The sequence below is a fragment of the Streptomyces sp. NPDC104761 genome (assembly GCF_055583445.1).
In genome coordinates this window covers 1-84,254 of sequence record NZ_JBVJNZ010000007.1, presented here as the reverse complement: position 1 = coordinate 84,254, position 84,254 = coordinate 1, and the positions used below count along the sequence as shown (strand labels likewise).

Below are 84,254 nucleotides of genomic sequence, written 5' to 3'. Positions count from 1 at the left end.
TCCCCCCCCCCCCCCCCCCCCCCCCCCCCCCCCCCCCCCCCCCCCCCCCCCCCCCCCCCCCCCCCCACCCCCCCGCCCCCCCCCCCCCCCCCCCCTCCCCCCCCCCGGGGCTGTACCGATGTGCGGCTCCGCCGCGTGGGCGTGAGCAGCCTCCACCGGCCGGAGGCTGCTCACGCACCTGAACCGCGCAGCTCATCGGCGCACCCGTTGACCGGCTGAGGCGTCCCCGTGAAGTCCAGCACGAACAACGGCACCCCCAGGGCGTCGGCCCGCTCACGCGCCTCCTCGGCGTACCCCGCGAGGGAGAAGTACACGCACCCCGAGTCCTCCGTCATCGCCGTCAGCCACAGGCACTCCACGTCCCGCGGCGAGGCCGGCTGCACGGTCGGGTCCACCTGGGCCACCAGCCCCCGGGCGGCCAGCCCGATGCCGGACGGCGGCCGCTGGTCGGCCCGCCGTATGTCCCGGTAGCCGAGCCAGCGCAGGTAGAGCGCGGCCGCGGTGACCGCGTCCCGGGCGGTCCGGATGGTCACGGGATGGAAGGCGGCCCGCGGCTCGGGCCCGGGCCCGCCCCGCGCCGGCGGCACGGACAGGCCGCCGGCGACCGCGATGCGCAGCACCGCCCCGCACGGGCAGCCCAGCTCCGGCTGCGGCCACTGGTCCCGCCGTCCGCAGGACCCGCAGCTCACCGTCACCCAGTCCGCGTCCCAGGCGCGGTGCGCCACCGGCGTCGGGCCGGCCGTGCCGTCGAGGTCCGGGGTGACCGGCGCGCCGCAGGCGCACGGGTACGACGGCGCGGTGTAGACGTGCTCGCGCCGACAGGCCGGACAGCGCACCGGCACGCTCTCGGACATGGCCCCACCTCAGGCGTCGCGTCGCTTCAGCCGTCCCATGGTGCTCCCGCCGGGGCCCGGTTGTCCGTCCCTTGACGACGTTCGTCACCGCACCTACATTGATTTCAGATAGTAGAAGTTAGTTTCCGTAATGCGGAATAACTCGAACAGCTGGCACAACTGGAAACGATGCTCACCGCGGGGCGCGACGGGAGCAGGCATCCGACAGCCGAAAGCAGGAGTTCTCGATGGCTCGTATGACCGCTGCCCGCGCGGCAGTTGAGATCCTCAAGCGCGAGGGCGTCACCGACGCGTTCGGTGTGCCCGGCGCGGCGATCAACCCCTTCTACGCGGCGCTCAAGGCCTCCGGCGGCATCCATCACACCCTCGCCCGCCATGTCGAGGGCGCCTCGCACATGGCCGAGGGCTACACCCGCACGCACCCCGGCAACATCGGCGTCTGCATCGGCACCTCGGGGCCGGCCGGCACCGACATGATCACCGGCCTCTACTCGGCCACCGGCGACTCCATCCCGATCCTGTGCATCACCGGCCAGGCCCCGACCGCGGTGATCCACAAGGAGGACTTCCAGGCCGTCGACATCGCCTCGATCGCGGGGCCGGTCACGAAGATGGCGGTCACCGTGCTGGAGGCCGCGCAGGTCCCGGGCGTCTTCCAGCAGGCCTTCCACCTGATGCGCTCCGGCCGCCCCGGCCCGGTCCTGATCGACCTCCCGATCGACGTGCAGCTCACCGAGATCGAGTTCGACCCGGAGACGTACGAGCCGCTCCCGGTCTACAAGCCGGCCGCCACCCGCGCCCAGATCGAGAAGGCGATCGGGATGCTGAACGCGTCCGAGCGCCCGCTGATCGTCGCGGGCGGCGGGGTCATCAACGCGGACGCCGCCGGACTCCTGGTCGAATTCGCCGAGTTGACCGGCACCCCGGTCGTCCCGACCCTGATGGGCTGGGGCGTCCTGCCCGACGACCACGAGCTGAACGCCGGCATGGTGGGTTTGCAGACCTCGCACCGCTACGGCAACGCGACCTTCCTGGAGTCCGACTTCGTCCTCGGCATCGGCAACCGCTGGGCCAACCGCCACACCGGCAGGCTGGACGTCTACACGGCCGGCCGCACCTTCGTCCACGTGGACATCGAGCCCACCCAGATCGGCAGGATCTTCGCCCCCGACTACGGCATCGCCTCCGACGCGAAGGCCGCCCTGGAGCTCCTCGTCGAGGTGGCACGGGAGTTGAAGGCGTCGGGCGGCCTCCCGGACCGCTCGCGCTGGGCGGCCGCGGCGCAGGAGAAGCGGGCGACCCTCCAGCGCCGTACCCACTTCGACGACATCCCGATCAAGCCGCAGCGCGTCTACGAGGAGATGAACAAGGCCTTCGGCCCGGAGACCCGGTACGTCTCCACGATCGGCCTCTCGCAGATCGCCGGCGCCCAGATGCTGCACGTCTTCAGGCCCCGGCACTGGATCAACTGCGGCCAGGCGGGCCCGCTCGGCTGGACGGTCCCGGCCGCGCTGGGCGTCGCCAAGGCCGACCCGGAGGCGACCGTCGTCGCCCTCTCCGGCGACTACGACTTCCAGTTCATGATGGAAGAGCTCGCGGTCGGCGCGCAGCACAAGATCCCGTACGTCCACGTCCTGGTCAACAACTCCTACCTCGGCCTGATCCGGCAGGCGCAGCGGGCGTTCGACATCGACTTCCAGGTCAAGCTGGAGTTCGAGAACATCAACTCGCCCGAACTGGGTGTCTACGGCGTCGACCACGTCAAGGTCGCCGAGGGCCTGGGCTGCAAGGCGATCCGGGTGACGGACCCGGCGGAGCTGGGCGCGGCCTTCGAGGAGGCCAGGAAACTGGCCGCCGAGCACCGGGTGCCGGTCGTCGTGGAGGCGATCCTGGAGCGGGTCACCAACATCTCCATGTCGACCACCAACGACATCTCGAACGTCGTGGAGTTCGAGGAGATCGCGACCGAGCCCGGCCACGCGCCCACGTCCGTCAGGACGCTGAAGGTCTGAGCCGGCGCGGACGAGAGCGGGCGGCCCATCCGGGGGATGGGCCGCCCGCTTCGCGTTGCAGACGACTCGGTGCCCGCCGCCCCCGTGCCGGCGGGCACCTTGTGAGGTGAATATGCCCTCTGACTGGGGCGGTTGAAGCATGTTGAACAGAGTTCAGAGCTTGATTTGAGGTTCGGCCGGTCTCTTCGTCCCGGTACCTCAGCTTTCGGGGTGCTCGCTCAGACCCGGCCAGTCGTCCGGGCCGCCGCCCTGCCACTCGATGAGGTCACTCTCCTCGACCTCGATCCGGTCCAGGTCGGCCAGCCGCAGGATCTCGATCACGTCGTCGAGGTGGGAGGCGATCCCCAGGGTCACGTCGCCCTCGGTGACCCGCCGGGAGCCGTCCAGGGCGGGGGCGTGCACGACGATGTGCGGGAACTCGGTCGGTGGATGTGCAGTCATGCCACAAGGCTCCTGCGGCGGGGCCGGAAACGCACGCCGAAGCGCCGGACGCGGGCGGTTCCGCGTCCGGCGCTCGGGGAGCCCGTGGGGCTCCGTGCCGCTGTGGCCGTCCGACGGCGCGAGGCTGGGCGCGACAGGACGTTCGCGCCGCCGGACGGGGTTCAGGGGTATGGCTGGGACCGCGGCGGGTGCGACGGAGTCCGGGGCACTCCTCCCTCTGGTCGGGAAGAGCGCTCGGTTCCTTCACCACCGCACTGGCTCGCACGCCGCCGCGGTCCTCGCCCCGCCCGCGCGCCGACACCGACCGGCCACCCCTCATCCGGGCCGGTCGGCCGCCGCGGGCCGCCTGTGGGGTCAGTCCTCGCGCAGGGCGCGGACCGCCTCCGCCACGCGCCTGCCGTATTCCGGGTCGGCGGCGTGGAAGTGGGCCAGGTTCTTCTCGATCACGTCGTCGCGGGAGACCTGCGAGAGGCTGCCGGCGATGTTCGCCACCAGGCGCCGCCGCTCCTCCGCGGACATCAGGCGGTACAGCTCACCCGCCTGGGAGAAGTCGTCGTCCTTGGTGTGGAGCGGGGCCTCGTGGGTGCCCGTGTGGCCGGTCACGGCGAGGGGTGCCGACAGGGGGCGGCCGGTCTGCGCCGGGCCGTCGTAGGAGTTCGGCTCGTAGTTCTTGGCGTGCCGGCCCTGGGCGTTGGCCGCCATGAAGCCGTCCCGGCCGTAGTTCTGCGCGGTCGTCGCCCGTGGGGCGTTGACGGCCAGCAGGGTGTGGTTGACGCCCAGGCGGTAGCGGTGCGCGTCCGCGTAGGCGAACAGGCGGCCCTGGAGCATCTTGTCGGGGGAGGGACCGATGCCCGGCACGAAGTTGTTCGGGGAGAACGCGGCCTGCTCGACCTCGGCGAAGACGTTGTCCGGGTTGCGGTCCAGGACCAGGCGTCCCACCCGCTGGAGCGGGTGGTCCCGGTGCGGCCACACCTTGGTCAGGTCGAAGGGGTTGAAGCGGTAGTCCGCCGCCTCGGCCGCCGGCATGATCTGCACGTACAGGGTCCAGGACGGGTGCACGCCCCGCTCGATGGCCTGGAGCAGGTCCGTCTGGTGCGAGTTCGGGTCCTTGCCCGCGAGCTCCGCCGCCTGCTCGGCGCTCAGACTGCGCACGCCCTGGTTGGTCTTGAAGTGGTACTTGACGAAGAAGGCCTCGCCCTCGGCGTTCGTCCACTGGTAGGTGTGCGAGCCGTAGCCGTTCATGTGGCGGTACGACGCCGGGATGCCGCGGTCGCCCATCAGCCACGTCACCTGGTGCGTGGCCTCGGGGGCGTGCGCCCAGAAGTCCCAGACTGCGTCCGGCTCCTGACGGCCCGTGAACGAGTCCCGCTTCTGCGAGTGGATGAAGTCCGGGAACTTGATCGGGTCCTTGATGAAGAACACCGGGGTGTTGTTCCCGACGAGGTCGTAATTGCCTTCCTCGGTATAGAACTTGACGGCGAAGCCGCGCGGGTCGCGGACGGCGTCGGCGCCGCCGAGGGAGTCGGCGACCGTCGAGAACCGGACGAAGACCTCGGTGCGCCGGCCGACCGTGCTCAGGAAGTCGGCGTGGGTGAAGCCGGTGACGTCGTCGGTCACCTCGAAGTGGCCGTACGCGCCGCTGCCGCGGGCGTGCACCACGCTCCCCCACTGCCTTAAGGGCGTGGGAGGTGCCCCCACCGGGATGCGCTCGCGGTTGAAGCGCGCGAGCTTCTCGAGGAGGTGCTGGTCCTGGAGGAGGAGCGGGCCGCCGATGCCGGCGGAGGCGGAGTTCTGGTTGTCGGCGACCGGGGCGCCGGACTCGGTGGTGAGCACGCGCTTCGACATCGTGGGCCTTCCGTGCGAATGTCAGCGGAAATTCATTTCCGCTTCGTGGAGCCTAGGATCGGGTCGGCTGGGGCGTCAACAGTTTGTTGAAGTGGTTTCCGGGCGGCGCCGGAGCCTGGGCGCGACAGGACAGGTGTCGGCGCCGGCACCGCCCGGAAGTCATGCGGTCCGGCTCAGACCTGCGCGCCGGACAGGCGCTCCACCGCACGCAGCAGCGCGGAGTGGTCGAGGCCGCCGTCGCCCTGCGCCCGCAGGGACGCGACCAGTTGGGCCACGACGGCGCCGACGGGCAGGGCGGCGCCGACGTTGCGGGCCGCGTCCGTGACGATGCCCATGTCCTTGTGGTGCAGGTCGATCCGGAAGCCCGGCCTGAAGTCGCGGCTGAGGAAGTTGCCCTTCTTACGCGTCAGCACGGTCGAGCCGGCCAGGCCGCCGTTCAGCACGTCCAGCGCGGCCGTCAGGTCCACCCCGGACTTCTCCAGGAAGACCACCGCCTCGGCGCACGCCTGGATGTTCACGGCGACGATCAGCTGGTTGGCGGCCTTCACGGTCTGGCCGGAGCCGTGCGGACCGCACAGCACGATGGTCCTGCCCAGCGCCTCGAAGATCGGCCTCGCGGCGTCGAAGTCGGCCTGCTCGCCGCCGACCATGATGGACAGCACGGCCTCGACGGCCCCGGCCTCGCCGCCGGACACGGGCGCGTCGAGGACGCGGATGCCCTTGTCCCCGGCGGCCTTCGCCAGGTCGACGGAGGTCTGCGGGGTGATGGACGACATGTCGATGAGGAGCGCGCCGGACCGCGCGTTCTCCAGGATGCCGTCCGGGCCGTATGCGATGGCCTCGACCTGCGGGGACGCGGGAACCATGGTGATGACCACGTCCGCGTCCCGCACCGCCTCGGCGATCGAGCCGGCCGCGGTGCCGCCGGCGGCGGTCAGCCGGTCCAGCTTGTCCTGCTCCAGCGTGAAGCCGGTGACGTCGTAACCCGCCTTGACGAGGTTCTCGGACATCGGGGAGCCCATGATGCCGAGGCCTATCCAGGCGATCTTGGGGAGGGTGCTCATAAGGGGGTGCCTCTCTGACTGCTGTGATACGTCTGCTGCTCGGCGGGTGTCGGCAAAAGCAGCCCGTCCGGCGTGTGAGGACGAGGGCCGAAGGCCGAAGCGGGGGTCCGGGGGCGGCGGCCCCCGGGGACGGTCACCTCAACGGGCGGTGCGCTGTTCCGCCGGCAGCCAGCCGAAGGCCTCGGCGCTCGGCGAAGCCCCCGCCTTGTACTCCAGGCCCACCCAGCCGTCGTAACCGGCCTTGTGCAGCTGGTCGAGGAGGTCTTCCAGGGGGAGTGAGCCCGTGCCCGGGGCGCCGCGGCCCGGGTTGTCGGCGATCTGGACGTGGCCGGTCTTCGCGGCGTACCGCTCGATCACCGACGGCAGGTCCTCGCCGTTCATCGACAGGTGGTACAGGTCCATCAGGAAGCGGGCGTTGCCGAGTCCCGAGGTCTCGTTCACCTTGTCGACGACCGCGACCGCGGCCGGCGCCGACACCAGCGGATACCGCGGCGACTCCGGCTCGTTGAGCGCCTCGATCAGCAGGACCGCCCCGTTGCGGTCGGCGGCCTCCGCCGCCCGGACCAGGTTCTCCAGGGCCAGCGCGTCCTGCTCGGCCGGGTCCACGCCGTCCACGCGGTTCCCGTACAGGGCGTTGAGCGACCGGCAGCCCAGGGTGCCGGCGAAACCGGCTGCCACGTCGATGTTGGCGCGGAACCGCTCCGACTCCGCGCCCGGGACCGACAGCGCGCCCCGGTCGGGGCCGGGCAGTTGGCCGGCGTAGAAGTTCAGGCCGGTCAGCCGGACGCCGGCGCCCTCGATCGCCTTCCTCAGCGCGTCGAGCTCGGCGCGCTCGGGGGTGGGGGAGTCGACCCAGGGCCACCACAGCTCGACCGCGGTGAAGCCGGCCGCGGCGGCGGCCGCGGGGCGCTCCAGGAGCGGGAGTTCCGTGAAGAGGATCGACAGGTTGACGGTGAAGCGCTGCTCTGCACATCCCATGGGGGCGGGCGCTCCCTTCCACTGTCTCTGTTTCCACATTGTGGAAGTTGGTTTCTGCTTAATGGAAGACTGCCTGTGACCGGGGAGAGCTGTCAAGAGCGGCCGCGCAAACGGGCGCCCTACCCTGAAGGCATGGCTCGGTCCAACGACGAGGTGGCGGCGCTGCTCCAGGAGTACGCGGACCTGATCTCGATCACCGGCGGCGACGCGTTCAAGGCGCGTGTCTACGAGAAGGCCGCCCGGTCCGTCGGCGGCCACCACGCCGACGTCGCCACGCTCGACCTGAAGGGACTGCAGGAGATCCCGAACGTCGGGAAGTCCATCGCCCAGAAGGTCCGCGAGTACCTCGACAGCGGCGCGGTGGCCGCTGTCGAGGAGCTGCGGGCGAAGATCCCGGCCGGGGTCCGGCGGCTGACGGCCATTCCCACCCTCGGCCCGAAGAAGGCCATGGCGGTCTATGAGGAGCTGGGCGTCTCGTCGGTGGACGAACTCGCCGTCGCCATCCGCGACGAACGGCTGCGCGACCTCAAGGGCTTCGGGCCGAGGACCGAGGAGAACATCCTGCACGGCATCGAACTGCTCCGGTCCTCCGGCGGACGCGTGCGGATCGACGCGGCCATGGAGCTGGCCGAGGACATCGTCGGCGCGCTCTCCGCCGTGACCGGCTGTGAGCGGTGCGCGTACGCCGGGTCGCTGCGCCGGATGCGCGAGACCATCGGCGACATCGACATCCTCGCCGCGGCCGAGGACTCCGCCCCGCTCATGAAGGCGTTCACCGGGCTGCCGTACGTCACCGAGGTCATCGGGCAGGGCGGGACCAAGACGTCCGTGCGCACCGGCAAGGGGCTCAACGTCGACCTGCGGGTCGTGCCGCCGGACTCGTGGGGCGCCGCGCTGCAGTACTTCACCGGGTCGAAGGCCCACAACATCCGCACCCGCGAGATCGCGGTGCACCAGAAGCTCAAGCTCTCCGAGTACGGCCTCTTCGACGCCGGGAGCGGCGAGAAGATCGTCTCCGGGACCGAGGAGGAGGTGTACGCGCGCCTCGGCCTGCCCTGGATCCCGCCGCCGCTGCGCGAGGACCGCGGGGAGATCGAGGCCGGGCTCCGCGACGGGCTGCCCGAGCTGGTCACCGAGGCCGACCTCCGCGGCGACCTGCACACCCACACCGACCTCACCGACGGGCTCGCCCCGCTGGAGGAGATGGCCGAGGCGGCCGCCGCGCGCGGCTACGCCTACTACGCGATCACCGACCACGCGCCCGACCTGGCCATGCAGCGCATGACCGACGAGCGGATGCTGGCCCAGCGCGAACGGGTGCGCGAGCTGGACGGCACCTACCCCACCCGGGGCCGGCGCGGCGGGCTGCGGCTGCTGCACGGCACCGAGCTGAACATCGGCCCCGAGGGCGAGGTGGACTGGCCGGACGACTTCCTCGCCGGGTTCGACCTGTGCGTGGCCTCCGTGCACTCGCACTTCAGGCAGAGCCGCGAGCAGCTGACCCGGCGGCTCGTGCGGGCCTGCGAGAACCCGTACGTCAACGTCATCGGCCACCCCACCACCCGCCTCATCGGCAGGCGGCCCGGCATCGACGCCGACCTCGACGCGGTCTTCGCCACCTGCGCCCGCACCGGCACGGCCCTGGAGGTCAACGCCCACCCGGACCGCCTCGACCTGCGCGACGAGGACATCCTGCGGGCCCGCCGGCACGGCGTGCGGTTCGCCGTGAACAGCGACGCGCACGCCGTGCCGCACCTCGCCAACATGCGCTACGGCATCGGCGCCGCCCAGCGGGGCTGGCTCACCGCCGACGACGTGATCAACACCTGGCCCGAGCGACGGCTGCGGAGCTTCCTGCGCAAGGGCCGGTGATCCCGGAGGGCTGCCCGAACACCGGCGCCGCGCGTTAGGTTGAGCGCGTGCGATTGAGAGTGGAGTTCACGACCGAACCCTTCGACCTCGACGAGGCCCCCGCGCACGCGCTGGTCGCCCGTGAGGTCATCGAGGCGGCCGAGCTGGACGCGGTGGACGTGGGGCCGTTCGGGAACACGGCGGAGGGCGGCTCCGACGCCGTGCTCACCGCCGTGGACGCGCTGCTGCGCAGGGCTCTGGAGGCCGGCGCCACCCGGATCTCGCTCCAGGTCAACGTGGTGGGGGAGGGCGGCGACAAGTGACCGGAAACGGGGACGAGCCCTTCATCACCGCCGTGAAGCCGCTGGTCGACGCCATGGGCGGGGAGATGCTCCCGCCCGACGAGGCCGGTCCCGACGACGTCGTGCTCGCCTGGGAGGGCGTCGACGTGGTCGCCGTACGGCTGCCGCAGCTCGCCGACTCCCTCGACCACATCCTGGCCGCCATGGAGCGCAAGCAGGGCAGGCCGCTGGCCGACCTGGACCGCAAGGCGAAGCAGGAGGTCGTGCGCATACTGGAGGCGCGGGGCGCCTTCTCCGTCCGGCACGGCGTGGAGACCGTGGCGAGCGCACTCGGCGTGAGCCGCTTCACCGTCTACAACTACCTCAACCGCGAGAAGGAGAACTGACCCTCCCGGTGTGCCCCGGGGGTTGTTACGCGGAATTTTCAACAAAGTGTTGACGCTGGGTTCCGGAGGGCGTTAGCTAACGGCAGCCCGTTCAGCACGAAGGCCGCACACGGCCACGGAGGCTCCCGTGACGTCGACTTCCACGCCCCCGGGCCTGGCCCGGTTCAACGACCTGGAGGAGCCGGCGGCACTCGCCGCCCTCCACGAGGCGTGCGCCTCCACGGCCTGGGCCCGGCGCCTGCTCGCCGCCCGCCCCTACGCCACCCCCGAGGCCCTCTACTCCGCCAGCGACGCCGCCATGGCCGGGCTGAGTGCGGCGGACCTCGCCGAGGCCATGGCCGGGCACCCGCCGATCGGCCGCCCCAGGCCGGGCGACCCCACCTCGGCCAGGGAGCAGTCCGGCATGGCCGGCGCGGCGGACGGCCTCAAGGCGGAGATGCTCGAACTGAACCTGGCCTACCAGGAGCGGTTCGGCCATGTCTTCCTGATCTGCGCCACCGGCCGCACCGGCGAGGAGATGCGGGACGCGGCCAAGGAGCGGATCGGCAACCCGCCGGAGCGGGAGCGGGAGATCGTCCGCACCGAGCTGGGGAAGATCAACCGCATCCGACTCGCCCGACTCGTCGAAGAGGACGTCTGAGACCATGAGCACCAGCACCACCGCCTCCGTGTCCACCCACATCCTGGACACCAGCGCCGGCCGTCCCGCCGAGGGCGTCGCCGTCCGGCTCGCCGCCCGCGCCGGCCGGGAAGCGGAGTGGCGGGCGCTCGCCGGCTCGGCGACCGACGGGGACGGCCGGTGCAAGGATCTGCCGGCGCTGCCGGAGGGCACCACACACGTACGGCTCGACTTCGCCGTGGAGCCGTATTTCGAGAAGAAGCAAGCCGATGCGCAGCAGGACGCCCCCGCGAATCGGGACAGCGGACCGGCCGTGTTCTTCCCGGAGGTGGCGATCACGTTCGCCGTCGTGCCGGGCGAGCACTACCACGTACCGCTGCTGCTCAACCCGTTCGGCTACTCCGTTTACCGAGGGAGCTAGCTACACATGCCTACGATTCTTGGACAGAACCAGTACGGCAAGGCCGAGAACCGGGTCGTCAAGATCACGCGGGACGGTGCCACCCACCACATCAAGGACCTCAACGTCTCGGTGTCGCTCTCCGGCGACATGGACGAGGTCCACTACTCCGGCTCCAACGCCAACGTCCTGCCGACCGACACCACCAAGAACACGGTGTTCGCGTTCGCCAAGGAGTACGGCATCGAGTCGGCCGAGCAGTTCGGCATCCACCTCGCCCGCCACTTCGTGACCTCGCAGGAGCCGATCCACCGGGCCCGGATCCGTATCGAGGAGTACGCCTGGGAGCGCATCGAGGCCTCGGACGCCAACTCGAAGTTCATCGGCGCCGACGAGGTCAAGCACTCGTTCGTGCGCAAGGGCCAGGAGACCCGGCTCACCCAGATCACGTACGACGGCGAGCAGTGGGAGGTCGTCTCCGGGCTCAAGGACCTCGTCGTGATGAACTCCACCAACTCGGAGTTCTGGGGCTACGTCAAGGACAGGTACACCACCCTGCCCCAGGCGTACGACCGCATCCTGGCCACCCAGGTCTCCGCCCGCTGGCGGTTCAACTGGACCGACGACGAGCAGAAGATGCCCCACTGGGAGAAGTCCTACGAGCAGACGAAGAAGCACATGCTCCAGGCCTTCGCCGAGACGTACTCCCTCTCGCTGCAGCAGACGCTGTACCAGATGGGTTCGCGCATCATCAACAACCGCGGCGAGATCGACGAGGTCCGCTTCTCGCTCCCCAACAAGCACCACTTCCTGGTCGACCTGGAGCCCTTCGGCCTCAAGAACGACAACGAGGTGTACTACGCCGCCGACCGGCCCTACGGCCTGATCGAGGCGACCATCCTGCGGGACGGCTGCGAGGCGAGGATCCCGGTGGACCTCACCAACCTCTGACCAACCCAACTCCACATCGGCACCCGCGGCCGGCGGGGTTCCCGCTCCCCGGCCGCGGCACTCAAATCCCCGGGGTCCTGCCGTGCCCTCACCACAAGTCCACTGAGCGAAAAGGACGAATCATGGCAGCAGACCAGCGCATCGTCATCGAGAACTGTTCGATCGCGACCGTCGACGCCCACGACACCGAGTACGCGAACGGGTACGTCGTCATCGCCGGCAACCGGATCGAGTCGCTCGGCGCGGGCCGTGCTCCCGAGGGCCTGGAGAACGTCGTACGGCGTGTCGACGCCACCGGCCACCTGGTGACCCCCGGCCTGGTCAACACCCACCACCACTACTACCAGTGGATCACCCGGGGCCTGGCGACCGATCACAACCTCTTCAACTGGCTGGTCGCGCTCTACCCGACCTGGGCGCGGATCGACGAGCCCATGGTGTACGCGGCCGCGCAGGGCTCGCTCGCCATGATGGCCCGCGGCGGTGTCACCACCGCCATGGACCACCACTACGTCTACCCGAAGGACTCCGGCGACCTCTCCGGCGCGATCATCCGCGCCGCCCGCGAGACCGGCGTCCGCTTCACCCTCGCCCGCGGCTCCATGGACCGCAGCGAGAAGGACGGCGGACTGCCGCCGGACTTCGCCGTCGAGACCCTCGAAGGCGCCCTCACCGCCACCGAGGCGACCGTCAAGGAGCACCACGACCCCTCCTTCGACGCCATGACCCAGGTGGCCGTCGCCCCCTGCTCGCCGTTCTCCGTCTCCACCGAACTCCTGCGGCAGGGCGCCGAACTGGCCCGCCGTCTCGGAGTGCGCCTGCACACCCACGGCTCGGAGACCGTCGAGGAGGAGCAGTTCTGCAAGGAACTGTTCGGGATGGGCCCGACCGACTACTTCGAGTCCACCGGCTGGCTCGGCGAGGACGTGTGGATGGCGCACTGCGTCCACATGAACGACTCCGACATCGCCGCGTTCGCCCGCACGAGGACCGGCGTCGCCCACTGCCCGTCCTCCAACGCCCGCCTCGCGGCCGGCATCGCCCGCGTCCCCGACATGCTCGCCGCCGGCGTCCCGGTCGGCCTCGGCGTCGACGGCACCGCGTCCAACGAGTCCGGCGAACTCCACACCGAACTGCGCAACGCACTGCTGATCAACCGCCTCGGCGCCCACCGGGAAGCGGCGCTGAACGCCCGCCAGGCACTGCGCCTCGGCACCTACGGCGGCGCCCAGGTCCTCGGCCGCGCGAGCCAGATCGGCTCCCTCGAACCCGGCAAGCTCGCCGACCTGGTCCTCTGGAAGCTGGACACCCTCGCCCACGCCTCCATCGCCGACCCGGTGACCGCCCTGGTCCTCGGCGCGGCCGCCCCGGTCACCGCCTCCTTCGTGAACGGCCGTCAGATCGTCGCCGACAACCGGCTGCTGCACGTCGACGAGGACGCGATCGCCCGCGTGACGCGGGCCGAGGCCCAGCGGCTGGCGCAGATCGCCGGGCGGTAACCCCGCTTCGCCGCACACCACTTGAGCTCCGGTCGGGAGGGACGGCTCCCGGCCGGTGGCCGTGGACCCCGAAAGGGCCCACGGCGGCCGCCTCCCGGGCGCGCGCAGTCCTGCGCGCGCCCGGGAGCACGGTCACCGTCCTTTCGGTCCCTCCCCCACTCTCGACGCGCTCGAGCGGGAGGTGCCCCCATGACCGCCGCACCACCTCCCTGAAACCCGCGTCAGAGCCGATGCGTAACCGACCGGAGGAGCCGCCCGTGTCCACGTATCCCGTGCACCCCGTCGACGAGAAACTCCCCACCCTGAAAATGGCCACCACGGGCCTGCAGCACGTGGCCGCCATGTACGCGGGAGTCGTCGCCCCGCCCCTGATCGTCGGTGCGGCCATCGGCCTGACCGGCACCGACCTCACCTTCCTCACCGGTGCCTGCCTCTTCACGGCGGGCCTCGCCACCTTCCTGCAGACCCTCGGGTTCTGGAAGATCGGCGCCCGGCTGCCCTTCGTCAACGGCGTGACCTTCGCCGGTGTCGCCCCGATGACGGCGATCGTCGCCTCCACCAGGGACAAGTCCGACGCCCTGCCGGTCATCTTCGGCGCGGTGATCGTGGCGGGTGTGCTCGGCTTCGTCGCGGCGCCCTTCTTCAGCAAGGCGGTCCGCTTCTTCCCGCCGGTGGTCACCGGCTCGGTGATCACCCTCATAGGCGTGTCCCTGCTGCCCGTCGCCTTCGGCTGGGCCCAGGGACCCGACTCCACGGCCGGCGACTACGGTTCGCCGAAGAACCTCGGCCTCGCCGCCGCGACGCTCGTCATCGTCCTCGCACTGCGCCGCTTCACCCGCGGCTTCGTCAAACAGATCGCCGTCCTGCTCGGCCTGGTCGTCGGCACGCTCGTCGCGATCCCCTTCGGCGCCACGGACTTCGGCCCGGTCGCGGAAGCCGGCGTGCTCGGATTCCCCACGCCGTTCCACTTCGGCGCACCCCGGTTCCAGGTCGCGGCGATCCTGTCGATGATCGTGGTGATGGTCGTCTCGATGACCGAGTCGACCGCGGACATGCTGGCGCTGGGCGAGATCGTCGAGCGCCCCGCCGACGAGCGCACCATCGCCGCCGGCCTGCGCGCCGACACCCTCGGCACGGCGGTCAGCCCGCTCTTCAACGGCTTCATGTGCAGCGCCTTCGCGCAGAACATCGGACTGGTCGCGATGACGAGGATCCGCAGCCGGTACGTCGTCGCCACCGGTGGCGGCTTCCTCGTACTGATGGGGCTGTGCCCGATGGCCGCCTCGCTCGTCGCGGTCGTACCCCGTCCGGTGCTCGGCGGCGCCGGAGTGGTCCTCTTCGGCTCGGTCGCCGCGAGCGGCATCCAGACCCTGGTCCGGGCCGGCCTGGACAAGGACAACAACGTGCTGATCGTGGCCGTCTCCCTGGCCGTCGGGATCATCCCGATCACGGCACCCGACTTCTACCACGCCTTCCCGCAGACCGCGAGGATCGTCCTGGACTCGGGCATCTCGACGGGCTGTGTGGCCGCGGTGCTGCTCAACCTCGTCTTCAACCACCTGGGCGCATCCCGGGACTCCCAGGACGTGACGCACCCGATGGAGGCGGGCGAGGAGATCGCGGCCGCCCGCTGACCCCCTGGCTGCCGGTTCCGGCCCCGGACGCCGTCCCCGCCGCGCCGCAGGCACGCGGTCGCCGGAACCGCGGACCTGCGGTCTTCGGCACTCCCAAGCAGGCTTCAGCCGCCGGCAGTTGAGACTGGCGCGGCGATGTGGGAGAACGACGGGGCGGCGGCAGGAAGTCACCGTGAGCCGACGGGGGAGTGCGTCATGAACGAGTCGGGCCGGGTGGAGGCCTTCAGCGACGGGGTCTTCGCCATCGCCGTCACCCTGCTCGTCCTGGACATCAAGGTGCCCAAGACCGCGGAGGGCGGCAGCCTCTGGCAGGTACTGGGCGCCCAGTGGCCGTCCTACGCCGCATACGTGGTGAGCTTCCTGGTCGTCGGGATCATGTGGGTCAACCACCACCAGCTGTTCAGCTACGTCGCCAGGGTCGACCGGAAGCTGATGTTCCTGAACCTGCTGGTCCTGATGGTGGTGTCCGCCGTGCCCTGGCCGACGGCGATGCTCGCCGAGTACCTGCGCGAGGACGCGTCCTCGCACGCGGCGGCGGCCGTCTACAGCCTGGTCATGGTCCTGATGGCGGCCGCCTTCCAGGCCCTGTGGTGGCATCTCACCCGGACCGGCCACCTGTTCGACGCCCGCGTCGACGTCGAGGCCGCGCGTGCCACCCGCGCCCGCTTCGCGCTCGGTTCCCTCGGCTACCCGCTCACCGTCGGCCTGGCCTTCGTCTCCGCGCCGCTCACCCTGGCCGCACACGGCCTCCTGGCGCTCTACTACGGCTTCAACCAGATACCGGTCCCGACCCGTCCGGACCCGGCCACGCCCTGAGACCGGCGGCCGACGCCGGGCATCCGGGACCGCGACCGCACGTCCGGGGTCAGGGCTGCCGGATCGCCTGGCAGGGGGTGGCCGCGGGCAGCCGGTCCGTGAAGTACGAGCGGGGCGGGACGCCCATCAGGGCGCGGAAGTCGGTCGTCATGTGCGACTGGTCGAAGTAGCCGGTGGCGGCGGCCAGTTCGGACCAGCCGGTGCTGCCCGCCCGGACGGCGACCGTGCGGACCCGGTCGATACGGGCGTAGTGCTTCGGGGAGACCCCGACGCCGTCGGTGAACAGGTTCCGCAACTGGCGCTCGCTGACGGCGAGTTCGCGGGCCACCTCCCGGACCTGCACGGGCGCCCGGTCCAGCCGCACGGACAGCGCGTCGACGCCCGCCCGCAGCAGCGCCGTCCGGGCCGGGTCCGTCCGCTCCGACAGCAGCCCCGGCAGCACCTCGGCGATCCGCGGCAGCGCCGCCCGCGGATCGAGCCACCGCACCTCATGCGCGAACCGGCGGGCCACCCCACCCGGCAGGGCGTCCAGCGGCACCACCCGGCCGACCAGCCCGGCGGCCGGAACGCCCAGCAGGGGCCGGGCCGTACCCGGTGCGAGGCGCAGCTCCACACAGGCGATATGGCCCTTCCCCTCGTGGTAGGCCGCGCGCACCCGCGGCCCGACCGCCAGCACGTCACGCCGCCCGTCGCCGGTCACCCGCAGCACCACCTTGGTCCCCGCGTCCGGCAACTGGACGAACGTCCCCTCGGGCGGTTCCGCGAAGGACATGGTCCGCACCTCGGCAACCCACGGGCGCAGCGCCACGGGTGTGGCCGGCAACGGCTCGGCGATGGTCTTCGGCACCCTTCCACCGTAGGCGACGTGCGCTGCCGTCCGGGCGGTCCTGCCGTGCCGGAATTTCCAAGAGCGGGGCACCCCGGCGGGCCCACCGTGGGTCCCATGATTCTGGTGACGGGTGCCACGGGCACCATCGGAAGCGATGTCGTACGGCACCTGGCCGAGCGCGGTGCGAAGGTGCGCGCGCTCACCCGCGACCCGGCGAAGGCACGGATGCCCGCCGGCGTGGAGGTGGTGCGCGGGGACTACGGCGACCGCGCGTCCCTGGAGTCCGCGACGGCTGGGGCGACGGCTGTGCTTCTGCTCCGGCCGGCCGGTCCTGACACAGGACAGGACGCGGCACTGGTCGCCGCCGCGCGGGCCGCGGGCGCCGACCGGCTCGTGAAGGTCTCCGCCATCGCCAGCGGCGACCCGGACTCCGGTCCCTCCGGGTCGTGGCACGTGGCCGGTGAGCGGGCCGTGCGGGACAGCGGGCTCGCCTGGACGGTGCTGCGGCCCTCGTCGTTCGCCTCCAACACGCTGACCTGGCTGCCGGCCCTGCGCGCAGGCGAACCGGTCCCCAACATGACCGGGGACGGCGCGTCCGGCGTGATCGACCCCCGTGACATCGCCGAGGTGGCGGTCCGGGCCCTGCTCGACGCCGGGCACACGGGGCGGACGTACACCCTGACCGGTCCCGAGGCGATCACCGTCCCCGGCCAGGCCGCCGTGCTCGCCGAGGTCCTGGGCCGGCCGGTGCCGACCCGGGACCTGTCCTCGGACGAGACCCGGGACTTCCTCCGCACGGCCTGGGGCATGGAGGGGGCCCGGGCCGACGGTGTCCTGACCGGCCTCGCGTTCGTCCGCTCCGGTGGGAACGCGGTGGTCACCGAGGACGCCCGTGAGGTGCTCGGGCGGCCGGCGCGGACCTTCCGGGAGTGGGCCGAGGACCACCGGGACGCGTTCGCGGGGGCCTGAGCGGCCCGGCCCCGGTCAGGTCCGGGCGCGCCGCCTCCGCCCGGTTCAGGCGCGCCCCGGCCGCAGCGCGGCCGCCGCCAGCGCCAGGGCTGCCGCGGCGATCACCGCGGCCACCCGGAACGCCAGCCGGTAGCCCTCGGCGGTGGCCGGGACCAGCTCGGCGCCCGCGTGCAGCAGGCCGTCGGTACGGCTCGCCGCGAGGGTGGACAGGGCGGCGAGGCCGAGGGAACCCCCCACCACCTGGGTGGTGTTGAAGAGCCCGGAGGCCAGTCCCGCGTCCTCCTCGCGGGCGCCGGCCATGGCGAGGCCGGTGAGCGGGGGCATCGCCGCGGCGAAACCGGCCGCCATGAGCAGCATCGGGGGCAGCACGTCGGCCGCGTACGAGCCGTCGGCGGGCGCCCGGCTCAGCAGGGCCATCCCGGCGGTGACGAGGACCAGCCCGGCGAGGAGCACGCGGTACGCGCCGAAACGGGCGGTCGCGCGCGCCGACAGCCCCAGCATCAGGGCGCCGATCGCGAGCGGTGCCGGCAGGAAGGCGAGGCCGGTCCGCAACGCGTCGTAGCCCAGCACGCGCTGGATGTAGAGCGCCCCGATGAACTGGAAGCCGTACATCGTCGCGATCAGCAGGACCTGCACGCCGTTCGCGCCGCTCAGGGTCCGGGAGCGCAGCAGCCGCAGCCGCAGCAGCGGGTGCTCGGCCCGGGCCTGCCGGACGGTGAACGCCACGAGGAGCGCGAGGGCGAGCGCGGCCAGGAGCCAGGTGGCGGCCGGGCTCCGGTCGCCGGAGCCGACGATGACGTAGACGGTGAGCATCAGCGCACCGGTGACCAGGGCCGCCCCCGGACCGTCGGCGCCCCTGCGGAGCCCGGCGCCGGGCTCGGGGGCCAGGAACCGTACCGCGGCCAGCCAGGCCGCCAGCCCGATCGGCAGGTTGATCAGGAAGATCCAGTGCCAGCTCAGCGCCTGCGTCAGCGCGCCGCCGAGAAAGGTGCCCAGGGTGGCGCCCACCGCCCCCACCGCGCTGAACACCGCGATGGCGCGGGCCTGTTCGCGCGGCTCGGGGAAGAGCGACACCAGCATGCCGAGCACGACGGCCGAGGTCATGGCGCCGCCCGCCCCCTGCACCGCCCGCGCCGCGATCAGCGCGCCCTGACCCGTCGCCAGCCCGCACGCCATGGAGGCCGCGGTGAACAGGGCGAGCCCGGCCGTGAACATCCGCTTCCGGCCCACCAGATCACCCAGACGGCCGAACAGCAGGAGCAGTCCGCCGAACGGGATCAGATAGGCGTTCACCACCCAGGCCAGCCCCGGCCCGCTGAAGCCCAGGTCGCGTTGGACGGCCGGCATCGCCACGGTGACGACGGTGCCGTCCAGGATCGTCATCAGCGCGCCCGCGCACAGGACGGCGAGGGACGCCCGCCGCGGGTATGTTCGGGAAGGAGTCACCGGTGCGGCCGGTGTGCCGGTCGTGGTCGACATGGCCTTGTGGCCTCCGCAATCGCCGTAGCTCGCCGTGGACATCAACAGGAACCGATCGTGCGCAAGGTGTACGACTTGTAACGGGGTTCATGGTGAGTGACCATGAGAGGACGGCGTAAGGAGGCAGCTCGATGTCCCAGAGGAACACCGGTGTTACCAGCCAGGTCGTGAACGCGCAGGCCTGCCCCGTCCGCGAGGTTCTTGACAGGGTGGCCGGCAAATGGAGCGTGCAGATCCTGGTGGCGGCCTCGCACGGGCCCATCCGCTTCACGGAACTGGAGCGCGGCATCGAGGGCATCAGCCGCCGGATGCTGACCCTCACCCTGCGCAACCTGGAGCGCGACGGCCTGGTGACCCGCACCGTGTATCCGACGGTGCCGCCTCGCGTGGAGTACGAACTGACCCCGGTGGCACTGGAGTTGCACGAGACCCTGCAGCGGCTGACCGACTGGGCCGAGCACAACCGCCACTACATCGCCCAGGCCCGGGCGGTCTACGACGCCGAGCACCAGCCGGAACTGCTCGACGTGTAGACGGCGCTGCCGACGCGGCCGGCGTGGACCGCGTCAGAACCCGAACAGCTCCGGGGCCGAGGTGAGTTCCTCGAAGACCTCGCGCGGGTCGGCGACCAGCTTCCGGGCCTTGAGGTCCAGCAGCCCGCCGACCGCGTCGACCTCGGCGGCCAGCGTGCCGTCCGCTTTGGTGATCTTCTGCAGCACGCGGAACGTCTTGCCTGCTCCCCACTCGAACGCGCAGGTCACATCGACCTCGTCACCGGCGAGCAGCTCCCGTTTGTAACGGATGGTCGTCTCCAGTCCCACCGGGCCCACGCCTCGCCCGATCAGCTGGGCCTGGGTGACCCCGGCCGCCTGGAGCAGCGACCAGCGGGCGTGCTCGGCGTAGTTGATGTACACCGCCTGGTTCACATGGCCCTGCACATCGGTCTCGTAGCCACGGACCGTGACACGGACGGAATACGGTTCGCTCACGACTTCCCCTTCTCGTGTACGACGCACTGATCCTTCGTCGGCATCCTGACACGCCCGTCACACCCGGCGCGGCGATGCCAGCAGATAGCGCGTTCTGGTACGCGGCTCCGTGTACTCGCCCGTCTGCCAGCCCGCCCGCTCCAGGGTGGCCGCGCACGCCCGCAGGGGCTCGCCCTCCGGCGCGTACACCGCGACCGCCTCCGGCTGCGGGGTCGCCCGCACCCGGTAGCCGGGGACCTCCGGTCCCTCCGGCGGATGCCCGGCCGCCTCCAGGGCGAGGGCGGCGGCCCGCACCAGATGCGCACGCTCCCAGCCGCACGGCCGGTCCGTGGCGCCGTCGGGATGGGTCATCCGGCGCAGTTCGAGCAGCCCCTGCCAGGCGCTGTGCACCTCACGGGCGCGCGCCGGACCGGCGTCGGCCGACTCCTCGCCGCCGACGCGCGCGGCGAAGCCCTGGGTCCGCTCGGGCTCCGTCGCGGCCCGGGGCTCCGGAGCCTCCCGCAGACGGTGCCCGGCCGGTGTCAGGAAGTGGTCGTGCGGCGGGCGCGGGTGCCGGAAGGCGAGCCCGCGCTTCACCAGCGCCGTCAGCTGCGCCTCGGTACCCCGCAGCCGCCCGGTGACCGGGTCGGCGGCGTCGAGGACCCGCCGTTGCGCGGCGGTGGGCGGTCGGGTCACGGTGCACACCTCCCGTGTCGCGCGCGGTCCTGGTCCCTGCTCCGGATCCCTTGTCCGAAGGCTACGACCGGGCACTGACAACGCACACAGCGCACACAGCGCACTGACGACGCGGTCCCGCTAGCCGCAGGGCCGGATGTTCCAGCCCGCGATCACCGGCCGGTCGTGCTCCGTGCCCAGCCGGCACAGCGTCCCGGTGGCCAGCTGGAACAGGGCCCCGGCGGACGGCGGCAGGCCGAGTCGGCGGGCGGTCAGGACGCGCAGGAAGTGCCCGTGGGCGACCAGCAGGACGACCCCCTCCGTGTTGGCGAGGGCCGCCTCGACCTTGGACAGCATCCGGTCGGCCCGCTCCCCTACCTGCTCCGGGCTCTCCCCGGGATGGTCCGGCGGGCCGGGCGCGACCCCGTCCGTGAACAGGAACCAGCCGGGCCGGGTCCGCTGGATCTCCATGGTGGTCACGCCCTCGTAGCCGCCGTAGTCCCACTCCCGCAGGTCGGCGTCGACCCGGGCGTCGGGCACCCCGATCAGCTCGGCGGTCTCGCGGGCCCGCTGGAGCGGGCTGACGAAGGCGGCACCGATGCGGTGCGAGCGGATCAGCGGCGCCAGCCGGCGCGCCTCGTCCCTGCCGTGCTCGGTGAGCGGCACGTCGGTCCACCCGGTATGCCGTCCGGACCGCGACCACTCGGTCTCACCGTGCCGGACGAGAAAGACATCAGCCATACGTCAGAGGCTAAGAGCCCAGCGCTCCAGTTCCGCGAAGTCACGCGCCCGCAGACCGTGCCGCGGATCCACCGGAAGGAGCAGCGCGGGCCTGTCGTGGTGCTCGGCGGCATGGCGGACGTCGAGTTCGGTGACCATGTCGTCCACCCACGCGAACGGCCGCCCGGCCGCCCAGGCCAGGACGGTCCGCGTCTTCCAGTACAGCCCGTCCGGATCCTTCGCGAACAGCTCCGGCCACTCGATGACGGGCAGCTCGGGCAGTCCGACGACCGGCCCGATCATCTCGTTGGCCTGGTGCATCCAGGTGGTGGCCCAGGCCGGCTCGTAGGGCAACGCGAGCAGTCGGGCCCCGTGCCCCGGATGCAGCCGCACCCGCAGCCCCCGGCGCAGCGCCCGGGAGCCGGGCCGCTGGCGGGCGGACCAGTTGGCGGGGTGCAGCCTGCGGGTCACGTACCCGCGGTGCCGCAGGAACCGGGCCCGGAAGGGGTTCAGGGGGCCGTCGACGTCGAGGAGGAGCAGAGGCCGCTGGGTCATGGGGAGGGCATACCCGGACGGCCCCGGACGACCACCGCGCGACTACTGCCGATAGCCGCTCAGGAACCGCCCGATCCGGCCGATCGCCGTCTCCAGGGTCTCCGCGTGGGGCAGGGTGAGGATGCGGAAGTGGTCGGTGGTGGGCCAGTTGAAGCCGGTGCCCTGGACGACCTGGATCTTCTCCTGGAGCAGCAGGTCCAGGACGAACCGCTCGTCGTCGTGGATGGGGTGCACCTTGGGGTCGATGCGGGCGAAGGCGTAGAGGGCGCCCTTCGGTTTCACGCACGAGACGCCGGGGATCTCGTTGAGCTTCTCCCAGGCCACGTTGCGCTGCTCGTACAGCCTGCCGCCGGGGACGACGAGTTCGCGGACGGACTGGCGGCCGCCGAGCGCGGCCTGGATGGCGTACTGGGCGGGGGCGTTGGCGCACAGCCGCATGGAGGCCAGCATGGTGAGGCCCTCCAGGTAGTCCTTGGCGTGCTGCTTCGGGCCGGTGACCACCAGCCAGCCCGAGCGGAAGCCGGCCACGCGGTACGTCTTGGACAGGCCGCAGAAGGTCAGGACGACCAGGTCGGGGGCGAGGGCGGCGACCGAGTGGTGGACGGCGTCGTCGTAGAGGATCTGGTCGTAGATCTCGTCCGCGAAGACCATCAGGCCGTGCCGGCGGGCCAGGTCGAGGATGCCCTCCAGGATCTCCCTGGGGTACACCGCGCCGGTCGGGTTGTTGGGGTTGATGATGACGACGGCCTTGGTGCGGTCCGTGATCTTCGACTCCAGGTCGGCCAGGTCCGGGTACCAGTCGGCCTGTTCGTCGCAGAGGTAGTGCACCGCCTTGCCGCCGGCGAGGGTGGTCACCGCGGTCCAGAGCGGGAAGTCCGGGGCCGGGATGAGGATCTCGTCGCCGTCCTCGACCAGCGCCTGTACGGCCATGGAGACCAGCTCCGAGACGCCGTTGCCGAGGAACACGTCGTCGACGCCCACCTCCAGGCCCAGCGTCTGGTAGCGCCCGGCCACCGCCCGGCGGGCGGAGAGGATGCCGCGCGAGTCGGTGTAGCCGTGCGCCTGCGGGAGCATCCGGATCATGTCCTGGAGGATCTCCTCAGGCGCTTCGAAGCCGAACAGCGCGGGGTTGCCGGTGTTCAGGCGGAGCACGCTGTGGCCCGCCTCCTCCAGCGCGTTGGCGTGCTCGATCACCGGTCCGCGGATCTCGTAACAGACCTCGCTCAGCTTGTTGGACTGCCGGAACTCCATTGCGCCCCTCCGGAAACTCGTGTTGCTTGGTTTTACCAAGTGGGAGCTTGGAAAGTCCAACATCTTGTCTAGACTGCGTCGCATGCCACCTCGCCGAAGCTACGACCAGTACTGTTCCGCGGCCCGCGCCCTCGACGTCGTCGGCGACCGCTGGACCCTGCTGATCGTCCGGGAGCTGCTCGCCGGTCCGCGCCGCTACACGGACCTGCACGCGGATCTGCCGGGGGTCAGCACGGACGTCCTCGCCTCCCGGCTGAAGGACATGGAGCGGGACGGGCTCACCACCCGGCGGCGGCTGCCCCCGCCGGGTGCCGCGTACGTCTACGAACTCACCCCACGGGGACGGGAGTTGCTGCCGGTGCTGCAGGCGCTGGGCGCGTGGGGAGAGCCCGAACTGGGCGAACGCCGCCCCACCGACGCGGTACGCGCCCACTGGTTCGCGCTGCCGTTGCTGCGTGCCCTGACGGGCGAAGGGATCGTCGAAGTCCGCTTGGGGGAGGGGCACTTCCACCTGCGCGTCGGCGCGCAGGACGGTCCGGTGTACGGCGACGGCCCGGCACCGGCCGAGCCCGACGCCCGGCTCGTGCTCGACGCCGGCACGGGTATCGCCCTGGCGCGGGGCGAGTCGGGCCTGGCGGAGGCGGTACGGGACGGGCGGATCACCGTGACGGGGGACGGGCCCTTGGCCAAGGAACTGCGGGAGGCCTGACACGACGACCGGGCCGCCGCGAACGGGGGCCCGGTCACCGGTTCCGGTATCGGATCACACGCCCGGCGGCACTCGCCTCGGCCGTCCCGAGCCCCGGGTCAGCGCGTACCCGCCGATCCCCGCCAGCGCGGCCAGCACGCCGCCGATCCCGGTCCACACCCAGCGGTCGCTCCACCAGCCGGAGGACCAGCCGCCGTCGGGCTCGATGCTGGACAGCACCGCCGACTTCGTGGACGAAGAGCCCTCGTCCGACGAAGAGCCGTCGCCGGACGAGGAACCGCCCCCGTCCGAAGCGGACCTGACCGCGATGCCCGGCACCAGCGGCTCGGCCAGCGAGCCGTCCACCGCCGCCGAGCCGCCGATGTCCTTGGAGTCCACCTTCACCTCGGCGCTCACCGGCTGGCCCAGGTCGGCCGAGGTCAGGTCCACCACCGTCAGCCGGATGTAGTACGTGCCGGGCAGCGGGTCGTCGGCCCACGGCTCCGACCAGGCGCGCACGGTACGCATCACACAGGCCAGCTCCACCGAGGCGGCGCCCTGTGCGGCCGTGCGGGTCTGCGCCCCGTACTGGCAGGCCTGCCGGCGCCGCAGCCCGTCGTACACGTCGAGCTGCCAGGTCTGTCCCGCGTGCGCGTCGGGCAGCTTCACGGTCGCCCTGACGGTGGGGCGCCGGCCGGCGTCGGCCGGGAACGACCAGTACAGGTAGTCGCCGGTCGACCCGCTGGCCGTCGCCTGCTGCCCCTGGCCGATCTCGGCCGCGGTACGGAAGGAGGTGCCCGCCTGGGTGGGCGCGCCGCTGTCCTGCGAGGCGCTGGGGGAGGGGGAGGAGTCCGCGGCCGCCGGACCGGCCGCCAGGCCCACCGCCAGCAGGGCGGCGCTCACCACACGTGTGATCGACATCAGTTGGTCCTCCAGACCGCGACCCGCCACCGGGACACCCAGCCCCACACCAGACCCGCGAGGAAGCCGGTCAGCACCAGTGCGCCGAGCAGCCACCAGCCGCGGCCGAGACCGAAGGAGGCGACGTCGCTCGCCTTCGACGGCCCGTCCACCACGTCGACCGTCAGCTCGACCGGCAGACCGGGGGTGGTCTTCACCCCGCCCGCGGCCGAGAAGGAGTTGGTCACCTGGAGGCAGACGGTCTCCGGGGTGGTGTCCTCGTCGTCGCTCTCGGCCTTCGGGTACCGCAGCCCGGTCGAGATGACGTCCGTACGGCCCGTCCCCGACGCCTCGCCGCGCACGATCTCACGGCCGTGCACGGTCACCGCGCGCAGCAGCACGCCGTAGTCGGGGTTGACGGCCCGGTCGGCCGCCACGCTCACCGAAGCACGCAGTTCCTGCCCCGGGTCGACGTCGACCTTGTACCAGCGCTCCTGCCCGAACTCCTCACGGTCGGTGTACAGCCCCGACTTGAGCGCCGGCGCCGACGAGCACTGGTCCGTCCCCTCGGTGGCCACCGGCGTGACCACGGGGTCCGCCGCCCGGTCCACCAACTGGCCGACCCGGTCGGTCAGTTCCTCCTTGTGCTGGACGGAGGTGTAGGTGCCGCCGGTCGCGTCCGCGATGCAGCTGAGCTGGTCGCGGGTCTTGGCGTCCGGGACCAGGCCGAGGGTGTCGATGGTCAGCCCGACGCCCTTGGCGGCGATCTCGCGGGCCACCTCGCACGGGTCCAGCGGCTGGCAGGTGTCCTCGCCGTCGCTGATCAGGACGATCCGGCGGGTCCCGTCACCGCCCTGGAGGTCGTCGGCCGCCTTGAGCAGCGCGGGGCCGATCGGGGTCCAGCCGGTCGGCGAGAGCGTGGCCACGGCGGTCTTCGCCTCGGTGCGGTCCAGGGTGCCGACCGGGTACAGCTGCGCGGTGTCCTTGCAGCCCTCCTTGCGGTCGTTGCCGCGGTAGTTGGCGCCCAGGGTGCGGATGCCGAGCTGGACCCCCTCGGGTGTCGCGTCCAGCACCTCGTTGAACGCCTGCTTCGCCGCGGCCATCCGCGTCCCGCCGTCGATGTCCGCCGTCCGCATGGACCCGCTGACGTCGAGCACGAGCTCCACCTTGGGAGCGGCCTGTTCGGTCTCGTCGGCGACCGCATGGCCGGGGAACGCGATCCCGGCCGCCAGGGCGGCGAGCAGAGCACAGACTCCTGCCGCCGGCCGATGTGTTCTGATCATCGGCGGATCCTATTGATCAAAGGCGCCGGGCTCCAAAACGGGGTCCGGACCTGGGCATCAGGGTGGCCGGCAGGTCAACGGACGGCGGCGAGCGGGTTCGGCAGGGCCGTCCACTGGTCGCCGGGCACCTCCGGGGAGAGCCGCATCAGGGTCAACGCCTTGGCGGGCAGCGGGCCTTCGCAAAGCGCCGCCAGGTCGGGAGTGGCGGGCAGGTGCCGTACGGCCGCGTCCAGGGCCGTTGCCAGGGCCGGTCCCGAACCCGCCGTGCCGGCGAGGGCGCCCGCGATCAGGGAGCCGAACAGCTTGCGGCGCAGAACGGTTTCGTCGTCCGTGACCAGGCGGCCCGTCAGATCGGGCGGGGTGATGCCGTGGCGGCGCAGGCGAGCGGGGCTGAGGCGGATGTCGGCCAGGTCGCGGTAGACCAGGCGGAGCGGGGCGCCGGTCCCGGAGAGCACGACCAGGAGGTTCTGGCCGTGCGCCTCCAGGGCCACGCCCAGGTCCAGCAGCCGCAGCCCCACCGTCAGCGCGAGCCGGGTGAACCCGGCCAGCCAGGAGGGCGATCCGGGGAGCGTGGTGGTGGCCAGGGCGGCCACCGGGAGGACCCGCTCGCCCGGTGCCGCGTAAGCCTGCGGGGACTCGCGCAGCACCGCCGCCAGGTCGGGGGACCCGGCGGTCACCGCGCCCAGCGTGCGGGTGATGTGCAGGAGCCCGTCCGTGCGGTCCGCAAGGTCGGTGGCGAACGAGGACAACGTCACCGCGGCACCCACCGAATACTCCGAGATGTCCCGCACGGACGAGGTCAGCCGGGCACTGAGCGCGGTCTTCACATGTGTCTCGCCGTCAAGGGCGAGCGTGCGCAGGGACATCAGCGGATGCGCGTCCCGCCAGGGGCGGGCCGGGCCGCCCTTGAGGACGTGGGCCTGCTGCCAGGGGTGCACGGGGATCAACAGACGCTGCCCGTCGCGGAGTTCGGCCGGCCAGTCGCCGCTCAGCAGGCAGTCCCCGGCCGCGGCCGGGACCGTCTCCAGCCGCACGGCCTGCCGGTGCTCCGGCCCGTACGCGAGCTGCTCCGCCGCCGAGAAGCCCGGCCGGGAACGGCAGTTGGGGTGGAAGGGATGGCCGTCGACGACCCGCTGCTCCCACTCCCAGTCGCGGTCCGGCCACTCCTTCGGCGGGAACCCCCGATCGGCCCGGGAGAGCGCCAGCGACGCGGCACTGTTCGCCAGTTCGGCCGCGAACCCGGCCGAGTGCGGCCACCCCAGCTCCGTCATCAGCCGCGCCGGATCGTCGTAGGCCTCCCCGTCCAGGCGTACGGCGGTCACATAGGCGCCCGTCGCGTACGGATCCGCCCGCGGCCCGTGCAGCGCCCGCCCGTCGGCCAGCCACAGGGCGAGGCTGTGCGCCCCGCGCACCCGGCGCGCCACCCACGGCAGCGGCTCGTGCGCCAGTGCCCGCCACAGACGGGTCAGCACCGCCGCCCGCGCACCGGGCAGCTCGGCCGCGTACCGGTCGACGAGGTCCGGCCGCACCTCGGCCAGCTCCGCGGCCAGCCGGGTCTCGATGGGGGAGGGACGGCGCACGGGAAGGCTCCTCGGGGACGGGTACGACGGACATGATGACCGATGACGGGCGACATACTGATCAGGAACGGACTGTGTGGACGTAGCGAACGAATGGAACGCGTGGACCTCATGCACCTCAGCGACGCGGCCGGCGAACGCGCCGACGCGTATGCTGCCGCGCCCCTGCTCAACTGCCTGCTGCGGGAGGTGGCCCACCCGATCCCGGACGCCGGGGAAGGGCCGTGGCGGGTCCACCGGCTGCCCGGCGGCGGACGGCTGCTGCGGGTGCGCGGCGAACGCCGGCCGACCGCGCCCGAGGTGTACGCGGACGGCACCTGGCACCGCCTCGGCCACGCCGAACTCGTGAAACTCGTCGCCGAGGAGCTGCGCACCCACACCGGGCTCTCCAACGGCGACCTGCCCGCCGAGATGCTCGACAGCCGGGACGCGGTCGCCGCGCTGCTCACGGCACGCGCCGGGGCGACGGCGCCCGACGATCCGTACCTGCGCTCGGAGCAGTCCCTCATCACCGGCCATCCCTACCACCCCGCCCCCAAGGCACGCGGCGGCGGCCCGGTCACCGCCTGGCTGCCGTACGCCCCCGAGGCGCACGCCCGGTTCCCGCTGGTGCTGCTCGGGGTGCGCGAGGACGAGGTGGCGGAGGAGGGCGACACGACGGCGCTGGACACCCTGGCCGGGCCGGCCGCCGTACCGCCCGGCTACCGGCTGCTGCCCGCCCACCCCTGGCAGCTCGACCTGGCCGCCCGCGACCTCGCCCCCGCTTTCGCGGACGGCCGGCTGCTGCGCCTCGGCGAGACCGGCTTCACGGCCTGGCCGACGGCCGCGATCCGCACGGTGTACGAGCCGGAGCGGGACCTCTTCCTGAAGTTCAGCCTCGACGTCCGGATCACCAACGACATCCGCCGCCTCTGGGCGCACGACCTGCGGAAACTGAGCCGCACCAACGCGGCCGTCACCGCCGCGTTCAGGGCGATGGGCGGGCCCGCGGGCTGGCTCGGCGACCGCGGCTACCGCACCGCCCGCTTCGCCTTCGAGGAACTGGCCGTACTGGTCAGGGACGGGCTGCGCGGGCCGCTGCTGCCGGGAGCCACCCCGCTGCTCGCCGCCGGCCTGGTGGAGGGCTTCGACGGCGACCCGCTGGCCGCGGCTGCGGACCCCGGTGCCTGGTGGGAGGCGTATCTGCGGGCGGTCGTGCCCCCGGCCCTGACCGCCTTCGCGGAGCACGGCGTCGTCCTCGAAGCGCATCTGCAGAACACCCTGGTCGCCGTCGACGCCGACGGCATGCCGGTGCAGGCGCTGTACCGGGACGCCGAGGGCGTCAAGCTGCGGGCCGACGTGGACCGGGCCGCCGGGTGGGAGCGGCTGGTGTACTGCCTGGTCGTCAACCACCTCACCGAGGTCGCCGCCGCGCTCGCCGAACGCCACCCCGGGTTCGACCCCTGGCCCGCGGCCCGGCGGGAGCTGGCCCGGCATCCGCTCCCGGAGGTGGCCGGACTGCTGGCCTCCCCGACGCTGCCCGGCAAGACCAATCTCCTGCTGCGCTGGACCGGGGCGGACGGGGCCGACGCGCGCTATCTGCCGCTGCCGAACCCCCTGGCCTGAAACCGGCGGGGGCGAAGGGGCGCCGGCCTACGATCACAGCGTCCGGTCCGCTGCCGACGAGGAGTACCAACCGCCGTGGGTGACGAACGAGTTGTCGTGGTGACCGGTGGCGGTACCGGCATCGGCGCCGCCACCGCCCGGCTGCTGCGGGCCGCCGGGCACCACGTGGTCATCGGCGGGCGGCGGCCCGAACCGCTGCGGCGGGTGGCCGACGAGACCGGGGCGCTGGCGCACCCCGGCGACCTGGCGGACCCGGCGGCGATCGAGGATCTGATCGGCACCGCGGTCGCCCGCCACGGCCGGCTCGACGGACTGGTCCTCAACGCGGGCATCGGCCGCAGCGGCGCGGTCGGCGACCTTTCGGACGAGACCTGGGACGAGGTGCTGCGCACCAACCTGACCGGCCCGTTCCTGACCCTGCGCGCCGCCCTCCCGCACCTGCTGGACAGCCGCGGCGCGGTCGTCGCGGTCGCCTCCGTCGCCGCGCTGCGCAACGGCTGGGGCAACGCCGCGTACGCCACCTCCAAGGCCGCGCTCCTCCAGCTGTGCCGCTCGGTGGCCGTCGACTACGGCAGCAGGGGTGTGCGGGCCAACACGGTGTGCCCCACCTGGGTGCGCACCGAGATGGCCGACGGCCGCATGGCCCGCTTCGCGGCGGAGGAGGGCATGGCCGGCGGGATCGAGGAGGCCTACGCGGAGGCGACGCGCCTGGCGCCCGCAGGCCGCCCGGCCGACCCGGCCGAGGTCGCCGAGGCGATCGCCTGGCTGCTCTCGCCCGCCGCGTCCTTCGTCAACGGCGCGGCCCTCACCGTCGACGGCGGGATCACCGCCCTCGACCCGGGCACGGTGCCGTTCGGATTCCGCGTGGAGAGCCGGGACGCCGGTCACTGAGCCCCGCACCGTCACGCCCGGTTACGCTGGTCACTTCACGTCCGAGACCGGAGAACGAGGGGCGAGCATGCTGAGGGAGGTCACCGCAACCCGCTATGTCGCGCCCCTGCATTCCGGCGGCTCCGTGCCCGGTGTCGTCGAGGCCGACGACCTGGGGACGTACGTCGTCAAGTTCACCGGGTCCGCGCAGGGGCGCAAGGCGCTGGTCGCCGAGGTGATCGTGGGGGAGCTGGCGCGGGCGCTCGGGCTGCGGTTCCCGGAGCTGGTCCTGGTGCACTTCGACCCGGTGATCGCCGGGGACGAGCCGCACCAGGAGGTGCGCGACCTGCACGCGGCCAGCGGCGGGGTGAACCTCGGGATGGACTTCCTGCCCGGTGCGGAGGACTTCACCCCCGAGATCGCCGAGGTCTTCCCGGTGGACCCGCTGGAGGCGGGCCGGATCGTCTGGCTGGACGCGCTCACCGTCAACGTCGACCGTACGGTGCACAGCTCCAACCTCATGGTCTGGCCGACCCTCGGCATCGCACCCCCGCGCCTGTGGCTCATCGACCACGGCGCCGCGCTCGTCTTCCACCACCGCTGGGACACCTCGGCCCCCGGGAAGCCGTACGACTTCCGGCACCACGCCCTCGGCCGGTACGGCCCCGACACCCGGGCCGCCGACGCCGAACTCGCGCCCAGGGTGACCGAGCAGCTGCTCAGGGACGTCCTCGGCGAGGTCCCGGACGCCTGGCTCACCGGCTTCGGGACGCCCGAGGAGACGCGCGAGGCCTACGTCGGCTATCTGCTGGCCCGGGTGCGGGCCTCCGCCGAGTGGCTCCCCACCGACTTCCCGGGTCGCGACCAGCTCGCGGCCGAGGAGGCCGCCCGCGCGGACAGGACCCGGCGGGGCCGCCCGGCCTGGCTGCAGCGAGTCCCCGACCTGCACGGAAAGCCCGCGGCCCGACAGGATTGGTCGGTACACCTGGGATGAACGACAGCCGACGCGTGGAGATCGAGTACTGCACCCAGTGCCGCTGGCTGCCGCGGGCGGCCTGGCTGGCGCAGGAGCTGCTGACCACCTTCGAGACCGAGCTGACGGAACTGGCGCTGAAGCCGGGCAGGGGCGGCGTGTTCGTCGTCCGGGTCGGTGACGAGGTGGTCTGGGACCGGCGCGACCAGGGATTCCCCGAGCCCACGGCCGTGAAGCAGGCCGTACGCGACCGAGTGGCCCCGGGGAGGTCCCTGGGCCACTCGGACAAGCCGGCGCGGCCGGAGTAGCTCAGCCGCGCAGCTGCTCGTACGCGGGCAGCGTCAGGAAGTCGGCGTAGTTCTCGTCGAGGGCGACCGTGAGCAGCAGGTCGTGGGCCTGCTGCCAGTGGCCGGCCGCGAAGGCCTCGTCGCCGATCTCCGCGCGGACGGCGTCGAGTTCCTCGGAAGCGATCTTGCGGGCCAGCTCCGGCGTGGCCTTCTCGCCGTTCTCGAACTCGACACCGGCGTTGATCCACTGCCAGATCTGCGAGCGCGAGATCTCCGCGGTGGCGGCGTCCTCCATGAGGTTGAAGATGGCCACCGCACCGAGCCCGCGCAGCCACGCCTCGATGTAACGGATGCCCACCTGGACGGCGTTGACCAGACCGGCGTAGGTCGGCTTCGCCTTCAGCGAGTCGACCGCGATCAGGTCGGCGGCCTCGACGTGGACGTCCTCGCGCAGCCGGTCCTTCTGGTTGGGCTTGTCGCCGAGGACCCGGTCGAAGGACTCCATGGCGATCGGGACCAGGTCGGGGTGGGCGACCCAGGAGCCGTCGAACCCGTCGTTCGCCTCGCGGTCCTTGTCGGCGCGGACCTTCTCGAAGGCGACCTTGTTGACCTCGGGGTCGCGGCGGGACGGGATGAAGGCCGCCATGCCGCCGATCGCGTGCGCGCCGCGCTTGTGGCAGGTGCGGACGAGGAGTTCGGTGTACGCCCGCATGAACGGGGCGGTCATGGTGACCGCGTTGCGGTCCGGGAGGACGAACCGGGGCCCGCCGTCACGGAAGTTCTTCACGATGGAGAACAGGTAGTCCCAGCGGCCGGCGTTCAACCCCGAGGCGTGGTCGCGCAGTTCGTAGAGGATCTCCTCCATCTCGTACGCGGCCGTGATCGTCTCGATCAGCACGGTGGCGCGGACGGTGCCCTGCGGGACGCCGACGTAGTCCTGCGCGAAGACGAACACGTCGTTCCAGAGCCGGGCTTCGAGGTGCGACTCGGTCTTCGGGAGGTAGAAGTACGGTCCCTTGCCGAGGTCGAGCAGCCGCTGCGCGTTGTGGAAGAAGTAGAGGCCGAAGTCGACGAAGGCACCGGGCACCTGCTCGCCGTCCACCTCGACGTGCCGCTCGTTCAGGTGCCAGCCGCGCGGCCGCATGACGACCGTCGCCAGCTCCTCGTCCGGGCGCAGGGCGTACGACTTGCCGCTCGCCGGGTCGGTGAAGTCGATGTTCCGGGTGTAGGCGTCGATCAGGTTCAGCTGGCCCAGGACGACGTTCTCCCAGGTCGGAGCGGAGGCGTCCTCGAAGTCGGCGAGCCAGATCCGGGCGCCCGAGTTGAGGGCGTTGATGGTCATCTTGCGGTCGGTGGGACCGGTGATCTCGACCCGGCGGTCGTTCAGCGCCGCGGGGGAGGGGGCCACCCGCCAGGAGTCGTCCGCACGGACGGCGGCGGTCTCCGGGAGGAAGTCCAGGGTCGAGGTGCGGGCGATCTCGGCGCGGCGCTCGGCACGGCGGGCGAGGAGTTCGCCGCGGCGCGGCGAGAACCGCCGGTGCAGCTCGGCCACGAAGGCGAGCGCCGCGTCGGTGAGGACCTCCTCCTGCCGGGGCAGGGGCTCGGCGTCGACGATGGCCGGCGGAGACGGCGCTGGTGCGGACATGAGCTGTCACTTCCTTCAGCGGTGGCACCGGGTGCCAGTCGTTCCGGGTAGAGCGAAGCACACCCGCTCAGGGGACCGGTGCTTCTGAACAGTGGATACTAGTTTTCTCATCGTGGAAGTTCAATGGTTTGTTGACGTCGAGATTCTCCGGGTCGAGCAAAGGTGGCGCTCAGTGCCATCCCGTTCACTCAAGGTGGCCCAGGTCCGCTTCCGTGTCGATGTCGTACGGCTCGGCCACGTCCCCGCACTCGACGAGCGTGATCGCCTCCTCATGGGCCCCGAGGTAGGCGCGGGCGCCCCGGTCCCCGGTCGCGCTCGCGGCGATCCCCGCCCAGTGGGCCGAGCCGAACAGGACGGGATGGCCGCGCACCCCGTCGTACGCGGCCGACACCAGCGAGTCGGCGTCCCGGTACCCGTCGAGTACCCGCGCCACGGCCGCGCTCCCGATCCCGGGCTGGTCCACCAGGGACACCAGGGCCGCCCGCGCCCCCGTCCCGGCGAGCGACTCCAGCCCCACCCGCAGCGAGGATCCCATGCCCTCGGCCCAGTCCGGGTTCTCCACGACCACGCAGCCGCCGAGTTCGGCCCGCTCCCGCACCTCGTGCGCGCGGGCCCCCAGGACCACGTGCACCGGCCCGCAGCCGCCCGCCCGCAGCACTTCGGCCGCGTACTCCACCAGCGGCCGCCCCCGGTGCGTCAGCAGCGCCTTGGGCCGCCCGCCGAGCCGTCTGCCACCGCCGGCGGCGAGCAGCAGCCCGGCGATCTGGTCATGCGTGTCCGTCATGCGTCCTGCATACCCGACGCCGGAGCGGGCGGCCGGTTCCGAAGGGCTGAAATTCGGTCCGCGCTGTAGCGCTTTCCGCACGGGAGGGCGTTTACTGACCCGCGTCCCCGGGCGCCCGACCACCGTTCAGGGCACCTGGAGAGGGGGGGAGAGCTGTGTTGCGGAGCTTGGGACAGAGGCCAGTGACCGGCAGCGACGAGGATCCGAGGGTGACGGAACTGCGCACGGCGGTCTCCCGGCTGCGCCGTGAACTGGCCGCGCATCCGGCCGAGTTCCCGGACCGCGCGATAGCCGAGGACGAACTGGCGGCGCTGGCCGCGATGGCCACCGGCGGCATGCCGGAGATCCCGCGCCTGCGCCGCTCCCTGTTACTGATCGCGGGCGCCATCGGCTCGATGAGCGCCCTGTCCAGGGGCCTGTCGGAGGTGCGCCAGGCGGTGGACCTGTTCGGTGAAACGCCGAGACGCTGAGCGCCCCGTCAGGGGCGCTGGGGGTATCCCCGGCCGAAGGCTGGGGGAGGAACTGTGCGCTCAGCCCCCACCCACCCGCACCCGCCAACGCTCTCGTCGGCCCCCCCTAGGCCCCTGAACTCGCCAACGCCTGAGACAACTCGACGGCCACCTGCTGGAGCACCGGCACGATCTTCTCCGTCGCCGCCTCCGTCACCCGCCCCGCGGGCCCGGAGATCGAAATGGCCGCCGCGGTGGGCGAGTCCGGCACGGACACCGCCAGGCACCGCACCCCCACCTCCTGCTCGTTGTCGTCCACGGCGTACCCGAGCTCCCGCACCTCCGCCAGCGCGGCCAGGAACCCCTCCGGAGTGGTGATCGTCCTCTCGGTCGCGGCCGGCATCCCGGTCCGCCCCAGCAGCGCCCGCACCTCGCCGTCCGGCACGTTCGCCAGCAACGCCTTCCCGACGCCCGTGGAGTGCGGCAGCACCCGCCGCCCCACCTCGGTGAACATCCTCATCGAATGCTTCGACGGCACCTGCGCCACGTACACGATCTCGTCCCCGTCGAGCAGCGCCATGTTCGCCGTCTCGCCGGTCTCCTCGACCAGCCGCGCGAGGTACGGCCGCGCCCAGGTGCCGAGCAGCCGGGACGCCGACTCGCCGAGCCGGATCAGCCGGGGGCCGAGTGCGTACCGCCGGTTCGGCTGCTGCCGTACGTAGCCGCAGGCGACCAGCGTCCGCATCAGCCGGTGGATCGTCGGCAACGGCAGCCCGCTGCTCGCGGACAGCTCGCTGAGGCCCACCTCGCCGCCCGCGTCCGCCATCCGCTCCAGCAGATCGAAGGCGCGCTCTAGGGACTGGACGCCGCCGCCGGACTTGGCGGAGTCGGAGGTGCTGGCGCTGGACGTCGGCACGGCGCGTTCCTTTCGGGACTGGCGGGAAGGGCAGAAGCCTACCCGGCGGTCGGTTGACTCCCTGGTGGTACGTAGCTACGTTCTGCTTGCCGGAATTGTAATTCCGCTTTGTGGAAACGTCCAGAGTGGACGCCTGCCGGGCCCCTGCGATGCAGTGTGCCCTTGACGGCGCGGGAGCGGGAGTGAAGACTCCTTCAACAGAACGTTGAATTCCGTTGCGTGGGTGTAAATCCCGTTTCGCGGAAGTAAAACGGCGGCCAGAGAGAGGGGTCCGGGTGTCCGACGCTGAACTGGTGCTGCGCTCGACGCGCGTCATCACCCCGGAGGGGACGCGGGCCGCCTCGGTCGCCGTCTCCGCCGGGAGGATCACGGCCGTACTGCCCTACGACGCCCCCCTCCCGGAGGGCGCCCGCCTGGAGGACTTCGGCGACGACGTCCTGCTGCCCGGCCTGGTCGACACCCATGTGCACGTGAACGACCCCGGCCGCACCGAGTGGGAGGGCTTCTGGACCGCCACCCGCGCGGCGGCCGCCGGCGGCATCACCACCCTGGTCGACATGCCGCTCAACTCCCTGCCGCCGACCACGACGGTCGAGAACCTCCGCGTCAAGCAACAGGTCGCCGCGGACAAGGCACACGTCGACGTCGGCTTCTGGGGCGGCGCGCTGCCCGACAACGTCAAGGACCTCCGCCCGCTGCACGAGGCCGGCGTCTTCGGCTTCAAGGCGTTCCTGTCGCCGTCCGGCGTGGACGAGTTCCCGCACCTCGACCAGGAACAGCTGGCCCGCTCCCTTGCGGAGATCGCCTCCTTCGACGGCCTGCTGATCGTGCACGCCGAGGACCCGCACCACCTGGCGGCAGCCCCGCAGCAGGGCGGCCCGAAGTACGCCGACTTCCTCGCCTCCCGTCCGCGCGACGCGGAGGACACGGCGATCGCCCAGCTGATCGCCCAGGCGAAACGCCTGCACGCGCGCGTGCACGTCCTGCACCTGTCCTCCTCCGACGCGCTGCCGCTGATCGCGGCGGCCAAGGCGGACGGCGTCCGCCTCACCGTCGAGACCTGCCCGCACTACCTCACCCTCACCGCCGAGGAGGTCCCGGACGGCGCCAGCGAGTTCAAGTGCTGCCCGCCCATCCGGGAGGCGGCCAACCAGGACCTGCTCTGGCAGGCGCTTGCCGACGGCACCGTGGACTGCGTGGTCACCGACCACTCGCCCTCCACGGCCGACCTCAAGACGAGCGACTTCGCGACCGCCTGGGGCGGCATCTCGGGCCTCCAGCTCAGCCTCGCCGCCGTGTGGACCGAGGCCCGCAGACGCGGCCACGGCCTCGAGGACGTGGTCCGCTGGATGTCGGCCCGCACGGCCGCGCTCGTCGGCCTCGACGACCGCAAGGGCGCCATCGCGCCCGGCCGCGACGCCGACTTCGCCGTCCTCGCGCCCGACGAGACCTTCACCGTGGACCCGGCCGGCCTGCAGCACCGCAACCGGGTCACCGCCTACGCGGGCAGGACCCTGTACGGCGTCGTGAGGTCCACCTGGCTGCGCGGCGAACGCATCGTCGCGGACGGCGAGTTCACGCCCCCGAGGGGCCACCTCCTCACCCGCACCCCCTGATCCCCTTCTTCTCCTCCCGCACCCGCAGCGGCCGACACCGAAAGGAACACCTTTGACGGCGATCCCGACCTTCACCGGCGACGCGCACCCCTACTCCGGCGGCGACCCGTACGCGGACTACCGCACCGCCGACTTCCCCTTCACCCAGTACGCCAACCTCGCCGACCGGCAGCTCGGGGCCGGTGTCATCGCCGCCAACGACGAGTTCTTCGCCCAGCGGGAGAACCTGCTGGTGCCGGGGCGGGCCGAGTTCGACCCCGAGCACTTCGGGCACAAGGGCAAGATCATGGACGGCTGGGAGACGCGCCGCCGCCGCGGGGTCTCGGCCGACCACCCCTGGCCCACCGCCGAGGACCACGACTGGGCGCTGGTCCGCCTGGGCGCGCCCGGTGTGATCCGCGGGATCGTCGTCGACACGGCCCACTTCCGCGGCAACTACCCGCAGGCGGTGTCCGTCGAGGGCACGTCGGTCGCGGGCTCGCCGTCCCCGGAGGCACTGCTCGGCGACGACGTCAAGTGGACGACCCTCGTCCCCCGTACCCCCGTCGGCGGCCACGCGGCGAACGGCTTCGCCGTCTCCGTCGAACAGCGCTTCACCCACCTGCGCGTCAACCAGCACCCCGACGGAGGCATCGCGCGCCTGCGCGTGTACGGCGAGGTGGTGCCGGACCCCGAGTGGCTCGCCGTGCTCGGCACCTTCGACGTGGCCGCCCTGGAGCACGGCGGCCGGGTGGAGGACGCCTCCGACCTCTTCTACTCGCCCGCGACCCACACCATCCAGCCCGGCCGCTCCCGCAAGATGGACGACGGCTGGGAGACGCGCCGCCGCCGCGACCAGGGCAACGACTGGATCCGCTACCGCCTGGTCACCCAGTCCCAGATCCGGGCGATCGAGATCGACACGGCCTACCTGAAGGGCAACAGCGCGGGCTGGGCGTCCGTGTCGGTACGGGACGGCGAGGACGGCGAGTGGCGGGAGATCCTCCCGCGCACCCGCCTCCAGCCGGACACGAATCACCGATTCGTCCTGGCCTCCCCGGCCGTGGGCACCGACGCGCGCGTGGACATCTTCCCGGACGGCGGAATCTCCCGCCTGCGCCTGTTCGGCACACCGACGCAAGCGGGCGCGGCGGCCCTGACCACACGGCACCGCGAACTGTCCTGACCCGTCTCCGCCCGCCCGACCCGCCTCTCGGGAACCCTTGGCTCGCGTGGGCCGGCGGACCCGGTATCAGCCGTCCGACCGGGGGGAGGCCTTCGCCGCGGGCGTCCCGGACCGCGAGTGGGGACGAGGGGCGTCCTCGCACGGCCCGGCGGACAGGTACGTCGTGCGCACGGTTCCGGCGTCGCTCTCGGCGTCGGACCGGGCGACCGTCGTGACCTCCAGGAGCTTGGAGGTCTCGGGGTCGATGACGACCCGACTGCTCCCGTACCCCGACGTCAGCTCGACGGCGGTGCCGACGCGTCCCGCGCTGTCCTTGACGCTTCCGGCCAGGCGCACGTGCGGGATGGCGGCGAGGACCTCGAAGAGCGCGGCCCGCAGACGAGGGCCGGCGGGCGCGTCGGCCAGCAGAGCCTCGACGCCGTTGAAGAGCTGCTCGTCGGCCTCGGTGCCGCCGGAACCGTCGAGGAGCCTCGCCCGGAGAGCCTTGGGCTCCGTCGGAAGGGTCGTCAGGTCGTCCCAGGTGACGGCCCTTTCGCGGGCCGGGGGCAGGCCGCCGACGTTCCACGACGTCAGCTCGTGCCGGCCCGGCTGTGCGAGACGGTAGCCCGTCGTGGACCGCGCACCGCCGTCGGGCGACAAGGCCCAGCCGTTCGCCAGGCCGGTGAACTCCACGACCTCGCCGTCGCCGGAGGAGGCGCGGAGGAACCTGTTCCGGCCGAGCCACTCGGTCGCGGTCTCGGTCCTGGTCCTCGGCCCCCCACCGGGAGCCGAGGAGGTCACCGACGTTCGCGTCTCGACCTTCCAGTACGGGGCGTCGGAGGCCGGCTCGGCGCCCGCGGTGTCCGCCATGCGGTGCAGGAATCCCGCCGCGTCGGCCGAGGCTGCCGGCGGGTTGCCCCCGACACCGATGGTGGGGTAGACGGCCGCGCCCGCCGCGACGGCGGCGACCGCCGCGGCGGAGACCAGGATCCGCCGCACGCGGTGGCGCGGCCGGGACCCGAAGGGAACCACCGTGGCGCTGTCTGCCGCGGCCGCGCGCACCGCGGTGAGCGCGGCGCTGACGACCGCCGGGTTCGGCGGGGCGACGTCACCCGCGGCCCGCAGCCGGTCCGCGCCGGGGAAGTCGAGGACATCCAGCCCGTGCTGCTCGTGCTCGGTCATGCGAAATCTCCTGTCAGGGGAAGCGAAGGGGCCGAGCCGAGCGCGGTGCGCAGCCGGGTACGGGCACGGTGCAGCCGGGAGCGGGCCGTGCCCGCGGGGATGCCGACCACGGCCGCGGCCTCCGAGGGCGTGAGCTGCTCCCAGGCGACGAGCAACAGCAGTTCGCGCTCCACGTGCGGCAGGCCGGCCAGCGTGTCGCGGATCAGCGGCGCGACCGCCGCGGCGTCCAGCCGCTGGTCGACGGCGCGCCACGGGTCGCTGGTCGCCTCGTCGCCGGGAAGCACCCGTCCGTCGAGTTCGCCGCGGCGCCGGTGCGCGGCCAGCACGTTCCTGGCCACACCGAAGAGCCAGGTACGCAGGGTGCCGCGAGCGGCGTCGTACGTGGCGCGGCCGCTGAAGGCCTGCAGCCACACCTCCGCCAGCAGATCGTCCGCGGCGCCCGGCGCCCGGCGCGCGAGGTAGCCGTGCAGCGCTTCCGAATGCCGCACCACCAACTGCTCGAACGCCTCTGGCTCCCGTATCGAGCGGGTGAGTAGATGCTCGTCCGTTTCCACCGGACCTCCCGTCGTCGCCGCGTGAACAGCGGCCCCACCCTGTACTTGTCGCAAGGGGCCCGGAGCGTTCGCCGCGGTGCGGCAGAAGTCTCGTGCCGACCGGGCGGCCGCGCGGAGGGAACCGCCGGGCCGTCGGTTACGTTCTTCTCTCGTGACCCTTCAGCAAGAAATCGTCGGCAACGCCATGCAGATGGCCGTCGTCAACCTGCACCCCGGCCAGACCGTGTACTGCGAGGCCGGCAAGTTCCTGTTCAAGACGACGAACGTGACCATGGAGACGCGGCTGAGCGGCCCCAACGGCGGCGGTCAGCAGCAGGGCGGCGGCGGTGGCGGTATGGGCGGCATGCTGCGCCAGGCCATGGGCACCGCCATGCAGGTCGGCCAGCGCATGCTCGCCGGTGAGTCGCTGGCGTTCCAGTACTTCAGCGCGCAGGGCGGGGAAGGCACCGTCGGCTTCGCCGGCGTGCTGCCCGGCGAGATGCGCGCCCTGGAGCTCAACGGCACGCGCGCGTGGTTCGCCGAGAAGGACGCCTTCGTGGCGGCCGAGTCCACCGTCGAGTTCGGCATCGCCTTCCAGGGCGGCCGTACCGGCATGAGCGGCGGCGAGGGCTTCATCCTGGAGAAGTTCACCGGCCACGGCACGGTGATCATCGCCGGCGCCGGCAACTTCATCGACCTGAACCCCGCCGACTTCGGCGGCCGCATCGAGGTCGACACGGGATGCGTCGTCGCCTTCGAGGAAGGTATCCAGTACGGCGTCCAGCGCGTCGGCGGCCTCAACCGTCAGGGCCTCATGAACGCCGTCTTCGGCGGCGAGGGCCTCTCCCTGGCCACCCTGGAGGGCAACGGCCGGGTGATCCTGCAGTCCCTCACCATCGAGAGCCTCGCCAACGCCCTGAAGAAGGCCCAGGGCGGCGACAAGCAGGGCCCGACCGGCGGACTGTTCTCCACGCACGCGGGGTGAGGGCGCACCGGAGACCGGCAGGACGATGAGTCTCCGGTGGGCCCAGGGGTCGGAACCGATGACGACGGACCGCACCCCAGGTCACCGTCGTGCCGCACCACTGCGATCGTGGCGCCGAGTTCTCCTATGACTTCGCGGCGCAGGGCCGGCCCGGTGAGGGGCCCGAACCGGCCACCGTGCCCCTCACCGTGGGGGGCGAGGGGCACGGCTCCGGGAGGACAGGGGCCGGAATCCCTGAGGGGCGCACCGTTCCTTGAGTCGGTCGGCGGGTGGATCAGCAGCTGAAGTCGACGAGGTCGAACGTGACGTAGTGGTCAGAGGTGTAGTAGTCCTCCTGGTACTCCTCGCCCGTGATGATCCGGCGCGCACCGCGGGTGGAGGAGCCCGGCGTCTTCACGGTGTACTCGTGGTAGTAGCCGGTGGGCTCGCTCGGCAGCACACCCTCCTGGTTGCGGAAGACGGTCCCGTCCTGGGAGTACGGGAACGGACCGTCCGACGCGATCAGGTCGAGCGTGTCGTACGCCTGCGCCGGCAGGTCGCTGTAGCAGATACTGCCGACCGAGGCGGCAGCGGCGTCCGCCGTGACGGCGGAGACGGTGCCGCCCACGAGGAGGGCGGACAGCAGGGCGCCCGCAGCGCCGATGCGGGTGATTCGTGGGGGGAATCTCATGGGCCCATGATGACGCGCGTAGAGTATGGCATGTCAATGACAAGTCGGCGGAATTTCCCGTCACGTCCCGTTCGTTTTCGCGAAGTTAACCTGCGCTGCGGCGCCTTCGAGGCCCCCTCGGCCGGTCAGGCGGTGCCGCCACCAGAGGTCGGAGCGCCACTGGCTACATCGCCGTCGTCGCTCGGCGTTCCGCCTGGTGGGTGTCCTCCTCCGGGTCGCGGTCGACGCATTTCGCCAGGCAGCGGGTGCGGGAGAGGGTGACGACGCCGTACGAGAGGAGGGCGACCCCGAACAGGGCCGGCACGACCCACATGCCGTGGCGGGGTGACTCGGCGTAGAGGGTGACTCCGAGACAGAAGCTGACCACGGCGTCGCCGAGGGTGAGTGCCGGCTGGGAGGCGATGAGGGGGCCTCCCTGCATGGCGTAGCCGAGCAGGATGATGGAGAACGAGCCGACCAGTGCGAAGCCGTAGGTCTGCCACGCGAGGAAGAACGCGGTGGCTCCCTGCCGGGACAGGATGTTCATCGCGGACTTCACCAGAGCCGCCGTGAGCGCGTTGCCGACGGCGGCGGCCGCGGCCAGGCAGGCCGCGCGGGCCAGGCCGTGCGGCCGGCGCAGGCCGACGAGGACGAGCGCGGCGCCGGCCGCGCCCGTGACGGCGATCGTGGGCACCCACCAGACGCCGGGGACCTGGGCGCGTCCGCCGGAGGGGGCGGCCGAGAAGAGGCTGATCGCCAGCCCCGCGAAGATCGCGGCGACGCACGCCCATGCCTTCCGGGAGACCTGGACCCGGAACACGAGGCTGCCGAAGACGAGCGCGAGCGGCAGCTCGAGGATGAAGACCGGCTGGACGGCGGCCAGGGTCCCGAAGTTGAGCGCCAGTGCCTGGAACAGGGCCGAGCCGATCACTCCGAGGATTCCGCCGAGCCAGACGGGATTGCGCAGCAGGTTCGCGACCAGGGCGAGCGGCGAGCGGGACTCGGGCGTGGCCGTGGCGGCACGTCGCTGCAGGACCGTGCCCCATGCGTTGCTGGCGGCGGCGAGCACGGCACAGGTGAACGCGACAATCATGTCGATCGCATCGCTTCCGGAGTGTCGGCCGCGTTCCGCGGGCGTGGCGCCACGGCCCCGGAAGTGCCCCGGGGCCGGCGGTCCGGATGCGGTGCGCGGCGGGGAACGGCGAAAGGGTGAGCGGTGCGCTCGTTTCAAGTGTCCGGCCGGAGCGCGGGGCGGGCGAACGGTGACGCCTGCGTCGCCGTCGCCGCAGCCGCCGCCTGCGGCCGGTCTCAGGCCCGGTGGTACTGGACGGGGGAGCCGACGCTGCCGCCGAGCTGGTCCGCGGCGTGCCGGGCCCAGTAGGGATTGCGCAGGAGTTCCCGGCCCAGCAGGACCGCGTCGGCGCTGCCGGAGGCGACGACCTTGTCGGCCTGCGCGGGCTCGGTGATCAGGCCCACGGCGGCCACGGGCATGCCGGTCTCGTTGCGGACGCGGTCGGCGAAGGGGACCTGGTAGCCGGGACCGCTCGTGATCTTCGCATCGGGGACGATGCCGCCGGTGGAGATGTCCATCAGGTCGACGCCGTGCGCCAGCAGCTCCCTGGCGAGGCGGACGGTGTCGTCGGCGGTCCAGCCCGTCCGCCCGTCCTCGGGGTTCTCCGACAGCCAGTCGGTCGCCGAGACGCGGAAGAACACCGGCAGCTCCTCGGGCCACACGGCGCGCACGGCGTCGACGACCTCCAGGGCGAAGCGGATCCGGCCCTCGAAGGAACCGCCGTACTCGTCGGTGCGCCGGTTGCTCTGCGGGGAGAGGAACTGGTGGATCAGGTAGCCGTGGGCACCGTGGATCTCGGCGATCTGGAAACCGGCCGCGCGGGCGCGTACGGCGGCGTCGGCGAACTGCTGGACGATCTCGCGGATGCCGTCCGTGGTCAGCTCCTCGGGCACCGTCGACGCCTCGTCGAAGGCCACCGCGCTGGGGCCCACCGGCGTCCACCCGTGCGGCTCGTCCGGGGCGATCGGGCGCCCGCGGTCGACCCAGGTGCGCTCGGTCGACGCCTTGCGCCCCGCGTGCGCCAGCTGGATCCCGGGGACCGTGCCCTGCGACGTCAGGAAGGCGGTGATGCGCCGGAAGGCGGCGACCTGCTCGTCGTTCCAGATGCCGAGGTCGTAGGGGGAGATCCGGCCCTCGGGGCTGACGGCCGCGGCCTCGGTGATGATCAGACCGGTGCCGCCGGCGGCGCGCGCGGCCAGGTGGGAGAAGTGCCAGTCCGTCGGGACGCCGGCCGCCGCACCGTCCGGCTCCGCGCTGTACTGGCACATCGCCGCCATCCAGATGCGGTTGGGAATCGTCAGCGACTTGAGGTCGAAGGGGGCGAAGAGCGGGTTCAACACGCGACTCCTTGAGAGGTCCGTCGGGGGTGCCGTGCGGCCGGGCGGTCGGAAACGGTCCCTGCGCCCGATACTGGAGTCATAATTGCATGCGCGGGTATTTTATTTCCGCCCACTATCGGCATCCACATGTATCGCGCCGGTCGCTCACCCGCCACCTGGCCTCCGGCTCCCCGCCGCGCGGCGAACAGCGCACGCCGGCACGATCAGCGCGACGCTCGCGTAGACGCCGTAGGCGTCGGGAAAGGCGAGCCGCCGCAGGAGACCCACCCGCCAGTGGGTGAACTCGTGCACCAGACCCAGCACACTGTGCCAGGGCGAGGAGTCCGAGCAGTTCCCACAACCGTTTCACGGCACGACCCTCGCCCCGCGTCCTCCCCCCCGCACCATCGGCCGTGGGGCGGGCCGTGCCCGCCGGAAGACCCTCCGCCCGCGCGCGTGGCGCACCGAAAGTCCACACGGGCCCAACTTTGGTCGACGATCCCGTGCGCGAGTAGGTGACACGGGCCGGTCCTGCGTAGATTTGTCGACCGTGAGCGGTGACATCTCCATACGGACGTTCGAGGGGCGGCGGTGGCTGTTCCCCTCCGCCGTGATCCATGAACTCGACCCCGAGGCCGGTCCGGCCGGCCGCCGGCCCCGGCGCACCGCGCGTGACTGGCTCGTCGACTTCAGCTGTTTCCTGCTGGCCGTCCTCCTCGGCGCGGCCACCGCCAACACCATGCGCCAGGACCCGAACGTCCCGCACGGCCTCGCCGTCGCCGACCAGCTGATCGGCGGCCTGGCCTGCGCCGCGGTCTGGCTGCGCCGCCGCTGGCCGACCGGTCTGGCCATCGCCATGATCCCGGTCAGCTTCGCTTCCGACACCGCCGGCGGCGCCTCCATGGTCGCGCTGTTCACGCTCGCCGTGCACCGCCCGTTCCGGCACGTCGCCTGGATCACCGCCGCCAACCTCGTGCTGGTCCCGCTCTTCTACTGGGTGCGCCCCGACCCCGACCTGCCCTACCTGGCCGTCGTCATCCTCGTCGTGCTGCTCACCCTCCTGGTGGTCAGCCTCGGCATGTTCGTGCGCTCCAAGCGGCAGCTGATGGTCAGCCTGCGCGACCGGGCCCGGCGGGCCGAGACCGAGGCCGGGCTGCGGGCCGAGCGGGCCCAGCGGCTGGCCCGGGAGGCCATCGCCCGTGAGATGCACGACGTCCTCGCCCACCGGCTGACCCTGCTCAGCGTGCACGCCGGAGCGCTGGAGTTCCGGCCCGACGCGCCCCGGGAGGAGGTGGCCCGCGCGGCCGGGGTCATCCGGGAGAGCGCCCACGAGGCCCTCCAGGACCTGCGCGAGATCATCGGTGTGCTGCGCGCCGCCGACGGCGAGGAGGCGGGCGGCCGGCCACAGCCGACCCTGGCCGCGCTGGAGTCACTGGTCGCCGAATCACGAGGTGCCGGCATGAAGGTGGTGCTGGACAACCACGTCGGCGACCCGGCCTCCGTCCCCGCCTCCGTCGGCCGCACCGCCTACCGCATCGCCCAGGAGGGTCTCACCAACGCCCGCAAGCACGCCCCCGGCGCCGAGGTCACCGTCCGCGTCACCGGCGCCCCGGGCGACGGCCTGGACATCACCGTGCACAACCCGGCCCCCGCGACCGAGACCCCGCACGTCCCCGGCTCCGGCCAGGGCCTGATCGGCCTGGCCGAACGCGCCACGCTGGCCGGGGGACGGCTGGAGCACCGGCCCGTCGGCGACGGCGGCTTCGAGGTGCGCGCCTGGCTGCCCTGGGCCGCCGCCTCCCCGGCCACGTGACGACCGGGCGACCGGGCACGTACCGCCCGACCCGCGTGATTACGTAGGCGCCGTGACCACGATCAGACTGCTGCTCGTCGACGACGATCCGCTGGTGCGCGCCGGGCTCGCCCTCATGATGGGCGGGGCCGGGGACATCGAGATCGTCGGGGAGGGTGCCGACGGCGACGAGGTCGAGGCGCTCGTGGACCGCACCCGCCCGGACGTCGTGCTGATGGACATCCGGATGCCTTCCGTGGACGGACTCACCGCCACCGAGCGGCTCCGCGCGCGTGCCGACCCCCCGCAGGTCGTCGTCCTGACCACCTTCCACGCCGACGAACAAGTGTTGCACGCCCTGCGCGCGGGAGCCGCCGGGTTCGTCCTCAAGGACACCCCGCCCGCCGAGATCGTCGCCGCGGTCCGCCGGGTGGCGGCCGGCGACCCCGTGCTGTCGCCCGCCGTCACCCGGCAGCTGATGGCGCACGCGGCCGGCACCCGCGCGGACACCCGGCAGGCACGCGCGCGTGACCGGCTCGCCGCCCTCAACGACCGTGAGCGCGAGGTCGCCGTCGCCGTCGGCCGGGGCCTCGCCAACGCCGAGATCGCCACCGGGCTCTTCATGAGCGTCGCCACCGTCAAGACCCACGTCTCCCGCATCCTGGCCAAGCTCGGCCTCAACAACCGCGTCCAGATCGCCCTGCTCGCGTACGACGCGGGACTGCTGGAGGAATAGGGCGCCTGCGGGGCACCTGTGGGGCGGCCCGTGCGTTCTCCGGGTACGGGACGGCCTCGGGGACCTCCTGAAGGGGGAGCAGAGCATGCAGGTGACCGACCTCGGCGAGTACGGCGACGGTCTGCGCACGGACCCGCACACGGTGTACGCGCGACTGCGCGAGCGCGGCCCGGTGCACCGCGTGCGCTGGCCCCTTCCCGACCAGTACCACGAGACCTGGCTGGTCGTCGGGTACGAGGAGGCGCGCGCGGCGCTCGCCGACCCCCGGCTGGCCAAGGCCACCGAGAAGATCGGCTTCAAGTTCCTCGACGAGGAGCTGATCGGCACGTACCTGCTGGTCGCCGACCCGCCCCAGCACACCAGGCTGCGCGGCCTGATCACGCGCGCGTTCACCGCCCGCCGGGTGGCCGGTCTCGAGCCGAGGATCCAGGAGATCACGGACCGGCTGCTCGACGAGATGCTCCCGCGGGGCCGCGCCGACCTGATCGACGCTCTCGCCTACCCGCTGCCCATCACCGTGATCAGCGAACTGCTCGGCGTCCCGGAGCTGGACCGCGAGCGGTTCCGGAAACTGTCCAACGAGGTGGTCGCGCCCAGCGATCCGGGCAGCGAGTACGACGCCTGCGTCGCGCTCGCCGACTATCTGGCGGAGCTGATCGAGGACAAGCGGTGCGCGGGGCCGAGCGGGGACCTGCTCAGCGACCTGATCCGCACCACCGGCGAGGACGGCGACCGGCTCTCCGCCGGTGAGCTGCGTGGCATGGCCTACCTCCTGCTGATCGCCGGCCACGAGACCACCGTCAACCTCATCGGCAACGGGGTCCTCGCCCTGCTCACCCACCCGGACCAACTGGCCGCCCTGCGCGCCGACATGAGCCTCCTGGACGGCGCGATCGAGGAGACCCTGCGCTGGGAGGGCCCGGTGGAGAACGCCACGTACCGGTACGCCGCCGAGCCCCTGGAGATCGCCGGGACCGCCATCGACCGGGGCGCCCCCGTGATGATCAGCCTCGCCGGCGCGGACCGCGACGGTGACCGCTACCCCGAGCCCGACCGCTTCGACATCCGCCGCGACCACCGCGGGCACCTCGCCTTCGGCCACGGCATCCACTACTGCCTGGGCGCACCCCTGGCCCGCCTGGAGGGCCGGATCGCCCTGCGCACCCTCCTGGAGCGCGCTCCGGACCTCGCCCTTGACGGCCCGCACGGGCAGTGGCTGCCGGGGACCCTGATGAGAGGGGTGCGCAGCCTCCCCGTGGCCTGGTAGCCGCGGCCGGAGCGGCCGCCGCCGGTCAGGCCAGGCGGTCCGGGATCTCCGCGAGCGCCACCGGTCTGCGCTCGTGCCGGGAGATCTCGCAGGCTTCCGCGATCCGCAGCGCCTGGAGCGCCTCGCGCCCGTCGCAGGGGTTGGCCAGCCGGCCCCGCACCACGTCGACGAAGGCGCGCAGCTCGGCCTCGTAGGCGGGCCCGAACCGCTCCAGGAAACCGGGCCAGGGCTTGTCCGCGGGCGGCGGACCGGTCGGCTCGGTCGAGGCCACCGGCGTACGGTCGTCCAGGCCCACCACCACGGTGTCCTGTTCGCCGGCCAGCTCCATCCGCACGTCGTACCCGGCGCCGTTCAGCCGGGTCGCGGTCGCCGTGGCCAGCGTGCCGTCGGCGAGGGTGAGCACCGCCGCGGCAGTGCTGACGTCACCGGCCTCGCGGAACATCGCGGGCCCCGCGTCCGAGCCGGTCGCGTACACGTCGACGACCTCCCGGCCGGTCACCCAGCGCAGCACGTCGAAGTCGTGGATCAGCGTGTCCCGGAACAGCCCGCCGGACAGCGGCAGCCACTCCGGCGGGGGCGGGGACTGGTCGGAGGTCAGCGCCCGTACGGTGTGCAGCCGCCCGAGCCGCCCCGAGCGCACCGCCTCGCGCGCACCCGCGTACCCCTTGTCGAAACGCCGCTGGAAGCCCATCTGCAGCACTGTCCCAGCCTTCTCCACCTCCGCCAGGGCCTGCAGCGTGCCCGGCAGGTCGAGGGCGATCGGCTTCTCGCAGAAGACCGGCAGCCCGGAGCGGGCCGCCCGGCCGATCAGGTCGGCGTGGGCCGAGGTCGCGGCGGTGATCACCACGGCGTCCACGCCCCACTTGAAGATCTCGTCCGTCCCGGGTGCCGCCGTCTCCCCGAGCCGGTGCGCCAGATCCTGGGCCCGCTGGGGATCCACGTCCGTGAGGATCAGCGATCCGACCTCGCGATGACGGCTGAGCGTGTTCGCGTGAATGGTGCCGATGCGGCCCGTCCCGATGACCCCGATGCGCATGGGAACAAGGTGCTGGTGCATCCCGCGCGCTGTCAATCCATATGTCCGGACAATCGAACTACACAACTTCCCGTCAACCCGTCACGGAGATACGCTCGGCCCCGTGCCGAAACCAGACGTGGACCCGACCGTGACGCTCGACCTCCGTGTGGACCGGAGTTCCCCGGTCCCGTTGTACTTCCAGCTCGCCCAGCAGCTGGAAGCGGCGATCGAGCGCGGCTCGCTCACCCCCGGCAGCCTGCTGGGCAACGAGATCGAGCTCGCCGGACGGCTCGGCCTGTCCCGTCCGACGGTCCGCCAGGCCATCCAGTCCCTCGTGGACAAGGGCCTGCTGGTCCGCCGCCGGGGTGTCGGCACCCAGGTCGTGCACAGCCAGGTCAAGCGCCCGCTGGAGCTCAGCAGCCTCTACGACGACCTGGAGTCGGCCGGCCAGCGCCCCGCGACGAAGGTGCTGGTCAACACCATCGTCCCGGCGTCCGCCGAGGTCGCGGCCGCGCTCGGGGTCGCCGAGGCCGCCGACGTGCACCGCGTCGAACGGCTGCGGCTGGCGCACGGCGAGCCCATGGCGTACCTGACCAACCACCTGCCCCCCGGCCTGCTCGACCTGGACACCGCCCAGCTGGAGGCGACCGGACTGTACCGGCTGATGCGGAGCGCCGGGATCACCCTGCACAGTGCCCGCCAGTCCATCGGCGCGCGCGGCGCCACGGCCGCCGAGGCGGACCGGCTCACCGAGCCGGAGGGCGCCCCGCTGCTCACCATGCAGCGCACCACCTACGACGACACCGGCCGAGCCGTCGAGTTCGGCGACCACATCTACCGCCCGACCCGCTACTCCTTCGAGTTCCAGCTGCTGGTGCGGTCCTGAGGATGCCCACGTCCTGGTCCTGATGTCCGGACAAGGTGACCATGTCGGGGAAGGGGCTCTGCGACGCCCCTGAAAGGGGCGCGGGGAACTGCGCGACCAGCCAACGGACGGCCCGCATCCGGCAACGGCACCGCACCCCTCCCTTATCTCCCCCGAACGGCACTGCACGCACGCGTACGGCAGAATCGAGCCCGATGAGCACCTACCGCGACCTCACCGCCCCCATCGGCTCCCGCCGCGCCCCCGTCCTGCGGACCGTCGGCACCCGGGAACGCCGCTCCCACCTGACGGCCCCCCGCGTGCCCACGGTCGGCATCGACATCGGCGGCACCAAGGTCATGGCGGGCGTCGTGGACGCCGACGGCAACATCCTGGAGAAGCTCCGCACGGAGACCCCGGACAAGTCCAAGAGCCCGAAGGTCGTCGAGGACACGATCGTCGAACTGGTCCTGGACCTGTCCGACCGGCACGACGTGCACGCCGTCGGCATCGGCGCGGCCGGCTGGGTCGACGCCGACCGCAACCGTGTGCTGTTCGCCCCCCACCTGTCCTGGCGGAACGAGCCGCTGCGCGACCGCCTCGCCGGCCGTCTCGCCGTGCCCGTCCTGGTCGACAACGACGCCAACGCCGCCGCCTGGGCCGAGTGGCGGTTCGGCGCCGGCCGCGGCGAGGACCACCTCGTCATGATCACGCTCGGCACCGGCATCGGCGGCGCGATCCTGGAGGACGGCCAGGTCAAGCGCGGCAAGTACGGCGTCGCGGGCGAGTTCGGCCACATGCAGGTGGTGCCCGGCGGCCATCGCTGCCCGTGCGGCAACCGCGGCTGCTGGGAGCAGTACAGCTCCGGCAACGCGCTGGTCCGCGAGGCCAAGGAGCTGGCCGCCGCCGACTCCCCGGTGGCCTACGGGATCATCGAGCACGTCAAGGGCAACATCGGCGAGATCTCCGGTCCGATGATCACCGAGCTGGCCCGCGAGGGCGACGCGATGTGCGTCGAACTGCTCCAGGACATCGGCCAGTGGCTCGGCGTCGGCATCGCCAACCTCGCCGCCGCCCTCGACCCCTCCTGCTTCGTGATCGGCGGTGGCGTCAGCGCCGCCGACGACCTGCTGATCGGCCCCGCGCGGGACGCCTTCAAGCGCCAGCTGACCGGCCGCGGCTACCGCCCCGAGGCCCGGATCGCCCGCGCCCAGCTCGGCCCCGAGGCCGGCATGGTCGGCGCCGCCGACCTCGCCCGCCTGGTCGCCCGCCGGTTCCGGCGCGCCAAGCGGCGCCGGGTCGAGCGGTACGAGCGCTACGAGCGGTTCGCGGAGGCCCGCCGCACCCAGGACACCGCATGACCGCTTCGCTGCCCCGGCAGGCCGAGTCCCCGGAGGAACCGCAGCGCCCGCCCGAGACCCCGGGGCACAAGGCCCGCCGCCGTGCGCTGACGCTGCTGATCATCGTCCTGCTCATCGGCGTGCCGGCCGGCTATCTGGTGATCTCCGCCAACCAGAGCCGCAACAGCGGCAAGGACAAGGAGTCCAAGTACTCGGCGACCGGCCTCTCCGAGGGGTGGCCGTCGAAGGTGCAGCGGCGCCTCTACCAGGTGCCGGTCCCGCACCCGGCCGACCGGATCGCGTACTACGAGACGAACAACTGGAAGACCAGCCGTCTCTACGTCCAGTTCCGCACCAACAGCGCCGGACTGGACAGCTTCCTGGCGGGCATGGGCGTCAACCGGGACGCGCTCAGGAAGGACGACATCACCATCAGCTCCCGCGACCAGAAGATCAGCGGCTGGAAGTTCACCGGCCCTGGGACCTGGTCGGGCCTGACACACAAGCAGAAGAACCCGGCGCCCACCCAGGACGTGGTCGTGAACACCGCCGACCCGGACTATCCGATGATCTACGTCGTCTCCCGCACCGTCCCCTAGCGGCGCCCCCCGGCAGGCCGGCCGGGGCCGATTGTCAGACCCCGCCCGTACAGTCGAAGACGTCTGATCCGACAGGTGGGCGGGAGGTGGCAGAACGTATGAGCGGCACGACGGCCGGGGCCGACGTGGACGTACCGGTGCGCCTGGCGGCGGTCTACCTGCCCGCCGGCCTCCCGCGCCGGGGCCGGATGGCCTTCTGGGACCCCACCGGGGACCCGCTGCCCGCGACCGCGACCGAGGAGCTCACGGTCGTACGACCGCACGGCGCCACCGGGGTCCGCCGCCGGCAGGTGCCCGCGCTCACCCTGCCGCTCGCCGCCGCCCTCCCGGTGCTCGTCCGGGCCCGCCGCGACCCGGCCGCCCACCCCGCCACCGCCTGCTGGGGCGCCGCCGCCCTGCACGCCCTGCGCCTCGCCGCCCGCGGCCGGCTGCTGCCCGGCCTCACCCCGGCAGGACACGACGCCTGGCGGGCCGGCCCCCTGGAGCCGGCCGACATCGCCCACCTGCGCGCGGTCGCCGCCGCCCTGCCCGCCGAGGGCCACGCCGTCCCGCTGCCCGGCCCAGGACCGCTCCTGCTGCCCCGGCCGGAAGCCCTGATCCGCTCCTTCCTGGACGCGGTCGCCGACACCCTGCCCCGCACCCCGGCCGCCCCGCACACCGCGGGCCGGCCCTTCGCCGCCCGCGAAGCCCAGCGGCTGCCCGACGCCCAGGAGTGGGCCGCGGAGGTCGCCGCCGGCATGGACGCGGGCGTGCGCATCTCGCTGCGCCTGGACCTGTCGGCCTACGACCTGTTCGACGACGGGGAGGGCGCGCGCCGCGCGGGAGCCGCGATCGTCCAGGTGCACAGCCTGGCCGACCCGACCCTGGTGACCGACGCGGCGGCACTGTGGTCGGGGACCTCCGACGCCGCCTTCGGCCCCCGCGCGCGCGTGGACGCGGCGCTGGCCGTGCGCCGCGCGGCGCGGGTGTGGCCGCCGCTGGCCCGCCTGGCGGAGCAGGACGTGCCGGACGTCCTCGCGCTCTCCGAGGAGGAGCTCGGGCAGCTGCTCGGGGTCGCGGCGACCAGGCTCGCGGCGGCCGGGGTCGCCGTGCACTGGCCCCGGGACCTGGCCCAGGACCTGACCGCGGCGGCCGTGGTCAGGCCCGCCCCCGGCTCGGCCACCGACGGCACCGGCTTCTTCGAGAGCGAGGAACTGCTCCAGTTCCGCTGGCAGCTGGCGCTCGGCGGCGACCCGCTCAGCGACGCCGAGATGGACGCCCTCGCCGAGGCCCACCGACCGGTCGTGCGGCTGCGGGACCGCTGGGTGCTCGTCGACCCCGCCCTCGTCCGCAAGGCACGCAGGCGCGAACTGGGCGTGCTCGACCCGGTCGACGCGCTCTCCGTGGCGCTCACCGGCGAGGCAGAGGTGGACGGCGAGCGGGTCGAGGCGGTCCCCGTCGGCCTCCTCGCGGCCCTGCGCGACCGCCTCACCGCCGGCGTCCGGCCGGCCGAGCCGCCCGCCGGCCTGCACGCCACCCTGCGCGACTACCAGCTCCGCGGCCTGGCCTGGCTCGACCTGATGACCGGCCTGGGCCTCGGCGGCTGCCTCGCCGACGACATGGGCCTCGGCAAGACGATCACCGTCATCGCCCTGCACCTCAAGCGCGCCCGCACCGAACCGACCCTGGTGGTCTGCCCGGCCTCGCTGCTCGGCAACTGGCAGCGGGAGATCGCCCGGTTCGCGCCCGGCGTCCCGGTCCGCCGCTTCCACGGCCCCGACCGCACCCTGGACGGCCTCGCCGGCGGCTTCGTCCTCACCACGTACGGCACCATGCGCGCCGCCGCGAGCCGGCTCGCCGAACAGCCCTGGGGCATGGTCGTCGCCGACGAGGCACAGCACGTCAAGAACCCCTACTCGGCCACCGCGAAAGCCCTGCGCACCATCCCCACCCCCGCGCGCGTGGCGCTCACCGGCACCCCTGTGGAGAACAACCTCTCCGAGCTGTGGGCCCTCCTCGACTGGACCACCCCCGGACTCCTCGGCCCGCTCAAGTCCTTCCGCGCCCGGCACGCGCGCGCCGTGGAGAACGGCGAGGACGACGAGGCCGTGGCGCGGCTCGCCCGGCTGGTCCGCCCCTTCCTCCTGCGCCGCAAGAAGTCCGACCCCGGGATCGTGCCCGAACTCCCGCCCAAGACCGAGACCGACCACCCCGTCCCGCTCACCCGCGAACAGGCCGCGCTGTACGAGGCGGTGGTGCGCGAGTCGCTGCTCGCCATCGAGACGGCCGACGGCATCGCGCGCCGCGGCCTGGTGCTCAAGCTCCTCGGCGCCCTGAAGCAGATCTGCGACCATCCCGGGCTGTACCTCAAGGAGGAGCAGTCCCGCATCGAGGGCCTGGCCGCCCGCTCCGGCAAACTCGCCCTGCTGGACGAGCTGCTGGACACCGTGCTCGCCGAGGACGGCTCGGCGCTCGTCTTCACGCAGTACGTCGGCATGGCCCGTATGATCACCGCGCACCTCCAGGCCCGCGCGGTCCCGGTCGACCTGCTGCACGGCGGCACCCCGGTGCCGGAGCGGGAGCGCATGGTGGACCGCTTCCAGAGCGGCGCGACCCCGGTCCTCGTCCTCTCCCTCAAGGCCGCGGGCACCGGCCTCAACCTCACCAGGGCCGGCCATGTCGTCCACTTCGACCGCTGGTGGAACCCGGCGGTCGAGGAACAGGCCACCGACCGCGCCTACCGCATCGGCCAGACCCAGCCCGTCCAGGTGCACCGTCTGGTCACCGAGGGCACCGTCGAGGACCGCATCGCCGAGATGCTGGAGGCCAAGCGCGCCCTCGCCGACGCGATCCTGGGCTCCGGTGAAGCCGCCCTGACCGAACTGACGGACCGTGAGCTGTCCGACCTGGTGTCGTTGCGGAGGACGTCATGAGCGCGGGCGAGGAGCGGCCGGGGGACGCGGCACGGCGTGCGTTGCGGGCGGCGCGGGCGCGCGAGGCGGAGACCGGGGGCGACGGGGCGGCTCCGGACGGGGGAGAGGAGGAGCGGGTCCCGAGGCCGGGGGACGCCGCGCGGCTCGCGCTGCGGGTGGCCGCCGCCGCGAAGGAGGCGGAGCAGCGGGACGCCGAGCCCGCAGGCGAGCCCGATGCCATCGCCGGCCGGACCGAGCAGGCCGGCACCGGCGCCTGGGCCGCGGTACCGCCGGGCGGCCGTCCCGGCGACGTGGCGCGGGCGGCGCTGCGGGCGGCGCGCGCGGAGGCGAGGCGGGCCGAGGAGGCGGCTGAGTCGGCAGCTTCCGAACAGTCCGCGGCCCGCCCGGCACGGCGACCGCCGTCGCCTTCGGGGCCGTCCCCTGCGGCCCCGGTGTCCGCGGCTCGCGGTCGCACCGCCCGTGACCTGAAGCAGTTCCTGACGACCGCGTTCCGGATGCCGACGGACGAGTCCGGGCCGGAGCCGTCTGGGCCCGCGCCGGTGCCCTCCGAGTCCGGGCCGGAGCCGTCCGAGTTCGGGCCGGAGCCGTCCGAGTTCGGGCCGGAGCCGTCTGGGCCCGCGCCGGGGCCCTCCGAGCCCTGGCCGGTGCCCTCCGACCCCGGGCCGGAACCGTCCGAGCCCAGGCTGGAACCGTCCGATCCCAGGCCGAAACCGTCCGATCCCGCTCAGGGACCTTCTGAGCCCGGACTCGCCACCACCTCCACCACCCCCACCACCCCCCATCTCCCGCGCACCATGGGCACCCCCCACCGCGACACCGAACTCCGCCGTACCTTCCCGTCCCTGCCGTCCCGTACCGCCGCCCCCGCCGCTGCTTCCGGATTCGCCGAGACCTGGTGGGGCAACGCCTGGGTGCGGGCGCTCGAAGAGGGCGCACTGGACGTGAAGAGGCTTGGGCGCGGGCGGAGTTACGCCGAGCGCGGGCACGTGGACGCCATCACCGTGACCCCGGGACTGGTCCTGGCGTATGTGCAGGGCAGCCGGCCCCGGCCGTACCGCGTGCAACTGCGGCTGCGGACCTTCGGCGAGGACGAGTGGGAGCGGCTGCTGGAGGCCGCCGCCGACCGGCCCGCCGACATCGCGGCGCTGCTCGACAAGGAGCTGCCGCAGACCCTCGCCGACAGCGGGGTTCCGCTGCTGCCGGGGCCCGGTGAGCTCGAACCCCGCTGCAGTTGCCCGGACTTCGGTCACCCCTGCAAGCACGCGGCCGCCCTCTGCTACCAGACCGCGCGCCTGCTGGACGCCGACCCGTTCGTGCTGCTCCTGCTGCGCGGCCGCGGGGAGCGCGAGGTGCTGGACGCGCTGTCCCGGCGCAACGCCGCCCGCACGGCCCGGGAGCGGCGGCCGGCCGCGCTGCCGGGCATCCGGGCCACCGAGGCCCTCGTACCGCGTCAGCTCCCGCCGCTGCCGCCTCCGTTGCCGTTGCCGGCGCACCCCGAGCAGCCGCCGGTGTATCCGGCGGTGCCCGGCGGCCCGGACCCGTTCGCGCTGGACCAGCTGGCCACCGACGCGGCCGCCCGCGCCCACGCCCTGCTCACCACCGGACACGACCCGGTCGGCGACCTGACCCTCTGGCAGGACGCGGTGCGGCTCGCCGCCGCCCGCCCCGGTTCCGGCCTGACCGCGTCCACCCGCGCCCTCTACGCCACCCTCGCGGACGCCGTCGGCCGTACCCCCGGCGACCTGGCCCGCGCGGTCGCCGCCTGGCGGCAGGGCGGCCCTGAGGGGCTGGCCGTACTCGAGGAGCCCTGGGACCCCCCGGCCGGGCGCTTCGACCGGGCCCGGCCGCTGCTGCTCGCCGCCGACCTCCCGGCCTTCCGGCCGTGGCACAACCACCTCACCCACCCCGGCGGCCACCTCCAGCTCCGCTTCGGCCGCGACGGCCTGTGGTACGCCTACGAGTCGGAGCCGGGCCACGACGACTGGTGGCCCAGAGGCACCCCCGACCTGGACCCGGTGGGCGCGCTGACGGGCCTGGGCGCGTCGGACGACGTCTGAGCGTCGCGGCTGCTCCCTGCTCCTCGGCCCCGCGCGGCGGCGGACGTCAGGGCTCCTCGACCGACACGGCGACCGGGGTGCCGGCCTCGATCGTGCGGCTCACCGTGCACAGCCGGTCGTGGGAGACGGCGACCGCCCGGGGCAGGATCGCGCGGGCGCGGTCGCCGGCCGCGCCGGCCGGGAAGCTGACGGAGAAGGCGACCGCCAGGTCCGTCATCCGGTTTCCGTCCTCGTCGCTCACCTTGTGGCCGCTGACCGTGACGGTGAACGCGGCAGGCTCGACGTGACGGCTCGTGGACACGTCGACGTCCGCCGCCGTGCAGCCTCCGATCGCGGCGAGCAGCAGTTCGACCGGGGTGAATCCGGTGCCGTCGCCGGTCTCGAAGGCGATGGTGCCGCCGCGGGCGTTCGTGGCGGTGAAACGGCCGGTGCCGGTGCGTTCGACCGTCACGAGGCGCAGGGAGTCTTCGTTCGTGGAGCTCATGGGGACGAACCTAGGGCACCGGCAGTCAGCGCAGGATGTTGACGGCCCGCGCCACCACCAGGACCACCGTCACCAGGGAGACCGAGGACTGCAGCATCATCAGCATCTTGGCCCAGCGCGACAACGGCATCACGTCGGTCGGGCTGAACGCGGTGGAGTTGGTGAAGGACAGGTACAGGTAGTCGAGAAAACCGGGCTCCCAGTCCCGCGGTGCGGTCTCCGGACTCTGCATCTGCACGAAGAGGAAGTCTGGGTACTGGTGCCGGCCGAGGACCCGTGCCATCGGCCCGCCGCGGTCCCACTCCCAGTACCAGAGGGCGAACACAATGACGTTGGTCAGCCAGATGCCCCCGCCGGTCAGCAGCAGCGGCCCGGCGTCACGGCCCTCGGTGCCGTTCACGAGCCCCGCCACCAGGCGGACCGCCGACCAGCCGTTGGCCAGGCTGATCACCCCCATCAGCACCAGGCCCAGCAGCCGCAGCCAGCGGGTGCGGGGCTCGACCCGCCGGGGGTTGCCGGCGATGACGCCGGCCAGCAGCACCACCTCCAGGACCGGCAGGGCCCAGTACGGCTGGAAGACGAGCCGGCGGGGCAGCATCAGCTGCAGGGCGATCGCCACCAGTATCACGGCGGTCACCGCCCACCGCGGCTCGCCCCGGGTGGCCCTGCGCCACGCGGGCACCACGCCGTGCTCGCCGCTCTCCAGCAGCCCCTCGATCCTCGCCAGCCGGTTCTCGGCGTCGGACATTCGGTCGCTCATGCTCATGATTGTCCCGAGCCCCGCCCCGGTCCACCGACCGGCCCGGCCCTGACGCCGCCAGGCGCCGCCTCCGCCTTCGTCTCTTGGCGTTTGTGAGGATGCTGTAGGCGACGGCGAGGAGGGCTTCCTGCCGCCGGAGCCCCTCCCTACGCTCCGGTTCTCATGACAACAGAACACGCGCAGCAGTCTCAGGGGCACGGCGGGCACAGCCGCAGGCGTTTCCTGGCCGCGGGCGGGGGAGTGGTCGCCGCGGCGGCCGCCGGTGCGGTCGGCGCCTTAGGGGCCGCAGGCAGCGCGGTCGCCGCCTCCGGCAAGCGTGTCGCCGTACTCGGCGGCGGAGTCTCCGGCCTCAGCGCCGCTCACGAACTCGCCGAACGCGGCTACGAGGTCACGGTCTACGAGTACTACGACGCCCTCGGCGGCAAGGCCCGCTCGATGGACGTCCCCGGGACCGGAACGGGCGGCCGCAAGCCGCTCCCCGGCGAGCACGGCTTCCGCTTCTTCCCCGGCTTCTACCGGAACCTGCCGGACACCATGCGCCGCATCCCCTTCCCCGGCAGCGCGAACGGCGTCCACGGCAACCTCCGCAACGGCACGGAGGAGTTGTTCGCACGCGACTCGGGCCGCCCGGACCTGCACTTCCCGCTCCGCCGGGTCACCACCCCGCCCGCCCCCGGCGACCTCACCCCGTCCTGGATCCGCGACCAGGTCCTGTCGGTGCTGGACCTCGGCACCCACCTGCCCGCCCACGAGGCCGCCTACTTCGCCGACCGCCTCCTGGTCCACCTCACCAGTTGCGACGCCCGCCGCGAGGGCGAGTGGGAGAAGGTCGCGTGGTGGGACTTCATCCGGGCCGGTGAAATGAGCCGCGAGTACCAGGTGCTCCTCGGCATCGGCCAGACCCGCAACCTCGTCGCCACCCGCGCCGAGGTCGCCTCCACCCGCACCGTCGGCCGCGTCATCATCGAGGCCCTCATCCTGTGGGGCCTGCTCGGCCGCGGCATGGACGGCGACGCGGACGTCGACCGGGTGCTGAACGCCCCGACCAGCGAGGCCTGGATCGACCCCTGGGAGACCCATCTGCGCTCCCTGGGCGTCGGGTTCGTGCTCGGCACCGAGGCCAGGGAGATCGTGTACGACGGGGGACGGGTGACCGGCGTACGGGTGGCGGCCCGCGACGGCAGCCGGCAGCGCACCGTCACCGCCGACCACTACGTCTGCGCCCTCCCGGTCGAGCACGCGCGCGCGACCTGGGGCGCGGCCCTGCGCGCCGCCGACCCGCAGCTCGGGCGGTGCGACGCGCTGAAGACGGACTGGATGACCGGCGTGATGTTCTACCTGCGCACACCGACACCGGTCGTGCACGGCCACATCAACTGCCTCGACTCACCCTGGGCGGTCACCGGAATCGGCCAGACGCAGTTCTGGGACGTCCGGGACTTCGCACGGGACTACGGAGACGGACAGGCCCACGAGTGCCTGTCCACGATCATCTCCGAGTGGGACAAGCCCGGCATCCTGTACGGCAAGACCGCCCGTGAGTGCACCAAGGACGAGATCGTCGCCGAACTGTGGGCCCAGCTGAAGGACGGGCTGAACGACTCGGGCAAGACGACGCTCAGGGACGAGGACCGGCTCGGCTGGTTCATGGACCCGGCGGTGACGGGCCTCGGCGGGCCCGACCCGCAGAACCGCGAGCAGCTCCTCATCCACCCCACCGGCACGCTCTACCACCGCCCGTCGGCGAGAACGGCGGTGCCGAACCTCTTCCTCGCGGGCGACTACATCCGCACCGACGTGGACCTCGCGACCATGGAGGGCGCCAACGAGTCCGCCCGGCGCGCCGTCAACGCCCTGCTGGACGCCGACGGTTCGGATGCGGAACGGTGTCACATCTGGGAGCTGTTCCGGCCGCCGGAGCTGGAGCCCCTGAAACGCGTCGACGAGGTGCGCTACCGCCTGGGCCTGCCCAACACCTTCGACCTGGGCTAGCGGCGGCCCGGCGGCGGAGCGGAGAGGAGGGCATGGGCGATCTCAGGACCCTCGCGCACGCCGGATCCGCCGTCGTACGCGCCCTGGTGAGGGAACTGCGGGCCACCTTCCCCCAGGGCGTGCACCTGCACGGCGCCGGCGCGTGAACGGCCGGCCGGTCAGCCGCCAACTGGGCGTCCACGGCGTGCTCTGCGCCCCTTCCTCGCGCTCACGGCCATGTCCTGGACCGGCCCCCGGCGACGGCCGCACGGCGCAGCATCCGGAAGGCCAGCAGGACGGTGACGGGCCACAGCACGGTAAGGCACCACAGGGCGGCGAGGTCGGAGGTGAGTATCCCGGTCACGAGCAGAAGCAATGAGACACAGGTCAGCACGGCGACCGACAGGGGCAGCCACGTCGGCCGGGTGCCCGGGTGGCGCATCCGCCGCGCGAGACGCCGGTCCTGGTGAAGTCCTGCCTCGATACCCCACAGGGCGAGGCGCTCGTGCGGCGACAGCGCGACGCCTTCGGGGTCGTTTCGGCTTTCCACGGTGAGTACCTCATTCGTCCGGCGCGGGGCACGGGACCTCTCCGCTCCGGCCGGTGCGGGAGTCCTGAGTGCGGATGGCCCGACGGGTTCCCCCCGCGGGCCGACCGACGCCTGCCGGTGTCCGACCACAGTCCCTGATCCGGCAGGCGCGAGGAAGACCGTGGTGCCGGGCGGCCCGGGCGGGGTGGCAGCCGCGGAGCCCGGTTCAGGCCACCGGCGTCTGGGGCTGGTCCCGGCTCGCCTCGTGCGGACCGGCCGCCAGGAGACGGTCCGCCGCCGCGAGGGCGGCCTTGATCTCGTATGTCCCCGTGGCGACGCACAGCGTGTGCGCGATGTCCCTGAGGGCGCGCCGGCTCGCGGCCGTGTCGGCCTCGAGTACCTGTACACACGCTTCCGCATGGCGCGCCAGCAGCCCACGCAGCATCTGCGGACGGGGAGTGATCATGCGAGGAGGCTCCTTGTCGTCGGGCAACACCTTCCCCGGATGTCCGCCGGCGCGCGTTTCATGCCCGACGGCGTCCGGTTTCCTGCACGACGGCGCCCGGACGGCCGTGACGATGCGGTGCCGGCGCGATGCCCACACCCTGGGAGAAACGACCCACCGTATGCGGAGGAGTGCCGGTATGGCTCGGAGACGTGGTGCGCGCAAGGAGCTGAAGAAGGGCGACGAGGTGACCTGGGAGAGTCACGGCGGACAGGCCGAGGGCGAGGTGGAGAAGAAGATCACCGAGCGCACCGAGGCCGCGGGCCGCACGGTGGACGCGTCGCCGGACGAACCGCAGTACCAGGTGCGCAGCGGCAAGTCCGGGCGGTCCGCGGTGCACAAGCCCTCCGCGCTGAAGAAGAAGTGAGCCGGCGCGGACGCCCGTGCGCCCCGGACCGCCCTGGACAGCAGGCCAGAACGGAACGGCTCACGCCGTGGCTTCCTCCAGGCTGGCCTGGACCTTGAGGGCTTTGTCGGCGCCGGTGAGTTCCAGCAGGCGCCGCAACTGTGACGACGGCGCGACCACGCGCAGGTCGGTCGTGTGGTGGGTGCTGATCAGCAGATTCAGGAAGGTCGAGTCGGCGAAGCTGATCGCGCGGGCGTCGATCACCAGCCGGGAGCACTTGTCGGCGGCTGCCCGCAGCGCGTCCGCCAGCGGTGCGATCGAGGCGGCGTCGTAGGCGCCGTGGGCCACGAACACCCCGACGCCGTGCGACTCGTACCGGGTCATCCCGGACGTCCCCGGCTGCGCCCGCCCCGCCTCGGCTGAACGGTCGTCCTCGCCCCCCGGCCCACGGCTCGTGCCCCCGTGGTCTGCCGTGGCCGTGCCCTGGCGTTCGGCCTCGTCCCTGACCAGCAACGACAGCAGGGAGGCCACCGTCAGGCCCGCCTCGGCGGGATGGCGCAGCACCTTGCTCGGGTCGATCCGGTAGTGGTTGGAGCGGCCGCTGCGGGTGTGGGAGAGGTAACCGTCCCGTTCCAGGTCCGAGATGATCTTCTGGACCGCTCGCTCGGTGAGCCGGCAGCGTGCCGCGATGTCCCGGATTCGCGCGCTGTGGTTGTCGGCGATGCTGGCCAGGACGCGCGCGTGACTCGTCACGAATGTCCAGCCGGTGTGCGGTTCGGGGACCCCGTCGGTTGCCACCATGGCCCAAATCGTACGACTGATTTTTCACGCAGGCAAAAACACGAACTAGAGTTCACGTACCCCTTGACGGGTCAGTGGGAGCGTACGACGCTTGAGAGGGGCAGATGCAGAGGAGGCGATCATGCTGGAACCGTCCGAGGACGCGCTGTTCGTGAGCGAGGGCGGCGGCCGGGTGACCGTCAGCGTGAGCGGCGAGTTCTGCCTCGACAACAGCCACGAGCTCCGGCGCACCCTGCACGACGCCCTGGTGAGGTCCGCGGAGGGCGTGGACCTGGATCTCGGCGGGATGACGTTCGCGGACTGCAGCGCGCTCAACGAACTGCTGGCCGCCCGTGCCCAGGCGGTCGCCGCCGGGAAGACGATCACCGTCACCGCCGTCAGCCCCGCCGTGGAGCGCCTGCTGACCTTGACGGGCACGTACGCCCTGTTCTCCGCCGCCCCCGACGGGCCGGCCCCGTCCGAGGCCCCCGATCCGCCGGCGGCGGACGGCGGGCTTCTGCGGACCGGGGTGGTCCACCTTCGCCGTGCGACGCGCACCCGTGCGGACATCGACCTGGCGCGCGGGATACTCATGGCCACGTTCGGTCTGGACCGGGACGCGGCGTGGGCGGTGCTGGTCACGACGTCCCGGAACACCGGCACCAAACTGCACGACCTCGCCAGGGACGTGCTGACGACCGTGCACGGCACTTCGCTGCCGGACCGCGTCCAGAAGGAGCTCACCGCGGCCGTCGCGACAGCCCGCGGGACCGACGGGGAGCCACACGGGGCCGTCCGCACGGAACGAGCGGCACGGCAGGCGTGCGCTTGACGGCCGGTCCCGTCCATGGTGCGGCAGGTGACCGTCACCAGGAGGTTGCGGATCCGGTGAAGGGCAGCGGTGAGGCCGTGTCGGTTACCTGCTCAGGCCGCGCATCAGCGCGGCGAGGCCGCCGAAGAACTCTTGGTCGGCGGCCACGTCCTGCGCGTGGTGCGCGGTCTCGGCCAGGCGCGGGAACTCGGTCGGCGGCAGTGCGGAGATGGCGGCCGTGCCCTCGCCTGCCAGGGGCCCCAGGTGCTCCAGTTGGATGGCTCCGATGACGTAGCTCAGCAGGGCCCGCAGTGCGATGACTTGTGGTGTGCCCTCGAAGCCGGCTTCGGCCAGAACAGTGAGCACCGTTTCCGACCAGCGCAGCACCCCGTGCGACCGGTGCCGGTGGGTGATCGTCAGCGGTACGACGGCGGGATGGGCGCTGACGGTGTCACGCAGGCGCCGCACCAGGGCCTCGATCCGCTCCTGCCAAGGCATTCCCGAGGGGGGCGGCGCGGTGTCGACGGTTCCCAGTACGAACTCGACCACCATCCGTTCGAGTTCCTCGCGGTCGGCCACGTAGCGGTAGAGCCCCATCGTGCTCATGCGCAGTTCCCTGGCGACCGTGCGCATCGACAGACCGGAGAGACCGTCGCGATCCAGGACGGTGAGGGCGGCCGAGGCGAGCCGATCCGGGGTGAGTGAACGTGGGCGGGGCATGGCGGTTGACAGCGTACGGCATACGCCTACCCTGGTAGGCGTATGCCGTACGCCTAAATAAAGGGGGGAGCACCATGCGCACGCCTCGAAGGCCCATACGGCCAGGAACGTTAGGGCCCGGTGCCGTTGTCGATGCCCATGACCTCACGGCCGTCTCGGGCGCCCCGGTCGCTGTGCCCGACCGTGACTGGCTGACGCATCTTCAGTTCCGGCGGTTCGCCGGCTGCCCGATCTGCAACCTGCACCTTCAGTCGGTGGTGCGGCGACACGAACAGATCGCTCACGCTCGAATCCGCGAGGTCGTGGTCTTCCACTCGCCCGCCGAGGAACTGCGGGATCACGTGGCCGAGTTCCCCTTCGCCGTCATAGCCGATCCCGCCAAGCGCCTGTACGTCGAGTTCGGCGTCGAGTCGGCCCCTCGAGCGCTCCTGAGCCCGCGTGCCTGGGCACCGACCACTCGGGCCATTCTGCGTAGCGCTTGGAGGATCCTCCGCGGGCAGGAGCGTCCGCCGGCTCGCAAGCAGCCCGGTGGGCGGCTCGGCCTTCCCGCCGATTTCCTGATCGCGCCCGACGGCCGCATCCTGGCCGCCAAGTACGGCGAACACGCCTACGACCAGTGGCCGGTCGACCACCTGCTGGAACTGGCAACCGAACACCGCTGCCGTCTGGACCCCGTCCCGAAGGAAACGCCTGGGTGAGAACCCCAGGCAAGGGGCTGGCCGCGGTGGAGACGGCTGCCGTGGTGCTCGGTGCCTTCCGGGAGCATGACGAACCCGATCTGGTGGCTGGGGGAGCGGCCTGAGCGGAGCGCTTCTCGAAGAGCCCGAGGCGGACCAGGCCCTGGAGGCTCTGCGGGAAGACCTGGTCAGAGATGCCGACGGGCCGTTGCCTGACGACGCCGCGATGCTGCTCCCGCGTCACCACGGTCATGGGAAGGAAAATCTGTTCCCATCGCGTGAGGGGGCGCCGACTTCGGCACGGTAAAAAGGACCTATGCCGGAGCACGAGAGCCCAGCAGGGGCCATGGACGATGTCGACGCGGTCACCAGGGCGGTGCTGACCGCCTCGCGCCTGCTGGTGGCGGTCTCCGCCCGTTCCCTCGCCGAGGTCGAGGAGCGGGTGACCCTGCCGCAGTTCCGGATGCTGGTCGTGCTCGCCACCAGAGGGGCCACCAAGCTGGTCGTGCTCGCCGACCTGCTGCAGGTGGCGCCGTCCACGGCGATGCGCATGGTGGACCGGCTCATCGCGGCCGGGCTCGCCGACCGCCAGACCAACCCCGACAACCGCCGCGAGACCCTGCTGCAGCTCACCGACGAGGGCCGGCGCACCGTCGAGCACGTCACCGCCCGGCGCCGTTCCGAGATCGCGGCGATCGTCGCCCGGCTCGGTCCCACGCAGCGACTCGCACTGATCGAGGCCCTGGGCGCCTTCAACCGGGCGGGCGGCGAGCCGCCGGCGACCCTCGCCGCCGGCAACCCGGATCCGCACCCGCTCGGCTGGGCCGTCGACGAGGCGATGGTGCACGACGTGTGACCCGCGCCCGACCGTGCCGGAATGCCCGGCCGGCCACGATCCGCGTACGGGCACGTCTTCTCTGGATCCCCCTGGCTTGCATAGCGCACGGGAACGGTGCGGGCCTTGCTGCCCCGTTCCCCGCCGACGACGTGGGCTCCGATCAGGCAGCGGGCAGAGGGCATGGTTCCTCCTGACGCGAGCACAGTGTTCGTCAGGAGGCACGCGGCAGTCGTGCCGACCGATCATTGCGCAAGGCGGAACGTGCGCGCTGCCATGCGGCCGTCGGTGGGGCCGAGTCATCCCGCGGTCGGTGACGGCGCCGGAGAGGTCGCGGAGGAGCCCTCCGAGGTGACGGCCGGACCTGTCGGCACTCCCTCGGTCGACAGGCCCGGGGGCACCGTGAGGACGACCTGGGGCGCGCCCGCCGGCGGCACCGGTGGCGTCACCTGTGCGGACGGAAGCTTCGGCGGGGTCGTTATCTGGAAGTTGACCTGGTCGTAGTTGACCAGTCCGGTCTTCTCCATCTGCGTGATGTGGTCCAGGACCACGTCGTTGGCCTGGTCGGCCAGGGCTCGCACGAGGGTGTTCTCGGTCGTGGAGCGGACCTTGGCGATGGTGTTGAAGATCGAGCCGTGGGTGATCCGCAGGATGTTGGCGAAGTCGGTGTCGAACTGCTTGCCCTTGTCCGACTGGAACGTCGCAAGGAAGCCCGCCTGCTGCGGTGTCGGCTGGTTGGGGATGGTGATGTTCAGCATGGGGGCGATCTTCCGGCAGCTGGCGTCGAGCGCGGCGTGCCCGATGACCAGGTGCCGTCCGGCCTCGCGTACGGCCGCGGTCGTCCCCTTCTTCATGGCCAGGGCCCCCGAGGGGCTCTCCCAGAGTCCGGCGGAGCGCACGAAGACGACGAAGTTGCGGTCGGACTCGGTGAGCGGCCCCCACTGGGTGTTGGCGAGGATCCTCGACGCGTTCGAGGAGGTGGTCTGGATGCCGAGCATGCTCGGATAGACGAGGGCGGCGAGGGTGGCGGCGAGTGCCCCGCCGACGGCGAGGGATCCGATCGTGTTGCGTGAGACGGGCATGGTGCCTCCTGGTGCTGGCGGCGTGGCTGTCCCGTCGTACGGAGGCGATACGGTAAGAGAACCTTTGCTCTAGGTAAAGATTGCATGATGCTAGACATGGGGGGCTTCTGTCCGGCCGTCGGGGTCACATCCGTTCCTTCCAGCCCGCCCGTACCAGCCATCCGTTGACCGGCCAGGCCGTGAAGAAGCCGACGATCATGGCGAGCTGCATCAGCAGCCAGTACGCGGCCGTGGTCTTCGCCGGCCCCGGCGCGAAGAGCACCTCCTGGTAGGCCCACATGCCCGCGAACAGGCCGATCTGGAACGACACGATGGAGAACGTGTCGGCCTTCACGGCGGCCCACAGCCCCTGCGCGACGCCGATGTCTCGCATGGGGGCGATGGTGAAGTACTGGAACCCGACACCGAGCAGCCAGGCGAGGGTGAAGTCCATCAGGAAGTCGGCGTACAGCGGCTTGCCGGCGATGGTCATGCTGGTCGCCCGTACCAGCCACTCGCCGGCGATGTCGCCGAGGACGCATCCCGCACCGCAGTGGCTGATGGCCTTGGCCGAGGACACCCACCGCGGTGACTTCGACGGATCCGGCTCGCCCTCCCGCTCGATGACGGCGAGGGAGGTGCGCCGACCGTGCGGGAGGTAGAACCACAGGGCTGCGGGACCCCAGTACAGGGCCGTGATCGGGTAGACGAGATGCATGATCCACATGCGCTGCCGGTATCCGCGGAACGCCATGTCGGCCGCGATCACGAGGGCGCTCGCACCAGCGACGGCGAGGCTGGCCCAGCCCAGTGCCTCCAGCCAGTCGGGCGGTCGCTGGTGCGGCTCCATCGCGGTCACGTCTCGTACAGGTGTGCCGACGCCACCCGTCCCGGCCGCATGATGCGTATCTTGCCGCGCTCGCAGGCCGGACAGCGGGGCGACTGCAGCGGCGACAGGACGGCCTTGTCGCCGAGGTGGTACGTGGCGATGATCCGCCCCTGGTCGTCCACGGTCACGTCGATGTCGTACGTGGCTTCCCAGCCGTGTCCGCAGTCGAGGCAGACGAACGAGTAGGAGCGCCGGGTGTGCTCGCTGTGCATGGCACCTCCCTTGAGTGAATGTCACCCTTCGAGGCCCCTGTACCCAGTCTTGCACAATGCAAAATGAGAGGGGGTGGCAACCGGAACCCTGGTGGCCGTGCCCTCAGGCCGTCGCGTGCACCGCGCGCAGCGCGCTCTGGTGGCTGAGCCAGCCGACCGGCTTGCCCTGCTCGGAGTCGAGGACCGGCATGCCGGTGCCCGTGGCTGCCAGCAGGGTGTGCAGGGCCTGGGCGAGGGGCTGGTCGGCGGTGACCGGGGCGGGCGGTTCGGCCAGCTCGCCGACCTGGACCGGGGCCGCCTCCGGTTCCTCCGCCAGGGCCTCGGCGACCGCCTGGGCCGTGACCACGCCGAGGTACTCTCCGGCGTCGTCGACGACCGGGAGCGCGCCGTGACCTGATCGGCTCAGGAGGTCGGCGGAGGCCGCGAGCGTCGCCGAGGCGGGCAGCGGGGACGGCAGGGGTTCCATCACGGAACCGACCAGCTGGCTTCCGAGCGGCGCGCCCTGTGCAGGGCCCTCGAGATCGACGCCTCGCCGTCGCAGCTTGAGGGTGTAGATGGTGTCGTGCGACAACAGGCGGCTGGTCGCGGTGGCCAGGACGATCGCCAGCATCAGCGGCAGGATGATCGAGTACTCGCCGGTGAGCTCGAAGAGGATCACCACGGCGGTGATCGGTGCCCGTGCGGCGCCGGCGAACACCGCTCCCATGCCGACCAGTGCGTAGGCGCCGACCGCGCCGGCCGATCCGGGCAGCAGGTGGTGGACGCCGATGCCGTACGCCGACCCGAGCATCGCCCCGATGAACAGGCTGGGCGCGAAGACGCCGCCCGAGCCGCCGATGCCGATCGTCAGGCTGGTCGCCAGCATCTTGCCCACCAGCAACAGCAGCAGGAAGCCGACCGCGTAGCCGCCCTCGGTCGCCTTCTGCAGGACCGGGTAGCCGACGCCGTACATCTGGGGCAGGAGCAGGAGCACCAGTCCGAGTGCCAGTCCGCCGACCGCCGGCCGTAGCCACTCGGGGCCGCGCCACAGCCAGTCGCAGGCGTCCTCGACCAGGTACAGGAACCGGGAGAACCCCACACCGACGACCGCGGCGGCGACGCCGAGCGCGGCGAACAGCCCGTACTGGGTCAGGTGGTCCACCCGGAAGCCGGGAAGCCGCAGGAAGGCGACGTTCCCGAAGGCTGCCCGGCCGATGACACTGGCGGTGACGCTGGCCAGCACGGTGGCGCCGAAGGCTTCCGCGCTGAAGGTGCCCAGGATCAGCTCCATGGCGAAGAACACCCCGGCCAGCGGTGCGTTGAAGGTCGCCGCGATACCGCCCGCCGCACCGCACGCGACCAGCAGTCTCATCCGGCCCTCGGTCGCCTTCGCCATACGGCCGAGAGTGGACCCCAGCGCCGAACCGATCTGCACGATCGGCCCCTCGCGGCCCACCGAACCGCCCGAGCCGATGCACAGGGCGGAGGCGAGCGTCTTGACGACGGCGACCTTGGGGCTGATCCGCCCGCCGCGCTGGGCGACGGCCAGCATCACCTCGGGCACCCCGTGGCCGCGCGCCTCCTTGGCGAACCGGTTCACCAGAGGGCCGTAGAGCAGGCCGCCCACCACCGGGGCGAGCAGCACGAAGTACGGGCCGAGCCACGGCACGTGCGCATTGCCCGCGCCCGGCGACGCCGCATAGTCCGAGTGGCCGGAGAGGAGCTGTGTGAAGGTCTTGATGCACCAGCGGAAGACGATGGAGCCGGCGCCCGCACCCGCGCCGATCACCACGGCGAGCACCATCAGGCCCCTTGGAGCGGTTCGCAGCCCCCAGAGGCTCGGTGTACGCGGCAGACCGCTCGTCGCGTTGGTGGGCACTTGCTTTCCGTCCGTTGCCGCCGGTATGGCGCTCGTCGATGTCACTCCCATATCTTTGCATTATGCAAAACAAGTCAAGGGGGCGGTGTCACGAGCGGCCGCGGACCCCGCGCTGTGGGAGTCACCACTCGGCCCGTAGCCGGGTCGGCTGGTGTCTGCCGGAGCCCGTGGCGGACCAGCCGCGCGCTCAACAGCTGCACGCGGAGGCGGACCATCCATGCCGGTCGTCATAAGGACGAAGACCGCGGCCTCCGGGTTCTGGGCCCGTCAGTTCAGAACGGGCCGTGGAGACTTCCCAGTCTGTCGGTCAGGCGCAGGTTCTCGGAGTAGTCGACGGGGCAGGCGATCACGGAGACCGAGTTGTCGTCGAGGGCGCGGCGCAGTGTGGGCAGCAGTTGGTCGGCGGTCTCGACGGCGTAGCCGCGTGCGCCGAAGCTTTCGGCGTAGGCGACCAGGTCGGGGTTGGTGAACCGGGTGTGGCTGTGGCGGCCGAGTTCGAGTTCCATCTTCCAGGTGATCAGGCCGTATTCCTCGTCCACCAGGACCAGGACGACCAGCGGGACGCGTTCACGGACGGCCGTCTCCAGTTCCTGGGAGTTCATCAGGAACGAGCCGTCCCCCATCATCGCCAGGACACGCCGGTCCGGCCGGGCCAGCTTGGCGGCGATGGCACCCGGCAGTGCGAACCCCATCGTGGACAGGCCGTTGGAGACCAGGCAGGTGTCCGGTTCGTAGGTGGGGTAGAGACGGGACATCCACATCTTTCCGGCGCCGGTGTCGGCGAGGACGATGTCGTGGCGATCCAGGGCGGTGCGGACATCGGTGACCACGCGCTGCGGCACCAGGGGAAACGCGTCGTTGTCCCGTCCGTACTGCAGCTCTTCGTCGAGCAGGGTGCGGATCTTCTCGCTGCTTCCCGAATCGTAGGTGAGTCCCTCGGGCAGTGCTGCCGTGAGCGCGTCCAGCGCCTGTGAGAGGTCGCTTTCGACGCCCACGGTGACCGGGTAGTGGGCGTCCACCTCGGCGGGGAAGCGGTGGACGTGAACGATCTGCTTGTCGCCGTTCGGGTTGATCTTGGCCGGGTCGAACTCCTGGATCTCGTAGCCCACGCAGAGCAGCACATCGGCCGCGTCGAAGCCGAAGTTGCCGTAGTCGTGGCGCATGAAGCCGACCGCGCCGAGGGCGTTCGGATGGTCGTCGGGAAAGACGCCCTTGCCGTGGAAGGTGGTCGCGACCGGGATGTTCAGCCGTTCGGCGAACCGCACCAGGGCGGCCGAGGCCCCGGCTCGGGCGGCGCCATGGCCTGCCAGCACGACCGGGTGCCGGGCGGCCGAAAGCACTTCGGCCGCCCGTGCGATCTGGGAGGGTGACGGCGCGTCGGCCCGCACCGTGTCGATCTGCAGGGGCGCCAGCGGCCCGGCCGGATGCTCCGCTTCGATGTCCTCGGGGACCGCGAGGAACACGGCGCCCGGCCGTTCGCTCTGCGCCGTCTTGAACGCCTTGCGTGTCATCTCCGGCACCGCGTCCGGACACTCGATACGGGCCGACCACTGGGTGACCGGAGCGAACATCGACACCAGGTCGATGACCTGGTGCGACTCCTTGTGGACGCGGCGCAGGGAGCCCTGGGCGGCCAGGGCCACCAGCGGCGCGCTGTTCGTCGTGGCGTCCGCGGTGCCGAGCAGCAGGTTGATCGCGCCGGGCCCCAGCGTGGCCGAACAGACTCCGGCCCGGCCGGTCAGCCGCCCGTAGATCTCCGCCATGAACGAGGCGGCCTGCTCGTGACGCACCAGGACGTACCGGATCCCGGAGCCGTTCAGCGCGTCGACGAAACGGATGTTCTCCTCACCGGGGATGCCGAAGACGTACTCCACGCCCTCGGCCCGCAGGCAGCGCACCAACAGGTGCGCGACGTCATCCACTGCTGCGGTGTTCTGCGACTCGCTCGCGTCTTCGGTGCCCATGAGACGAACGTAGGCACGGCCACCGGACCCGGCCACCCGTCGGCAGCCGGCCGAGGGGCGCGGAACGACGGAACCGTTCGGAGGTGTCGCGGTGGCGGCCGCCGCGGTCGACACGCAGGCTGGGTGCAGGGACGAGTCGCCGCGCACCGCGTGGCAGCAGGGCTCCGGGGGGACTGGCCCGACATTGGCCACGGTGTGTGTCCTTGCGGAAGGGCGGGGGAAGCCGCACCGTGGACTGTCACGGTGCGGCTTCCCCCTTCGTTTGTGGCAAGCCCCCTCAGGTACGGGTCCAGCGTTGGTTGTTGCCGTTCGAGCAGGAGTAGAGCTGGATCAGGGTGCCGTTGGCGGTGCCGCCCGAGACGGCGTCGAGGCAGAGGCCGGACTGGACGCCGACGATGGAGCCGTCGGAGTTGAGGCGCCATTTCTGGTTGTCGCCGCCCCAGCAGCTGTAGATCTGGACTTTGGAACCGTTGCCTGTGCCGGCGGCGTCAAGGCATTTGTTGCCGTAGACCCTGAGCTCGCCGGCGTCGGTGTACGTCCACTGCTGGTTGGTGCCGCTGTGGCAGTCCCACAGCTGGAGCTGTGTGCCGTCCGTGGTGCCGGCTCCGGGCACGTCCAGGCAACGGCCCGAACCGACGCCCTTGATCTGTCCGCCCTCCGCAGGGGGCGTCGTGGAACCGCCGCCGTTGAGTGCGTTGAGGACAGCGGTGTAGGCAGGCTTCTTGCTGCCGTCGCCGTTGAACAGCAGCGGCGTGTCCCCCGATCGCCAGGAGTCGGTGTCTCGCACACCCCAGACGGTGATCCCGAGGCAGCGCGGGACGGCCAGGCAGTCGTTGGTCACGTTGGCGTAGGTCGAGGCCGAGGCGCCCTGTACGTCGAGTTCGGTGATGGCCACGTCGACGCCGAGGGCGGCGAAATTCTGCAGGGTGGTGCGGAAGTTGCTGTTGTAGGGGCTGCCGCTGTTGAAGTGCGACTGGAACCCGACGCAGTCGATCGGCACGCCGCGCTGCTTGAAGTCCCGGACCATGGCGTACACGGCCTGGGTCTTCGCCCAGGTCCAGTTCTCGATGTTGTAGTCGTTGTAGCAGAGCTTGGCCGCCGGGTCGGCGGCGCGCGCGGTGCGGAAGGCGACCTCGATCCAGTCGTCGCCCGTGCGTTGCAGGTTGGAGTCGCGCCGACCTCCCGAATTGCCGTCGGCGAAGGCCTCGTTCACGACGTCCCACTGGGCGATCTTGCCCTTGTAGTGGCCCACGACGCCGTTGATGTGGTCGATCATCGCCTGGCGCAGTGAGCTGCCGCTGAGGCTCTGCATCCAGCCGGGCTGCTGGGCGTACCAGGCCAGTGTGTGGCCACGCACCCGCTTGCCGTTCTGCACCGCCCAGTTGTAGACGCGGTCGCCGGCGCTGAAGTCGAACTGGCCCCGCTGTGGTTCGGTGGCGTCGATCTTCATCTCGTTCTCGGCCGTCACCATGTTGAACTCACGGTTTGCGATCGTCGTGTACGCCGAGTCGCCCAGCCTGCCGGAGGCGATGGCGGTGCCGAAGTAGCGGCCGCTCTGCGCCGCCGCGGCGCCAAGCGTGTTCTCGGCGGCGTGTGCGGTCGGCGGTGCGGCCAGCGCGGTGACCGGGGCGAGGACGCCGACGACCAGCGCCAGCAGCAGGCTGCGGATCTTCCGGCGGGTGACGGGGCGTGCTCCACGTCTCGATACAGGCATGGGAACTCCATCGCGGCTCAGCCGGGGGACCGTCACACGGCGTCGCATGCGCTGGTGCGGACCTCACCGGAACGAAAGGGGGTGGCGCAGGTGACCTGGTGCGCGGATCTGCCGTGCAGCCGGTCGCTGATCTGCCGTGCAGCATGGGTTGCCTTGGCCGATACAGCCCGGAATCTCGAACCAGGGTCGGCTTCTCAGACAGGGATGATTGAGGCCTGACCGTGGATCGTCAATACGCTGAGCGAAATAAATTTCCGATTGCCGCACGAAACTTTCGACCCTCCGGCTCAGTGGACGGCGGCCCCGGGTGTTGACGTCGGTGGCGTGCGAAATTCGGTGTCACGACGTTGGGGGCAGGTTCGACCGGGCATCCGCGTCGTCTGACCCTCGCTCCGTTTCCGGGGGCAAGTCGCTTACGAGCCAGTCAGTTGGGCGCCGTGGTGCGCGTCGGTCGGCTGCGGTGGTTCGAATGTTTCGGCATTGGCGGCGATATGTGCGAGAGCTATTGACGCCGTTCACCGGTTCCTTATGATTCGGGTTGCTCGACACTTCGACTCTTGTTCGACATGACGAACATTCTGGGCCGCTCCATCGCACGAGTAGGGCCATGCGCATGCAAGGCGCATGCAAGGCGCATGCAAGGCGCGCGCATGTCATGGACTCGTCAATGATCGCTCACTCAAGGTCTCGGGAGTATTCATGCGCAGAGGAAGTTCCAGCCGCAGGCATCCGGCACGGGGCCTCGCCGTCGTGGTTGCGGCGCTGGCGGCACTGGCGGCGATGCTCGTCGCCGCCCCGGCTCAGGCGGCTTCCAGCGGCGCCTTGCGCGGTGTCGGTTCCGGCCGGTGTCTCGACGTGCCGGGCGCCAGCCAGACCGACGGCACGTATCTGCAGATCTATGACTGCTGGGGCGGGACCAACCAGCAGTGGACGTTGACGGACAGCAACCAGCTCACCGTGTACGGCAACAAGTGCCTGGACGTTCCCGGCCACGCCACGGCGGCCGGTACCCGGGTGCAGATCTGGACCTGCTCCGGCGGCGCGAACCAGCAGTGGCGGGTGAACTCCGACGGCACGGTCGTCGGCGTGGAGTCCGGCCTGTGCCTGGAGGTTGCGGGCTCCGGTACGGCCAACGGCACAGCGGCACAGATCTGGACGTGCAACGGAGGCAGCAACCAGAAGTGGACCGGCCTGTCCGGGACGACCCCGCCGGGGGACGGCACGTGTTCTCTGCCGTCGACGTACCGGTGGACGTCGACGGGTGCGTTGGCGCAGCCGGCGAACGGCTGGGTCTCGCTGAAGGACTTCACCGACGTGACGTACAACGGCAAACACCTCGTCTACGCGTCGAACGTGTCGGGATCGGCGTACGGCTCGATGATGTTCCGACCCTTCACGAACTGGTCGGACATGGCGTCGGCCGGCCAGACCGGGATGAGCCAGGCCGCGGTGGCGCCCACGCTGTTCTACTTCGCACCCAAGAACATCTGGGTGCTGGCGTACCAGTGGGGTGCGTGGCCCTTCATCTACCGCACGTCGAGCGACCCCACCAACCCCGACGGCTGGTCGGCGCCGCAGCCGCTGTTCACCGGCAGCATCCCGGGCGCCGCCCCGATCGACCAGACCCTGATCGCCGACGGCCAGAACATGTACCTGTTCTTCGCCGGTGACAACGGCAACATCTACCGGGCGAGCATGCCGATCGGAAACTTCCCGGGCAGCTTCGGCTCCTCGTACACGACGGTCATGAGCGACACGGTGAAGAACCTGTTCGAGGCGCCGCAGGTCTACAAGGTCCAGGGCCAGAACCAGTACCTCTTGATCGTCGAGGCACGTGGGGCGAACGAGCAGCGCTACTTCCGCTCCTTCACCGCCACCAGCCTGAACGGCACGTGGACCCCGCAGGCCGCCACCGAAGGCAACCCCTTCGCCGGCAAGGCCAACAGCGGCGCCACCTGGACCAACGACATCAGCCACGGTGACCTGGTCCGCAACAACCCCGACCAGACCATGACCATCGACCCCTGCAACCTGCAGTTCCTCTACCAGGGCAAGTCCCCCACCGCGAGCGGCCCTTACGACCAACTGCCCTGGCGGCCGGCTCTCCTCACCCTGCAGCGCTGAACCGGCCTGTGCACTCGCCGACGGCCGGCCTCACCCGGACGGGGCCGGCCGTCGCCTTTGCCGAATCGCGGTTACCCGGTGACCTGGGGACGCGAGCGCTCCCCGACCGGGCCGTACGCAGGGTCTGTGTGCAGGGTCTATGTGCGGGGTCTCGTCGAAGCGCACATGGAGACCGTGCCGGGGGTCCGGTTTCCTGGAGCGTGAGCCGGAGTGCGTCCCGGGCCTGCGTCAGCGTGCGGAGCGCACTCGGTGGACGGCACGACGGCACGGCGATCCTGCAGGCACGCTGGGGGCGATCGCGGGGAGCTGCGTGCGTGCGGCCAAGGAAGCCGTCATGGCTGCGGGAGGTCTGCTGCAGGTGGTCCGGGCCATCAGGACACGTGTCGAGATCGGTCATCTGGCTGCCGGCACGGCCCCCCAACGGCGCCCCCTGTTCCACGCACGTCCGCACGTCCAGCACTGAGGGGGGGATCTCGTACATCGGCTCACTCATCAGGGCGGCAGGAGGCAGCGGAGGTACTCGGTCAGCCCGACGTCCAGGTCCCGCCCGAATACTGACCGGGCGAGGGCGATCAACAACCCGCTCTCGTCCCGGGTCCTCGCTGTCTGCCGGGTCCGTCCGCTCTCGTCGCTGGGCTTGTGGCGGCCGGACTCCACGGGGCCGTCATCCGGGGGCGTCGGGCCGGTCGGTCTCCTCGGGGCCGTTGTCTGCCCGTGTCGGCAGTCCCCGTGGCCGACCGCCGCGGTGAGCCCAGATGTCACCGAGGACGACCTGGATGATGCCGGTGACGGGGATCGCCAGCAGGGCGCCCAGGATTCCGGCGACTTCGGCGGCGATCAGGGTGGCCAGCAGCACGGTGAGGGGGTTGAGTTTCACCGTCCGAGACAGGATGACCGGTTGCAGGAGGTGGTTTTCGGCCTGCTGGTAGACGATGAAGAAGACGATGGCCCCGATGCCGGCCGGCAGGGAGTGGACGAACGCCACGGCGGAGGCCACGACAGCTCCCATGGTGGCTCCCACCAGGGGGATGAGGTCGGTCACGGCGACGAAGACGGCCAGCAGGCCGGCGAACGGCACTCCGGAAACCAGCAGCACGACATAGGTCAGAAGCCCGCAGATGACGCTGATCAGCAAGTTCCCCGTGAGGTAGCCGTTGACAGTCCGGGCGCACGCGGCTCCGACGCGGCGTATGCGGGCTGCGGGCACCTCCTCCACGAGGGCCAGGGACCGGTCTATGGCCCTGGGGCCTTCCAGCACCATCAGATAGGCCAGCACGAAGATGGTGAGAGCGCCTGCCGTGGTGCTCGCGGCACCGCGAAGGAACTTCATGGCGGGCGTGCTCAGTCCGGTGGCGAACGCGTGGAGCTGTGCCTGATGGTGCTGGACATACTGCAGAGCGTGCGTCCGTTCCAGCAGGTTGCCGACCGGCCCGCGGCCGGCCTGGGCGTCCCTGATCATCGCGGGCAGGCGGCCGGCGAACCGGCTGCCCTCCTGGGCCAGGGGGATGACGAACAGGGCGACCACCGCGCCGATGGCCGCGGCCGCGGCCAGGAAGACCAGCAAGGCGGCCACCGATCGTCGGCACCGCGGCACCCGTCGCTGCAGGGCTTCGACCGCCGGATGGAGGGAGACGGCCAGGAACAACGCGATGACCGCCCAGATCAGGACCCGGCGAGCCTGGACCACCAGCTCGAGTGCGACGTAGGTGGCGAGCACCAGGCCGATGGTGGCGAGGATGGTTCGCACCGGAACCGGACGCGTCGCCATGGGCGTCGGGTGCCCGGCCCCGGTCAAGGGAAAACGAGGGGACCTCTTGGCCCGGTGGGCGGTACTTCCCGGCACTGTCGTACTTGACGCCTTCCAACAAGGGCTGCGGTGAGTCACCACCGGCCGCCAGGGATGGAGCCAGAGACGACCAATGGATGTTTCGTCCGGCCCGTGCGTCGGCCGTAGAGGCTCGACCGGCGTTCGAGAAGTCGGCGAGTGCAGTGACGCGGTGATGCCCTTCGGGTGTGGACCGGTCACTGGCGGGCGGCGGGGGCTTGCGGGTGCGGCAGTCGGGTGTTGGTGCTGAACCGTGCTGCGCGGCGGCGTAGGTGCCGGTGACCGGGGGCCGGTTGCGGGCGTGCCGGTGCACGCGCGGTCCGGTAGAAGATCCGCTTGGCGAACTCGACGAGGAGCAGGTAGACGACGACCATGGCGGCCACGGCGGCGAAGAAGCCGGCCGGGAGCAGTTGGAAGCCGAGAACACGGGCCAGTGGGGTGGCAGGCAGGGTGGCACCGAGGGCGACGACACCCAGCGCCGTGAGTGTGAGGGGCAGGCTCGGGCGGCTGTGCCAGAAGGGGACGCGACGGGTGCGGATGGCGAAGATGATCAGGGTTTGTGTGGCGAGGGACTCCACGAACCAGCCGGTGTGGAACTGGGCGGCGTCTGCGTGGAAGACGCCCAGCATTACGGCGAAGGTGACGAAGTCGAACAGGGAGCTGATCGGTCCGAAGCAGATCATGAAGCGCCGGATGAAGGCGATGTCCCAGTGCGCGGGCCGCCGCACCTGCTCCTCGTCGACCTGGTCGGTGGGGATGGCGAGCTGACTGGTGTCGTACAACAGGTTGTTGAGCAGGATCTGGGACGGCAGCATCGGCAGGAAGGGCAGAAACAGCGAGGCACCGGCCGCGCTGAACATGTTGCCGAAATTGCTGGACGTGCCCATCAGGACGTACTTGATGGTGTTGGCGAAGATGCGTCGCCCCTCGGTGACCCCGTCCGCCAAAACCCCGAGGTCCTTCTCCAGCAGGATCACGTCGGCCGCGTCCTTGGCCACGTCGGTGGCCGAGTCCACCGAGATGCCCACGTCGGCGGCGTGCAGCGCGAGGGCGTCGTTGACGCCGTCGCCGAGGAAGGCGACGTCGCCGCCGGTCTTCCGCTGGATCCGGACGATGCGCGCCTTGTGCTCGGGGCTGACCCGGGCGAAGACGGTGGTGTCGCGGATAGCTGTGGTGAGTTGCTCGTCATCCATGGCGTCCAGGTCGTTCCCCGTCAGCACCGCGGCGTCGGTCAGCCCCAGGTCGTGGCAGACCTTGACGGCGACCGCGGGGTTGTCCCCGGTGACGATCTTCGTCGTGATGCCGAGCGCGCCCAGCCGCGCCAGAGCCTCGGCCGCGTCGTGTTTGGGCGGGTCGTGGAAGACCAGCAGGCCGGCCAGGCGGAGGCCCCGCTCGTCGAGGGCACTGATTGCGGTTGCGGGGTGGGCAGCGCGGGTCGCCACCGCGACGACTCGATTCCCGGTAGCGAACTCGGCGTCCAGCGCCTCGCGGACCGGCTCGGGGACCTCTGCGCAGCGTTCCAGTACCGTTTCCGGGGCTCCTTTGGTGATGAGCAGGGTGTCACCGACGGGATCGGTGACGGTGACGGAGACCATCCGCCGCTCATGGTCGAAGGGCAGGACGCCAATCCGCGTCCAGTCACTCAGCGACGAGCGCTGGGCGGCCGCGGCCGGTGAGTCCCACAGAGCGTCGTCGAGCGGGTTTCCGCCCACAGGCCGGCCCCGGTCGTCCACGTCCGTCTCGGTGCACAACAGGCCGAGGCGCAACACTTCTTCCGCGGAGGTACCGGCGACGGGTACGGCCCGTATGAAGTCGATGCGTCCCTGGGTGAGGGTTCCGGTCTTGTCGGTGAACAGCACATCGACGTCGCCGAGGTCCTCGATACACACCAGCCGTTTGACCAGCACCTTGCGCCGGCTCATCCGCCGGGAGCCCGCGGCGAGGCTGGTGGAGACGACCGCGGGCAGCAGCTGCGGGGTGATGCCGACCGCGATGGCCAGGGAGAACAGCAGGGCGTCGATCAGAGGCTTGTGCAGTGCGACGTTGATGATGAAGATCGACGTGGTCAGTGCCCCGGCGACGTAGACCAGGAGCATGGAGAAGCGGCGCAGCCCCACCTGGAACTCGGTCTCCAGCTGGTGTCCGCTCAGTCCGGCGGCGATCTTCCCGAACTCGGCTTCGGCGCCGGTGGCGACCACGACGCCGCGGCCGCTTCCACAGTGCACCACGGTGCCCATCAGGGCGCAGCCGGTCAGATCCGCCAGCGGCGTGCCGGGCGGCACGGCAGCGGTGTCCTTCGCGACCGGCAGTGACTCACCGGTCAGCACCGACTCGCTGCACTCCAGCCCCGCGGTCGCAAGCAACCGCAGATCTGCGGGCACGATGTCGCCGAGCCGCAACTCGACCACATCACCCGGGACCAGGGCGGTGACCTCCACCTCCTGTGGTCGCCCGTCGCGCAGCACGACCGCCCGGTGCCGGATCTTCGCGTGCAGCGACTGGGCGGTCTTCTCCGCCCGGAACTCGTTGACGAAACCCAGACCGACGGAGAGCGCCACGATCACCCCGATGATCACCGCGTCGCTGCGCTCCCCGACGAAGTAGGACACCACGGCCGCGGCCAGCAGCAGGCCGAGCAGGGGGGACCGCACCTGATGCCACAGCACCAGCCACGCCCGGGCCCGGTGGGAGTGGACGGCGTTCGGTCCCCAGCGCTTCAGCCGTCGTGCTGCCTCCTCCGACGAGAGGCCGTCGGCGGTCACCTCGAGATCACGGAGCACCTGCGCAGTGGGCAGGGCGGCCGCCGTGACGGCCCGCCCCCCGGCCACCGGCCTCGCCCCGACAGCGGTCACCATCAGCAACCACCGCCCGGGCTGTTGCCCTCCCGCATAGGGGCACGCGTCGACACAGAGCCGGACGAACGGCCGGCAGTGCTGAGCAAGCCGGGGGACGGCCCGGTGCACGGACTGTCTGGCAGTGGCCTCACACTCCCACCTTCCACCCTTCGCCGCTCACGCCCCCATGGGCCAATCGGGCCCGGTCCAAGGGACGTGCTGCCCATCGTGCGGTGTGCTCCGGTCAGTCGGTGTGACGGCCATGAGACCGCCCGACGAGTGAGGCAGCCCGCTGGATGACGGCCCAGCCCGGCGGTCGCCATCCCGTGCGCGCGACGCCTGGCCGATGGCGGGGAACCCATACCCGCAGCGTCCGGGGGCTGATCCGGCACCGCACGGGAGTCCGCAGGGTGACGGCCTCGCCGTCCAGTCCGACGGGGACGACCGGGGCATCGGCGTGGATGACGACGTCGTCAGGTGTTGCCAGACGGGCCAGTCCGTGCATCTGCCCGCTTCGCAGCCTGGCGGCCGTTTCGGCGGGTGTCTCCGCCCTGGCGGCCAGTACTCCCAGAAGCCCGGAGTCGAGCTGCGCACGCCTGTCGAGTCCGGCCGGGTCGTCGATCTGGTAGGGATTGTTGCTCACCAGCACGGCGTCCGGCCGGTCCACGGTGAGCAGCCCGGCACGTACCACCAGCTCCGGCCCTTGGTGACGGGCCAGGAATTCCGGGAGGATCCGTACCATCGTGCCGACCTTGTCCTCCCGGTAGGCCGGGTCCTGCACCAGGGCGGCATACGCCCCGAACGACACGTTGTTGACGAATGCCCGCTCGCCTACCGGTGTCGGCGGCGCCATTGTCGCCTCACGCCTCCGTCAGGCGAGCGGCCGACACGCCTGTTCTTCGGGACGGTTGCTCCGGGTCGTTCGTGAGCACGACGGACCGGATGACAGAGAACGGCAGGACTCCCGGCCAGCCCAACAGTCGCACTCCAGCGGCTCCAGAGCCGGCCCGAACGTGCACTCCGGGGACCGCCGTCTCACACCACTTCTGACCCTCGTAAGTCACGGCTCATCATCGTTGTGGCCAGGGACGGCGGCTGCAGTGACACTCCGTGCCTCACCCGGAGGAGCGTGCCCGGGCGTCGTGGCCGAGGGCGGACGGGCTGAGACGCGCGTGCGCCGACGGTCGCCGACTACGGCGGTGCCGTTGGAGAGCCTGTGCTGAGGTCTCCGCTCGTACCGCCACCGGAGAGCTTCATTGTTCCTGGTGAGATGATGCGCCCGGCTGAGCCGGGGCGGCGCCCGCCCCATGCCGCCCGACGCGTCGCGGTCGAAGGACGTGTGTTCGCTTTCTACTCCGACGGCTTGGCCGAGTCCCGCGACGGCGACATCGCCGGCGGCGCTCAGACCCCGTGCCGTGGAAGTCCTCCAGCACGAGGGTGAGCGGGAGCAGGCCGGCCAGGTCGCGGCCGGCGGGGCTGTCGTTCAAGGTGCCGTCGGCCTTGTGGCCGTCGATCGTCAGGCGAACGCGCATGGCGTTGATCCTGCCGGACGGTTCGGACGATGTGCCTCGCGTGGAAGTCGACGGGTGCGAGGACGGCGCAGCAGGCGGCGGGGGATCGTCGCACGCCGTCATGGGCCAGACCAGGATGGCGAGCAGGACAGTGCGAGGAAGGGCGCGAAGCACGGGCCTGTTCCTCCCAACTCCGCTGGGGCGAGTGAGCAGCGGCAGCATCCTGAGCGCGGCAGTGCCGAAGGCGAGCGCCGGCCGGATGCGACGGTCCGGTACGAGGTTCAGCTGGTGGCCGGTGCGGCGGCGTACTCCTCGTTGGTGACGGGGGTGAGCCAGTGCACGACGTCGTGGTCGGCGTCGCCCTCGTTGATGGCCAGGTGGACCATCAGCCGGTTCGGCGCGGCGCCGTGCCAGTGCTCTTCTTCGGCCTCGAACAGGACGCGGTCACCGGGCCGGATGACCTCGATGGGTCCGCCGCGGCGCTGGCACAGGCCGATGCCCTCGGTGACGAAGACGGTCTGGCCGAGCGGGTGGCGGTGCCAGTGGGTGCGGGCGCCGGGCATGAAGTGCACCAGGGCGGCGCTGACCCGGGAGGGCTCGGGTGCGGCGGCGACGGGGTCGATGTAGACGTCGCCGGTGAACCAGTCGGCGGGGCCCTTGACGGTGTCGATCGAGCTGCGGGTGATCTGCACGGTTGCTTGCTCCTTGCTTCCTGTCAGGGAGGACGGAGTGGGTGGGTCAGGGCTTGAGGAGTGCCTTGATGGCGCGGCGCTCGTCCATGGCCCGGTAGCCCTCGGCGACCTGGTCCAGCGGAAGGGTGAGGTCGAAGACCTTGCCCGGGTCGATGGCTCCGGTCAGGATGCGGTCGATCAGGTCGGGCAGGTAGCGGCGCACCGGAGCGGGGCCACCGCGCAGGCCGACGTGGGAGAAGAACAGCTCCTGGCCGTCGATGGCGACCTCGTGGGGGACGCCGACGAAGCCGACGTTGCCGCCGGGGCGTGCCGAGTACAGGGCCTGCCGCATGGCCTGGGCGGTGCCGACACACTCCAGCACCGCATCGGCGCCGATTCCATCGGTCATGTCCTTGATCCGGGCCACGCCCTCGTCGCCGCGCTCGGTGACGATGTCGGTGGCGCCGAACTCCTCGGCGAGCTTCTGTCGCGTCTCGTGCCGGCTCATGACGATGATGCGCTCGGCACCCATCTCCTTGGCGGCGATCACCGCGCACAGCCCGACCGCGCCGTCGCCGACGACCACGGCGGTGGAGCCGGGCTCGACCTCGGCGGCGTCGGCGGCCCACCAGCCGGTGCCCATCACGTCGGAGACGGCCAGCAGACCCGGCCAGAACCGCTCGTCGGGGATCTCGTCAGTGGCGACCAGGGTGCCCTGGGCATTGGGGATGCGCACGTAGTCGGCCTGGCAGGTGGACATGAACTCGCGGTGCAGGCAGTTGGACGGGAAGCCGTTCCGGCAGTTCGCGCAGCTGTTGTCCGAGGTGGCGAAGGAGCCGACGACGAACTGGCCCGGCTTGACGGCGCTGACCCCGGACCCGACCTCCTCGACGAAGCCGACGTACTCGTGTCCCATGGGATGCGGGTCGCCGATCGGCTCCGCGCCGCGGTAGGGCCACAGGTCGGAGCCGCATACGCAGGTCACGGCCGTACGGATGATGGCGTCGGTCGGGTGGAGGATCTTCGGGTCGTCCAGGGTCTCGAAACGGACGTCGCCGGGGGCGTGGATCACTGCGCCGCGCATGAGAGGGATTCCTTTGCGTGCCATGGCGTGCGGCCGCCGGATGTCCGGGGCCGCCGCAGAGTGCAGGACCGGGTGCGCTCTCCCCGCCTCGTCCCGCCGGGACGGAGCGGGCGGAAGCACCACGCCATCCAGGTAACCCGCTCCCGGGAAGTGAAGCGAGGCACCCTCAAGGGGCGTACTGGCAGTACACCCCTACGGCGGCGGGCGGGACGTACCGTCGAAGGCATGGACAACCGTGAGGAGGTCCGCGAGTTCCTCAGCTCGCGGCGCGCGAAGATCACTCCCGAGCGGGCGGGCCTGCCGTCCGGCATCCGCCGCCGGGTTCCCGGACTGCGCCGCAGCGAGGTCGCCGCCCTGGCCGATGTGAGCGTGGAGTACTACGCCAAGCTCGAGCGCGGCAACCTCGCCGGTGTCTCCCCCGCTGTACTCGAAGCCGTCGCCCGCGCCCTCCAGCTCGACGACGCCGAACGCGCCCACCTGCTCAATCTCGCCCAGGCCGCCGACGGCTCCGACGTGCTCACCCGGCCCCACCGCCGCACCACCCGGGCCTGGACGTCGCACCGCAGCCTGCAGTGGGTGCTGGACGCCGTCACCGCGGGGCCCGCGTTCGTCCGCAATGGCCGCATGGACCTGCTCGCCACCAACCAGCTCGCCCGGGCCTTCTACGCCGACGTCTACGCCATGGTCGGCAACCAGGCGAACCTGGCCCGGTTCCAGTTCCTCGACCCCGCCTCGCGCCGCTTCTACCCGGACTGGGACCAGGCCGCCGACATCTCCGTCGCCATCCTGCGCACCGAGGCCGGCCGCGACCCCCGCGACAAGGACCTCCACGATCTCGTCGGCGAGCTGTCCACCCGCAGCGACGACTTTCGCACCCGCTGGGGCGCCCACAACGTCCGCCACCACGGCACCGGCACCAAACGCTTCCACCACCACGCCGTCGGCGACCTCACCCTCGCCTACGAGGGCCTGGAGATGGCCGCCGAACCCGGTCTCACCCTCACCGTCTACACCGCCGAACCCGGCTCACCCTCCGAAGAAGGACTGCGCCTGCTCTCCGCATGGGGCGCCACTCGGGAAGCCGACCCTGACACGAAACGATCTGCGCCCAGATGACCGTGAGTGCGAGTGGGTGAGGTGATCGGGCGCCGGGCGGCGGCCTCACGCTTCCCGCCCGGCGCAGCAGAGGACCAGGCCCTGGACCGGTTCGCCGAGTTCGCCGATTCCTGGGGCAGGAAGTATCCGGCGATCGTGAAACTGTGGGAGAACGCCTGGGTGGGGGTACCCCCGGACGAAGTCTGGGGGAGAGTTCACCCCGTTCCTGCGGTTCGACACCGAGATCCGGCGCATCGTCTGCACCACCAACGCGATCGAGTCCGTCAACGCCCGCATCCGCCGGGCGGTCAAGGCCCGTGGACACTTCCCCACCGAGCAGGCCGCCCTGAAGTGCGTCTACATGGCGATCATGTCCCTCGATCCCACGGGCAAGGGCCAGGCCCGATGGACCATGCGCTGGAAGGCCGCCCTGAACGCCTTCGACATCACCTTCGACGGCCGACTCTCAGCCGCCCGACAGTAACCCTCAACTACCCCAGTTACACCACTCGTTTGACAGTCCCGAGCGTCACCGTTAGTGCGTCAGGTGCGATCCGGGCTCCGGGGAGAGCAGTCGCAGACATGTCGTCGAGCTAGGCGTGAACGGTGCCGAAGTCGCTTCACCCATGCTGGACTGGCGGGCGAACCGCAGAACCCGCGCGTTGCCGCCGGGTTGAGGACAGGAACGAGGGCGGGTTCGTCTGTGCCTGCACCGTACAGACCCAGTGGTTTCACTGAACCGTTCCGGGTTTGATCGAGACTCTAGGTCGTGACTGTGACCTGGGACTTCGTGGTTTCGCGGTAGTACTTGGTCTCGTATTCGGCGGGTG

General features: G+C 71.8%; 79 protein-coding genes and 2 pseudogenes. 38 read left to right on the top strand and 43 right to left on the bottom strand.

All coding sequences use genetic code 11. The features are described 5' to 3' along the window. Nucleotides 1–170: 170 nt before the first annotated feature. Nucleotides 171–854, bottom strand: a complete 684-nt coding sequence (locus ACZ63F_RS20260; protein WP_469712645.1) for a hypothetical protein — start codon at nt 852–854, stop codon at nt 171–173. A 227-nt stretch (nt 855–1,081) separates the two neighbouring features. Between ACZ63F_RS20260 and gcl the strand changes: the two genes are divergently transcribed. Beyond that, nucleotides 1,082–2,866: a glyoxylate carboligase gene (gene gcl, locus ACZ63F_RS20255; RefSeq protein WP_469712643.1), complete on the top strand. Its 1,785-nt coding sequence runs from the start codon at nt 1,082–1,084 to the stop codon at nt 2,864–2,866. Nucleotides 2,867–3,064: 198 nt separating this feature from the next. Here the strand turns inward: gcl and ACZ63F_RS20250 are convergent, their stop codons facing one another. The 4 genes from ACZ63F_RS20250 to ACZ63F_RS20235 form a co-directional block, all read right to left on the bottom strand. Continuing rightward, nucleotides 3,065–3,307 carry a hypothetical protein gene (locus tag ACZ63F_RS20250; RefSeq protein WP_351958711.1) on the bottom strand — a complete coding sequence of 81 codons (243 nt, stop codon included), beginning with the start codon at nt 3,305–3,307 and terminating at the stop codon, nt 3,065–3,067. Between the two features lie 354 nt (nt 3,308–3,661). Next, nucleotides 3,662–5,152, bottom strand: coding sequence for a catalase (locus ACZ63F_RS20245; protein WP_469712641.1), 1,491 nt, complete (start codon nt 5,150–5,152; stop codon nt 3,662–3,664). 173 nt (nt 5,153–5,325) lie between these two features. Beyond that, nucleotides 5,326–6,216, bottom strand: coding sequence for a 2-hydroxy-3-oxopropionate reductase (locus tag ACZ63F_RS20240; RefSeq protein WP_469712640.1), 891 nt, complete (start codon nt 6,214–6,216; stop codon nt 5,326–5,328). Nucleotides 6,217–6,354: 138 nt separating this feature from the next. After that, a complete protein-coding gene (locus tag ACZ63F_RS20235) occupies nt 6,355–7,194 on the bottom strand; it encodes a TIM barrel protein (protein ID WP_469712638.1) in 840 nt (279 codons plus the stop codon). 132 nt (nt 7,195–7,326) lie between these two features. On the opposite strand from ACZ63F_RS20235, the gene polX reads away from it, so the two are divergent. From polX to ACZ63F_RS20190, 9 genes are all read left to right on the top strand, one after another. Continuing rightward, nucleotides 7,327–9,066 (top strand): DNA polymerase/3'-5' exonuclease PolX, encoded by a 1,740-nt coding sequence (gene polX / locus ACZ63F_RS20230; protein ID WP_469712637.1) that lies wholly within the window; start codon nt 7,327–7,329, stop codon nt 9,064–9,066. A 47-nt stretch (nt 9,067–9,113) separates the two neighbouring features. Continuing rightward, nucleotides 9,114–9,368: a YkoF family thiamine-binding protein gene (locus ACZ63F_RS20225; RefSeq protein ID WP_366360250.1), complete on the top strand. Its 255-nt coding sequence runs from the start codon at nt 9,114–9,116 to the stop codon at nt 9,366–9,368. Further along, nucleotides 9,365–9,733: a helix-turn-helix domain-containing protein gene (locus tag ACZ63F_RS20220; RefSeq protein ID WP_351958717.1), complete on the top strand. Its 369-nt coding sequence runs from the start codon at nt 9,365–9,367 to the stop codon at nt 9,731–9,733. The genes ACZ63F_RS20225 and ACZ63F_RS20220 overlap by 4 nt, the downstream gene beginning before the upstream one ends. 127 nt (nt 9,734–9,860) lie before the next feature. Then, nucleotides 9,861–10,373: a 2-oxo-4-hydroxy-4-carboxy-5-ureidoimidazoline decarboxylase gene (gene uraD / locus ACZ63F_RS20215; protein ID WP_469712634.1), complete on the top strand. Its 513-nt coding sequence runs from the start codon at nt 9,861–9,863 to the stop codon at nt 10,371–10,373. A gap of 4 nt (nt 10,374–10,377) precedes the next feature. Further along, nucleotides 10,378–10,773, top strand: coding sequence for a hydroxyisourate hydrolase (uraH, locus tag ACZ63F_RS20210; protein ID WP_469712632.1), 396 nt, complete (start codon nt 10,378–10,380; stop codon nt 10,771–10,773). 6 nt (nt 10,774–10,779) lie between these two features. Further along, entirely contained in the window at nt 10,780–11,703 is a 924-nt protein-coding gene (gene pucL, locus ACZ63F_RS20205; protein ID WP_469712631.1) for a factor-independent urate hydroxylase, read from the top strand. Nucleotides 11,704–11,825: 122 nt separating this feature from the next. Next, the gene (locus ACZ63F_RS20200) at nt 11,826–13,202 is read left to right on the top strand and encodes an 8-oxoguanine deaminase (RefSeq protein ID WP_469712629.1); all 1,377 of its coding nucleotides are present in this window, start codon (nt 11,826–11,828) and stop codon (nt 13,200–13,202) included. 230 nt (nt 13,203–13,432) lie between these two features. Beyond that, nucleotides 13,433–14,836, top strand: a complete 1,404-nt coding sequence (locus ACZ63F_RS20195) for a nucleobase:cation symporter-2 family protein (protein WP_469712627.1) — start codon at nt 13,433–13,435, stop codon at nt 14,834–14,836. A 195-nt stretch (nt 14,837–15,031) separates the two neighbouring features. After that, on the top strand, nt 15,032–15,652 hold the full coding sequence (locus tag ACZ63F_RS20190; RefSeq protein WP_469712626.1) for a TMEM175 family protein: 621 nt from the start codon (nt 15,032–15,034) through the stop codon (nt 15,650–15,652). A 49-nt stretch (nt 15,653–15,701) separates the two neighbouring features. On the opposite strand, the gene ACZ63F_RS20185 is transcribed toward ACZ63F_RS20190, so the two are convergent. Continuing rightward, nucleotides 15,702–16,499: a helix-turn-helix domain-containing protein gene (locus ACZ63F_RS20185; protein ID WP_469712625.1), complete on the bottom strand. Its 798-nt coding sequence runs from the start codon at nt 16,497–16,499 to the stop codon at nt 15,702–15,704. Between the two features lie 96 nt (nt 16,500–16,595). Between ACZ63F_RS20185 and ACZ63F_RS20180 the strand changes: the two genes are divergently transcribed. Beyond that, nucleotides 16,596–17,450 carry an NAD(P)H-binding protein gene (locus ACZ63F_RS20180; protein WP_469712623.1) on the top strand — a complete coding sequence of 285 codons (855 nt, stop codon included), beginning with the start codon at nt 16,596–16,598 and terminating at the stop codon, nt 17,448–17,450. Nucleotides 17,451–17,495: 45 nt separating this feature from the next. Here ACZ63F_RS20180 and ACZ63F_RS20175 read toward each other — a convergent pair whose 3' ends face one another. After that, nucleotides 17,496–18,929 carry an MFS transporter gene (locus tag ACZ63F_RS20175; protein WP_469712622.1) on the bottom strand — a complete coding sequence of 478 codons (1,434 nt, stop codon included), beginning with the start codon at nt 18,927–18,929 and terminating at the stop codon, nt 17,496–17,498. Nucleotides 18,930–19,060: 131 nt separating this feature from the next. Between ACZ63F_RS20175 and ACZ63F_RS20170 the strand changes: the two genes are divergently transcribed. Further along, nucleotides 19,061–19,462, top strand: coding sequence for a winged helix-turn-helix transcriptional regulator (locus ACZ63F_RS20170; RefSeq protein ID WP_390641218.1), 402 nt, complete (start codon nt 19,061–19,063; stop codon nt 19,460–19,462). 33 nt (nt 19,463–19,495) lie between these two features. On the opposite strand, the gene ACZ63F_RS20165 is transcribed toward ACZ63F_RS20170, so the two are convergent. The 5 genes from ACZ63F_RS20165 to ACZ63F_RS20145 form a co-directional block, all read right to left on the bottom strand. Beyond that, the gene (locus tag ACZ63F_RS20165; protein ID WP_469712619.1) at nt 19,496–19,918 is read right to left on the bottom strand and encodes an acyl-CoA thioesterase; all 423 of its coding nucleotides are present in this window, start codon (nt 19,916–19,918) and stop codon (nt 19,496–19,498) included. 57 nt (nt 19,919–19,975) lie between these two features. Further along, on the bottom strand, nt 19,976–20,593 hold the full coding sequence (locus ACZ63F_RS20160) for a hypothetical protein (RefSeq protein WP_469712618.1): 618 nt from the start codon (nt 20,591–20,593) through the stop codon (nt 19,976–19,978). Nucleotides 20,594–20,713: 120 nt separating this feature from the next. Continuing rightward, nucleotides 20,714–21,313 (bottom strand): histidine phosphatase family protein, encoded by a 600-nt coding sequence (locus ACZ63F_RS20155; RefSeq protein ID WP_469712616.1) that lies wholly within the window; start codon nt 21,311–21,313, stop codon nt 20,714–20,716. Between the two features lie 3 nt (nt 21,314–21,316). Beyond that, nucleotides 21,317–21,847 (bottom strand): HAD domain-containing protein, encoded by a 531-nt coding sequence (locus ACZ63F_RS20150; RefSeq protein WP_469712615.1) that lies wholly within the window; start codon nt 21,845–21,847, stop codon nt 21,317–21,319. 42 nt (nt 21,848–21,889) lie between these two features. Further along, nucleotides 21,890–23,098: a pyridoxal phosphate-dependent aminotransferase gene (locus tag ACZ63F_RS20145; RefSeq protein ID WP_469712613.1), complete on the bottom strand. Its 1,209-nt coding sequence runs from the start codon at nt 23,096–23,098 to the stop codon at nt 21,890–21,892. Between the two features lie 82 nt (nt 23,099–23,180). Here ACZ63F_RS20145 and ACZ63F_RS20140 point away from each other — a divergent pair, with 82 nt between their 5' ends. After that, nucleotides 23,181–23,807 (top strand): winged helix-turn-helix transcriptional regulator, encoded by a 627-nt coding sequence (locus ACZ63F_RS20140; RefSeq protein ID WP_469712611.1) that lies wholly within the window; start codon nt 23,181–23,183, stop codon nt 23,805–23,807. Nucleotides 23,808–23,861: 54 nt separating this feature from the next. On the opposite strand, the gene ACZ63F_RS20135 is transcribed toward ACZ63F_RS20140, so the two are convergent. From ACZ63F_RS20135 to ACZ63F_RS20125, 3 genes are all read right to left on the bottom strand, one after another. Next, complete coding sequence (locus ACZ63F_RS20135; RefSeq protein ID WP_469712610.1) at nt 23,862–24,707, bottom strand: hypothetical protein; 846 nt, start codon at nt 24,705–24,707, stop codon at nt 23,862–23,864. Beyond that, nucleotides 24,707–25,969 carry a VWA domain-containing protein gene (locus tag ACZ63F_RS20130; RefSeq protein WP_469712608.1) on the bottom strand — a complete coding sequence of 421 codons (1,263 nt, stop codon included), beginning with the start codon at nt 25,967–25,969 and terminating at the stop codon, nt 24,707–24,709. Before ACZ63F_RS20130 ends, ACZ63F_RS20135 begins: the two co-directional genes overlap by 1 nt. A gap of 74 nt (nt 25,970–26,043) precedes the next feature. Continuing rightward, nucleotides 26,044–27,549 (bottom strand): IucA/IucC family protein, encoded by a 1,506-nt coding sequence (locus ACZ63F_RS20125; RefSeq protein WP_469712606.1) that lies wholly within the window; start codon nt 27,547–27,549, stop codon nt 26,044–26,046. A gap of 93 nt (nt 27,550–27,642) precedes the next feature. Here ACZ63F_RS20125 and ACZ63F_RS20120 point away from each other — a divergent pair, with 93 nt between their 5' ends. The 4 genes from ACZ63F_RS20120 to ACZ63F_RS20105 all read left to right on the top strand — a co-directional run bounded on the left by ACZ63F_RS20120 (nt 27,643) and on the right by ACZ63F_RS20105 (nt 31,305). After that, complete coding sequence (locus tag ACZ63F_RS20120) at nt 27,643–29,154, top strand: IucA/IucC family protein (RefSeq protein ID WP_469712605.1); 1,512 nt, start codon at nt 27,643–27,645, stop codon at nt 29,152–29,154. A 75-nt stretch (nt 29,155–29,229) separates the two neighbouring features. Then, nucleotides 29,230–30,045: an SDR family NAD(P)-dependent oxidoreductase gene (locus ACZ63F_RS20115; protein ID WP_469712603.1), complete on the top strand. Its 816-nt coding sequence runs from the start codon at nt 29,230–29,232 to the stop codon at nt 30,043–30,045. 67 nt (nt 30,046–30,112) lie between these two features. After that, on the top strand, nt 30,113–31,018 hold the full coding sequence (locus ACZ63F_RS20110; protein ID WP_469712602.1) for a HipA family kinase: 906 nt from the start codon (nt 30,113–30,115) through the stop codon (nt 31,016–31,018). Further along, entirely contained in the window at nt 31,015–31,305 is a 291-nt protein-coding gene (locus ACZ63F_RS20105) for an Rdx family protein (RefSeq protein WP_469712600.1), read from the top strand. Before ACZ63F_RS20110 ends, ACZ63F_RS20105 begins: the two co-directional genes overlap by 4 nt. Before the next feature lies 1 nt (nt 31,306). Here ACZ63F_RS20105 and aceB read toward each other — a convergent pair whose 3' ends face one another. Beyond that, nucleotides 31,307–32,929 (bottom strand): malate synthase A, encoded by a 1,623-nt coding sequence (gene aceB / locus ACZ63F_RS20100; RefSeq protein WP_469712599.1) that lies wholly within the window; start codon nt 32,927–32,929, stop codon nt 31,307–31,309. 184 nt (nt 32,930–33,113) lie between these two features. Further along, nucleotides 33,114–33,713, bottom strand: coding sequence for a nucleotidyltransferase family protein (locus tag ACZ63F_RS20095; RefSeq protein WP_469712597.1), 600 nt, complete (start codon nt 33,711–33,713; stop codon nt 33,114–33,116). A 155-nt stretch (nt 33,714–33,868) separates the two neighbouring features. Between ACZ63F_RS20095 and ACZ63F_RS20090 the strand changes: the two genes are divergently transcribed. Beyond that, nucleotides 33,869–34,183, top strand: a complete 315-nt coding sequence (locus ACZ63F_RS20090) for a DUF5955 family protein (protein WP_352089247.1) — start codon at nt 33,869–33,871, stop codon at nt 34,181–34,183. A 106-nt stretch (nt 34,184–34,289) separates the two neighbouring features. Here the strand turns inward: ACZ63F_RS20090 and ACZ63F_RS20085 are convergent, their stop codons facing one another. Beyond that, nucleotides 34,290–35,078, bottom strand: a complete 789-nt coding sequence (locus ACZ63F_RS20085) for an IclR family transcriptional regulator (RefSeq protein ID WP_469712593.1) — start codon at nt 35,076–35,078, stop codon at nt 34,290–34,292. Nucleotides 35,079–35,353: 275 nt separating this feature from the next. Between ACZ63F_RS20085 and allB the strand changes: the two genes are divergently transcribed. Together allB and alc are read left to right on the top strand one after the other, a co-directional pair. Continuing rightward, nucleotides 35,354–36,694 (top strand): allantoinase AllB, encoded by a 1,341-nt coding sequence (gene allB / locus ACZ63F_RS20080; protein WP_469712591.1) that lies wholly within the window; start codon nt 35,354–35,356, stop codon nt 36,692–36,694. 52 nt (nt 36,695–36,746) lie between these two features. Beyond that, nucleotides 36,747–37,859, top strand: a complete 1,113-nt coding sequence (gene alc, locus ACZ63F_RS20075) for an allantoicase (protein WP_469712589.1) — start codon at nt 36,747–36,749, stop codon at nt 37,857–37,859. A 66-nt stretch (nt 37,860–37,925) separates the two neighbouring features. Here the strand turns inward: alc and ACZ63F_RS20070 are convergent, their stop codons facing one another. Beyond that, the gene (locus tag ACZ63F_RS20070; protein WP_469712587.1) at nt 37,926–39,020 is read right to left on the bottom strand and encodes a CU044_5270 family protein; all 1,095 of its coding nucleotides are present in this window, start codon (nt 39,018–39,020) and stop codon (nt 37,926–37,928) included. After that, on the bottom strand, nt 39,017–39,574 hold the full coding sequence (locus ACZ63F_RS20065; protein ID WP_469712585.1) for an RNA polymerase sigma factor: 558 nt from the start codon (nt 39,572–39,574) through the stop codon (nt 39,017–39,019). The genes ACZ63F_RS20070 and ACZ63F_RS20065 overlap by 4 nt, the downstream gene beginning before the upstream one ends. Before the next feature lie 151 nt (nt 39,575–39,725). On the opposite strand from ACZ63F_RS20065, the gene ACZ63F_RS20060 reads away from it, so the two are divergent. Next, nucleotides 39,726–40,538, top strand: coding sequence for an AIM24 family protein (locus tag ACZ63F_RS20060; RefSeq protein ID WP_469712583.1), 813 nt, complete (start codon nt 39,726–39,728; stop codon nt 40,536–40,538). Between the two features lie 274 nt (nt 40,539–40,812). Here the strand turns inward: ACZ63F_RS20060 and ACZ63F_RS20055 are convergent, their stop codons facing one another. The 3 genes from ACZ63F_RS20055 to ACZ63F_RS20045 form a co-directional block, all read right to left on the bottom strand. Further along, complete coding sequence (locus ACZ63F_RS20055) at nt 40,813–41,208, bottom strand: ribonuclease domain-containing protein (protein ID WP_469712581.1); 396 nt, start codon at nt 41,206–41,208, stop codon at nt 40,813–40,815. Between the two features lie 163 nt (nt 41,209–41,371). Further along, nucleotides 41,372–42,280, bottom strand: coding sequence for a DMT family transporter (locus ACZ63F_RS20050; protein WP_469712580.1), 909 nt, complete (start codon nt 42,278–42,280; stop codon nt 41,372–41,374). Between the two features lie 215 nt (nt 42,281–42,495). After that, nucleotides 42,496–43,596: an NADH:flavin oxidoreductase/NADH oxidase gene (locus ACZ63F_RS20045; protein WP_469713070.1), complete on the bottom strand. Its 1,101-nt coding sequence runs from the start codon at nt 43,594–43,596 to the stop codon at nt 42,496–42,498. 523 nt (nt 43,597–44,119) lie between these two features. On the opposite strand from ACZ63F_RS20045, the gene ACZ63F_RS20040 reads away from it, so the two are divergent. The 3 genes from ACZ63F_RS20040 (at nt 44,120) to ACZ63F_RS20030 (ending at nt 47,373) form a co-directional block, all read left to right on the top strand. Continuing rightward, nucleotides 44,120–45,391 carry a sensor histidine kinase gene (locus ACZ63F_RS20040; protein ID WP_469712578.1) on the top strand — a complete coding sequence of 424 codons (1,272 nt, stop codon included), beginning with the start codon at nt 44,120–44,122 and terminating at the stop codon, nt 45,389–45,391. 52 nt (nt 45,392–45,443) lie between these two features. Further along, a complete protein-coding gene (locus tag ACZ63F_RS20035; protein ID WP_352367640.1) occupies nt 45,444–46,106 on the top strand; it encodes a response regulator transcription factor in 663 nt (220 codons plus the stop codon). An 85-nt stretch (nt 46,107–46,191) separates the two neighbouring features. Then, complete coding sequence (locus ACZ63F_RS20030; RefSeq protein ID WP_469712577.1) at nt 46,192–47,373, top strand: cytochrome P450 family protein; 1,182 nt, start codon at nt 46,192–46,194, stop codon at nt 47,371–47,373. A gap of 25 nt (nt 47,374–47,398) precedes the next feature. Here the strand turns inward: ACZ63F_RS20030 and ACZ63F_RS20025 are convergent, their stop codons facing one another. Next, nucleotides 47,399–48,409: a Gfo/Idh/MocA family protein gene (locus ACZ63F_RS20025; RefSeq protein ID WP_469712576.1), complete on the bottom strand. Its 1,011-nt coding sequence runs from the start codon at nt 48,407–48,409 to the stop codon at nt 47,399–47,401. A gap of 130 nt (nt 48,410–48,539) precedes the next feature. Here ACZ63F_RS20025 and ACZ63F_RS20020 point away from each other — a divergent pair, with 130 nt between their 5' ends. The 5 genes from ACZ63F_RS20020 (at nt 48,540) to ACZ63F_RS20000 (ending at nt 56,164) form a co-directional block, all read left to right on the top strand. Continuing rightward, nucleotides 48,540–49,277 carry a GntR family transcriptional regulator gene (locus ACZ63F_RS20020; protein ID WP_469713069.1) on the top strand — a complete coding sequence of 246 codons (738 nt, stop codon included), beginning with the start codon at nt 48,540–48,542 and terminating at the stop codon, nt 49,275–49,277. Nucleotides 49,278–49,471: 194 nt separating this feature from the next. Continuing rightward, nucleotides 49,472–50,617 (top strand): ROK family glucokinase, encoded by a 1,146-nt coding sequence (locus tag ACZ63F_RS20015; protein WP_469712574.1) that lies wholly within the window; start codon nt 49,472–49,474, stop codon nt 50,615–50,617. Continuing rightward, nucleotides 50,614–51,195 carry a sugar kinase gene (locus tag ACZ63F_RS20010; RefSeq protein ID WP_469712573.1) on the top strand — a complete coding sequence of 194 codons (582 nt, stop codon included), beginning with the start codon at nt 50,614–50,616 and terminating at the stop codon, nt 51,193–51,195. The genes ACZ63F_RS20015 and ACZ63F_RS20010 overlap by 4 nt, the downstream gene beginning before the upstream one ends. 98 nt (nt 51,196–51,293) lie before the next feature. Next, nucleotides 51,294–54,107 carry a DEAD/DEAH box helicase gene (locus tag ACZ63F_RS20005; RefSeq protein WP_469712572.1) on the top strand — a complete coding sequence of 938 codons (2,814 nt, stop codon included), beginning with the start codon at nt 51,294–51,296 and terminating at the stop codon, nt 54,105–54,107. Further along, a complete protein-coding gene (locus tag ACZ63F_RS20000; RefSeq protein ID WP_469712571.1) occupies nt 54,104–56,164 on the top strand; it encodes an SWIM zinc finger family protein in 2,061 nt (686 codons plus the stop codon). Before ACZ63F_RS20005 ends, ACZ63F_RS20000 begins: the two co-directional genes overlap by 4 nt. A gap of 46 nt (nt 56,165–56,210) precedes the next feature. On the opposite strand, the gene ACZ63F_RS19995 is transcribed toward ACZ63F_RS20000, so the two are convergent. After that, a complete protein-coding gene (locus ACZ63F_RS19995) occupies nt 56,211–56,648 on the bottom strand; it encodes an OsmC family protein (RefSeq protein ID WP_469712569.1) in 438 nt (145 codons plus the stop codon). A 25-nt stretch (nt 56,649–56,673) separates the two neighbouring features. Further along, nucleotides 56,674–57,408, bottom strand: coding sequence for a hypothetical protein (locus tag ACZ63F_RS19990; protein ID WP_469712568.1), 735 nt, complete (start codon nt 57,406–57,408; stop codon nt 56,674–56,676). A gap of 162 nt (nt 57,409–57,570) precedes the next feature. Between ACZ63F_RS19990 and ACZ63F_RS19985 the strand changes: the two genes are divergently transcribed. Further along, nucleotides 57,571–59,400: a hydroxysqualene dehydroxylase gene (locus ACZ63F_RS19985; protein WP_469712566.1), complete on the top strand. Its 1,830-nt coding sequence runs from the start codon at nt 57,571–57,573 to the stop codon at nt 59,398–59,400. A gap of 208 nt (nt 59,401–59,608) precedes the next feature. Here the strand turns inward: ACZ63F_RS19985 and ACZ63F_RS19980 are convergent, their stop codons facing one another. Both ACZ63F_RS19980 and ACZ63F_RS19975 read right to left on the bottom strand, forming a co-directional pair. Next, a complete protein-coding gene (locus ACZ63F_RS19980) occupies nt 59,609–59,929 on the bottom strand; it encodes a DUF3040 domain-containing protein (protein WP_469712565.1) in 321 nt (106 codons plus the stop codon). A gap of 205 nt (nt 59,930–60,134) precedes the next feature. Then, complete coding sequence (locus ACZ63F_RS19975; protein ID WP_469712563.1) at nt 60,135–60,374, bottom strand: DUF5133 domain-containing protein; 240 nt, start codon at nt 60,372–60,374, stop codon at nt 60,135–60,137. 178 nt (nt 60,375–60,552) lie between these two features. Here ACZ63F_RS19975 and ACZ63F_RS19970 point away from each other — a divergent pair, with 178 nt between their 5' ends. Next, complete coding sequence (locus tag ACZ63F_RS19970; protein ID WP_352358083.1) at nt 60,553–60,780, top strand: hypervirulence associated TUDOR domain-containing protein; 228 nt, start codon at nt 60,553–60,555, stop codon at nt 60,778–60,780. 60 nt (nt 60,781–60,840) lie between these two features. Here ACZ63F_RS19970 and ACZ63F_RS19965 read toward each other — a convergent pair whose 3' ends face one another. Continuing rightward, nucleotides 60,841–61,143, bottom strand: coding sequence for an STAS domain-containing protein (locus tag ACZ63F_RS19965; RefSeq protein ID WP_469713067.1), 303 nt, complete (start codon nt 61,141–61,143; stop codon nt 60,841–60,843). Nucleotides 61,144–61,245: 102 nt separating this feature from the next. After that, nucleotides 61,246–61,560: pseudogene (locus tag ACZ63F_RS19960) on the bottom strand (helix-turn-helix transcriptional regulator); the annotation flags it as partial. A gap of 121 nt (nt 61,561–61,681) precedes the next feature. On the opposite strand from ACZ63F_RS19960, the gene ACZ63F_RS19955 reads away from it, so the two are divergent. Beyond that, a complete protein-coding gene (locus ACZ63F_RS19955) occupies nt 61,682–62,371 on the top strand; it encodes an ANTAR domain-containing protein (protein ID WP_469712561.1) in 690 nt (229 codons plus the stop codon). A gap of 84 nt (nt 62,372–62,455) precedes the next feature. Here the strand turns inward: ACZ63F_RS19955 and ACZ63F_RS19950 are convergent, their stop codons facing one another. Further along, the gene (locus ACZ63F_RS19950; protein ID WP_469712559.1) at nt 62,456–63,070 is read right to left on the bottom strand and encodes a TetR/AcrR family transcriptional regulator; all 615 of its coding nucleotides are present in this window, start codon (nt 63,068–63,070) and stop codon (nt 62,456–62,458) included. A gap of 173 nt (nt 63,071–63,243) precedes the next feature. Here ACZ63F_RS19950 and ACZ63F_RS19945 point away from each other — a divergent pair, with 173 nt between their 5' ends. Beyond that, a complete protein-coding gene (locus ACZ63F_RS19945) occupies nt 63,244–63,768 on the top strand; it encodes a peroxiredoxin-like family protein (protein ID WP_469712556.1) in 525 nt (174 codons plus the stop codon). Between the two features lie 295 nt (nt 63,769–64,063). Then, entirely contained in the window at nt 64,064–64,603 is a 540-nt protein-coding gene (locus tag ACZ63F_RS19940; protein WP_469712554.1) for a MarR family winged helix-turn-helix transcriptional regulator, read from the top strand. Between the two features lie 278 nt (nt 64,604–64,881). Here ACZ63F_RS19940 and ACZ63F_RS19935 read toward each other — a convergent pair whose 3' ends face one another. The 6 genes from ACZ63F_RS19935 to ACZ63F_RS19910 form a co-directional block, all read right to left on the bottom strand. Beyond that, nucleotides 64,882–65,664, bottom strand: a complete 783-nt coding sequence (locus tag ACZ63F_RS19935) for a DUF4142 domain-containing protein (protein WP_469712553.1) — start codon at nt 65,662–65,664, stop codon at nt 64,882–64,884. Between the two features lie 124 nt (nt 65,665–65,788). Next, on the bottom strand, nt 65,789–66,493 hold the full coding sequence (locus tag ACZ63F_RS19930; protein WP_469713066.1) for a DUF4396 domain-containing protein: 705 nt from the start codon (nt 66,491–66,493) through the stop codon (nt 65,789–65,791). A 5-nt stretch (nt 66,494–66,498) separates the two neighbouring features. Beyond that, complete coding sequence (locus ACZ63F_RS19925) at nt 66,499–66,744, bottom strand: hypothetical protein (RefSeq protein ID WP_469712551.1); 246 nt, start codon at nt 66,742–66,744, stop codon at nt 66,499–66,501. A gap of 103 nt (nt 66,745–66,847) precedes the next feature. After that, complete coding sequence (locus ACZ63F_RS19920) at nt 66,848–68,527, bottom strand: chloride channel protein (RefSeq protein ID WP_469712550.1); 1,680 nt, start codon at nt 68,525–68,527, stop codon at nt 66,848–66,850. A 347-nt stretch (nt 68,528–68,874) separates the two neighbouring features. Continuing rightward, nucleotides 68,875–70,566: an acetolactate synthase large subunit gene (locus ACZ63F_RS19915; protein WP_469712549.1), complete on the bottom strand. Its 1,692-nt coding sequence runs from the start codon at nt 70,564–70,566 to the stop codon at nt 68,875–68,877. 277 nt (nt 70,567–70,843) lie between these two features. Beyond that, nucleotides 70,844–72,280, bottom strand: coding sequence for an endo-1,4-beta-xylanase (locus ACZ63F_RS19910; RefSeq protein ID WP_469712548.1), 1,437 nt, complete (start codon nt 72,278–72,280; stop codon nt 70,844–70,846). Nucleotides 72,281–72,979: 699 nt separating this feature from the next. On the opposite strand from ACZ63F_RS19910, the gene ACZ63F_RS19905 reads away from it, so the two are divergent. Together ACZ63F_RS19905 and ACZ63F_RS19900 are read left to right on the top strand one after the other, a co-directional pair. After that, nucleotides 72,980–74,404: a non-reducing end alpha-L-arabinofuranosidase family hydrolase gene (locus ACZ63F_RS19905; RefSeq protein ID WP_469712546.1), complete on the top strand. Its 1,425-nt coding sequence runs from the start codon at nt 72,980–72,982 to the stop codon at nt 74,402–74,404. Between the two features lie 334 nt (nt 74,405–74,738). Beyond that, nucleotides 74,739–74,867 (top strand): hypothetical protein, encoded by a 129-nt coding sequence (locus ACZ63F_RS19900; RefSeq protein WP_469712545.1) that lies wholly within the window; start codon nt 74,739–74,741, stop codon nt 74,865–74,867. Nucleotides 74,868–75,068: 201 nt separating this feature from the next. Here ACZ63F_RS19900 and ACZ63F_RS19895 read toward each other — a convergent pair whose 3' ends face one another. The 6 genes from ACZ63F_RS19895 to ACZ63F_RS19870 all read right to left on the bottom strand — a co-directional run bounded on the left by ACZ63F_RS19895 (nt 75,069) and on the right by ACZ63F_RS19870 (nt 82,329). Continuing rightward, nucleotides 75,069–76,172 (bottom strand): AI-2E family transporter, encoded by a 1,104-nt coding sequence (locus ACZ63F_RS19895; protein WP_469712544.1) that lies wholly within the window; start codon nt 76,170–76,172, stop codon nt 75,069–75,071. A gap of 254 nt (nt 76,173–76,426) precedes the next feature. Then, nucleotides 76,427–79,084 carry a magnesium-translocating P-type ATPase gene (gene mgtA / locus ACZ63F_RS19890; RefSeq protein WP_469712542.1) on the bottom strand — a complete coding sequence of 886 codons (2,658 nt, stop codon included), beginning with the start codon at nt 79,082–79,084 and terminating at the stop codon, nt 76,427–76,429. Nucleotides 79,085–79,307: 223 nt separating this feature from the next. Next, nucleotides 79,308–79,916: a diacylglycerol/lipid kinase family protein gene (locus ACZ63F_RS19885; RefSeq protein ID WP_469712540.1), complete on the bottom strand. Its 609-nt coding sequence runs from the start codon at nt 79,914–79,916 to the stop codon at nt 79,308–79,310. A 400-nt stretch (nt 79,917–80,316) separates the two neighbouring features. Further along, nucleotides 80,317–80,595 (bottom strand): cyclophilin-like fold protein, encoded by a 279-nt coding sequence (locus tag ACZ63F_RS19880; protein ID WP_469712538.1) that lies wholly within the window; start codon nt 80,593–80,595, stop codon nt 80,317–80,319. A 260-nt stretch (nt 80,596–80,855) separates the two neighbouring features. Beyond that, nucleotides 80,856–81,266 carry a (R)-mandelonitrile lyase gene (locus ACZ63F_RS19875; protein WP_469712536.1) on the bottom strand — a complete coding sequence of 137 codons (411 nt, stop codon included), beginning with the start codon at nt 81,264–81,266 and terminating at the stop codon, nt 80,856–80,858. A gap of 46 nt (nt 81,267–81,312) precedes the next feature. After that, entirely contained in the window at nt 81,313–82,329 is a 1,017-nt protein-coding gene (locus ACZ63F_RS19870; RefSeq protein WP_469712535.1) for a zinc-dependent alcohol dehydrogenase family protein, read from the bottom strand. A gap of 225 nt (nt 82,330–82,554) precedes the next feature. Between ACZ63F_RS19870 and ACZ63F_RS19865 the strand changes: the two genes are divergently transcribed. Further along, nucleotides 82,555–83,445 (top strand): helix-turn-helix transcriptional regulator, encoded by an 891-nt coding sequence (locus ACZ63F_RS19865; RefSeq protein ID WP_469712533.1) that lies wholly within the window; start codon nt 82,555–82,557, stop codon nt 83,443–83,445. Between the two features lie 96 nt (nt 83,446–83,541). Continuing rightward, nucleotides 83,542–83,908: pseudogene (locus ACZ63F_RS19860) on the top strand (transposase); the annotation flags it as partial. Nucleotides 83,909–84,254 lie beyond the last annotated feature (346 nt).

What these genes read in the sequence shown, in the direction of transcription:
- ACZ63F_RS19885 (WP_469712540.1), bottom strand. Translation starts at nt 79,916, where the DNA reads ATGGCGCCGCCGACACCGGTAGGCGAGCGGGCATTCGTCAACAACGTG.
- ACZ63F_RS20070 (WP_469712587.1), bottom strand. Translation starts at nt 39,020, where the DNA reads ATGACCGAGCACGAGCAGCACGGGCTGGATGTCCTCGACTTCCCCGGC.
- ACZ63F_RS19970 (WP_352358083.1), top strand. Translation starts at nt 60,553, where the DNA reads ATGGCTCGGAGACGTGGTGCGCGCAAGGAGCTGAAGAAGGGCGACGAG.
- mgtA (WP_469712542.1), bottom strand. Translation starts at nt 79,084, where the DNA reads ATGGTGACCGCTGTCGGGGCGAGGCCGGTGGCCGGGGGGCGGGCCGTC.
- ACZ63F_RS19975 (WP_469712563.1), bottom strand. Translation starts at nt 60,374, where the DNA reads ATGATCACTCCCCGTCCGCAGATGCTGCGTGGGCTGCTGGCGCGCCAT.
- ACZ63F_RS19870 (WP_469712535.1), bottom strand. Translation starts at nt 82,329, where the DNA reads ATGCGCGGCGCAGTGATCCACGCCCCCGGCGACGTCCGTTTCGAGACC.
- ACZ63F_RS19950 (WP_469712559.1), bottom strand. Translation starts at nt 63,070, where the DNA reads ATGCCCCGCCCACGTTCACTCACCCCGGATCGGCTCGCCTCGGCCGCC.
- ACZ63F_RS20145 (WP_469712613.1), bottom strand. Translation starts at nt 23,098, where the DNA reads ATGGAGTTCCGGCAGTCCAACAAGCTGAGCGAGGTCTGTTACGAGATC.
- ACZ63F_RS19915 (WP_469712549.1), bottom strand. Translation starts at nt 70,566, where the DNA reads ATGGGCACCGAAGACGCGAGCGAGTCGCAGAACACCGCAGCAGTGGAT.
- ACZ63F_RS20105 (WP_469712600.1), top strand. Translation starts at nt 31,015, where the DNA reads ATGAACGACAGCCGACGCGTGGAGATCGAGTACTGCACCCAGTGCCGC.
- ACZ63F_RS20240 (WP_469712640.1), bottom strand. Translation starts at nt 6,216, where the DNA reads ATGAGCACCCTCCCCAAGATCGCCTGGATAGGCCTCGGCATCATGGGC.
- ACZ63F_RS19940 (WP_469712554.1), top strand. Translation starts at nt 64,064, where the DNA reads ATGCCGGAGCACGAGAGCCCAGCAGGGGCCATGGACGATGTCGACGCG.
- ACZ63F_RS20200 (WP_469712629.1), top strand. Translation starts at nt 11,826, where the DNA reads ATGGCAGCAGACCAGCGCATCGTCATCGAGAACTGTTCGATCGCGACC.
- ACZ63F_RS19965 (WP_469713067.1), bottom strand. Translation starts at nt 61,143, where the DNA reads ATGACCCGGTACGAGTCGCACGGCGTCGGGGTGTTCGTGGCCCACGGC.
- ACZ63F_RS20175 (WP_469712622.1), bottom strand. Translation starts at nt 18,929, where the DNA reads ATGTCGACCACGACCGGCACACCGGCCGCACCGGTGACTCCTTCCCGA.
- ACZ63F_RS19930 (WP_469713066.1), bottom strand. Translation starts at nt 66,493, where the DNA reads ATGGAGCCGCACCAGCGACCGCCCGACTGGCTGGAGGCACTGGGCTGG.
- ACZ63F_RS20005 (WP_469712572.1), top strand. Translation starts at nt 51,294, where the DNA reads ATGAGCGGCACGACGGCCGGGGCCGACGTGGACGTACCGGTGCGCCTG.
- ACZ63F_RS19895 (WP_469712544.1), bottom strand. Translation starts at nt 76,172, where the DNA reads ATGGCGACGCGTCCGGTTCCGGTGCGAACCATCCTCGCCACCATCGGC.
- ACZ63F_RS20150 (WP_469712615.1), bottom strand. Translation starts at nt 21,847, where the DNA reads ATGACCCAGCGGCCTCTGCTCCTCCTCGACGTCGACGGCCCCCTGAAC.
- ACZ63F_RS19910 (WP_469712548.1), bottom strand. Translation starts at nt 72,280, where the DNA reads ATGCCTGTATCGAGACGTGGAGCACGCCCCGTCACCCGCCGGAAGATC.
- ACZ63F_RS20050 (WP_469712580.1), bottom strand. Translation starts at nt 42,280, where the DNA reads ATGATTGTCGCGTTCACCTGTGCCGTGCTCGCCGCCGCCAGCAACGCA.
- pucL (WP_469712631.1), top strand. Translation starts at nt 10,780, where the DNA reads ATGCCTACGATTCTTGGACAGAACCAGTACGGCAAGGCCGAGAACCGG.
- ACZ63F_RS20055 (WP_469712581.1), bottom strand. Translation starts at nt 41,208, where the DNA reads ATGAGATTCCCCCCACGAATCACCCGCATCGGCGCTGCGGGCGCCCTG.
- ACZ63F_RS20110 (WP_469712602.1), top strand. Translation starts at nt 30,113, where the DNA reads ATGCTGAGGGAGGTCACCGCAACCCGCTATGTCGCGCCCCTGCATTCC.
- ACZ63F_RS20015 (WP_469712574.1), top strand. Translation starts at nt 49,472, where the DNA reads ATGAGCACCTACCGCGACCTCACCGCCCCCATCGGCTCCCGCCGCGCC.
- ACZ63F_RS20030 (WP_469712577.1), top strand. Translation starts at nt 46,192, where the DNA reads ATGCAGGTGACCGACCTCGGCGAGTACGGCGACGGTCTGCGCACGGAC.
- aceB (WP_469712599.1), bottom strand. Translation starts at nt 32,929, where the DNA reads ATGTCCGCACCAGCGCCGTCTCCGCCGGCCATCGTCGACGCCGAGCCC.
- ACZ63F_RS20155 (WP_469712616.1), bottom strand. Translation starts at nt 21,313, where the DNA reads ATGGCTGATGTCTTTCTCGTCCGGCACGGTGAGACCGAGTGGTCGCGG.
- ACZ63F_RS20195 (WP_469712627.1), top strand. Translation starts at nt 13,433, where the DNA reads ATGCGTAACCGACCGGAGGAGCCGCCCGTGTCCACGTATCCCGTGCAC.
- ACZ63F_RS20010 (WP_469712573.1), top strand. Translation starts at nt 50,614, where the DNA reads ATGACCGCTTCGCTGCCCCGGCAGGCCGAGTCCCCGGAGGAACCGCAG.
- uraH (WP_469712632.1), top strand. Translation starts at nt 10,378, where the DNA reads ATGAGCACCAGCACCACCGCCTCCGTGTCCACCCACATCCTGGACACC.
- ACZ63F_RS20235 (WP_469712638.1), bottom strand. Translation starts at nt 7,194, where the DNA reads ATGGGATGTGCAGAGCAGCGCTTCACCGTCAACCTGTCGATCCTCTTC.
- ACZ63F_RS20140 (WP_469712611.1), top strand. Translation starts at nt 23,181, where the DNA reads ATGCCACCTCGCCGAAGCTACGACCAGTACTGTTCCGCGGCCCGCGCC.
- ACZ63F_RS20245 (WP_469712641.1), bottom strand. Translation starts at nt 5,152, where the DNA reads ATGTCGAAGCGCGTGCTCACCACCGAGTCCGGCGCCCCGGTCGCCGAC.
- ACZ63F_RS19935 (WP_469712553.1), bottom strand. Translation starts at nt 65,664, where the DNA reads ATGCCCGTCTCACGCAACACGATCGGATCCCTCGCCGTCGGCGGGGCA.
- gcl (WP_469712643.1), top strand. Translation starts at nt 1,082, where the DNA reads ATGGCTCGTATGACCGCTGCCCGCGCGGCAGTTGAGATCCTCAAGCGC.
- ACZ63F_RS19995 (WP_469712569.1), bottom strand. Translation starts at nt 56,648, where the DNA reads ATGAGCTCCACGAACGAAGACTCCCTGCGCCTCGTGACGGTCGAACGC.
- ACZ63F_RS20000 (WP_469712571.1), top strand. Translation starts at nt 54,104, where the DNA reads ATGAGCGCGGGCGAGGAGCGGCCGGGGGACGCGGCACGGCGTGCGTTG.
- ACZ63F_RS19955 (WP_469712561.1), top strand. Translation starts at nt 61,682, where the DNA reads ATGCTGGAACCGTCCGAGGACGCGCTGTTCGTGAGCGAGGGCGGCGGC.
- ACZ63F_RS20260 (WP_469712645.1), bottom strand. Translation starts at nt 854, where the DNA reads ATGTCCGAGAGCGTGCCGGTGCGCTGTCCGGCCTGTCGGCGCGAGCAC.
- ACZ63F_RS20250 (WP_351958711.1), bottom strand. Translation starts at nt 3,307, where the DNA reads ATGACTGCACATCCACCGACCGAGTTCCCGCACATCGTCGTGCACGCC.
- ACZ63F_RS20130 (WP_469712608.1), bottom strand. Translation starts at nt 25,969, where the DNA reads ATGATCAGAACACATCGGCCGGCGGCAGGAGTCTGTGCTCTGCTCGCC.
- ACZ63F_RS19880 (WP_469712538.1), bottom strand. Translation starts at nt 80,595, where the DNA reads ATGCGCGTTCGCCTGACGATCGACGGCCACAAGGCCGACGGCACCTTG.
- ACZ63F_RS20095 (WP_469712597.1), bottom strand. Translation starts at nt 33,713, where the DNA reads ATGACGGACACGCATGACCAGATCGCCGGGCTGCTGCTCGCCGCCGGC.
- ACZ63F_RS19905 (WP_469712546.1), top strand. Translation starts at nt 72,980, where the DNA reads ATGCGCAGAGGAAGTTCCAGCCGCAGGCATCCGGCACGGGGCCTCGCC.
- ACZ63F_RS20190 (WP_469712626.1), top strand. Translation starts at nt 15,032, where the DNA reads ATGAACGAGTCGGGCCGGGTGGAGGCCTTCAGCGACGGGGTCTTCGCC.
- polX (WP_469712637.1), top strand. Translation starts at nt 7,327, where the DNA reads ATGGCTCGGTCCAACGACGAGGTGGCGGCGCTGCTCCAGGAGTACGCG.
- ACZ63F_RS20120 (WP_469712605.1), top strand. Translation starts at nt 27,643, where the DNA reads ATGGAACGCGTGGACCTCATGCACCTCAGCGACGCGGCCGGCGAACGC.
- ACZ63F_RS19925 (WP_469712551.1), bottom strand. Translation starts at nt 66,744, where the DNA reads ATGCACAGCGAGCACACCCGGCGCTCCTACTCGTTCGTCTGCCTCGAC.
- ACZ63F_RS20135 (WP_469712610.1), bottom strand. Translation starts at nt 24,707, where the DNA reads ATGTCGATCACACGTGTGGTGAGCGCCGCCCTGCTGGCGGTGGGCCTG.
- ACZ63F_RS20025 (WP_469712576.1), bottom strand. Translation starts at nt 48,409, where the DNA reads ATGCGCATCGGGGTCATCGGGACGGGCCGCATCGGCACCATTCACGCG.
- ACZ63F_RS20180 (WP_469712623.1), top strand. Translation starts at nt 16,596, where the DNA reads ATGATTCTGGTGACGGGTGCCACGGGCACCATCGGAAGCGATGTCGTA.
- ACZ63F_RS19985 (WP_469712566.1), top strand. Translation starts at nt 57,571, where the DNA reads ATGACAACAGAACACGCGCAGCAGTCTCAGGGGCACGGCGGGCACAGC.
- ACZ63F_RS19990 (WP_469712568.1), bottom strand. Translation starts at nt 57,408, where the DNA reads ATGAGCGACCGAATGTCCGACGCCGAGAACCGGCTGGCGAGGATCGAG.
- ACZ63F_RS19865 (WP_469712533.1), top strand. Translation starts at nt 82,555, where the DNA reads ATGGACAACCGTGAGGAGGTCCGCGAGTTCCTCAGCTCGCGGCGCGCG.
- ACZ63F_RS19920 (WP_469712550.1), bottom strand. Translation starts at nt 68,527, where the DNA reads ATGGTGCTCGCCGTGGTGATCGGCGCGGGTGCGGGCGCCGGCTCCATC.
- ACZ63F_RS19900 (WP_469712545.1), top strand. Translation starts at nt 74,739, where the DNA reads ATGGCTGCGGGAGGTCTGCTGCAGGTGGTCCGGGCCATCAGGACACGT.
- ACZ63F_RS20170 (WP_390641218.1), top strand. Translation starts at nt 19,061, where the DNA reads ATGTCCCAGAGGAACACCGGTGTTACCAGCCAGGTCGTGAACGCGCAG.